The following is a 114,671-nucleotide window of genomic DNA, read 5'->3' on the forward strand; positions in this document are numbered from 1 at the left end:
GGCGGGACCAGGCCGGTCGAGGATCGGGCGGTGTTCACCGCGATCGTGTACGTGCTGACCAGCGGGTGTGCCTGGCGGCACCTGCCGGCCGAGTTCGGTGTCTCACCGGCCACGGCGCATCGCCGGTTCAGCGCCTGGACCCGGGCCGGGTTGTGGCCCCGGCTGCACCGGGCGGTGCTGGACGAGCTCGGAGCCAAGGGTCAGATCGACTGGGCTGCGGCGATCGTGGACGCCGCCGTCCGGGCGAAAAAAGGGGGATCGCCGACCGGACAAGGCCCGCGCGGACAAGGGATACGACTCGGCTGAACTGCGCGCCTGGCTGCGCCGCCGCGGTGTCACGCCGCGCATCGCGCGCCGCGGCATCGAATCCAGCGAGCGGCTCGGCCGGCACCGGTGGAAGATCGACCGCACGATCGCCTGGATCTTCGGCTAGCGCCGGCTCACCGTCCGCTACGAACGCTCGGCCAACCTGTTCGCCGCGTTCCTCACCCTCGCCGCCACGCTCACCTGCTGGAAGAAGCTCGTCACGTGACGCTCTTGCGTAGGAAGGCCTCAAGCTGTTCGGAGAAGCCCGGTGCTGCGGCGACGAAGTGACCAGCGCCCGGATGCACGCTGCGCTCGCCACCGAGCACGTCCGCCAGAGCGTCGCAGATCCGCTCGAGCGCGGCCGCGTGGTCTCCGGACGCGACGAGCACTGGGACGCCGGCGTCACGGATCGCGTCGAGCTGTGGGTGCGCCTCGCTGGTCGGCCGACCACCCTGCGCCCGCCGAACGCCGGCGACCACGTTCTCGGGGAGCGGGCCGTCACCGACGGGCGCGCCCGCGAGATGGAGGAACTCGCGCAACTCGGCCGGGTCCATGTCCATCCCGTGGGTGAGGACCGCATCGCCGATGCGCTCGAGCCGCGCCACCTCGGGATCGTCAGGGACAAGGTAGTGGAGCGGCGGCTCGATCAGGGTGAGCGAGCGGACGCTGCCCGGCGCGGCGGCGGTCGCGATCAACGCCCCGAGGGCGCCGTAGGAGTGGGCGACAACGTGCGGGCGGTCGACGAGCAGCGGCGCCAAGTCCAGGGCGTCCACCTCGAAGTCCTGACACTCCTGCGGTGGTGGACTCGGCGGATAGCCACGGCGATGGACATATGCCAGCGTCCACCGATCGGCCAGCGGAGCCAAAGCGCCCCACGTCGTCCGCGGGCCAGCACCGCCATGCACAAGCAGGACCTCGGGCCCAGAGCCATCACGCACCACCACGATCTCGCCCACGCGGCGAGCATAGCGACGCACCGTGAGACACAGCGCAAGGAGCAGCACCTTCACAGCACCACATGAGACACGCTCTAAGCGTCCTGATCGGCGGCGGCCTCCTCTCGCTCCAGCGCACGGACCAGGGCCTCGAACCCCGCGGCGATCCCCGCGGCATCCCCGCTGGTCCGCGCCTCCACCAGGAAACCCCGCAGGGCCCCCAGGATCATCTCGGCGACCTCGAACTTGCGCCGCTCCGACCAGTCCACCGGGCAGAGCGACACCAACGAGGGCAGATAAAGCCGAGACGCCTCCCGCCCGAGCCAGGCGAAGCGGCCCGGGTCGTACATCGCCAAGCCGATCGCCTCGTCGAGCACCCGCAGGCCCGGCTCGTCGCCGCTGAGCATGGGCCACATGGCGCGTACGCGATCGGCCAGCGTCCGACCGGCGGGTCCTCCGGTGGCGGCGGCCATCGCGCTGACGGTGCGTCTCTCGCGCAGCTTGAGCACTGCCTGCTTGAGCAGGTCGTCGACCCCGTCGAAGTGGTAGAGCAGCACCTTGTGCGTGGTGCCGGCCGCCCGCGCGGCCCGCCGGAGCGAGAAGTCGACCAGCCCGTTGACCGCGAGGTCCTCGGTGACCCGGTCGAGCAGTTCCCGGCGTCTGGCCTCGCCGCGCGGCGTCCCCGCCGATCGCCGGTAGCCTGCCCGCTCCGGTGAGCCGTCGTCTGCGGAAGTGTTCATGCCGAAAGCTTCCACGATCGCGGGCTCTCGCGCGGCGGCTGGGAGCCTCGGGCCGGAAACCTTTCAGCGGCCCAACACCACGGGAGGCCGTCGTCCGGTGACCTCAGTAGCGTCTCCCGGACCCTGTGACGTGCATCACCCGCAGTTCCTGTCAGGAAACGGCGGGCCATCCGGTTCAAGTGACGAACCCGAACCGGACAGCAGGGGAGCCGACAATGAGAGTGCTGGTGGCAGGAGCGACAGGAGCGATGGGCAAGGAACTGGTGCCCCGTCTGGTCGACGCGGGACACGAGGTCTTCGCGATGGTCCGCGGCGAGTCCGGCAAGGCCACGGCGTCACAGCTCGGCGCGGTGCCGGTCATCGCCGATGCTCTCGATCGCGCCCAGGTCGAGGCGGCCGTGCGCCAGGCGGCCCCGGAGGTGATCGTTCACCAGCTGACCGCCATCGGGCACATCGACACCCGCCATTTCGAACGCAGCTTCGCCGCCACCGACCGGCTGCGGATCGAGGGCACCGACAACCTGCTCGCGGCCGCACGCGCCACCGGAGTACGACGCTTCGTCGCCGCGAGCAACGGCGCGTTCACCTACACCCGGACCGGCGGCCCCATCAAGAGCGAACAGGACCCCCTGGACCGCTCGCCGATCAGCGACATGGCCTCCATGATCGCCGCGGTCGAGCACCTGGAGAAGGCCGTGCTGGGCGCGGCCTGGATCGAGGGGATCGTGCTGCGCTACGGCGCGTTCTACGGACCCGGCACCTCCATGGCGCCGGGCTCCGCGCAGCTCGAGATGATCCGCAAGCGCAAGTTCCCGATCGTCGGCGACGGCGCCGGGGTGTGGTCGTTCGTCCACATCGCCGACGCCGCCGAGGCCACGGTCGCAGCGGTGGAGAAGGGCGGCCGCGGTGTCTACAACATCGTCGATGACGACCCCGCCCCGGTCGCCGAATGGCTGCCGGCAGTGGCGGCGATGCTGGGCGCCAAGAAGCCGATGTGGGTACCGCGGTTCATCGGACGGCTGGCCGCCGGACCGGCCGGCGTCGTGCTCATGACCGAACTGCGCGGCGCGTCCAACGCCAAGGCCAAGCGCGAGCTGGGCTGGCACCCGGCGCACCCGAGCTGGCGTCAAGGGCTCCAGGCCGGGAGGTGACTTACTGAGCGCCGTACTTCCTGCCGCCCATGCCACGCAAACCCTTGCCGAGCCCCTGACCGGCCGCGAGGCAGTGGTCACCGGGCCGTGGGTCCCGGCGGAGACAGCTTGCTCGACACTCCTGGTCGTTCCTGTTCTCTCCCGGAGGCCACGGTCCGGGCCGGGGCGCAAGGGGCGGGAGCCCCCGGCCTCAAGGGCTCCTGCAGCATCAGTCTGTCCAGACTAAGCTCGCCCGGTGATGAGGACCTTCGCCTTCGACATCGGCGAAACAATCGTGCGCGACGACCGCTACTGGAACTCCTGGGCAGACTGGCTCAACATCCCTAGGCACACCCTGTCCGCGCTCGTCGGAGCGGTGGTCGCCCAAGGCCGCGACAACGCCGAGGCCGTACGCCTTCTGCGCCCCGACATTGACCTCGCCGCCGAGTACGCCGCCCGAGAGGCCGCCGGCCGCGGCGAGCACCTCGACGACTCCGACCTCTATCCCGACGTCCGGCCGGTCCTCACTGCGCTGCGCGAGGCCGACCACCAGGTGCTGATCGCCGGAAACCAGACCCGACGCGCCGCCGAACTTCTCCGCGCTCTCGACCTCCCCGTGGACGCGATCGCCACTTCGGGGGAGTGGGGCGCGGCCAAGCCCGATCCCGAGTTCTTCATCCGGCTCGTGGACCTCTCCGGCACGGACCCGAGCGACATCGTCTACGTCGGCGACCACCCCGCCAACGACGTCCTGCCGGCCAAGGCCGCCGGCCTGCGGACCGCACACCTCCGCCGCGGCCCCTGGGGACACCTGTGGGCGGACGACCCGGCGGCGGCTCCTGCGGACTGGCGCATCACCTCCCTCACCGAGCTCCTGACCCTCCCGATCGAGTAGCCGGTCGTTCTACCAAGACCAGGGCAGCACTGCGACGGTATGGCTACTCGGATCAGTCCTGACGCATGGCACGCGGTTCGGGAACAGGCACTGCAAGGCTCCGGTCCGGGCCGGGGTGCGCGAGGGGCGGGAGCCTCTCGCCTCAAGGGGCGAAGCCCCGCGGGAAGAGCGCCCGAGCGTCAGCGAGGACCATGCCCTTGAGGGGGTCGAAGGGGGCGGGAGCCCCCTGGGGGGCACGCCCGAGCGCCGCAACGCGCGAAGCGCGCCCCTTCCGTGAGGACCTTGCTTTTAGGCCCTTAAGCCCTTTGGGTCCTTCAGTCCATGATGACGACCTGGCGCAGCACCTCGCCGCCCTTCAAGGCCGCCACCGCGTCGTTCAGGTCCGCCAGCCGGATGCGGGCGCTGATCATGGAGTCGAGGTCGAGCTGCCCGGCCTTGTACAGGGTGGCGAAGTAGGGGAAGTCGTGCCGGACGTCCGCCTCGCCGTACACGCTGGACAGCAGGCGCTTGCCCTCGAACAGCAGACTGAACGCGGAGATCGACACCATGTCGTCCAGCGCGCCCGCGCCCACCACGACCACGTCGCCGCCCTGCCGGGCGAGCTGCCAGGCGGCCTGGATGGTGGCGGCCTTGCCGACCGCCTCGAAGGCGTAGTCGAAGCCCTGGCCGCCGGTCAGCTCGCCGAGGGCGCCCACGACCTCGTCGGGGGTGACGGTGTGGGTGGCGCCGACCTTCCTGGCCAGCTCGTGCTTGGACTCCAGCGGGTCCACCGCGAGGATGGTGCGGGCGCCGGAGAGGCGGGCGCCCTGGATGACCGAGAGGCCGACGCCGCCGCAGCCGATGACCGCGACCGTGGAGCCGGGGCGGACCCGGGCGGTGTTGACGGCGGCGCCGACGCCGGTGGTGATGCCGCAGCCGATGAGGGCCGCCGCCTCCCAGGGCACGTCCGCGTCGATCTTGATCGCGCCCTGCCATGGGATGACGACCTCTTCGGCCCAGGTGCCGCAGCCGGCCATGCCGAAGGCCATGGTGTCGCCGCCGAAGCGGAAGTTGCCCTTGCTGAAGGCCTCGACGGTGTACTTCATGCACAGGTGCGGCTGGCCCCCCACGCACAGCGCGCACTCCTGGCAGGCGGGGCGCCAGCTGATGATGACGTGGTCGCCCGGCTGGACGGTGGTGACGTGGTCGCCGACCTCCAGCACCTCGCCGGCGCCTTCGTGCCCGGGGACGAGCGGCACGGGTTGCGGCAGCACGCCGGACATGGCCGACAGGTCCGAGTGGCAGACGCCGGTGGCCCTGACCCGGACCCGTACCTCCGTGGGCCCGACGGGGGCCAGTGTGACGTCGTCACGGATGTCGAGCTTGTCGTCGCCTACGGCGTGCAGGAGCGCGGCGCGCATGGGGGGTTCCTCCTCGGGCTTTCCTGGCGGAGCGAACGGGCTGTCCAGGCGGAACGGCTATTCCTCCAGGGACAGCGCGGCTTTCGGGCAGGACCGGACGGCGTGGCGCACGCGGTCCTGCATCTCGGGTGGCGGTTCGGGCAGCAGGATGTGGAGCTGGTCGTCGTCGTCCACATCGAAAACCTCGGGCGCGAGCCCCATGCACACGGCATTGGCCTCGCAGACCATCTCGTCGACCTTGACTTTCACGTGAGCCTCCTGTGATCCCATGAGACCACCTTGGTGCGCTCCACGACGAATCCGACCCGCTTGCGACCGGTGTGCTCGACATAGGGCAGCAGGTGCTCGTCGGCCACGCCCGGGTTCATCCCGCGCACGACCCGCAGGCCGATGCCGAGGACGGCCGCGCGTTCGTCCACCCGCTCGGCCTTGCCGTACAGCATGACGCCGCGCAGTTGGTCGTAGTCGTCACCGGTCTCGATCAGGCACGTCACCCGCGGGTCGCGTTCGAGGTTGCGGGTCTTCTGCGCCTTGGCGTACGTCCAGAAGGAGATCCGTCCCCGCTCGTCCAGCGCGTAGAACATGGTGACCAGGTGCGGTGTGCCGTCGGGGTTGATGGTCGCGAGCTGCAGCTTGCGGGCCGATGCGAGGAAGGCGTCGACCTCGTCGCCGGACATCGCGATACGAGCGCGCTGATTCACGTGCCAAGTAGAACAGGTTGCAGAATGCCGGGCAAGGGGTCACCGGAACCTTGTTCGGTTTTGTGCGGGATGAGGGAGGGATGTCGGTTAGGGTGCGGTTCATGATGATGCCGCCGGACCTCCTGGACGCCGCCGAGAACGCCAAGGGCTTCATGCCGCCGGACGAGGGGCTGGCGCTGTTCGAGACGGCGCTGCGGTACGGCAAGCGCGGGCCTCTCTGCGAGATCGGTACGTACTGCGGCAAGTCGGCCATCTACCTCGGCGCAGCGGCGCGGCAGGCCGGGACCGTGGTCGTCACCGTGGACCACCACCGCGGCTCGGAGGAGATCCAGCCCGGCTGGGAGCACCACGATCCCACGCTGGTGGACCCGCGCTTCGGCCGGATGGACTCGCTGCCCGTCTTCCGGGCCACGATCGCCGCCGCGGGGCTGGAGGACGAGGTCATCGCCGTCGTGGGCGCCTCCGAGCAGGTGGCCCGCCTGTGGCGCACGCCGCTCGGCATGCTGTTCATCGACGGCGCCCACTCGGAGGATCCGGTGACCCGCGACTACGAGGGCTGGGCGCCGCACGTCGTCGAGGGCGGGGCGCTGGTCTTCCACGACATCTATCCCGATCCGGCCGACGGCGGCCAGGCGCCGTACCGGGTGTACCTGCGGGCGCTGGAGTCGGGGGCGTTCGAGGAGGTCGCGGTACGCGGGTCGCTGCGGGTGCTCGAACGGGTCCGCCCCGGCATCTGAACGCCCGTCAGACGCGGGGGTGGCGGTGCGCCCAGGCTCGCCGGGTCTCCCACTGCCAGGCGAGGTAGTCGTCGTGCGTACGGGCGTCGTGGCCGAGCGCCAGCAGCGCCCGGTCCGCCCAGGAGGCCGCCTCCTCGGGCTCGGCATCGGCCAGGATCGGCGCGGCCAGCACCGCCGGCCCGAGCAGGGCCCCTTCCCGCACCACGGCCATCGACGCGAACGCGCACCCCTGTGCCAGCCCGGACCGGTACCCGTCGGCGCCCGCCCGCTCGGCCAGCAGGGCCAGCTCCTCGCCGGTGGCGCCGCCCGTGCGCGTGGCGGCGTAGGCCACCCCGGCCCACAGGTCGCCCCGCCGTCCCGCCGGGAACCCGGCGACGCGGTCGGCGACCGACTCGGCCGAGGCCCGCTCGTGGTGCCACAGCAGCCGGCCGAGCCCCTGGTCGAACGTCGCGCAGCGGGCCCGTGTCAGCAGCCCCGGCATGGCCCGCTCGTGCAGCAGGCGGACGCCCGCCTCCAGGCCCCGCTGGTACCCGTACCCGTCCACGGCCAGCCAGCGCAGCAGCGGGTGGCCCCGGCACGCCCCGCGCATGGGCGGCAGGCGCAGCAGCGCGTACCCGCGCCCGGCCCCGAGGTGGACGGCGTGGTGGTGGTGCGCGGCCGGTCCGGACAGCAGCTCGCGCAGGCGCCGCCCGCGCGACAGCGTGAGCAGGTCGAGCACCGCGCTCGCGGCCCCCGCGCCCTCGCAGGCGAACGTCCACCGCTCCCGGGGCAGGCCGTCGAGCAGCGCCGGGAGGGCTCCGGGGTCGCGGGACAGGGCGGCGTTGAAGCCGGAGACGTACGCGCTCTCGGCCTCCTCGGCCCCGCGCCGGCCGGGCTCGGCGGCCCAGGGACCGGCGGCGACCTCGTCGGCGTCGCGGGCCAGGAGCCTGCGCCAGCCGGCGGCCGGAGGCGCGGGCGCCGCATCGATCCCGTCATGGTGCAAGAACGCAGTCATGCCCGTGTCGCCCACGCTTCCCCCGAAGACGCCTCGTACGGCCACTCCCGACGCTAGTGACCTGCTTGCGCCCGCCCGGTTCGGCGCTCCGGCCTCAGCGGCAAAGAAACCGCAAAAGCCCTTGCGAACGGGGGATCACGCGCGGGCGGGGGTGCAGCCGCACCGGTCCGGGTCGGACGGCGGCACGGGCGGCGCGCTCACGTCGCGGAACAGCCCCGCGCCCGCCGACAGCCCCTCCAGCGCGTCCGCCGCCAGCACCACGGCGGCCGCCGTGTAGCCGGACCGCTCGTGCGGGAAGTGCCTCCGGTTGGCGAACTGCCAGCCGGTCCAGTACGACCCGTCCTCGTGCCGCAGGTGCTGGATGTCGGTGAACAGCCGCCGCGCCCGTTCCCGCTCGCCCATGGCGTCGAGGGCCAGCACCAGCTCGCACGTCTCGGCGCCCGTGACCCACGGCTCGTCCGACACGCACCGGATCCCGAGGCCGGGCACCACGAACGTCGCCCACTCGCGTTCCATCAGCTCGGACGCCTGCGCGCCGCGCACCGCCCCGCCCAGCACCGGGTAGTACCAGTCCATGGAGAAGCGGCTCTTGTCGGCGAACGCCTCCGGATGGGCCGCGAGGACATGCGCCAGCCGGTCGGCGGCCAGCTCCCAGTGCGGCTGCGGGTCGCCGAGGCGCTCGGCCAGCAGCACGCCGCAGCGCAGCGCCTGGTGGATGGACGAGCAGCCGGTGAGCAGCGCGTACGTCGAGGCCCGCCCCTCCGCGTCCCGCTCCCAGACGATCTCACCGCGCGCGGTCTGCAGCCCGGCGACGTAGTCGAGGGCGGCCTTGACCATGGGCCAGCGCCGCTCGGTGGCCTCCTGCTCGCCGGTCACCAGGTGGTGGTGCCACAGGCCCACGGCTGCGTACGCGGCGTGGTTGCTCTCGCCGCCCCGCTCGACGGCGGCGCCGCCGACCAGTTTCATCGGCCAGGAGCCGTCGTCGCGCTGGTGCCGCTCCAGCCACTCCCAGCCGCGCCGGACGGGCTCCTCCAGCCCGGCGACCGCCATGGCCATGAGGCATTCGACGTGGTTCCAGGCGTCCACGTGCCCCTCGGGCCACGGCACGCCGCCGTCCTCCTGCTGGATCGCCGCGATGCTCAAGGCCGTACGGACGACCTCCTCGCGGCCGATCACGCCGCGGGCTTCCTGACATAGAGGACCACGCTCTTGCCGATGAGCGGGTTGAGCAGGGCCTCGGCGACGCGGGTCGCGGCGGGGCGCTTCATGATGTCCCACACGAGCAGCTCGTGGTACGCCTTGGCCAGCGGGTGGTCCTCGTTGTTGACGCCGACCGCGCACTTGATCCACCAGTACGGCGCGTGCAGGCCGTGGGCGTGGTGGTGGGGGCCGATGACGAAGCCGGTGGACTTCAGCTTGGCCGACAGCTCGGCCAGCGTGTAGATGCGCACGTGGCCGCCCGGGGCGGTGTGGTAGTCCTCGTCCAGCGCCCAGCAGATCCGCTCGGGCAGGAAGCTCGGCACCGTGACCGCGGCCGTGCCGCCCGGCTTGAGCACCCGGAAGATCTCCCGCATCGCGGCCATGTCGTCCGGGATGTGCTCCAGCACCTCGGCGGCGATGACCCGGTCGAAGCTGCCGTCCTCGAACGGCATGTCCAGCGCCGTCCCCTGGACGGTCTGGCCGGTGGCGCCCTCCGGCACCTCGCCGGCCTTGTCCATCGCCGCGAACATGCCGGCCACGCCGTCCAGCTCGGCCTGGTCCATGTCGAAGGCGACCACGTCCGCGCCGCGGCGCAGCACCTCGAAGGCGTGCCGGCCCCCGCCGCAGCCCAGGTCGAGCACGCGGGTGCCGGGCCCGACGGGCAGCCGGTCGAAGTCCACGGTCAGCACTTGATCCGTCTCCTTGTGGTCGGGGAAAAGGGTCTTCTCGGCTGGGAGGGGGTCAGCGGGCGCGGCGGTGGGCCGCGATGGCCTCGTGGTACGCCTCGACGGTCCGCTTGGCGACGACGTGCCAGGTGTAGCGCTCCATGACCCGGTCGTATCCGGCGCGGCCCACGCGTTCGCGCTCCTCGGGCGAGTCGTGCAGGCGCCGCAGCACGGCGGCCAGCTCCTCGGGGTCGCCGGGCGCGACCTGCACCGCCGCATCGCCGACGACCTCGGGCAGCGCGCCGGTACGGCTGGCGACCAGCGGCGTGGCGCAGGCCATGTGCTCGACCGCGGGCAGCGAGAACCCCTCGTACAGGGACGGCACGACCGAGATCTCGGAGGTGGCGATCAGCTCGCCCAGCTCGTCGTCGGAGATGCCGTGGACGAAGCTGACCCGCTCCTGCAGCGACAGCTCCTGGACGAGCTGCTCGGTGGGCCCGCCGGGGGTGGGCCTGCTGACCACGGTGAGGTTCACGTCGCGTTCGGTGGCGAGCTTGGCGACGGCGCGCAGCAGCGTGGCGACGCCCTTCATGGGGGAGTCGGCGCTGGCCACGGCCACGATCGAGCCCTTGCGCCGCGGCTTGTCCGGGCGCGGGTGGAAGTAGCGGGTGTCGACGCCGAGAGGGATCAGGCGCATGTTGGCCTGCGGGACGTTGAAGTCGCGGTGGATGTCGGCCAGCGACGACTCGCTGACGGTGAGGATGGGGCTGAGCCGGGGCGCGACGCGGGCCTGCATCTTGACGAACCCGTACCACCGGCGCAGCGACAGCCTCTTGGCGCCCTGCGCGGCCTCCAGCTCGATGCGCCGGTCCACGCTGATGGGGTGGTGGATGGTGCCGACCACGGGGAACAGCTTCTGGATGCCCAGCAGGCCGTACCCGAGGGTCTGGTTGTCCTGGACGACGTCGAAGTCGCCGAGGCGCTTCTTCAGCTCGCGGTAGGCGCGCAGGGTGAACGTCAGCGGCTCGGGGAAGCCGGCCGTCCACATGGTGCCGACTTCCAGCCAGTCGATCCAGTCGCGGTACTCGTGCAGCTTGGGGGTCCTGAACGGGTCCTCGTCGCGGTAGAGGTCCAGGCTCGGCACCTCGTTGAGGATCACGCCCTCGTCGAGCTCCGGGTACGGCTGGCCGGAGAACACCTCCACGTGGTGCCCGAGGGCGACCAGCTCGCGGCTCAGGTGGCGCAGGTAGACGCCCTGCCCCCCACAGGTCGGCTTGCTGCGGTAGGACAGCAGCGCGATCCGCAACGGACACCCCTTTCTCCGCCGGTGGGCACGCTGTGTCCGGCGTGTACCGTGAAAGATGACCTTAGTCCGAAAAGGCTACCATTCGGTAGGTCGTCTGGAATTGTTCCTCATCTCTTCCGCAGGGCGCGCGAACTGCGACGTTGGCATGCCCGAGCGCGGTTCGGTGGAACGTGTTCTAGGCGGACTGGTGCTGTGACAAGGCCTTAGCTGTACATTCCCGTCCCAAACAGACGCGGTAGTGATAGGGGAGGACCCGTTGGCCAGGCGCGCTTTGATCACCGGCATCACCGGCCAGGACGGCTCCTATCTCGCGGAGCACCTGCTCCGCGAGGGCTACGAGGTCTGGGGGCTGGCCCGCGGGCAGGCCAACCCGCGCGTGTCGCGGATGCGCAAGCTGCTCGCCGACGTGCAGGTGGTCCGCGGCGACCTCCTCGACCAGGGGTCGCTCATCTCGGCCGTGGAACGCGTCCAGCCCGACGAGGTCTACAACCTGGGAGCCATCTCCTTCGTGCCCATGTCGTGGGAGCAGGCCGAGCTGACCGCCGAGGTCACCGGGATGGGCGTGCTGCGGATGCTGGAGGCCATCCGGGTGTGCTCCGGCGTGTCGCGCGGCGGCCCGGCGGCCGGCGGCCAGATCCGCTTCTACCAGGCGTCGTCGTCGGAGATGTTCGGCCAGGTCAGCGAGACGCCGCAGAACGAGCGCACCGGCTTCCACCCGCGCTCGCCGTACGGGGTGGCCAAGGCGTACGGGCACTTCCTCACCCAGAACTACCGCGAGTCGTACGGCATGTTCGCGGTGTCCGGGATCCTGTTCAACCACGAGTCGCCGCGCCGCGGCGCCGAGTTCGTCACCCGCAAGGTGTCGCTGGGCGTGGCCCGCATCAAGCTCGGCCTGGCGGACGAGCTGCGCCTCGGCAACCTGGAGGCGCGGCGCGACTGGGGGTTCGCGGGCGACTACGTGCGCGCCATGCACCTCATGCTCCAGGCCGCCACGCCCGAGGACTACGTGATCGGCACCGGCCGCATGAAGTCGGTCAGGGAGCTGGCCGAGGCCGCCTTCGCCGCGGCCGGGCTCGACTGGGAGCGGTACGTCGTCACGGACCAGGCCCTGCACCGTCCCGCCGAGGTGGACCTGCTGTGCGCCGACCCGAAGAAGGCGCGGGTGCAGCTCGGCTGGGAACCCACCGTGTCGTTCGACGAGCTGGTCGCGCTGATGGTCGAGTCGGACCTGCGCCTGCTGTCGGACGGCGGCGACCCCGACCAGGACAGCTCCTGGCCCTGACCCCCGGTCCGCCTCTGGCGGGCCTTCGGCGTGGGCCATTGACAAAATTCTCTTTTACGTAAAAGAATATTTTTGCGATGAGAGACGTCCTGTACCTGGAAGAGATCGAGCAGGCCGAGGCCCTGCTCAAGCCGCAGCGCGTCGAGGTGCTGCGGCAGCTCGCCGAGCCGCGCACCTGCTCCGAGGTCGCCGAGCGGCTCGGCCAGACGCCCCAGCGCGTCTACTACCACGTCAAGCGGCTGGTCGAGGCCGGGCTCGTCGACCTGGTGTCGGAGCGCAAGGTGCGCGGTGTCAACGAGGGCATCTACCAGGCCGGCGCCCGGGCGTACTGGCTGTCGCCCCGCCTGGTCGGCCGGATCGGCCTGCGCCGGGCCCGCGACGAGCTGAGCCTCGGCTACCTCCTCGACCTCATGGAGGAGGTGCAGGCCGACATCGCCGGCCTCGACCGCGCGGCCCCCGAGCTGCCGTCCATCGGCGTGTCGGGGGAGATCCGCGTCCGGCCCGAGGACCGGCAGCGGTTCCTGAGCGACCTGCAGACCACGCTGCAGGAGCTGTTCACGCGGTACGGCGGGGCCGAGGGTGACGCCTTCAAGCTCGCCGTCGCCTGCTACCCCGTTCACCCGCAAGATCTGAGGGAGGAGCACCATGACTGAGCCCATGACCCTGCGTGCCCGCGTCCAGGCCCCCGTCAAGGAGGTGCGGCACGCGCTGACCGACCCCGCCGCCATGCGGATCTGGCTGGCCGAGCACGCCGAGGTCGAGCTGCCCGGCCGCTACGCCTTCTGGGGCCGGCACACCCCCGAGGGCGACGCGCCGCACCAGCGGCTCCTGCACGCCGACGACCGCACGGTCAGCTTCGCCTGGACGCTCGGCGGGGTGGAGGCCACCACCGAGTTCGCCGTCGAGGAGGACGGCGACGACGCCACGATCGTGTCGGTGTCGCAGAGCCACTACGACCACCAGGAGGCCCTCGCGAACACGAGCATCCGCGGGGTCCTGCAGACGTACTGGTGCCTGGCCCTGGCGAACCTGGCCGAGCACCTGGAGGGCCGCGAGCTCACCCCGAAGATCGACTTCACCACGCGGGAGCTGAGCGCCGACGTGGTCGTCGGCGCGGCGCCGGATGCCGTGTTCGACTCGCTGGTCGACTCGGAGAAGGCGACGCGCTGGTTCGGCTTCCCCATCGCGATCGAGCCGAGGGTGGGCGGGCGCTATGCGATGGGCGGCTTCGACAACCCGAACCCGGCCGTGATCGTCGAGCTGGAGCCGGACCGGCGGCTGTCCGTGGACTGGGGTCCCGTGGGCGTCGGCACCTGGGAGCTGGAGGGCTCCGAAGGGCGGACGCGGCTGACGCTGGTGCAGAGCGGCTTCGAGGGCGAGCTGCCGCCGTACGCGGCGTGGGGCGGGATCCTGGCGGGGCTGTCGGAGCTGCGCCGCTTCCACGAGATCCCGGACTGGCGGCCCATCTGGGTCGGCTAGCGGCTATCTGCGCAGATCCTCGTCCGGGGCCAGATGGGCGAGGACGGTCTCGGCGATCGTGCCGAGGGCGTCGATCTGCTCGGGGGAGAGCAGGTCGATGAGGTGCCGCCGCACCGACGCGACGTGCCCGGGGGCGGCTTCCCGGATCGTGCGCAGTCCCTGCTCGGTGAGCACGATCACCGAGCCGCGGGCGTCCGTCTCGCACCCTTCGCGGGCGACGAGGCCCCGCTGCTCCATCCGCCCGATGTGCCGGGACAGCCGGCTCTTGGACCAGAGCATCCGGTCGGCCAGCTCGGTCAGCCGCCGCCGGTGCCCCTCGGACGAGGTCAGCGCCGACAGCACGTCGTAGTCGGGCGCCGACAGGCCAGACTCGCGGGTGAGGTCCTGGTTGACCTGGGCGTCGAGCAGCAGGCGCATCCGCCGGTATCCGATCCAGGCGCGGAACTCGTCGTCGTCCAGCCATCGGGGCTCGGGCATGCCCTCACCCTAAACCATGTCGTTGACGTGTAAACAACTGTGACTTAAGTTTACATGTAAACGAGTTGGGAGGCGTCATGGGCATGTTCGGGCTCGGGATCTCCACCTCCGCGGCGGCGGGGGCGGATCCGGTGGGCGACGCGCGGGCGGCGGAGGAGCTGGGGTTCGACTTCGTCTCGGCCTCGGACCATCCGTGCGGCAGCGCGCCGACGTACGAGGTGTGGACGATACTGACCTGGGTCGCGGCGGCCACGTCGCGCATCCGGGTGGCCACGCGGGTGCTGGGCGTGCCGTACCGGTCGCCGGCGATGGTGGCCAAGATGGCCGAGACCCTGCACCGCTTCTCCGGAGGGCGGCTGATCCTGGGGCTCGGGGGCGGGTACTCGGACGAGGAGTTCCGGGCGTTCGGGCTGGGCGTGCCGTCGCCGCGCGAGAAGGTGGCCGGGATGGAGGAGGCCGTCCAGGTCATCCGGGGGCTGTGGTCGCGGCCGTCGTTCACGTTCGAGGGCGGTCGCTATCAGACGTTCGAGGCCGACCTGGAGCCCAAGCCGGAGCGGCCGATCCCCATCTGGCTGGGGACGTACGGCAGGCGGGCGCTGGAGGTCACCGGCCGGCTGGCCGACGGGTGGATCCCGTCGTACGGGTTCGCGCCGCCGGAGCAGGTGACCGGCCTGCGCGCGCAGGTCCTGGCCGCGGCGGGCGGGCGGGAGGTGGAGTGCGTGTACAACGTGCCGGTGCGGATCGGCGACGTCGGCGACGCCGGGGACGACGGCGGGGTCGTCGCGGGGAGCGCCGAGCAGGTGACGGAGCGGCTGGGGGAGCTGTGCGGGCTGGGATTCGGGTCGATGAACCTCATGCCGGTGGGGACGGACTTCCGGGACCAGGCGGAGCTGCTGGCCCAGAAGGTGGTGCCGCACCTGAGGTAGGTGGGGCGCGCCCTGGCAGAAATGTACTCGGCAGAAATGTCGGTGTATAGCTGCACAATGCCCCTCATGACTGTAGAGAGTGTCGTCCTCACCGGCGCCGCCGGGAACGTCGGCTCCGTGCTGCGCGCACCGCTGCGGGAGCGCCTGCGCCGGTTGGTGTCCGTGGACCGCGTGCCGCTGACCGCGGAGGGGCCGAACGAGGAGGTCCGGCAGGCCGAGCTGGGCGGCGTCGAGGACGTGACGGCGCTCGTCGAGGGCGCCGACGCGATCGTGCACCTGGCCGGTGTGCCGGACGAGGCGCCGCTCGCCGACCTCCTGCACGCCAACGTCCTGGGCGCCCACCACGTGCTGGAAGCGGCGCGGCGCACCGGGGTCAGGCGCGTGGTGCTGGCGAGCAGCAACCGGCTGACCGGCTGCCACCCCTCCACGGAGACGGTCTCGCCCGAGACGCCGCCGCGCCCCGACGGTCTGTACGGCGTCAGCAAGGTCGCCCTCGAAGCGCTGGGCCGGCTGTACGCCGACAAGTTCGGGCTGGAGGTGGTGTGCCTGCGGATCGGCAGCCTGGAGCCCGCGCCGAGCGAGCCGCGGCACCTGGCCACCTGGCTGAGCCCGTACGACTGCGCCGGGTTCGTCTGGGCGGCGTTGACCCGGCCGGGCGTCACCTTCACCGCCGCGTACGCGGTCTCGGCGAACACCCGCCGGTTCTGGGACCTGGACGACCGGCTCGGCTACCGGCCCCGCGACGACGCCGAGACGTACGCGGACCGGATCCCGGGGGCGGCGGAGTACTTCGCCGCCAAGCCGCTCCAGGGCGGCGCGTACGCGACGGCCGACTACACCCTCCGCCACGGGCTCGGCGAGCTTCCCTCACACCGGTAGGCGGGTTGTGGACGGGCCCTCACGCCGGTAGACGGTCTGTGGACGGGCTCTCCTCGTCCCCAGAACGCCATTCGGCGCCCGGACGTGGCCCCGGACGCCGCCATCCTGGGCCCGTGAACCACTCCAGCGATCCCGGCCACCCGATCCCCGTCGGCGACACCCCGGCCGCCGAAGGCGTCCTCGGCGCAGCCGCCCGGGTAACGCCAGGCGCCCCCGGCGGATCGCCGCCCGCCCGCCCCTCCACCCGTGTCCCCGCCACGCTGCTCGGGCGGGCGCGGACGGTGACCCGGGCGGTGCCGCAGGCCGTCGCCTGTCGTCAGACCGCCGCGCACGTGTGGGGCCTCAAGGCGCTCACCCCGGGCGCGGCCGACGCCGACTGGCCGGTCGAGCTGGTCGCCCCCGGCCACCTGACGCTGCCCGGCTGCGTGACCCACGTCGCCACGCTGCCGCCGGAGGACGTGACCGAGCACAGAGGCGTGCGCGTCACCACCCCCGGCCGCACGGCCCTCGACTGCGCCCGCTGGCTGCCGCGCCTGGAGGCGGTGGCCGCCCTCGACCAGTTCGCGAGGCGCGGGGTGGACCTCGAGGAGCTGTGGCGCCGGGCGCCCTCGTGGCACGTGCGCGACACGCTCGCCCTGGCCGACCGCGGCGCGGGCTCGCCGCCGGAGAGCTGGCTGCGGGTCATCCTCGTGGACGGCGGGCTGCCCCGCCCCGCCACCCAGATCCGCGTGCCCCTCACGGGCGACCGCCACGCGTACCTCGACCTGGGCTGGCGGGCGTACCGGCTGGCGGTCGAGTACGACGGCCAGGAGCACCACTCGTCCCCGGCCGACCAGCGCCGCGACGACACCCGCCGCGCGGAGCTGCGCCGACAGGGGTGGCGCGTCATCCCGGTGCGCAAGGACGCGATCCCCGGCCAGACGGCCACCCTGCTGGAGCACGTCGCCAACGCCCTCATCGCGTGCGGCTGGCGCCCCACGCCACGCCAGACGACCCGCATCCTGTCCCGCATCCGCGCCGCCCGCCGCCGCCACCGCTTATCCCGCGCCGCCGCCTCGCTCGCCCCGCGCCGCCGCCTCGCTCGCGCTGCCCGCAGCGGCGAACGGATGGCACGTCAAGCGCCATCCACGAGTCCTCTGCTCGACGCCGGGTGACGCCTGGTCCGGCGCGCTTATTTTTGACCTCAAGTTCCAGTAAGGCTACGGTGGTCGCATGGCACGCACCAAGGAGTTCGATCCGGACGCCGCCGTGGACAAGGCCATGGAGATGTTCTGGGCCAACGGCTACGCCGCCACCACGCCGCAGCAGCTCGTCGAGGCCCTCGGCATCGGCCGGGGCAGCCTCTACAACGCGTTCACCAGCAAGCGGGCGTTGTACGAGCGGGCGCTCAGGCGCTACTACGAGCGGGAGACGACCCGGCTGCTCCAGGTGCTCGACGGGCCCGGACCGGCGCGGGAGCGGCTGCGCGCCGCCCTCGAACTCCTGGTCGCTGCGGCCGTGGACGACCGGGAGCGGCGCGGGTGCATGGTCACCAACGCCGCCGTCGAGCTGGCCGACCGCGACGAGGTGATCGCCCACCTGGTACGCCGCACCTTCGAGCGGCAGGAGGCGGCGTTCCGCAGCACCATCGAGGAGGGGCAGCGTGACGGCGACATCAGCGCCGACCGGGACGCGGCGGCGCTGGCCGCGTTCTTCCTGACCACCATCAACGGCATCCAGGTGCTGGCCAAGGCCGACCCCGACCCGCGCCGCCTCTCGCGGTTGGCGGAGACGGCCCTGTCCGTTCTCTGAGCTCCGCCGAGTCACCGGCCCGGGCTTCTCCAACGTGCTCGGGTGGCGTCCGCGTGCCCGTTTTTTGTAACTAGAGTTCAAGAAAGGTGTCCTGACCATGGACCTGCAGTTGAAGGACAAGACCGTCGTCGTCACCGGGGCCAGCAAGGGCATCGGTCTCGCCGTCGTGCGGGCGTTCGCCGCCGAGGGCGCCCGGGTGTTCGCCGCCGCCCGCACCGCCGGCGCCGAGCCGGGCGGCGGGCTCGGAGCCCCCGACGTGGTCGCCGTGCAGGCGGATCTCACCACCCCCGAGGGGGTGCGCGCCCTCGCCGAGCGCGCCGGGGACGTGGACGTGCTCGTGAACAACCTGGGCGGGGTCCTCGACGCGAGCATGCGAGCGGGCGGCTTCCTGGGCATCGACGACGAGACCTGGCTCGGCACCTTCCAGCTCAACCTCTTCGCCACCGTGCGCGTCACCCGCGCGTTGCTGCCCGGGCTGCTCCGGCGGCGCGGAGTCGTGGTCAACGTGTCCTCCATCGGCGCCCGCGCCGCCTTCAAGCCGATCGACTACGGCACCGCCAAGGCCGCCCTGACGAACCTGACCAAGGGGCTCGCCGAGGAGTTCGGCGGGCAGGGGCTGCGGGCCCTGACCGTGACCCCCGGGCCGACGCGCACCCGTAACTGGATCGACTCCGACGGCTACGTCGGTGAGCTGGCCCGGGCGGCCGGTCTGGAGCTCGACGAGTTCCTGGCCCGCGTGCCCGAGCAGATGGGCATCACCACCGGACGGCTCACCGAGCCCGAGGAGACGGCCGCGCTGGTGGCCTTCCTGGCCTCCCCGGTGTCCGGCAACCTCACCGGCGCCGACTACCTCGCCGACGGGGGAGCGATCAAGACCGTCTGAGCGGCCCGACGGGGGCGCGTCAGTTCACCTTGACCGGCAGCTCCTTGATGCCGTTGATGAAGTTCGAGCGCAGCCGCCGCGCCTCGCCCGTGCGGCGCAGGCGCGGGTAGCGGCGGGCGAGCTGCTCGAACAGGACCCTGAGCTCCAGCTTGGCCAGGTGGTTGCCCAGGCAGAAGTGCGCGCCGCCGCCGCCGAAGCCGATGTGCGGGTTCGGGTCGCGGCCGATGTCGAAGACGTCCGGGTCGGGGAAGACCGAGGAGTCCCGGTTGGCCGAGGAGTAGAAGACGACGACCTTGTCGTTCTCCTTGATCTCCCTGCCCCCGAGCGTGAGGTCCTGGGTGGCCGTGCGGCGGAACAGGTTGACCGGGGACACCCAGCGGACGATCTCGTCGGCGGCCGTGCGGGCCATCGACGGGTCGGCGACCAGGCGCTCCCACTGCTCCGGGTGGTCCGACAGGGCCAGCATGCCGCCGGAGGCGGCGTTGCGGGTCGTCTCGTTGCCCGCCACGACGAGCAGCAGCACGAACAGGTCGAACTCGTTCTCGTCGAGCGTCTGGCCGTGCTCGTCGGGCTGGATGAGCCTGGTGACGATGTCGTCGCGGGGGTTCGCCCGGCGCTGGGCGGCCAGTTCGTTGGCGTAGGCGTAGAGCTCCATGGCGGCGGCCCCGCCCTCGCCTCCGGGCGTGTCCGCGTAGTCGGGGTCCTGGGCGCCGATCATCCGGTTCGACCAGGAGAACAGCTTGTCGCGGTCGGACACGGGCGCGCCGAGCAGTTCGCAGATGACGTACAGCGGGAGCGGGGCCGCGACCTCGGTGACGAAGTCCACCTCGCCCGAGCACTTGTCGAGCAGGTCGTCGCAGATGTCGCGGATGTGCTGCTCCAGCGCCCCGATCGTGCGCGGCGTGAAGCCCCGGTTGACCAGCGAGCGCCGGCGCGTGTGCTCCGGCGGGTCCTGGTTGAGCATCATCATCCGCTGGAAGACCCGCTGCTCCTCCGGCACCTCGTGGAACAGCGCGAGCCGGCGCTCCGAGGAGAAGAGGTCGGAGCGCCTGGACACGTGGACGACGTCCTCGTAGCGGGTGACCGCCCAGAACGGGGGGTCGTCGTCGTGGCGGTACACCGGGTCGTTCTCGCGCAGCCAGCGAAGCTGGTCGAGGGGTGGTCCGGATTGCGCGTACTGATCCTGGTCGACGAGGTCGATCCGCACGGTCGCTCACCTCAGGGGGGACGGTTCCCATGAATCTGGAACGTGTTCTATTCAGGTTCGCCCTCCAGTCAACCGCACGCGGTCCCGCAAGGCCACCCGCGCTTCGCCGCGCTCGGGTCGGGTATGAGACATCGGGTGTTTGAGGCTTCGGATCTGTCCGCCCGGCTTCCTGGTCCCGCCGCCCGGCCGGGGGAGCGCCGTGGCGGGCGGGGACGAGTCGCCCGGTCCGGCGCGCACGCGCCCCGTCGGGCAGCCGATGGGCGGAGCCGTCCGATGACCTTGCCGGCCCCCTCTCCTTCCCACTCGTAACGGAAGTCCGTCCTCCTCCGATGTCTCATCGCCCTACCCGGCCGGGCCTTCGAAGGCGTTCTGATCTTTTCCTGGGGTGGTTCAGGTGCGGTGTCGGCATATTTCCACCCACGGATCCGATGTATCGCTCCCCGAGGGCTTGACATCCCCGCTCGGCTCCCAGCAGCATCGGAGCTATAGACATCCGATGTATGACCGTGTGGACGAAGGATGCGGTGTGAAGCTGCTGCGAGTAGGACCTGTCGGGCAGGAGCGGCCGGTGGTGATGGACGACGCCGGCAACCTGCGTGACATCGGAGAGCCCGACATCGACGGGGCTTTCCTCGCTTCCGGGGGAGTGGCCCGCGTCCGTGAGGCGCTGCAGCGCGACGAGCTGCCCGTCGTCGTCGGCGAGGGGCTGCGGATCGGGCCGCCCGTCGCGCGGCCCGGCAAGATCGTGTGCATCGGCCTCAACTACAGCGACCACGCCGCCGAGTCGGGCGCCGACGTGCCGGCCGAGCCCGTCGTGTTCATGAAGGCCGCCAACACCGTGGTCGGCCCGTACGACGAGGTGCTCGTGCCGCGCGGCAGCGTGAAGACCGACTGGGAGGTCGAGCTGGCGATCGTCATCGGCCGGCGGGCCCGCTACCTCGACAGCCGCGAGGAGGCGCTGGACGTCATCGCGGGGTACGCCGTGTCCAACGACGTCTCCGAACGGGAGTTCCAGCTTGAGCGCGGCGGCCAGTGGGACAAGGGCAAGTCGTGCGAGACGTTCAACCCCCTGGGGCCGTGGCTGGTGACGGCCGACGAGATCACCGACCCGCAGAGCCTGGCGCTGAGGCTCTGGGTGAACGGCGAACTGCGCCAGAACGGCGACACCAAGAACATGATCTTCGATGTGGCCGAGATCGTGCGCTACCTGAGCCGGTTCATGGTGCTCGAACCCGGCGACGTCATCAACACCGGCACCCCGGCCGGCGTGGCCATGGGCATGCCCGGCCAGCCGTACCTGCGGGCCGGCGACGTGATGGAGCTGGAGATCGAGGGCCTGGGCCGGCAGCGGCAGACGGTGGGACAGGCATGACGGGGGACCTCGCGGCGCGGCCGTACCGGATCGTGGAGATGGAGACGCACGACATCCGCTTCCCCACCTCGCGCGAGCTGGACGGCTCCGACGCCATGAACCCCGACCCCGACTACTCCGCCGCCTACGTCGTGTTGAAGACCGATGACGGCTTCGCCGGCCACGGGTTCGCGTTCACGATCGGGCGCGGCAACGACGTGCAGACCGGCGCCATCACCGCCCTGCGGCCGTACGTGATCGGCAGGGACGCCGAGGACCTCGGCGCGCTCTACAAGGAGATGGTCAACGACTCGCAGCTGCGCTGGCTGGGCCCCGAGAAGGGCGTGATGCACATGGCGATCTCCGCCGTGGTCAACGCCCTGTGGGACCTCAAGGCCAAGCGCGCGGGCAAGCCGCTCTGGCTGCTGCTGTCGGAGATGACGCCCGAGGAGATCGTCGACCTGGTCGACTTCCGCTACCTCAGCGACGCCCTCACCCCCGAGCAGGCGCTGGAGATCCTCCGGCGGGCCGAGGACGGCAAGGCCGAGCGGGTCGAGACGCTCCGGCGCGAGGGCTTCCCCGCCTACACCACCTCGCCGGGCTGGCTCGGCTACGACGACGACAAGCTGCGGCGGCTCTGCAAGGAGGCCCTGGACCAGGGGTTCGGGCAGATCAAGCTCAAGGTGGGCGCCGACCTCGCCGACGACGTGCGCCGCTTCCGGGTGGCCCGCGAGGTGTGCGGGCCCGACTACCCGATCGCGATCGACGCCAACCAGCGCTGGGACGTCGACTCCGCCGTCGCCTGGGTCAGGGCGCTCGGCGAGTTCGGCCCGCACTGGGTGGAGGAGCCCACCAGCCCCGACGACGTGCTCGGCCACGCCGCAATCGCCGAGGGCATCCGCCCCGTCCCGGTGGCCACCGGCGAGCACGTGCAGAACCGCATCGTCTTCAAGCAGCTCCTCCAGGCCGGCGCCCTGTCGTACCTGCAGATCGACGCGGCGCGGGTCGGCGGCGTCAACGAGAACATCGCGATCCTGCTGCTCGCGGCCCGCTTCGGTGTCCCGGTCTGCCCGCACGCGGGCGGGGTCGGGCTGTGCGAGCTGGTGCAGCACCTGTCGATGTTCGACTACGTGGCGGTCAGCGGCTCCATGGAGAACCGGGTGATCGAGTACGTCGACCACCTGCACGAGCACTTCACCGACCCGGTCGTCATCGACAACGGACGGTACCGCGCTCCCTCCGCGCCGGGCTTCAGCGCGGAGATGCGCCCCGAGTCGATGGCCGCCCACAGGTTCCCCGACGGCGAGGTCTGGAAGGACGCATGAGTCTCAGAGCGATCGTGACAGGAGGCGGGTCCGGGATCGGCCTGGCCACCGCGACCCTGCTGGCCGAGCGCGGCATGAAGGTCGCCTGCCTCGACCTGCGTCCCCCCGGCGAGCCGTTCGTCGGCATCAAGGCGGACGTCACCGACGACGCGGGCGTGCGCGCGGCGGTCGCCGAGGCGGCCGAACGGCTCGGCGGCATCGACGTCGTCGTCAACAACGCCGGCATCGGCGCCCAGGGCACGGTCGAGGACAACCCCGACAGCGAGTGGCAGCGGGTCTTCGACGTCAACGTGCTCGGCATCGTCCGGGTGAGCCGGGCGGCGCTGCCGTACCTGCGCAGGTCGGAGCACGCGGTGATCGTCAACACCTGCTCCATCGCCGCGACGGCGGGCCTGCCGAACCGCGCCCTCTACAGCGCCACCAAGGGCGCGGTGCTGTCGCTGACCCTCGCGATGGCCGCCGACCACGTACGCGAGGGCATCCGCGTCAACTGCGTGAACCCGGGCACCGCCGACACGCCGTGGGTCGGCCGGCTGCTCGACGCGGCCGACGACCCCGAGGCGGAGCGCCGGGCGCTGAACGCCAGGCAGCCGATGGGCCGTCTGGTCACCGCCGAGGAGGTCGCCGCCGCGATCGCCTACCTCGCCAGCCCTGAGGCGAGCGCGACCACGGGCATGGCGCTCGCCGTCGACGGAGGCATGCAGGGGCTGCGCCTGCGCCCCGCCCCCTGAGGCGCATCCGCTCGCCCGTCAACTGAAAACAGCACCACAGGGCCGGCTCCAGCGGGGGCCGGCCCGGTCCGAGGAAGGTGTCTCCACGATGAAGCTCGGCCCGGTCGTCGCCGGTGCGGCCCTCATGGCGGTCGTCGCAGCCTGCGGCTCCAGCAGTACGTCCACAACCGGCAGCGGCGGGGCGGGCGGCGGGAAGGTCGGCATCGACTACCCGCGCGCCGACTCCGACTTCTGGAACTCCTACATCAAGTACGTCCCGCAGATGGCCGCCGAGCAGAAGGTGGACCTGATGCCGGCCACCAACTCGCAGAACGACGTGGCCAAGCTCGTCAGCAACGTCCAGGCGCTGGTCGGGCAGGGGGCCAAGGCGATCGTCATGGCGCCGCAGGACACCGGGGCCATCGCCACCACCCTCCAGCAACTGGAGAACAAGAAGATCCCCGTCGTGTCCGTGGACACCCGGCCCGACAAGGGCAAGGTGTCCATGGTCGTCCGCGCCGACAACCGGGCGTACGGGACGAAGGCCTGCGAGTTCCTCGGCGAGAAGCTGGGCGGCAAGGGCAAGGTCGTGCAGCTCATGGGCTCGCTCAGCTCGATCAACGGCCGTGACCGGGCCGAGGCGTTCCGCGAGTGCATGAAGACGAAGTTCCCCGGGATCACGGTGTTCGAGGAGCCGACGGAGTGGGAGGGCAGCAAGGCCGCGTCCATGCTGCAGACCCGCCTGGAGCAGAACCCCGACATCAAGGGGATCTACATGCACGCCGGCGGCGTCCACCTGGCCCCGACGCTCCAGGTGCTGAAGCAGAAGAACCTGCTGGTGCCGCCGGGCGACCCCAAGCACGTCTTCGTGATCTCCAACGACGGCATCCCGGAGGAGCTGGAGGCGATCCGCAAGGGCGAGATCGACGCCACGGTCTCGCAGCCGGCCGACCTGTACGCGAAGTACGCGATGTTCTACGCGAAGGCGTCGCTCGACGGCAAGACGTTCAAGCCGGGCCCGACCGACCACGACAGCACGATCATCCAGCTCCCCAACGGCCTGGAGGATCAGCTTCCGGCTCCGCTGGTGACCAAGGACAACGTGGATGACAAGAACCTCTGGGGCAATCAGGTCAAGTGATGAAATATCACGTTGAAGCTCGTAATGTCGTGAAGCGCTTCGGGCCGACCGTGGCGCTGAACGGCGCGAGCATCGCGATCGCCGAGGGCGAGACGCACGCCCTCGTCGGCCGGAACGGCGCCGGCAAGTCCACGCTGGTGTCGATCCTCACCGGCCTCCAGCCCGCCGACGAGGGCGAGGTGCTGTTCGCGGGAGAGCCCGCGCCGGCCCTCGCCGACCGCGACGCGTGGCGGCGGCGGGTCGCCTGCGTCTACCAGAAGTCCACGATCATCCCCGCCCTCACGGTCGCCGAGAACCTGTTCCTCAACCGGCAGACCGAGGGCGGCGTGATCAGGTGGCGGGCGCTGCGGGCCAGGGCGCGCGAGCTGCTCGACACGTACGAGGTGGACGTGGACGTCCAGGCGCTGGCCGGCGACCTGAGCGTCGAGCAGCGCCAGCTCGTCGAGATCGCCCGGGCGCTGTCGTTCGGCGCCCGCTTCATCATCCTCGACGAGCCGACCGCCCGCCTCGACGGCCCTGCCATCGAGCGGCTGTTCACCCGCATGCGGTCGCTGCGCGAGCAGGGCGTCACGATGATGTACATCTCCCACCACCTGGACGAGGTGTACGAGATCTGCCAGAGCGTCACGGTCTTCCGCGACGCCCGGCACATCGTCACCCGGCCCGTCGCCGGCTTCCCCCACGGCGAGCTGGTGGACGCCATGACCGGCGAGGCCACGGCCGCCTACCAGTCCCGTGCCCGCACGCCCGGCGAGCGCGTCGTGCTCGCGGGGGAGGGCCTGTCGCTGGCCGGCCGCTACCGGGAGGTGGACCTCACCGTCCGCTCCGGCGAGGTGGTGGGCCTGGCCGGCTCGGCCAGCAGCGGCAAGGTCGGGCTCGCCGAGACCCTCGTCGGCCTGCGCAGGCCCGACGCCGGAACGGTCACGGTCAACGGCGTCCGGGTACGCCCCGGCGACGTGCCGTCCGCCCTGCGCGCCGGCCTCGGCTTCGTCCCCGAGGACCGTCACCACGAGGGCTTCGTGCCGCTGCTGTCGGTCGCCGAGAACGCCACCATCCCCATCGCGGGCAAGCTCGGCCGCTTCGGCACCGTCTCCCCGTCGCGGCAGCGGGCCCGGGCGGTCCAGCTCATCGACGACCTCGACATCAAGACGGAGGGGCCCGGGCAGCCCGTCGGCGACCTGTCCGGCGGCAACGCGCAGAAGGTGGTGTTCGCGCGGGCGCTGGTCGACGACCCGTCCGCGCTGGTAGTGATCAACCCGACGGCGGGCGTGGACGTCAAGGCCAAGCAGGCCCTCCTCGGCGCCGTGGAGGACGCGGTCGAGCGGGGAGCCGGCGCCGTGCTCGTCTCCGACGACCTCGACGACCTGCGCGTCTGCGATCGGGTGCTGGTGATGTTCCACGGCCGGGTCGTGAAGGACGTGCCGCGTGGGTGGACCGACCACGAGCTCGTGGCCGTGATGGAAGGCATTGAACAGTGACGACACTGACCGCGTCGCCGTCCCCCCGGGTGCGGCTCGCCCGGTTCCGGGACCTGACCCTCGTCCCGGTGATCCTCATCCTGCTCGTCGTGGGGGCGGTCCTCGACCCGACGTTCCTGACGAGCGGCAACCTGACGAACGTGCTCCAGCAGCAGGCCGCGATCAGCCTGCTCGTGCTGGCCGAGGCCATGATCCTGATCGCCGGCAAGTTCGACCTGTCGCTGGAGTCGACGGTCGGCATGGCGCCGGCCATCGCGGTGATGCTGGTGATCCCGGCCTCGGCCGGCGGGTTCGGGCTCGGCCTGCCCGGCGGCCTGGTCATCCCGCTCTGCCTGCTGGTCGGGGCGGCCATCGGCGCGTTCAACGGCTTCCTGATCATCAAGTTCCAGCTCTCGGCGTTCATCGTGACGCTGGCCATGCTGATCATCGTGCACGGGCTCCAGCTCGGCCCGACCCAGGGCAAGACGCTCTTCGAGCTGCCCGACTCGATCCTCTACCTGGGCAGCGCCGTGTGGCTCGGGCTGCCGGCCTCCATCTGGATCGCCGGGGTGCTGTTCGCGGCGGGCATCGCCGGGCTCGCCTACTTCAGGATCGGCCGTTCGCTGTACGCCATCGGCGGCAACATCGACGCCGCCCGCGCCGCCGGCATCCGCGTGGACCGGGTGCTGTGGGGGGTGTTCATCCTCGGCGGCACGCTGGCGGCGCTCGCGGGCGTGCTGGAGACCGGCCGGCTCGGCGCCATCGGCTCCAACCAGGGCGTCGGCTGGATCTTCATGGTGTTCGCGGCGGCCGTCATCGGCGGCGTCAGCATGGACGGCGGCAAGGGCACGATCCTCGGCGCGCTGACCGGCGTCCTCGTCATCGGCCTGGTGCAGAACATCCTCACGCTCAAGGGCGTCTCGGGCTTCTGGCAGCCGGTCGTCTACGGTGCGATCATCCTCGTCGCGCTCATCATCAGCCGCATCGCCGGAGGAAAGGCGCAGGACTGATGGAACGGATCGCGCTGCGCACCCGGCTCAAGCCGGGCTGCGAGGAGATCTACGACCGGGAGCACGCGGAGATCCCGGCCGAGCTGGAGCGGGCCATGCGCGAGCACGGGCTGCGCTCCTGGCGCATCTACCGCGACGGTCTCGACCTGTTCCACTTCGTCGAGGTCGAGGACTACGCGGCGCTGCAGGAGGCGCTGCGCGACCACCCCGCCGACCGGGCGTGGCAGGCGAGGATGAACCGGCTGCTGGACGGCGACTTCGACAAGGGGTCCGGCGGGCTCGCGCTGGTCTGGGAGATGACGTGACGGGGAGAGCTGACGTGCCGGCCCTGCCGCGTCTCGGGTTCGGCGCCGCGCCGATCGCGGGGCTGTACGAGGCGGTGAGCGAGGAGCAGGCGCGCGCCACGGTCGAGGCCGCCTGGTCGAGCGGGGTTCGCCTGTTCGACACGGCCCCGCACTACGGGCTCGGCCTCTCCGAGCGCCGCCTGGGGGCCGCGCTGGCCGGCCGTACCGGATATGTGCTGTCCACCAAGGTCGGCCGCCTGATCGTGCCGTCGGGCCGGGGCGGGCGCGACGACCAGGGCTTCGACGTGCCCGCCGACCACGAGCGGGTCTGGGACTTCTCGCGCGACGGCGTGCGCCGCTCGCTGGAGGAGTCCCTGGAACGGCTCGGCCTGCCGGCTGTGGACATCGCGCTGATCCACGACCCCGACCACCACATGGAGGAGGCGCTCGCCCACGCCTACCCGGCCCTCGCGGAGCTGCGCGACCAGGGGGTGGTCAAGGCCGTCGGGGTCGGCATGAACCAGTGGCGGGCGCCGCTGCGCTTCGTCGAGGAGACCGGCATCGACGTGGTCATGCTGGCCGGCCGGTACACCCTGCTCGACCAGTCGGGGCTGCCGCTGCTGGAGGCGTGCGCCGAGCGCGGGGTGCGGGTGCTGGCGGCCGGGGTGTTCAACAGCGGCCTGCTGGCCACCGCCCGGCCGTCGGGCACGTTCGACTACGCCCCGGCGCCGCCCGCCGTCCTCGACCGGGCCCGCCGCGTCGCGGCGATCTGCGAGTCGTACGAGGTGCCGCTCCCGCAGGCGGCGATGGCCTTCCCGCTGCGGCACCCGGCGGTCGCCACGATCGTGCTGGGCGCCCGCGCACCGGAGGAGGTGCGCGCCAACGCGGCGCTGTGGGACCGGCCGGTGCCGGAGGACCTGTGGTCGGAACTGGAGGCGGAGGGCCTGCTCTGAAGCGCGGTGTCAGGCGGTCAGGCGTGGCCGAGAATCCGGGTCAGGCGGTCAGGCGTGGCCGGCGGTCCGGGTCAGGCGGTCAGGGCGTAGCTGGCGATCCACAGCCCGGGGATCACCTCGCGCTCGCCCCGCCCCTCGAACCCCAGCCGCTCGTACAGGCTGCGGGCGGGCACGTTGTCACGTCCGGTGGACACGATCACCCGGCGGCCGGCCGCCCGCGCCATGACCTGCTCGACCAGCGCCCGGCCGATGCCGCGCCGGTGGGCGGCGGGATGCACGATCAGCCGGTTGACGTCGATCTCGTCCGGCGACTCCTCCCACGCCACGGCCCCCACCAGCGCGCCGTCGTCGTCGAAGGCGCCGAGCCAGGTCAGCGGCTCCGCGCGCAGCGCGTCGAGGGTCTCGTGCAGGGGCGGGATCCGGTCGTCGCCGATGAGTTCCGCCTCCACGGCGTACGCGGCGTGCTGCAGATCGAGCAGTTCCTGGCCGAAGGGGTCACTGTGGGGGGAGATATCCGAGATGTGCACGCGATGAGTATGTCGCCGCCCAGGGGCGTGCCGCGCGTCATTTTCCGGACGTGCCGGACGAGGGAATGAGGAGCCACCCCTTCGACGGGCCCGGCTCGTACGGCGAGTCGAGGCGCTTGGCGACGACCCCCGGCAGACCCTGTTCGCGGGCCGCCCGGCGGACCGGCGCGGCCTGGCCGGGCCACGACGGGGCCGTCTGCCAGCGGGCCGCCGACAGGCCGAGCGCCTCCAGCGCCGCCCGGCGCGCCGTGTACGGCTCGGCCAGCAGCGAGCGGCCGTCGTCGTACAGCAGGTCGTAGCAGACCAGCACCTCCGCGCCGCCCAGCGTGACCACCTCGCCGTCGAGGACCGCGCTGCGGCTGCCGAACGAGGCGGCCAGGGGACGCAGCCACGGGTACGCGCGGGCCGCGTCCGTCCGGCCGCCGTCGATCGGCACCAGCGTCCGCCGGCCGCCCCACGCGAACTCGAACGCGTACTCCTCCTCGTCCCGCGGCGGCCGGGCGCGCTCGACCGGCAGCATGGGCTCCAGCGGCGGGAACGGGTCGCGCGCCGGCGGGTCCATGCGGTGGATCATCCAGTTCTTGCCGTCCGTCCGGAACAGCACGAACCGCCCGGACGCCCGGGAGCCGCGCAGCACCACCTTGACCTCGCGGTCCGACCACTTCTCGCTCTCGTACGTGCCGTGGTCCCAGATCGTCATGGCGCCGCCGCCGTACTCGCCGGCCGGGATCTCGCCGTGGAAGGTGAGGTACTCCATCGGGTGGTCCTCGGTGTGGACGGCGAGATGGTTGACGGCCGGGTCGGCCGGCAGGCCCTTGGGGATGGCCCAGGAGGCGAGGACCCCGTCGTGCTCCAGCCGCAGGTCCCAGTGCAGGGAGCGGGCGTGGTGCTCCTGGATCACGAACGCACCGCCGTGACCTGGGCCTTCGGGGGTTCCGGGGCGTTCGGCGGGCTCGGCGGGTACGGGCTCGGGGGTACGGCTGGGGTCGCGTTTGCTCCGGTATCGCGAGAGTTTGTCGGCCACAAGCGCCCCCTACCCTCGCCCGCCCGCCCCGCACTGCCTCGCGCCGTGGCGACGCCTGAGGGGCGGAACACGCCGAACACCAAAGTCGCGTCCCGCAGATACTTTCGGATGAGGGCCGGGACCTCGCGCACGGCTACGGTGGCTGCGGAGAACGACGCCGAGGGCCCTTTCCTCCTGCCGCGGCGGTCGTCCGCCGGCCGCTCACACGACGGAAGGAGCCCCGCCCATGCCATCCGGTGACCTGTCCTCGCCGGACGCGACCACCCTGCCGCCGCCGGGCGACCGGGTCGTCGTCTGGGTGGGGGCGCCGCTGCTGGGCGCCGGGGCCGGCTGGCTGCTGCGGTACGTCGCCGGGTGGGCGACGTCACTGCCATGGACGCCGTTCGAGGGCCCGTTACGGCTGATCGAGTCGATCCCGCCGACGGCGTTCACGATCGGGGCGGTCGTCGTGGGCGTCGTCGCCGGCCTCGTGCTCGCCGCGATCGCCGACGAGTACACCGTGAAGATCGTCATCGACGACCAGCGGGTGTCGATCGCGCACCGCAGCTCCCGGCAGGAGCTGCCGCGCTCCGCGGTGGCCATGGCGTTCCTCGACGCCAAGCAACTGGTGCTGCTCGGTCACGACACCGAGGAACTGGTCCGGCAGGGCGGCGACCTGCCCCGCCCGCGCCCGCTGGCCGAGGCGTTCCTGGCCCACGGCTATCCGTGGCGGGCCGAGGGCGACCCCCACCGGGAGGAGTTCCGGCGCTGGGCCGACGGCCACCCCGACCTGGCCGCCGCCGCCCACGCCTTCCTCAGGGCCCGCGCCCGCGCGCTGGAGAAGGGCGACGACACCGACGCCGAGCAGTTACGCCAGGAGCTGGCGAGGCTGGGCGTCGCCGTCCGCGAGGAGGGCAAACGCCAGTTCTGGCGCCCGGCCGGCCGCCGAGCGGAGGATCCCGAGACCTGACAGGCCGGTGGAGGACCCCCAGACCTGACCGGGGCGGTGGGGACGCCGAGCCTTGAGAGGGGAGGCGGGGATCCCGAGCCCTGACAGGGGCAGTGGGATCAGGCCAGGGCCTTGCGGAGCCAGGACTCGACCCCCGCCACGTGCACCGTCGCCCAGGAGCGGGCCACGTCGGCCTGGCGGGCGGCGATGGCCTCGTAGATCGCGGTGTGCTGCTCGCGCGTCTTCTCCATCGCGCCCTCCTGGGTCAGGCCGCGCCAGATGCGCGCCCGGGTCGTCGGCCCGGACAGGCTCTCGATGAACGAGCAGAGCACGGCGTTGCCCGACCCCTGGGCGATGCGCTGGTGGAACTCGAGGTCGTTGGCCACGAGCTCCTCGACGGTCGGGTCGGCGGGCAGCGACTCCAGGATCACCCGCAGCTCGTCGATCTCGTCGTCGGTCATCAGCTTGGTGGCCATCGCGGTGGCGGCGGGCTCCAGGATGCGGCGCACCTCGAAGAACTGCAGCACGGTGTCGTCGCGGTGCAGGTCGAGCACGAACGACATGGTGTCGAGCAGCAGCCGCGGCTCCAGGCTGGTGACGTACGTGCCGTCGCCCTGCCGTACGTCGAGGACGTTGATCAGGGCGAGGGCGCGGACGGCCTCGCGCAGCGAGTTGCGTGACAGGCCCAGCCGCTCGGCGAGGTCGGCCTCCTTGGGGAGCCGGTCTCCGGGAGTGAGCTCGCCGGAGAGGATCATCTGCTTGATCTTGTCGATGGCCGCGTCGGTGACCGCCACGCTCTTCTCCCTAGACATCGGATGTCTAGGATTCTATGGCCTGGAAGCGGACCGCATCGACTTCTCGTACCCGCCGCACGGCTCCTCGGACCTCCAACGTGCGCAGGTGGGCCGCCGCCTCACCGGCGGCCATGCCCCTCAGCATGGGCCCCAGGTCGTCCCAGGGCCGGTTCCAGGTCATCATCGCGGCGATCTCCCAGAGGGTCAGCGACTCCGCCCGCTCGGCCAGCAGTACGGCCAGCCGGTCGAGCTTGTCCTCGTGATGGTGACGGATCTCGGCGGCGCGCGCCGCCACATCCGGGAACATCCACTCGTGCGCGGGCAGGGCGTCCAGCGGCCCCAGCTCGCCCACCCGGTCCAGAGAGGTGAGGAAGTCGCCCAAGGGGTCCACGTCGTCGCGGTCGTAGGGATAGATGCCGATGTGCGGGGTGATGTCGGGCAGAACGTGGTCGCCGGTGAACAGCCGGTCGGCGTCCTCCAGGTGCAGGCAGATGTGGCCCGGGGTGTGGCCGGGCGTGTGGACGGCGCGCAGCTTGCGGCCCGGCAGGTCGACCAGGTCGCCGTCGGCCAGTTCGCGGTCGGGCCGCGCGGGCGGCAGCGGGCGCTGGGCGGCGACCACCCGGACGTCGCCCGGACCGGCGCCGGCCCGCCTGAGCATGTCGGTCTGGAACGCCTCGTGCTCGTCCTCGTCCAGCCCGTGGATCAGCCTGACCAGCGCCGCGTCCGCCTCGTGCATCGCGATCCAGCCGCCCGACTCCTCGCGCACCCGCCCGGCCAGCCCGGCGTGGTCGGGGTGGAAGTGCGTGACCACCACGCCCCGCACCGAGGCCACGTCCATGCCGAGCGTGGCGAGCCCGCCGCGCAGCGCCTCCCACGCGTCGGGATGGTTCCAGCCGGCGTCGACCAGCACCGGGCCCTGGGGCGACTCGATCGCGTAGACGAGGGTGTAGCCGAGCGGGTTGCCGGGGATCGGCACCGGCACGCTCCACACCCCGCCGCCGAGGTCCTGCGGGCGCTGCTCGGTGTACGGCCTGCGCCGGGTCTTTCTCATGGGCGGTCCCCCGTGGTGCGTGAGCGCGTGGAACGAGTGTGGCGGAAGGAGGGGAGCACCGAAAGGGATTTCCGGCACCTAACGTGACACGTCCCGAGATGACGGGCCACCGCTGGGTGTCACGGCGCCGGCCGCCGACCGGTGCGCCCGCCGCCGCGATCCAGCACTGGCCGGCGGCCCGGTCGACGTACTCCTCCGGCGGCAGCCGGGTCATCTCACTCCTGCGGGGGATCTGCTTCCCCCTCGCAAGTGATCCACGACGACCGCTGGTCGGAAAGAGTGGGGGCATGGCGATCAAGCTTCCTCGCGCGATTTCGACGTCTGGCGCCCGCCGGGCCGACGCTCGGCGGCCCGGGCTAGGAAGGCACGGGCTGGGCCGATGGCCGACGTACGAGCCGGCCGTCGCCTCACTCGAACAGGATGGCACGCAGCGTGCGCGCCAGATGTCCGATCAGCACGTCGGACGGCATCTCGGCCAGAGCGCCTGACTTCAGCAGGTAGCGGTTGAACGTCACTCCGATGAGCAGCGCGCCCATCAGGTCGATGCGCCCCTCGGCGTCCTGTCCGTCGACGACAGGACCGTAGGCACTGTGGATGGGCCGGCGCATGGTGGCGAACAGATCCTCGGCCGCCCGGTCGCCGGACGCCGCGCTGCGGATGAGCACGAGGAACGGGTCGTCGTTGGCCGGATGTTCCATCCGCGTGACGTAGGCCTTCGCCATGCGTTCCGGCAGCGTCTCCGGCGTCCCGGGCTCGATATCGTCCACCGGCTTCGGTCCGGGAACGGCGGCGACGAAGAGCGTCTCCTTGGATCCGAAGTGCCGCATCACCAGACCGTGCGTGACTCCGGCACGCCGCGCGATCTCGCGGATGGTGGCCTTGGCGTAGCCGAGTTCCGCGAAGGCGCCCCGCGCCGCCTGAAGGATGGCCGCGCGATGGGCCTCTGGGTCGCGTAGCCGTTTCTTCTGCACGCAAGGAAGTATACAGGTGGTCATTAGGGTGCTAATGTCCACCCGGTCATTAACTGGGAGGTCTCATGGAACGTCTGCTGACCCACCCTGCGATCGTCGCAGGGCTGAGTAAGGTCGAGTCCAGGATCGAGCGGCTGAGCGGATCATCGACGCTGCCGGGAATCAACGCCGGTGCGGAGCGGATCATCCAGGCCGGCGGCAAGCGTCTGCGTCCCGCGCTGACGCTGGGCACGGTGCTGGCGTTCGGCAAGGCAGCCGATCGGCGGGCTGTCACCGCCGCCGCGTGCATCGAGCTGATCCACGCCGCATCGCTGATCCACGACGACCTGATGGACGGCGCCTCCCAGCGGCGGGGCACCCCGACGCTCAACGCCACGCTCGGCCAAGGCAAGGCCCTGGTGATCGGCGACTTCATACTCGCCAGGGCCGGGCTGGCCGCCATCACGGCAGTGTCCAAGCCGGTGGCCGAAGTGCTGGCCGCCACGACGGTGGAGCTGGCCGAGGGCCAGTATCTGGAGGCTGTCGACCAGTTCAACCGCGACCGCACCGAGGAGTCGGCGCTCAGGTCGATCACCGGCAAGACGGCCGCGCTGTTCCGGGCGAGCTGCCTGGTGGGCGCACTCTGTGCCAAGGCTTCCCCGGAGGAGCGCGCCAAGATGGCCGTCTACGGCGAGAAATTCGGCCTTGTCTTCCAGATCCTGGACGATTTGCTGGACCTGACGCTCTCGAGCGAGACGCTGGGCAAGCCGGCGGGCAACGACGTGCGTCAGAGCGTCTACACCCTGCCGCTCCTGCGGGCCAGGGGTGCAGACCCCCATCTGCTCGACGGCGATGCCGAGACGATCCTGGCCAGGGTCCGAGACAGCGGCATCGTCGACGACACGCTGGCCTACTGCCGCGACCTGGCGGCGCAAGCGGTTGACGCTCTTCCTGCGGCGAAGGACGTCGGCCTCCTCGCCGATCTGCCCGGCTCCTACATCGCGAAAGCGGCGGACATGATCTCGACTCGCGCGAGGGCGGCATGATCATCCGCACGGAGAAGGTGGCGCCCGGAGCGGTCGCCTCCAGGGAAGTCACGGCGAAGCCTTCGGTGGTCGCAGCGGGCGTCTGGTCGCTGGCTCTCGGACTGGTGGGCGCCTACTGGGCGGTCGAAGGCCGTTCATTCCCCCTGGGGAGCAATGATCCTCGCGGCTCTGACATGGGCTCGTTCTTCGCCACCGCTGAGCCGGGCGCCACCGGTGTGATCTTCGCGGTGGCCGGAGTGCTCGGTGTGGCCGCCGCGGTGGTGCTGGCCCGCGCGCCTCGGACACAGTGGCCGAGGGTGGTTGGAGCGCTGCTCGCCGTCGCGTTGCTGGTGGCCGTTCCCGACGTCCGGGTGATCCAGAACTTCGGCTACCTGTTCATGGGATACACGAAGCTGTGGGACTGGCCACTGCTGTTCATGCTGTTCAGCATCGCGGGCGGAGGTCTGTGGGCACTGGTCGTCTGGAACACGCGCGGCGGCGACGTGAGCTCCGGGCGATGGGGGAGGTGGGCCACCTACGCGGCGGCCGTGCTGGCTCTGCCGTACGGGATCTCGCGTATCTCGTGGGGGCTGGGCATCCCCCTTGGTGTGCCGGCCGATTACCTGGGCGTGGACGCCGGGGCCTCGGAGTTCGTGCTGGGAGGATTGTGCGTGGCGGGGGCGGTGCTGACACTCGGGCTGGTTCAGGGCTGGGGCGAGGTCTTCCCGCGCTGGATTCCCTTCCTGCGCGGCAGGCGAGTGCCGATCTGGTTCGCCGTCGTCCCGGCGACGGCGGCCTCCGTCTTGCTGATCCAGGCCGGCGCCAGGTTGTGGCTGTGGTGGGCCGCCGGGCAGATCACGCTGTCCGCGAGCCACTGGGGGACGTTCCTTCCAGGACTGTTCTGGCTGCCGTGGAGCCTGGCCCTCGCGGCCGCCACGTACGCCTACTACCTGCGGAGGCGGACCGGCGGAAGTAGCCGAGGGTGAAGGGGCTCGTACGGTCACGTGACGCGTTCGAGGATGGTGGCGGTGGCCAGGGCGCCGCCCGCGCACATCGACACCAGAGCCGTGGAGGAGTCCGACCGCTCCAGCTCGTGCAGCGCCGTGGTGATCAGCCGGGCGCCCGACGCCCCCACCGGATGGCCGAGCGCGATGGCGCCGCCGTTGACGTTGACCCGGTCGAAGTCGGGCTGGTGGACGCTCGCCCACGACAGCACGACCGCGGCGAACGCCTCGTTCACCTCGAACCGGTCGATGTCGCCGATCGACATCCCGGCCATGGCCAGCGCCTTGGAGGTCGCCTCCACGGGGCCGTCGAGGTGGTAGTACGGCTCGGCGCCCACCAGGGCCTGGGCGAGGATGCGGGCCCTCGGCCGCAGGCCGTGCGCGCGGGCCGCGTCCTCGCTCATCACGAGCACCGCCGCGGCCCCGTCGGAGATCTGTGAGGAGTTGCCGGCCGTGTGCAGGGCGCCCTCGCCGAGCACCGGCTTGAGCTTGGCCAGCCCCTCGGCGGTGGTCTCGCGCAACCCCTGGTCGCGCCGCACGTCGCCGATGGGCACGATCTCCCGCTCGAACCGCCCGTCGGCCCACGCCTTGGCGGCGAGCTGCTGGGAGCGGGCGCCGAGCCAGTCGAGCCGTTCCCTGGTCAGCCCGCGCCGTGCAGCGATGCGCTCGGCGGCGGTGAACTGGTCGGGTAAGTCGATGCTCCAGTCGTCGGGCCGCGGCCTGGCGGGCAGGACGTTGCTGCCGAGCGGCGCGCGGCTCATGATCTCGACGCCGCACCCGATGCCGGCCTCGATCACGCCGGCGCGGATCATCGCCGCCGCGAGGTGCACGGCCTGCTGCGACGAGCCGCACTGCGCGTCGACCGTGGTGACGCCCGTCTGGTACGGCAGGCCCGCGTACAGCCAGGAATAGCGCCCCACGTGGCCGCCCTGCTCGCCCGCCTGGGTCACGCAGCCGGCGAAGACCTGGCCGACGGCGGCCGGATCGACGCCGGAGCGCTCGACCAGCCCGTTGAGGGCGGCGGCGAGCACCTGTTGCGGCTTGAGCCCGGACAGCCAGCCGTCACGCTTGCCGATGGGGGTGCGGACGGCTTCGACGATCACCGGTGTGCCCACGGTCGCCTCCAGAATGATGCTCGGGAGGCGACTGTAACTCGTTCTAGTTTGCTGTGGAAGCCCGCGCCTCGACGGGCAGCGTGGACGGCAGCCCGAACGGCTCGAAGAGCCCGACGTCGAAGAACATGGCCACATGCCGGATGCCTTCGGCGGCGAGTGTCAGCACCATCAACGAGAACGCGGTATAGGTGTCACCCTGGCGGAAGTACACCGCGAAGGCCGGCTGGCCGTTGGCGGCGACGGGCACCAGGCGCAGATCGCCCGCATGCTCGGCCGGGCAGTTGACCGTGATGAGCCGCCCGATCTCCTCGGCGCCCTGGTACCACCCGGTGAAGGGCGGCATCTCCCAGACTGCGTCCCTCGTGAACAGCTTCACCAGCGCCGCCACGTCGTAGCTCTCGAACGCGGCCACATAGGCGTCGAGCTGCTCGCGCTGGTCGTGAGGCAGCGGCGGCGTGGGATCGTCCAGGCTCGGCGACACCTCGTTGAGCTGGGCCCGCGCCCGCTGGAGCCCGCTGTTGACGGCGGCCGTCGTGGTCTCCAGCGCCTCGGCCACCTCGGCGGCGCGCCACCGCAGCACGTCACGCAGCACCAGGATGGCCCGCTGCCGGGGCGGCAGGTACTGCAGGGCCGCGATGAGCGCCAGCCGGATGCTCTCGCGCGAGGTCACGATCGCGGCCGGGTCGTCGGCCCCCGCGCCCACCATGCCGTCGGGCACCGGCTCCAGCCACGGCACCTCCGGCCGCTCCACCAGCGGCGCGCTCGCCTCGGTGCTCGGCGCGCCCAGACCCGTGGGCAGCGGCCGGCGGCCCCTGCTCTCCAGCGCGGTCAGGCAGACGGTCGTGGCGATGCGATACAGCCACGTTCGCAGGGACGAGCGCCCCTCGAACCCGTCGTAGGCGCGCCAGGCGCGCAGGTAGGTCTCCTGGACGAGGTCCTCGGCGTCGTGCACCGAACCCGTCATGCGGTAGCAGTGCGCGAGCAGCTCGCGCCGCATGGGGTCGGCCAGCCTGAGAAAGTCCTCGGTCGACGGCCTGTCGGTCATCCTCCCTGTATACGCCCTGCCACCGACAGATTCCGTGTGCAGGCGGTGATGCCGTGATGGACGGGGTGCGGGCCGCGCCGGGCGTCCCAGGGCCGGGGCCGGGGCCGGCCGAGGCGTGGGGGCGGGACCCCGCGCCCTGGGAGGGGGCGAGCCTGAGGAGAGGACCCGGCGCGTGTCAGGGAGTGACGGTGAGGACGATCTTCCCGGTGGTGCCGCCCGACTCGCCCAGTTCGTGGGCCTTGGCGGCGTCCTCCAGCGGCAGGACCGCCGCGATCTCCGGACGCAGCCGCCCCGCCTCGGCCAGCGCGGCCAGCGACCGCATCCCCGCGTGGTCGGCCTCCACCAGCATCGCCTCGGACCGGATGCCCCGCTCGGCCGCCGCCGCGTGCAGGCCCGGGTCCAGCAGCGACAACGTCAGGGAGACGATCACGCCGCCCTCGCGCAGGGTGCGCAGAGACCGTCGGCCGTACTCGCCGCCCACCGTCTCGATGACCACGTCCATGTCCCGCGCGACCTCGGCGAAGTCCTCGGTGCGGTAGTCGATCACCTCGTCGGCGCCGAGGCCGCGCAGGAAGTCGTGCTTGGCGGCGCTGGCCGTGCCGACCACGTACGCGCCGCGCGCCTTGGCGATCTGCACCGCGAAGTGCCCGACGCCGCCCGCCGCCGCGTGGATGAGCACCCGGTCGCCGGAGCGGGTCGCGGCGGTGTCGACGAGCGCCTGCCAGGCGGTCAGCGCGGCCAGCGGGATCGCGGCGGCCCGCGTGTGGTCCACGGCGGCGGGCTTGCGGGCGAAGGTCCGCGCGGGCGCGGTCACGTACTCGGCGTACGCACCGTTGCCGAACGGGAACGGCAGCATCCCGAACACCTCGTCGCCCGGCTTGTGGATCGTGGTCCCGGCGCCGGTCGCCTCGACCACGCCGGAGACGTCCCAGCCGAGCACGAACGGCGGCTGCCCGAGATGGCCGCCGGTGGCCCGGATCTTCCAGTCGGCCGGATTCACTCCAGCCGCGTGCACCCTTACCAGCACCTCCGCCGGTCCCGGCTCGGGCCGGTCCAGCTCCACCATCGTCAGCACCTCGGGGCCACCCAGAGCGTTCTGGCTCATCGCGCGCATCTTCATGACTCCAGCCTGCTCGCCGCCGCGGTCGGGCCGCGAGTGGCCCGGAGGCCAAGGTGTGCAAAGATCGGGCCATGCACCGTGTGGCCGTCCTCGCGCTCGACGGCGTCATCCCGTTCGAGCTGAGCATCCCGTCACGGATCTTCGCCACGGCCCGCGGGCCGGCCGGCGAGCCGCTCTACGACGTCGTGACCTGCACGCTCGACGGCGGCCCGGTGCGCACGGCGGCCGACTTCTCCATCGCCGCCGCGTACGACGCCGGGGTGCTCGCGACGGCCGACACGGTCGTGCTGCCCGCCACCGACGCGCACGCGGCCATCACCGGGCCCGAGAGCCTGTCGCCCGAACTGCTCGACGCCCTCTCCCGGCTGCGCCCGGGCACCCGCGCGGTGTCGATCTGCGTGGCGACGTTCGTGCTGGCCGCCGCCGGGCTGCTGGACGGCCGCCCGGCCACCACCCACTGGAAGCACGCCGAGCGCTTCGCCCGGTTCTTCCCCCGCGTGCGGATGGACCCGGGAGTCCTGTTCGTGGACGACGGCGACGTGCTGACCTCCGCGGGCGCCTCGTCCGGGGTGGACCTCTGCCTCCACCTCGTACGCCGTGACCACGGCAGCGAGGTCGCCAACCAGGTGGCGCGCAGCTGCGTCGTGCCGCCCTGGCGCGACGGCGGCCAGGCCCAGTACATCGAGCACCCGGTGCCGGAGCCGTCCGCCGCGGGCACGGCCCCCACCCGGGCGTGGGCGCTGAGCCGCCTGGCCGAGCCGCTCCAGCTCGCCGACCTGGCCCGGCACGCGGGGATGAGCCGGCGCACGTTCACCCGGCGCTTCCGCGAGGAGGTGGGGATGAGCCCGGGGCAGTGGCTCACCCGGCAGCGGGTCGAGCTGGCCCGCCGGCTGCTGGAGACCAGTGATCTGCCGATGGAGGGGGTGGCCGGGCGCGCGGGGTTCGGCACGGCGGCGTCGTTCCGGCGGCACCTGCACGCCGCCCTCGGCGTGTCGCCGCACGCCTACCGCCGCACGTTCCGGGCCACGAGAGAGGAGCCGGCGGAGGTCTGAGCCCTGAACGAGCCCGGCCGGGCCTATGGGAAGGGGGTCAGCGTCCGCGCGGTACTGAGGCAGGTGCCGGTAGACGAGTGTCGCGCTCAGGAGGCGTGGGGCTGGTGCTGGAGGGCGGGTGTCGTCACGAGGGGCGGGCCGTGTCAGGAGGAGGGCTCGCGCCCAGGCCGGCCGGGATCGCTGTCGGAAGGGGGTCGTCGGCCCGGGTGGAGCCGGCGGCAGTGCCGGTGCCGGAAGGCGGGTGGCGGGGCCGGACGGGGTGGCGCCGGGCGGCGGGCGGTGCGCGGCGTCCGACCGGGCCAGAGGTGGTGTCCGGCCGGGCCAGAGGTGGTGTCCGGCCGACGGGAGTTCGGTCAGGCGATGTCGGTGAGGAGGCGGGCGGCGGCGATCTCGATGCGGCGCTGGATCTGGTCGTAGGTGCGCCGGCCGCGCAGCATCTCCAGCAGCTCCTGCACCCAGATGCTCGACAGCGACCCCGCGAGCGCGACCTGCTCCTCGGTGGCCTGCTCGCGCGAGAGCCCGTCGGCCGAGACCCGCAGCAGCAGGCCGGTCATGCGGTCGCCGAACGGCGTCTCGACCTCGGCCAGGATGAGCGAGCGGATGAGCGCGTCGGCCAGCTCCGGCTCCCGCATCAGGCCCCGCGTGGCGCGCATGAGCACGTCGACGGCGCGGCCCGCCGGGGTGGAGGCGCCCGGCGGACGACGTTCGATGCTGCTCTCCAGCAGGTCGATCTCCTCGCCGACCACCGCGACGACCAGGTCCATCTTGGACGGGAAGTAGCGGTAGAGGGTGCCGAGCGCGACGCCGGCCCGCTCGGCGACGGTGCGCATCTGCATGGCCTCGACGCCGCCGCGCGAGGCGAGGGCGGCGGCGGCCTGGACGATCCGCTTGCGGCGCTGGTGCTGGCTGCGGGTGCGGACGCTGTGCCCGCCTGACGCGTGCCCGCCGGAACCGGGCGTGGTGTGGCTCTCCATGGTCCCCTCGATGTCGCTGGAGGGTGCGGTGCCGGCCGCGTGCGGGGTACGCATAAGAACACGTTATCTGATTTCCCCCGGGCGCGGCTTGTTACTGGCGAGTCACAAAGAAGCCTGTATAGGCCCATGTCCACGGCGTTACAGGCATATATCCAGACTTATCAGCGGGTGCCGGTACTGGACAGATACTAGAATCTGTTCTAGTTTGCGGATCGTTTGGCCGAGCGCTTGCTGGAGGAGCCATGACCGCGGACACCCTCGCCGCCCTGCTCCTGGCGCGGGCCGGCGACGACCGTCCCGGCCTGCTCTTCGAGGACCGGGTGTGGTCCTGGCGCGAGCACGTCGCCGACTGCCGGAACGCCGCCGCCCGGCTCGCCGCGATCACCGATCCCTCCTGGCGGGCCGCGCGCGCCGCCGGCCGGCCGCACGTCGGCGTGCTCTGCGACAACGTGCCCGGCCTGCCGGTGCTCGTCGGCGCCGCCGCCCTCGGCGGGTGCGTGGTCGTCGCGCTCAACCCCACCCGCTCACCCGCCGAGCTCGCCCGTGACGCCGCGGCCACCGACGTCGCCCTGCTCCTGTACGACGGCCCGTACGAGGAGACGGCGACCGCCCTGGCCCGCGACCTCCGCATGCCGCGAGCCCCGCTGGCCACCCTCACCGAGCTCGCCGACGGCACCCACGAGGCCGGGAGCGCCGAGAACGCCGAGTGCGGCGCCGGCGACCTCATGATGTTGATCTTCACCTCGGGCACCTCCGGACGGCCCCGTGCCGTGCGGATCACCCAGCGGAAGCTGGCCGTCCCCGGACGCAGCCTCGGCGCCCTCCTCACCCCGGACGACGTCGTCTACTGCCCGATGCCGCTGTTCCACTCCGGCGCTCTCATGGCCGCCTACGCTCCGGCGGTCGCGTCCGGGGCCGCGCTGGTGCTGCGGCGCCGGTTCTCGGCGTCCGGCCTGCTGCCCGACGTCCGGCGGTACGGGTGCACGTACCTGCACTACGTCGGCAAGGCCCTGTCGTACGTGCTCGCCACCCCGCCCCGCCCCGACGACGCGGACAACCCGCTGCGCCTCGCCTTCGGCAACGAGGGCAGCGCGACGGCGACCAGACGTTTCGGCGAGCGGTTCGGCTGCCGGGTGATCGACGCGTTCGGCTCGACGGAGACGGCGATCTCGCTCACGCCCGACCCGGCGGCGCCGCCGGGCGCGCTCGGCCGGCTCCCGGACGGCGTCGAGATCCGCGACCCCTTCACGGGGGAGCGCTGCGCCGCCGCCCGTTTCGAGGACGGCCGCCTGCTCAACCCCGGCGAGGCGATCGGCGAGCTGGTCAACGTGTCCGGCGGGGGCCTGTTCGACGGCTACTACAACGACCCCGAGGCGGACGCCGAGCGGCTGCGCGACGGCGCGTTCTGGTCCGGCGACCTCGCCTACGCCGACGCCCGCGGCCACGTGTTCTTCGCCGGTCGCGGCACCGAGCGGCTGCGCGTGGACGGCGAGAACCTCGCGGTGGCCCCGATCGAGGCCGCCCTGCGGGAGTTCCCCGGCGTGGTGGAGGCAGCGGTGTACCCGGTGCCGGACGCGGCGGCCGGTGACCAGGTGATGGCGGCGCTGGTCATGGCCGGGCCGTTCTCGCCGGAGGCGTTCGCCGCCTTCCTCGCCGCACGCGCCGACCTCGGCCGCAAGGCCGTGCCCCGCTACGTCCGGATCTCGGCCGAGCTGCCGCAGACCCCCTCGCACAAGGTCGTCAAGCGCCTGCTCGCCCGCGAGGCGTGGCGCACCACCGACCCCGTCTGGTGGCGGCCGTACGCCCCGCCATCCGGGGACGGCCTCCCATCCGGGGACGCCCCGCCCGCCGAGGATGGCCCGCCCCCGGCCGGCTCACCACCGAGCAGTCCGCGCCTGGACGGTCCGCCTCAGGATCGCCCGCCCCAAGGCGGGTGCTGGCGGCGGTTGGAGGAGGACGACGTCAAGGCCATCGAGCACGACTTCGCCAGGAACGGCCGCGCACACCTACTGGAGGCATGATGAACTTCGGCCTGGACGAGACCCAGCGCGACCTGCGCGAGCTGGCCGCCGACCTGCTCGCCGGGGACGAGCCGGAGCGGCGGTTACGCGAGGCCGGACTGCTGGCCCTGTGCCTGCCCGAGGAGGCGGGCGGGGCGGGGCTCGGCCCCGTGGAGATGGCCGTCGTGCTGCGCGAGGTGGGCGCCCGCGCCGCGTCGGTGCCCGCGTTGCCCGCCCTGGCCGCCTCGCTGTTCCTCGCCCGGCACGGCACTCGCGACCAGCAGGAACGCCCCGCGACCCTCGCGGTGCGCGAGCCCGGCCGCGCCCTCGCCGACCCGCCCGCGACCACCGCGGACCAGACGGACGACGGCTGGGTGCTGACCGGCCGCAAGACCGGCGTCCCGTACCTGGCGGCCGAGGTCCTGGCCGACGCCCGGGCCGACGCCCTGGCCGACGTCCTGGTCGCGGCCGACGCCGGCGTGTTCCTGGTGTCGCGGCCCGAGTCGAGCCCCGAGTTCACCTCGACCGGCGAGCCCGCCGCCACCGTGGTCCTCGACCGGACGCCGGCCGAGCGGGTGGCCGGCCCCGAGTCCGTGGCCGCGCTGCGGCAGATCATGACCGTCGCCGTGGCCGCCCAGGCGAGCGGCGTCCTCGCCGGGGCGCTGGAGCTGACCACGAGTTACGTCAAGACGCGCCGGCAGTTCGGCCGGGCGCTGGCGGAGTTCCAGGCGGTGACCATGCAGGTCGCGGACGTCTACATCGCCGGGCGGGCGCTGGACGTGGCCATGTGGTCGGCCGCCTGGCGGCTCGGCGAGGGCCTGCCGGCCGAGGAGGACCTGGCGCTGGCCGCCTTCCACACCGGCGAGGCGTTCCGGGCGCTCTACACCTGCCAGCACCTGCACGGCGGGCTCGGCCTCGACGTGACCTACCCGCTGCACCGGTACTTCGCCCACGCCAAGCACCTGTCGCACCTGCTCGGCGGCCAGGACGCCCAGCTCGACCTGATCGGAGCGCTCGCCTGATGCTCATCGACCTGACACCGGACCAGCGCGCGCTCCGCGACGAGCTGCGCGCGTACTTCCGGAGCTGCCTCTCCGACGACGAACGCCGCAAGATCGCCGACGACCCGTTCGGCGAGACCTACATGGAGCACTGCCGGCGCCTCGGCCGCGACGGCAAGCTCGGCCTCGGCTGGCCGAAGGAGTACGGGGGAGGCGGCTACGGCCCCGTCGAGCAGCAGATCTTCGCCAACGAGATCGCCCGCGCCGCGGTGCCGTACCCGATCATCACGCTGCAGACGGTCGGTCCGACGCTGATGCAGTACGGCACGCCGGAGCAGAAGGAGTTCTTCCTGCCCCGCATCCTGGCCGGCGAGTGCCACTTCGCCATCGGCTACAGCGAGCCCGAGGCGGGCACGGACCTGGCGTCCCTGCGCACCACCGCGGTCCTGGACGGCGACCACTACGTCGTCAACGGCCAGAAGATCTTCACCAGCGGCGCCCACTACGCCCAGTACATCTGGCTGGCCGCCCGCACGAACCCCGAAGCGAAGAAGCACAAGGGCATCACCATGATGATCGCCTCCACGGACGACCCGGGCTTCTCCTGGACGCCGATCGTCACCATGGACGGCCGCCACCACACCAACGCCACGTACTACTCCGACGTGCGCGTGCCGGTGAGCATGGTCGTCGGCGAGGTGGACAAGGGCTGGGACCTCATCGTCAACCAGCTCAACCACGAACGCGTCACGCTCGGCCCGGCCGGCAACCTCGGCCAGACCTACGACCGGTTCCTCGCCTGGGCGCGCCGCACGGGGCTGGCCGACGTGCCGGACGTGCGGCGGGCGCTCGGCCGGGTGCGCGCGTACTTCCGGACGAACGAGCTGCTCAACTGGCAGGTGGCCGCCAACATGGACCTCGGCTGGCTGGGCGCGCCCGACGCGTCGGCCACCAAGATCTACGGTTCGGAGCGGATGCAGGAGATCGGCCGGCTGGTCGGTGAGGTGCTCGCCCGCTTCGGCGACCCGTCCGACCCGGAGACCGCCGAGCTGCTCGAACGCGTGGACCACGGGGTCAAGGGCGCCGTGGTGCTGACCTTCGGCGGCGGCGTGAACGAGGTGCAGCGCGAGCTGATCGCCATGCTCGGCCTGAGCCTGCCGAGGCCGCCGCGATGACGGACCTGGACATGAGCCCGGGGGACGAGCTGCTGGAGCTGGCGGAGAAGCAGGCGGCGCTGGGCGAGGTGCGGGGCGGCCCGGCCGCCGACCCGGTCAACATCCCGATGATCCGGCACTGGCTCGACGCGATGGGCGACGCCAACCGGTCGTACCTCGACAAGGGCGTCTCGCCGCCGGCGATGGCGCAGGTCTGGACCATGCCGGGGGTGCGGCGCGGCGTCAAGGACCGCTCGCCGGTGGACGACGTGCTGGCCGCGCTCGACGCCGCCGGCTACACGGGCGTGGTGGCGACCAACTGCGAGCAGACCTACCACCGCCCCGCGCGCGTGGGGGAGCGGCTCTCGGCGGCCACCCGCTTCTCCGGCCTGATCGGGCCCAAGCGCACCGCCCTGGGCGAGGGGTACTTCGCCACCTGGAACGTCACCTGGTACGGCGAGGGCGACGCGCCGGTGGCCGAGATGATGTTCCGGGTGCTCAAGTTCCGCCCGCGCCGGAAGAGCGGGACGCCGGCCGCGAGCACGGCGCCGTACCCGCTGCGACCGGCCCAGAACCGGGACACCGCGTTCTTCTGGGAGGGCGTGCGCCAGGGCGAGCTGCGCATCCAGAGCTGCGCCGACTGCGGACGCCTGCGGCACCCGCCCGGCCCCGTCTGCCCGTCGTGCCGCTCGACCAGCCGCTCCTACGTCGTCGCCCGCGGCGAGGGCACCGTCTTCAGCTACGTGGTGCACCACCACCCGCCCGTTCCGGGGCGGGAGACGCCGTTCGTGGTCGCTGTGGTGGAACTGCCGGAAGGGGTGCGGATTGTGGGCAATGTCGTGGACTGCCCGCCCGACGCGGTGGGTATCGGTATGGAGTTGCGTGCGACCTATCGGGCAATGGACGACGAAGTGATCCTTCCAATGTGGGCGCCACGGGAGTCGTGATGCGGACGCTGACCGAAGACCAGATCGAGATCGGCGCGGTGCTGCCCGAGCTGTCGATCGACCTCACGCCCACGGTGGTCGTCTCCACCGCCCTGGCCACGATGGACTTCACGCCGGTCCACCACGACGTCGAGGGCGCGCGGGCGCAGGGCTCCAAGGACATCTTCCTCAACATCCTGACCACGATGGGCCTGGTCGAGCGGTACGTCACCGACTGGACGGGGCCGGAGGCCATCATCAGGCGCATCAACGTCAAGCTCGGCGTGCCGGCGTACGCGGGGGACCGGCTGGACTTCAACGGCACGGTCGTCACCCAGGACGGGCCGGACTACACGGTCGAGGTGCGCGGCAAGGTCAGCCTCGGCGACCACGCCACCGCCACCGTCACCTTCACCCTTCCCTCCGACGAAACGGCCTGATCACCGCCCCCTCTGTGGGTCTTCCGGGGATCCGCCGTGCCCGCGCGCGACGACGTCAAAGGAGCCAGTACGTGTCAGGAACCCGAGCCGCCATCGCGGGCATCGGCGCCACCGAGTTCAGCAAGGACTCCGGCCGGTCGGAGCTGCGGCTGGCCGCCGAGGCCGTGTTCGCGGCGCTGGACGACGCCGGTCTCGACCCGTCCGACGTGGACGGGATGGTGACCTTCACCCAGGACACCAACCAGGAGATCGCCGTCGCCAGGGAGATCGGGGCGGGCGAGCTGACGTTCTTCTCCCGGGTCGAGTACGGCGGCGGCGCCGCCTGCGGGACCGTCGCGCACGCCGCGATGGCCGTCGCCACCGGCATGGCCCGCACGGTCGTGTGCTACCGCGCCTTCAACGAACGCTCGGGCCGGCGCTTCGGGCAGCCCGACGCCCGGCTGGGCGGCCAGCCCACCTCGCAGGGCCTGGAGATGAGCTGGCACGTCCCGTTCGGGCTGATGACGCCGGCGGCGTGGGTGGCGATGTTCGCTCGGCGCTACATGCACGTCCACGGCGCCACGTCCGAGGACTTCGGCCGGGTCGCCGTGGCCATGCGCCGCCACGCCGCCACCAACCCGGCGGCCTGGTTCTACCAGCGGCCCATCACGCTGGAGGAGCACCAGGCGTCGCGCTGGATCGTGGAGCCGTTGCGCCTGTTCGACTGCTGCCAGGAGAGCGACGGGGCGGTCGCCCTCGTCGTCACCTCCGTCGAGCGGGCGCGGGACCTGCGGCGCTCGCCCGCCGTCGTCACGGCCGCCGCCCAGGGCTCGGCCGAGGGGCAGATGATGATGACCAGCTACTACCGGGACGACATGAGCGGCCTTCCGGAGATGTCCGTCGTCGGCCGCCGGTTGTGGGAGATGTCCGGGCTCAAGCCGCGGGACGTGCGGACCGCCATCCTGTACGACCACTTCACCCCGTTCGTCCTCGCGCAACTGGAGGAGCTGGGCTTCTGCGGCCGGGGCGAGGCCCCGGGGTTCGTGCGCGACGGCGGCATCGAGCTGGGCGGTCGCCTGCCGGTCAACCCGCACGGCGGGCAGCTCGGCGAGGCGTACATCCACGGCATGAACGGCATCGCCGAGGCCGTGCGGCAGATCCGCGGCACGTCGGCCAACCAGGTGCCCGGGGTGGAGCACGTCCTGGTGACGGCCGGGACGGGGGTGCCGACCAGCGGGCTGATCCTGTCCGCCGGCTGACACCCCCCACGACGGGAGCCCGTCAGGGGCTCAGGATGGCGGGCACCGAGAAGAACACGATCATCGCGATCGCCACGCACATGAGGAAGCCGATCAGCTCCCACGCCCAGTCGTGGTGCCGGTTCCCGCGGCGCGGCCGGGCGCCCTTGCGGGGCGCCTTCTTGCCCGAGCGGGGCGGCTTGGCGGGCGTGCCGGAGCGCGGCCGGTCGGCCGGGCCGTTCTTGCCGGAGCGGGGCTTGGCCCCGACCTTGCCGACCTTGCCGTCGTTGCCGTCCTGGGCGTCCTTGCCGGGTCGCGACGTGAGCGCCGCCTCCTCGCGGGCCTTCGCCGATCGGCCGGCCCGTCCGCGCTCGGCGTCGCGTTCGGCCGGCCAGGACCTGTCGTCCCGAACCGTTCCTCCCGACATCGCCTCCCGGACGGCCGGTCCGGTGGGAGAAGGGGCGGCGGGGGACAAGCCGGTGGTTGACGGCCCGGTGGTTGACGGTCCGGTGGGGGACAGCGCGGGCCCGGCCGCGGCGTCCGCCGGGAGCGGCATGCGGTAGATCGGCTCGGGAGCCCTATCGCGCCGCGCGAAAAGACTGCCGGGCGCGCCTTCGCCCGCCGTCCGGGACGGCGGGCCGGACGGCCCGTGGGCGGCCGGGTCGCCGGGACGGACCGCGTCGCGGATCGCGGGCATCTCCTGCGTGGCCTGCTCGTCGTCCAGCACGTCACCCGGGACCGGCGCCGAGGACGCGCGGCCCCGCGGGCCGCCCGCCGGCGGGAAGACGTCGCCGGTGGCGAACGCGTCGCCGCCTCCCGGCAGGAAGAACGGCCGCTCTCCCGGCCGCGCCCCCTCCCCGGACTCTCCCGGCCGGGCCCGATCCCGGGAAGCTCCCGGGCCCCCGGGCTCTCCTGGGCGGGCCCGATCCCGGGAAGCACCCGGGCCCCCGGGCTCTCCTGGGCGGGCCCGATCCCGGGAAGCTCCCAGGCCCCCGGGCTCTCCCGGGCGTGCCCGCTCCGCGGGCTTCGGGATGAGCCCCTGGTCGCGGGCGGAGGTGAACGCCTGCCACGGCCGTACCAGACCCGTGCTCGGCCGGGCCCGGTCGGTCGCGGCGAGCGGGTCGCCCACCTTGGGCATCGGCTCGGTCGTCGCCTCATGCGGCGGCACGCGGGACGGCGACGGCGGCTTGAGCAGCTCGGCCGGGAACAGCCCCGTGCTCGTCAGCGGGTCGCGCTCGCCGAGCGGCAGCGGCCAGACCGGCGGCACCGGCCAGCGCGGCCTGACGAACATCGGCGCGGCGTCGGCCGAACGGGACCCGGCGAAGTGGATGCGCAGCGCGCCGGGCGGCTCCGGCCACGGCAGGCGGCCGAGCACGTCGCGCAGCGGCGCGACGCCCAGGGCGCCGTACACGTCGGCGGCCGGCTTGGGCATGCGGCGGGCGGCGGCGCGGTCGAGCGCGGCGCCGAGCAGCCGGCGGTAGCGGTGCGCGGCGGCGCTCACCAGCTCGCCGGCCGTGTCGGGCGCCACGTCGAGCACCCAGGCCAGCTCGGCGCGGTCCAGGCCGCACACCTCGGACAGAAGGAGCACCTCGCGGTGGTGCGGGCGCAGCTCGTGCAGCGTGCGCTCCACCAGGGCGGAGGCGGGATCGATGAGCGGGTCGACGACAGGGGGCGCGTAGACGACGTCACGGCGCCGGATCTCGCGGCGGGCGAGCGCGTACAGCGCGGCGCGGGGCGGGGCCGTCGCGGGGACGCTGGTGAGAACGGTCACCAGCACGTCGGCGGCGGAGCCGTGGTCGCCGAGCTGGTCGGCGCAGTACGCGAACAGCCCGGCGGCGTGACTGTCGTAGAGCTCGGCGACCAGCTCGGCGCGGGCACGCTGGTCGGTGAGCGGCTGTGTCACGGGCCGTTCCTCTTGCTGAAGTGCTGCGGTGGGGGGCGAAGCAGGGGCGGGCGGGCCTGGGGGGACTGCCCGACGGTGAGGCAATCATGCCAAGTCGCCACCATCGGCGCATCAAGAGATCCGGTTTTGTTGTGAATTCCGGCTGGTGAAGTGAAGCGTTTAACCGTGGGGGTGACGCGACACACCGCCGTCCGTCGCCCTAGTGTGGGCCTCCAAGAGATCATGCGGCGGTCGTGGCAGGGGGGCCACGGCCCTGCCCGGGCAAGCGAGAGGTCGCGCGTGATCACATTCGACGCCGTCACGAAACGGTACGCGGACGGCACGGTGGCCGTGGACAACCTGTCACTCGAAGCGCCCACGGGCGAGATCACGGTGTTCGTCGGGCCGTCGGGCTGCGGCAAGACCACGTCCCTGCGGATGATCAACCGGATGATCGACGCGACGGAGGGGCGCATCCTCCTCGACGGCGACCCGGTGCAGGACATCGACCCGCCCAAGCTGCGGCGCGGCATCGGCTACGTCATCCAGCAGGCCGGCCTCTTCCCCCACAAGAAGATCGTCGACAACGTCGCCACGGTGCCGCTGCTGCTCGGCTGGGACCGCGGCAAGGCCCGCAGCCGGGCCATGGAGCTGCTCGAACGCGTGGGCCTCGACCCCGCGATGGGCGAGCGCTACCCGTTCCAGCTCTCCGGCGGCCAGCAGCAGCGCGTCGGCGTGGCCAGGGCGCTGGCCGCCGACCCGCCCGTGCTGCTCATGGACGAGCCGTTCAGCGCCGTCGACCCGATCGTGCGCACCAGCCTGCAGGACGAGCTGCTGCGGCTCCAGGCCGAGCTGAACAAGACGATCGTCTTCGTCACCCACGACATCGACGAGGCCATCAAGCTGGGCGACCGGGTGGCCGTGCTGCGCGTCGGCGGGCGGCTGGCGCAGCTCGCCGACCCCAAGACGCTCTTGTCGGAGCCGGCCGACGACTTCGTCCGCGAGTTCCTCGGCCACGACCGGGGCATCCGCCGCCTGCAGTTCGTCGGCACCGACGGGCTGCGGCTACGCACCGACCTGACCGTGCCCGCCGGCTTCTCCGGCGGCTCGCCCGAGCCCTGGGTGCTCGCCGTCTCCGACGACGGCCGGCCGGTCGGCTGGCTGCGGGGCGACGGCGGCGGCGAGCCGGAGCCGTACGGCACCTTCCGGCCCGGCCGCGACTCCATGCGCTCCGCCCTCGACGCGGCGCTGCTGTCGCCGTCCGGGTGCGCGGTGGCGGTCGGCGAGGACGGCAAGGTGGTCGGCGTGGCCACCCGTGAGGTCCTCGACGCGGCGCTCGCGGAGGCCGCCGATGGGTGAGCCGCTGCTGGCACGCCTGATCGCGGACGGGCCCCCGTCGCTGTGGGAGTGGTTCGCCCGCAACTGGGACACCGGCCGGGCCGGGAGCGTCAAGGACCTCCTCGGCGACCACCTCGTCATGTCCCTCGTGCCGATCGTCGCCGGCCTCGTGCTGGCCCTGCCGCTCGGCCTGGCCAGCGCCCGCTGGCGGTGGCTCTACCAGCCGACGGCCGGCGTGTTCAACGTCGTGTACGCGCTGCCGTCGCTGCCGGTCTTCATGCTGCTCATCTCGGTCACCGGCCTGTCCAAGACCACGGTGATCATCCCGCTCACGTTCTACGCGATCGCCGTGCTGCTGCCCGCCGTGGTGGACGGCCTCGGCTCGGTGCCCGACCACGTGCGCCAGTCGGCCGTGGCGATGGGCTTCACGCCGCTGCGCCGCCTCGTCCAGGTCGAGCTGCCGATCGCCGTGCCGGTCGTGCTGGCCGGGCTGCGGGTCGTCGCGGTCTCCAGCATCAGCCTGGTCAGCGTCGGCGCGCTGATCGGCCAGGGCGGCCTCGGGATGCTGTTCACCCGGGCCTACCAGAACCCGTTCCTGCCGCCGGTCATCGTCGGCATCGTGCTCATCGTGGCGCTCGCGCTGGTCGCCGACGGGCTGCTCGTCCTCGCGCAGCGGCTGCTGACCCCGTGGGTGCGGGCGAGGAGGGCATCGTGAGCTGGCTCAGCGACTTCTTCGGCGACCCGGCCAACTGGTCGGGCCCCGACGGCATCCCCGCCCGGCTGCTGGAGCACCTGGAGTTCTCCGCGCTGGCCCTGGCCCTGGCCATGCTGGTCGCGATCCCGCTCGGGCTGCTCATCGGGCACACCGGCCGCGGCGGCGTCGTCGTGGTCATCTCCGCCAACCTCGCCCGGGCCCTGCCCACGCTGGGCCTGCTGGTGCTGTTCGTGCTGCTGCTCGGCACCGCCTCGATCCTGCCGGTCATCATCCCGCTGGTGCTGCTGGCGATCCCGCCGATCCTGGTCAACACCTTCGAGGGGATCCGCGGCGTCGATCCGGAGCTGCGCGACGCCGCGTACGGGATGGGCCTGACCGGCGGGCAGGTGCTCGGCCGGGTGCTGGTGCCGGTGGCGCTGCCGCTCATCCTGCTCGGGCTCCGGCTGTCGGCCATCCAGGTCGTCGCGACCACGACGGTCGCCGCGTACACCGGGCTGGGCGGGCTCGGCAGGTTCGTGATCGACGGGTTCGCGACCAAGGATTACGCGAGCGTCGTCGGGGGTTCTGTACTGATTGTGCTGTTCGCACTCGCGGTGCAGCTCGTCTTCACGCTTCTCCAGCGGACGACGGTCTCGCCCGGCGTGAGCCGGCGGGTCAAGGTCCGCCAGGTGGCCTCAGGAAGGGAAACAACGTGATGAGACGTAGGTTCGGCACCGCGGCGGTGCTTCTGACGGCGGCGCTGGCCCTCACGGCGTGCGGCGGCGGTGGTGGCGGCGGCAACCCGCTCGACACCTCCAGCGCGGCGCCCAGCGGCTCCGCGACGGCCGGCGGTGGCAGGGGCGGCAAGGCCGTCATCGGCTCGTTCGACTTCGACGAGAGCGTGCTGCTGGGCTCCATCTACGCCCAGGCGCTGGAGTCCAAGGGTGTGCAGGTCGAGGAGAAGCAGCGCATCGGCAGCCGCGAGGTCGTCTACGACCAGGTCAAGAGCGGCGGGCTGACCGTCGTGCCGGAGTACAACGGCAACCTGCTCGCCTTCATCGACCTGCAGAACAAGGCGAGCACCACCGACGACGTCAACGCGGCGCTGAAGGAGAAGCTCCCGGCCGAGCTGGAGGTCCTCGCCTCCTCGCCCGCCGAGGACAAGGACACCCTCTCGGTCACCAAGGACACGCAGGCCAAGCAGTCCCTCAACAGCATGGAGGACCTGGCCAAGGTGTCGAAGACCATGACCGTCGGCGGCCCGCCCGAGTTCAAGAAGCGCTGGGAGGCGCGCTTCAAGGAGGTGTACGGGCTGCAGTTCAAGGAGTGGAAGCCCACCGGCCCCACCACGGCCGACGCCATCAAGGACGGCTCCATCCAGGTCGGCAACGTCTTCACCACCGACCCCAAGATGACCGCCAACAACCTCGTGCCGCTGCAGGACCCGAAGAACATCTTCCCCGCGCAGAACGTCACGCCCCTGCTCAACAAGGCCGCGGCGACCGACACGATCAGGACCACCCTGGACGCCGTCTCCGCCAAGCTCACGACGCAGTCGCTGCAGGACATGATGCAGAAGATCAGCGTCAACAAGGACGAGCCGGCCACGGTCGCCAAGGAGTGGCTGACCAGCAACGGGCTGGCCTGACCCCGGTGACGGGCCCCGCCGTCACGCGGGGCCCGTCACCACTCACCGCCACGCGTCTTCGGAGGGGACGTTGGAATTCACGGAGGCGATGGCCCAGCTCGCCGCCGGCGTGTCGGTGGTGACCGTGCGGGACGGGCGTGACGACCTCGGCACCACGGTGTCGGCGGTCATGTCGGTCTCGCTCGACCCGCCGCTCGTCCTGGTCAGCCTGGCCGCTGACGGCTACCTCTGCGAGGTGCTGCTGCGGCAGGACCGGTGGGCGGCCTCGCTCCTGTCAGCAGGCCAGGCCGCGATCGCCAGCCGCTTCGCCGCCGCCGGCCGCCCCAGCGCCCGCCACCTCGTGGCGGGCGTCCCGCACCACCGCGGCCCCCACTCCGACGCGATCGTCGTCGAGAACGGGGTCACCGCCCTGGAGGCCGAGACGACGCAGGTGATACCGGCGGGCGACCACACGCTGTTCCTGGCCCGCGTGCTGGACGTCGCCTACATCACCCCGGCCCTGGCCCCGCTCGTCCGCCTGCGCGGCCGCTACCGCCCCATGGGCGGCTGACACTCAACGGATGGCGTACCACCCGGGCAGGGCCAGCGGACCCGCGGCCGGCAGCCCCAGCTCGGCCGACAGCCGGGCCAGCGGCCCCCACGCGTCGATCCGGACCCGGGCCAGCGCCGCCGCCTTGTCCTCGCTCGACTCCGCCCCGCGCAGCCGCTCCAGCGGGTGGATGCGCGGGTAGATCCGCACCGGGGCGTCCTCGGCCAGGCCCGCCCGCCTGCGCGCCACGGCCAGCGCGTCCTCCAGGCCGCCCAGCTCGTCCACCAGCCCGCGCTCCCGGGCGTCGGCGCCGGTCCAGACCCGGCCCCGGGCCAGCTCGTGGGCGCGTTCGCGGGTCAGGTCGCGCGACTGCGCCACCTTGCCCACGAAGTCGTCGTAGATGCGGTCCAGCCAGGCGTTCACCCGCTCCCACTGCTCGGGCGAGAAGCCGCGCGTGGTGGAGAACATCCCGGCGTTCGCGCCGCCGGCCACCAGCTCGGAGTTGACGCCGATCCGCTCCAGCAGCTCGGACAGGACGGGCTTGCCGCCGAAGACGCCGATCGAGCCGGTCAGGGTCCCCGGCTGGGCGACGATCACGTCGGCGGCCATGGAGACGAAGTAGCCGCCCGAGGCGGCCAGGTCGCCCATCGACACGATGACCGGCTTGACCTTGCGGGTCAGCACCACCTCGCGCCACACGGTGTCGGAGGCCACGTACGAGCCGCCGGGACTGTCCACCCGGAACACGACCGCCTTGACGTGGTCGTCGCGCCGGGCGGCGCGCAGCGCGGCGCTGACCGTGTCGGACCCCATCGCGCCGCCGCCGCCGAGCGGGCTGCGACCGCTGCGGCCCATCCTGATCTGCCCGTGACCCTGGACGAGCGCGACCCCGTCGGCCGTGGGGTTGGGCAGCTTCCGCACGACGGCGGCCCGGGCGTAGCGGGAGACGTACTGCAGGTGCGCCTCGCCGCCGGCGGCCTTCTTGACCTCGTCGTACACCTCGTCGCGGTACGCGAGCCCGTCCACCAGCCCGGCCTCGACCGCCTCGGAGCCGATGAACGGGCCCCGGTCGATCAGCTCGCGCACCTTGGCCGGGTCCAGCCGCCGTCCCTCGGCGATGCCCGCCACGACCTGGTCGACGACGGACTCGACGATCCGCTCCATCGACTCGCGGTGCGGCTCGGTCATGTGGTCCTGGGTGAAGGTGTTGGCGGCGGTCTTGTACTCGTGCCGCTGGCCCATCTCGTACCCGACGCCCAGCTTGCCCAGCGCCCCCTTGACGAAGCGCTGCTCCAGCGCCACGCCGGTCAGCCCGACGTCGCCGCTGGGCTGGAGGTAGACGCGCTCGAAGGCGCTGGCCAGGTAGTAGGGGACGGTGCCGTTGCCGAACTCGCCGTAGGTCTCGGAGAAGGCGACGGTCAGCTTGCCGGAGGCGCGGAAGCGGGTCACGGCCTGCCGCAGCTCCTGGACCACGGCCAGCCCGAGCGGGTTCCCGCCGATCTTCACGACCAGCGCCTTGACCCGGGAGTCGCCGCGCCCGCGCTTGAGTCCGGCGAGCACGTCGGACAGGCGCGGCTTGCGCATGGACAGCACGGCCGACAACGGATCGGTGGGCGGCCCCTCGGTGAGGCCCTCGGTGAGGTCCAGCTCCAGGACAAGCGGGGCGGTGCGCCGCTGACGAAGCTTGTCCACGGTCTCGAAGATCGCCTTGCCTGCGTCCATGAAGCCACCCTAAGCGACACATCTCGGACGTACGCGGCCATCTTCTGGCGAATGGTGGCAACGGGCGGCGCTATTTGGTGAGGGTCCTGGCCGCCTTCCTCAGGGCGGCGGCCTTGGCCCTGGCGCTCAGCCGCACCTTCTCCGCGCCCGCCAGCCTGGCCGTGCCGTTCGTCCCGTGGGCCCAGCTCAGCCAGCCGGCCAGCAGCGCGGCGTCCAGCCGCTGCCGCGCAGTTTTCGACGCCTTCAGCACCCGGTACGCCGTGCCCAGCGACGACGCCTTGGTGATCTCGGGGAACACCTTGCTGCCCTTCTGCACCAGCTTCAGATAGCAGGTGAGGGTCGCGTCGGGGATCGTGCCGCTGGAGCGGTGGACCTCCACGGCCCACTGCTTGGCCGTCAGCCGCCTGGCGGCCTTGCCCCGCGTGCAGACCTGGGCGGGGGTGGAGGCGGTGGTCGGGGTGGGTGTGATCGTCACCGTGACCGTGACCGTGGGCAGCGGGACCGGGCTGGACGACGGCGTGGACGTGGGATCGGGGGTGCCGGCCGTCGGGCCGGGCTCGGGCGCCGGGCCGCCGTCGTCCGTGGGGTCCGGATCGGGGCCGGGCTCGGGCGCGGGGCCGCCGCCCGTCGGGGCGGGGGCCGGCGTCTGGCTGACCGTGGGCTGCGGGCTCGCGCCGCCCAGCGCCGCCAGCACGTCGAGACGCGGCGTGACCACGTCCTTGCCGTTCGCGCGGTACGCGTACGGTCTGCCGGTCGAGGTGAGCTTGGCGATCAGCTGGGTCATCGGCGTGTCCGGCGACCTGGCCTTGAGCAGCGCCAGCGCGCCCGTGACGTGCGGCGTGGCCATGGACGTGCCGCTGTGTACGGCCTTCTGGTCGTCCGGCACCGACGACTCGATGTCCACCCCCGGCGCGAACAGGTCGACCAGCTCGCCCCGGTTGGAGAAGTCGGCGATGGCGTCGTTCCCGTCGTTGGCGCCGACGGCCACGGCCGAGGAGACGCACGCCGGGAAGGAGACGCCGTCGTAGTACTCGTTGCCGGCCGCCACCACGGTCGCGATGTTCCTGGCCAGCAGCGCGTCCACCAGCGGCTTGAAGACCTGGCCCTCCTCGCTGGTGTCGCAGGAGGTGTCGAAGAGCATGCCGCCGAGGCTGAGGTTCACGGCGGCGACGGGCGTGGACAGCTCGGCCACGTGCTCCATGGCCTGCCGCAGCGACGACTCGTAGGCCAGCAGGCAGGACGGCTCGCCGCACACGCTCTCGTCGTCCACCCGGCTGAACACCTGGATGGCCACGATCTTCGCCTCCGGCGCCACCCCGTCGGCGCCCGCGGCGATGCCGGCCACGTGGGTGCCGTGCTCGCACAGGTTCACGCCGGCGGCCAGGCACCTGTCGGTGACGGCGTTCGCCGCGCCCGGCCCGACCATGCTGGTCTCGCCGTTCGGGCAGAGCGACGTGACGCCCTCCTCCACGGCGGAGAAGCACGCCTCCTCCACGACCCGGCCGCCGAACGACGGGTGGTCCAGGTCGATGCCGGTGTCCAGGACGGCCACCGCCTGCCCGTTCCCCTTGAAGCCCTGCGCGTGCGCCCGGTCGGCGCCGATGAGCTGGAGGTTGGACACCTCGGCCGGGGGATAGGCGCGGTCGCGGTGGACGGAGGACACGCGCGGGTCCTCCGCCAGCGCGGCCAGCTCCTCGGCCGTGCCCTCCACGACCATGAACGGCTGCGTCCGCGAGCGCAGCACCACCTCCACGCTCTCCTCGGCCGCCTTGGCGGCGATCGGCTCGCGCTGGGACGCGTCGGTCAGCTCGACGATCGCCCGCGCCCGGCCCTCGCCGAGCGCGAGACCGTCCTCCAGCTTGTCCTCGGGCAGCTTGTCCTCGGGCAGCTTCTCGTCGGGCAGCTTCTCGTCAGGCGGGGTCGTCGGTCGCGCGGAGGTCTCGGAGGAGGGGGCCGGGTCGTCGGCGTACGCCGGGATGACGGGGGTCGCCGTGAGCAGGGCGAGCGTGGTCACCCAGGTGACCAGGGGGCGAAGTCGCACGCGTCCTCCGAGAGGGGGATGATCTCGGAGTTTAAGGTCATTTATCCGGCAAGCCCAGAGACGCACGGGGTTTCTCAGCGAACTCTGGGCGACCTCTCAGCGACGTCCGGCCCTCCGCGGCACCTCAGGACGCGGGCGGCTCCTCGGCGAGCAGCGGCTCCGGCTCCCCGGCCACCGCCGGGACCGCGCCGTCCCCGGCGATCGTGGCCGTCTCGGCGGTCAGTGACGGCTCCTCGGCCTCCGGGGCCTCCCTGCGCAGCCACAACGCGCCCAGCGGCGGCACCCGCAGCCGGGCGGAGTACGGCAGCCCGTGCCACGACTCCTCGGCCGCCTCCACCGTGCCCAGGTTGCCGACCCCGCTGCCCCAGTAGTCGTAGGCGTCCGTGTTGAGCACCTCGGACCACTGCCCGCCGTACGGCAGGCCCAGCCGGTAGTCCTCGTGCGCCGCGCCGCTGAAGTTGGCCACGCACGCCACCGCGGACCCGTCCTCCGCGAAGCGGACGAACGAGAACGTGTTGCCCGGCGCGTCGTCGGCGTCGATCCACCGGAACCCCGACGGGTCGGTGTCCAGCTCCCACAGCGCGGGAGTGTCGCGGTAGAGCGCGTTCAGGTCGCGGACCAGCCGCTGCACGCCCTTGTGCCCGTCGAACTCCAGCACCCACCAGTCGAGCCCGCGCTCCTCCGACCACTCCGAGCCCTGGCCGAACTCGCCGCCCATGAACAGCAACTGCTTGCCCGGATGCGCCCACATGAACGCCAGCAGGGCCCGGAGCTGGGCGAAGCGCTGCCACTCGTCGCCCGGCATCTTGCCGAGGAGCGAGCCCTTGCCGTGGACGACCTCGTCGTGCGACAGCGGCAGCACGTAGTTCTCGGAGTAGGCGTAGATCAGCGAGAACGTCATCTGATGGTGGTGGTACTGCCGGAAGACCGGCTCGTGCCGCAGGTAGGCCAGCGTGTCGTGCATCCAGCCCATGTTCCACTTGAACCCGAACCCCAGGCCGCCCAGGTGCACCGGCCGCGAGACGCCCGGCCAGGCCGTCGACTCCTCGGCCACGGTGGAGATGCCCGGCTCGTCCCGGTAGGCGACGGCGTTCATCTCCTTGAGGAACTCGACGGCGTCGAGGTTCTCGCGCCCGCCGTAGATGTTCGGCGTCCACTCGCCCTCGCGGCGCGAGTAGTCGAGGTACAGCATCGAGGCCACGGCGTCCACCCGCAGCCCGTCGATGTGGAACTCCTTCAGCCAGTACAGCGCGTTGGCCACCAGGAAGTTGCGCACCTCCCTGCGGCCGAAGTCGAAGACGTAGGTGCCCCAGTCGGGGTGGTGGCCGCGCCTGGGGTCGGCGTGCTCGTACAGCGGGGTGCCGTCGAAGCGGGCCAGGGCCCAGTCGTCCATCGGGAAGTGCGCGGGCACCCAGTCCAGCAGCACGCCGATGCCGGCCTGGTGCAGCCGGTCCACCAGGTGACGGAACTCGTCGGGCTTGCCGAACCGCGCCGTCGGCGCGTAGTAGGAGGTCACCTGGTAGCCCCACGACCCGCCGAACGGGTGCTCGGCCACCGGCATCATCTCCACGTGCGTGAAGCCCATGTCCCGCACGTACTCGACGAGCTGGTCGGCCAGCTCCACGTACGACAGACCGGGCCGCCACGAGCCGAGATGCACCTCGTAGACGCTCATCGGGCCGCGCTGCGGCTGCTGCTCACGCCGCCGCGCCATCCACTCGGCGTCGCCCCAGGAGTAGGCGGAATGGTCGACCACCGAGGCGGTCTGCGGCGGCACCTCGGTGCGGCGGGCCATCGGGTCGGCCTTGTCGCGCCACACGCCGTCGGCGCCGAGGATCTGGTACTTGTACCGCTCGCCGGCCCCCACCCCGGGCACGAACAGCTCCCACACCCCGGAGCGGCCCAGCGAGCGCATCGGGTGGGCGGTGCCGTCCCAGTGGTTGAAGTCGCCGACGACCCGGATGCCGCGGGCGTTCGGCGCCCAGACGGCGAACGCCGTGCCGTCCACGTCCTGGTGCCGCATGACGCGCGCCCCGAGGGCCTCCCACAGCCGCTCGTGCCGTCCCTCGCCGATGAGGTGCAGGTCGATCTCGCCGAGCGTGGGCCAGTGCCGGTACGGGTCACGCGCCTCCTGCGGCTCCCCGCCGGGGTACTGGACGCTCAGCGTGTACGCGGGCACCTTGTCCAGGCCCGGCACCGTCACCTCGAACACCCCGTGCGCCTGGTGTTTCAGCTCATGAGCCGTCCCGTCCTCCAGCACCACCCGCACCCGCTCGGCCAGCGGGCGCAGGGTGCGGAACGTCACGCCGCCCGCGACGGGGTGCGCCCCCAGGATCGAATGGGGATCGTGGTGCGCACCGCCCGCGAGGCGGTCGAGCTCTGTCCTCATCGGCATGCTCCCAACCCTGCCCTACGACGACCGTCCATCCCAGCCACTGCCCGCTTTCACGGAGACAATCACCGAAAGTTGGGAATACCTGGTCTATGTCAGGGCACGGGTGGGGCCTCACGGACTGGGGTTCTTCGCCGTGACGTCGCGTGGCAGGACGCGGAAGCCCTGCCAGTGCACCGGCATCGGGTCGGCGTCCTCGTCGCGGGCCACGTGGTGGAAGTCCACGTTGACCCAGACCACCGGATCGGTCAGCCGCTCGCCGCTGACGTAGCGGTCGACGGAGTTACGGCAGCGGGGCAGCGGGTTCTGGGTGGCCAGGCGCTCGCACGCGTGGTACTGCGTGACGTACAGGTCGGCCCGGGTGAACGCCTCGTCGGCCGGGCCGCGGTACTCGGCGCTGTCGGAGTTGTCGATCTCCCAGGAGATCGGGTGCCGGTCGGCGTTGAGCGCCCTGGGGTCGAGCACCCGCCACCAGCGCATGCGCCGGTTGACCGCCCTGGTCTCGGTGGCGAAGCGGGTGCGCACCATGAACCGGCGCTTCGTGCCGGTGCCCGCGAAGTCGTACTGCTCCACGGCGTCGCGGGTGGCGGCGTCGACGTCGAAGTCGAGCCGCCAGAAGACGTTGTGGCTGTGCGACTCCTCGAAGTGCCGCCGCCCGACGCCGATCGGCCAGCCGTGGCCGGGCGTGGTGACCGTGCCGGCCAGCGAGCCCGTGGCGCCGAGGCGCGGCGTGATGGAGCCGTCGTCGCCGAACACCCACTCCGCGACGTAGGCGTACCAGCCCACCTGGTAGCCCGACAGCACCACCAGCTCCTCGCCCTGCCGCGACCTGCGGGCCTCCTCGTCGCCGAAGCCGTCCTTGAGGTGGGCGTGGCCGCGCGCCCTGGTGGTGACGCACACGTACGTGCCGCGCCGCTCCCCGCCGGGGCAGTCGGCCGCGGTCAGCGCGATGGCCGACTCGCCGAGCGAGCCGAGGTCGTGGTAGCGCGGCTCGCCGCTGTCGTACGGCACGTGGATCTGCGCGAGCGCCGCGCTGCGCAGCACGTTCTGCGGGGCGCCGCCCCTCGGGGTGTAGACGACGTGGTTCAGCGTCAGGCCCTCGATGGTGCGCATCTCCCAGCACATCCGCCAGCGCGCGCCGTTCGGCAGCGCCTGGTCGACGAGGTACGGCGAGCCGCACGCAGCCGCGCCGCCCGTCGGCGCGGTGCGGACGCTTCCGGCCGGTGCGGCGTTTCCGGCCGGTGCGGCGGGGCGGGCGCCGGACGCCGCGGCGAGGGTGGCGCGGGGGGCCGGGGTGGCGTGGGCGGCGGCGATGACGAAGGCCGCGAGGGCGATACGGAGGAACACCTCACCACTCCAGGATGTGAACCTTCTTGGCGGACAGGTCGGCGACGACACGGCTCGTGTCCAGGAACGTGCCGTCGGGCAGCCGGACGAACAGCCGGACGCACCGGTGCTCGGCGCAGTCGCCGCGCGGGGCCGTGTAGATCAGTCCCCGCAGCCACAGGTCGGCCGTGGAGCGCAGCGGCTTGCCGGCGGCGCGCTGGTAGGCGGCCCGCATGCCCTCGCCGAGCCGCGGGTGCGCGAGGATCAGCTCGGCGGCGCGGGTCTCCTCGCGCTTGGACGGAGGAGGCTGGGTGCCCGTGCCGGAGACCTCGCGCACCACCTTGCCGCGGGCGAGATCCACGGTGCGGACGGTCAGCGTGTCGGTGCCGTAGTCGTAGACGTACGCCTCGGCCCGCCGGGCGCCCTCGTCGCTCTTGCCGTCGTCGCGCTCGACGTACAGCAGCTCGGCCCGGCCCGCGGCGAAGTGCGCCCGCGGGCCCGCGTCGGTGGCGATGTCGCCCGCCCGCCGGATCTCGTCCGGGGTGAGCGGGTCGCCGGGCGCGGGGGAGACCGCGGCGGGCAGCTCGGCCCGCGCGGAGGGCGGCCCGCCGTCGCCGGGCAGCAGCAGGACGGCGGCGGTGATCGTCGCGACCGCCCCCGCCGAGACCGCGAGCATCATCACGCCCCGCATGTCGGGCTCCTTTACTCTTCGTTTACGAGCACCTGCGAAGAGTAGTCGCCCCGGGCGTGGCGCGCGGGGGAACGGCGATATTCGCCCCCGGCGTCATGCGCGTCCCGAACGCGCCGCGCCGCTCACAGGCATCCGGCGAGGACGACGCCCGCGCCGCGGCTCACACGGGTGCGGGGACGAGGCCGTCGAGAGGGGAGGCGGCTCACGCGGGTTGGGGGACGAGGCCGTCGAGAGGGGAGGCGGCGCCCAGTGCGAGGGCCGCCGCGAAGGCGGTGCCGCCGAGGGCGGCGCGGGCTGCGGCCGTGACGCGGTCCACGTCTCCCCGCTCGGCGGGCGGCAGCGGCGCCCCCGCCGAGTCGCGCAGCGCGGCGGCCTTGCCGAGCAGCCGTGCCGCCTCCGCGTGCTCCCCGGCGAGGGCGCGGGCGCCCGCCAGCCCCTCCAGCGCGAGCGCGACGGCGCGCGGGTCGCCGACGTGCCGCGCCCTCGCGAGCGCGCCGAGCTGGAGCTCCCGAGCGGCGGCCGCGTCTCCGCGCAGCTCGGCGACGAAGCCCAGCTCGGCCAGGATCAGCGCCTCGCCGGGCGCCCCGGACACCTCGCGCACCCAGCCGATCCACTTGCGCAGCAGCCGGTCCGCCTCGTCCAGCCGGCCCTGCCTGCGCGCCCCGAGCGCCAGCCCGACCTCGGCGAACTGCTCCGCGGGCCGGTTGGACTGCGACACGGCCAGCGCCCTGGCCCGCTCGTGGTGCTCCTCCGCCGCCGCGTGGTCGCCGGTCAGCATGGCGATCCGGCCCAGCCGCGACAGCGCGTCGCACGCCGCGCCCCACAGGCCCAGCTCCTCGGCCATCCGCAGCCCGTCGCGCCGCAGCGCCGCGGCGCGCCCGTAGTCGCCGGTGATCTCGGCGAGGGTGCCGAGGCTCTCGGCGGCCCGCATCTCGCCCCACCTGTCGCCGCTCTCCTGGAAGAGCGCCAGCGCCCGCTCGCCGTCGCGCCGCAGCGCCGCGAGGTCGCCGCGCATGCCCGCCCATCTGGCCCGTACGCTCAGCGCGGCGGCCGTGCCCCACCGGTCGTCCAGGGCCTCACAGGCGGTCAGCGCCGACTCGACCAGCTCCATGCCGGCCGCCAGGTCGTCGTAGCCGAACAGCGCGAGACCCGCGAACCAGCGCGCCCTGGCCCTGGCCACCGGGTCCTCGACCGCCTCGAACAGGGTGGTGTCCAGCGGGACGGGCCGCCCGGCCAGGCCCTCCAGCCCGTGCAGCCACAGCCGCGCCCGGGCCGCCCCGGGGGTGTCCGGCGCCGCCACGGACAGCGCGGCCTCCAGGGCGCGGCGGCCCTCGCCCAGCCTGCCGCGCAGCACCCAGTACCAGGCCAGCGCGTTCACCAGCCGTACCGCCTCGCCGGCCGCGCCGAGCCGTACGGCGTGGTCGATCGCCGCGCGGACGTTGGCGCGCTCGGCGTCGAGCAGGGTGAGGACGCGGCGCTGCTCGTGCCCGTACAGGGACGGCTCGGCGCGTTCGGCGAGGCCGGCGTGGTGGCGCACGTGCCGCATCCGGACGGCGTCCAGCTCGCCCGCCTCGGCCAGCCGTTCCAGGCAGTACGCCGCCACCGACTCCAGCAGCCGGTACCGGCCGTCCGCCGACCGCACCACGAGCGAGCGGTCCACCAGCAGGGACAGCGGGCCGAGCACGTCCAGGCCGGGCTCCCCGCAGACCGCCTCGGCGGCCTCCAGCGTGCAGCCGCCGGCGTGGACCGCGAGCCGCCGCAGCACCAGCCGCTCCTCCTCGCCGAGCAGCTCCCAGCTCCAGTCGATCACGGCGCGGAGGGTCCGCTGGCGGGCCGGGGCGCCGCGCAGCCCGGGGGCCAGCACGCGGAACCGGTCGTCGAGTCGGTCGGCGAGCCCCCGGGGCGTGAGGGCGCGCAGCCGGGTGGCGGCCAGCTCCAGGGCCAGCGGGATGCCGTCGAGCCGCACGCAGATCTCCACGAGCGCGCTCCGCTCGTCATCGGCGTAGTCGGCGTCGGCGGCGTCGTTCGGGTCGTTCGGATCGTTCGGGGCGTCCGCGTCGTCCGGGTCGTCGGCGGAGTGCGCGGCGGTGGTGGCGGTGGCGGTGGTGGCGTCCATGGCGGTGGCGGGCATGCCCGCGCGGGAGGTCAGCAGTTCGACCGCGGCCGCCACGCTCAGGGGCGGGACGCTCCACAGCGCCTCGCCCGGCACGCGCAGGGACTCCCGGCTGGTGGCGAGGATCCGCAGCCCGGGGACGGCCCGCAACAGCCGCCCGGCGAGCGCGGCGACCTCCTCCACCACGTGCTCGCAGTTGTCCAGCACGAGCAGCGTCTCCCCGGCGCCGGCCCCTGAGCGCAGGGCCGCGGCCAGCCGGTCCGCCAGCGATCCGGGGACGTCGTCCCGCAGCCCCAGCGCGCCCGCCACGGCCTCGGCCACCTCGGCGGGCGCGGACGCGGCCAGCTCGACCATCCACACACCGCCAGGGAACGGCCGTCCCGGGGCCGCCGCCACCTCCAGCGCCAGCCGCGTCTTGCCGACGCCGCCCGGCCCGGTGAGCGTGACCAGCCGGTTCGCGCGCAGCAGGCCGCGCACCTCCGCCACCGCCTCGGCCCTGCCCACCAGCGAGGACAACGGTGCGGGCAGCCCGCCCACGGGGGAGAGCGGCGAAGCGCCCTCGGAGACGCCGGGGGAGCGGGGGACTCCGAGGTCGGACCGGGCGCCCTGGTGTTCGCGGATCTCCTGGGTCATGGCGCCCGCTGAGGACCGCGGGGTCTCCGAAATCGCGCTTCCAGAGGGCGGCATGGTCTCCGGAGTCGTGGCGCTTCGTGAGGGCGGTGTGGTCCTTGGGGTCGGCGCGATGTCGGCGGGTGGCCGCGTCTCCCGGGTGGGCGCGATGTCGGCGGGTGGCCGCGTCTCCCGGGTGGGCGCGATGTCGGCGGGTGGCCGCGTCTCCCGGGTGGGTGCGATGTCAAGGGACGGGTCGTGGCGCAGGATCGCCTGGTGCAAGGCCACCAGCTCCGGCCCCGGGTCGGCGCCCAGCTCCTCCGCCAGCCGGGTGCGCAGGTCGGCGTAGCTCGCCAGCGCCTCGCCCTGCCGTCCCGCCCCGTACAGGGCGCGCAGGTGGAGGGCCCGCAGCCGCTCGCGCAGCGGGTGCTCGGTGACGACGCCCGCGAGGTCGGCCGCCACGGGACCGTGCTCGCCGAGCGCGAGCCGCGCCGCCGCCAGCTCCTCCAGGGCCACCAGCCGCAGCTCGTCCAGCCGGACGGTCTCGGCGCGGGTGAACTCCTCGTCGCGGTACCCGGCGTAGGCGGGGCCCCGCCACAGGCCCAGCGCCTCGTCCAGCTTCGCCCGCCGGCCGCGCGGGTCGTCGTCCTGGCGGGCGCGGCCCAGCAGGTCCTCGAACCGGTCGGCGTCCACCTCGCGCGCCGGGCCGGTCTTCAGGACGTAGCCGCGCGCCTGGTGGACGATCAGCTCCCGGTCGCCGAGAACCCGGCGTAGCTGCGACACCTTGACCCGCAGCGCCGCGGGCGCCCCGGCGGGCGGCTGTCCGCCCCACAGGTCGAGGACGAGCCGGTCGGTGGAGACGGGCGTGCCGCGGTGGGCCAGCAGGTCGGCCAGGAGCGCGCGGACCTTCGCCTCCGGCACCCGGACGGGCTCGCCGCCGGGCGTCCACACCGCCAGGGGCCCCAGCACCCCGAACCGCATCAGCCCCCCATAACGCTTCCCGAACGCGACCATAACCCTGGCCCGGCACCGTGGATTCCCGTCCCCCCACCTGTCCCGTCCCACAACCTTAGGAACACTCGACATGTCGGAGAACATCGCGGTGCTCGGGCTCGGCCTCATGGGCACGGCCCTGGCCGAGACCCTGCTGGCGGCCGGTCACCGCGTCACGGTCTGGAACCGCTCGTCCGCCAAGGCCGACGCCCTGGTCGCCAAGGGCGCCACCCGTGCCGCCACCGCCGCCGAGGCCGTCGCCGCCGCCCCGCTGACCATCGTCTGCGTGCTCGACTACGAGGCCGCCCGCGCGGTCCTGGACGGCGCCGACCTGGCCGGCCGTACGGTGCTGAACCTCACCAACGGCCGCCCGGCCGAGGCCCGCGCGACCGGCGAATGGGTGAACGGGCGCGGCGGCGACTACCTGGACGGCGGCATCATGGCCGTCCCGTACATGATCGGGCGGCCCGGCGCGCTGATCCTCTACAGCGGCCCGCGCGACGTCTTCGACCGCCACGAGGCGACGCTCAAGCCGCTGGCCGAGCCGCGCCACCTGGGCGAGGACCCGGGCCTGGCCCCGCTGTACGACCTGGCCCTGCTGACCGGCATGTACGGCCAGATCGCCGGGTTCCTGGAGGCGGCGGCGCTGATCGCCGCCGAGGGGCGGCCGGTGCGCGAGTTCACCGAGACGCTGCTCGTGCCGTGGCTGCACGCGATGGCCTCGGCCCAGCCGCGCTGGGCCGAGGACATGGAGCGGGGCGACTACGCCACCGAGGTCTCCAACCTGGAGGTCAACCGGGTGGGCCTGGGCAACCTGGTGATCGCGTTCGAGGAGCAGGGGGTCAAGCCCGACCTGCTCCTGCCGATGAAGGAGATCGTGGAGCGCCGGGTGGCCCGCGGGCACGGCGCCGAGGGTCTGCCCGGCCTGATCGAGGAGCTGCGCTGACGCCGGGGGAGCGGGTCAGAGGCCGGTGCGGCGGAAGGCGGCCAGCGGGATGCCGACCCACGCGGGCCGGTTGCGCGCCTCGTAGACCACCTCGTACACCGCCTTGGCCATCTCGAACGCCTTGAGCAGGGCCGCGTCGGCCGGCGAGACGGCCCCGCCGCCGTCGGCGTAGCCGTCGAGGAACGCGGCCCGGTTGCGCGCCGCCCAGTCCTCGGCCCGCGGCTCCAGCGACGCGGCGTCGGGCCGGTCGGCCAGCAGGTGCCGGGCGGCGTAGTCGAACGAGCGCAGCATGCCCGCCACGTCGCGCAGCGGCGACGACAGTGCCCGGCGCTCGGCCAGCGGCTGCCCCGGCTCGCCCTCGAAGTCGAGCACCACCCAGTCGGTGTTGGTGCGCATCACCTGGCCGAGGTGGTAGTCGCCGTGGACCCGCTGCACGGGCACCTCGGCGGTCAGCTCCTCGACCCGGTGGTAGACGGCCTCGATCGCGCCGACGTGCTCGCGCAGCTCGGGCACCTCGGCGACGGCCCGGGCGAGCCGCCGCCTGAAGCCCTCGGCCATCCGCTTGACCTCGGGGACCTCGATCACGTCGGTGGGGAACGCCTCGGCCAGCTCGTGGTGGACGCGCGCGGTGGCGCAGCCGAGCCGGAACGCCTCGCCGGCGAAGTCGCCGCCCGCGTCCGCGGCGCCGACGGCCGCGGGCTCGCCGTAGCCGTCCTCGAAGGGCATGGCGTAGAGGTCGCGGACGCTGGCGAGCGCGAGGTCCCAGCCGTCGTTGGAGTTGGACAGGAACTCCTGCGTGATCGCCAGCGTGGTCGGCGTGCCGTCGAGGTCGGTCTCGACCCATCCGTACGGCTGGGCGATGTGCGGGGCGCGCCGCTCGGCCAGCGCGGTGATGATCTCCAGTTCGGGGTTGACGCCGGGGACGAGCCGCCGGAACAGCTTGCAGATGTACGCGTCGCCGTACACGAGCGAGGTGTTGGACTGCTCGGCGCCGAGCACGAGGCTGCGCAGGGAGGTGTCGATCTCGACGTCCGGGAGGTGGCGGAAGCGCACCGTCCCCCAGTCGCAGTCGCGGCCCATGCATTCGAGCAGCCACGGGGTCAGCTCGACGTCGTGGACGGCGTCGTAGGCGTACCACTCGTCGCGGGCGGGCCCGTCCGCGAAGGAGTACGGGCCGTGCAGGCCGATCAGCGCGTGCTTGAGCCGGTCGGGCAGGTCGGAGCGCAGGCCGAGGAGCACCTGGTAGCGGTCACGTGTGCCGTCCTGCCAGACCGACACCACGAGGTGGCGCAGGCCGGGGTCGCCGGCCTCGATCGTGGCGTCGGAGTCGATCGACACTCTGTCGATCGGGCGCCCCTTGCCGCCGAACCATCGTTGACGTCCGATCCATGCGGCAAGGAGCTCCTCAAGCACGTCTCATTCCTCCTGGGTGGCTGCCGGCGGGAGGGTGAACCAGTAGAACCCATGCCCCGGAAGCGTCAAAAGATACGGAAGCTCGCCAATTGGTGGGAACGGGACTCCGCCCATCGTCTCCACCGGGGACACCCCGACGAACCTCCGCAGGTCCAGCTCCACCGGCTGGGGGAAGCGGGAGAGGTTGTTGACGCACAGCATCCGGTCGTCGCCCAGCTCGCGGACGAACGCGAGGACGCTCGGGTTGGAGGAGTTGAGCTCGATGAACTCGCCGAGCCCGAACACCGGGTGGCGCTTGCGGATCTCGATCATGCGGCGGGTCCAGTGCAGCAGCGAGCCGGCGTTCTTCTGCTGCGCCTCGACGTTGAGGCCCTGGTAGCCGTAGATCGGGTCCATGATCACCGGCAGGTAGAGCCGGCCGGGGTCGCAGTCGGAGAACCCGGCGTTGCGGTCGGGGTCCCACTGCATGGGGGTGCGCACGCCGTCGCGGTCGCCCAGCCAGATGTTGTCGCCCATGCCGATCTCGTCGCCGTAGTAGAGCACCGGCGAGCCGGGCAGCGACAGGAGCAGCGCGGTGAACAGCTCGATCTGGTTGCGGTCGTTCTCCAGCAGCGGCGCCAGGCGCCGGCGGATGCCGACGTTGGCGCGCATGCGCGGGTCCTTGGCGTACTCGGCGTACATGTAGTCGCGTTCCTCGTCCGTCACCATCTCGAGCGTCAGCTCGTCGTGGTTGCGGAGGAAGATGCCCCACTGGCAGTTCTCGGGGATCTTGGGGGTCTGGGCCAGGATCTCGGAGATGGGGTAGCGCGACTCCCTGCGCACGGCCATGAAGATGCGCGGCATCAGCGGGAAGTGGAACGCCATGTGGCACTCGTCGCCGCCGCCGACCGGGTCGCCGAAGTAGTCCACCACGTCCGAGGGCCACTGGTTGGCCTCGGCCAGCAGGACGCTGTCGGGGTAGAGCCGGTCCACCTCGGCGCGCACCCGCTTGAGGTACTGGTGGGTCTTCGGCAGGTTCTCGCAGTTGGTGCCCTCCTCCTCGAACAGGTAGGGCACCGCGTCCAGCCGGAACCCGTCGATGCCGAGGTCGAGCCAGAAGCGCAGGACCTCCAGCATGGCGTCCTGCACGGCCGGGTTCTCGTAGTTGAGGTCGGGCTGGTGGTGGAAGAACCGGTGCCAGTAGTACTGGCCGCGCACCGGGTCGTAGGTCCAGTTGGACGTCTCGGTGTCGATGAAGATGATCCGGGCGTCGGCGTAGGCCGTGTCGGTGTCGGACCAGACGTAGAAGTCGCCGAACGGGCCCTCGGGGTCGTGCCGGGACGCCTGGAACCAGGGGTGGGCGTCGCTGGTGTGGTTCATGACGAGGTCGGCGATGACGCGCATGCCCCGCTTGTGGGCCTCGTCGACCAGCTTCACGAAGTCCCCCAGGTCTCCGAACTCGGGGAGGATCTTCATGAAGTCGGCGATGTCGTAGCCGCCGTCACGCAGCGGCGACTCGTAGAGCGGCAGCAGCCACAGGCAGTCGACGCCGAGCCACTGGAGGTAGTCCAGCTTGCCGATCAGGCCCTTGATGTCGCCGGTGCCGTCTCCGTTGGAATCGGAGAAACCCCTGATCAGGACCTCGTAGAAGACCGCGCGCTTGTACCAGTACGGATCGCGAGGCTTCTCCTCGTCGAAGGGGTTGGGTATGGGTGTGGAGCTCATGAGCCCTCCTTCGATGGGCCCATGAGGGAGGCGCTAACACACACGTTGAAGACTCCCCGCTGAATTCTGGTCTACCGTGGCGCGGCTCGAACGGTGAAGATGTGGGCAGGTTGGATATGGGGATCGAGGCGGACATAATTCCCCTGCCGCCAACGATACGACTCGCCGGACAGTTCGTCGTCGACGACGAACTCCGCGTTCCAGTCCAGGCCGAGCGCCGGCATGTCGAGATCGACCGTCGCCTCGTGGGTGTGGTGCGGATCGAGGTTGACGACGGCGAGGACGACGTCGCCCAGCCCGTGCCGTCGTGTGGCCGGGTCGTAGGCGCCGGGGAGTCGCTTGGAGAAGCAGACCATATCCGGTTGGTCGACGCGGTGGAACCGTAGATTACGCAATTCCTGGAGCGCCGGATGGGCTCTTCGGAACAAATTAAGGTGCGTGATGAACGGGGCGAGGGTGCGGCCTTCTCGCTCCGCCGCGTCCCAATCGCGAGGTCTGTACTGATATTTCTCGCTATCGAGATATTCTTCGCTTCCGGGACGGACAGGAATGTTTTCCCCAAGTTCGTACCCGGAATACACGCCCCACGTCGGCGAGACCAGCGCGGCCAGCACGGCACGGATCTTGAACGCGGGGATCCCTCCGTGCTGGAGGTACTCGTGCAGGATGTCCGGGGTGTTGACGAACAGGTTGGGCCGCAGGAAGAACGACGTGTCCTGGGCCAGCTCCGCCAGGTAGGACTCCACGTCGGGCTTGGAGTTCTTCCACGTGAAGTACGTGTACGACTGGTGGAAGCCGACCTTGGCCAGCGTCTGGAGCATCGCCGGCCGGGTGAACGCCTCGGCCAGGAACAGCACGTCCGGGTCGGTCTGCCGGATGTCGGCCAGCAGCCGCTCCCAGAAGCCCACCGGCTTGGTGTGCGGGTTGTCCACCCGGAAGATCCGCACGCCGTGGTCCATCCAGTGCCGCACCACCCGGCGGACCTCGGCGAAGATGCCCTCGGGGTCCTTGTCGAAGTTGATCGGGTAGATGTCCTGGTACTTCTTGGGCGGGTTCTCGGCGTACGCGATCGTGCCGTCGGCCCGGATCGTGAACCACTCGGGATGCTCCTTGACCCACGGATGGTCGGGGGAGCACTGGAGCGCCAGGTCGAGCGCGATCTCCATGCCCAGCTCGCGGGCCCGGGCCACGAACGCGTCGAAGTCCTCGATCGTGCCGAGGTCGGGATGGACGGCGTCGTGCCCGCCCTCCTCCGAGCCGATCGCCCACGGCGAGCCCGGCTCGTCGGGCTCGGGGCTGAGCGTGTTGTTGCGTCCCTTGCGGAACGTGTGACCGATCGGGTGGATCGGCGGCAGGTAGACGACGTCGAAGCCCATCTTCGCCACGGCGGGCAGCCGCTTGGCCGCTGTCTGGAAGTTTCCGGACTTGGTGATGCCGTGCTCGTCGACCAGAGCGCCTTCCGACCGCGGGAAGAACTCGTACCACGAGCCGTACAGCGCCCTGCGCCGATCGACCATGATCTTCCTCGGCCGCGACCTGGTGACCAGATCGCGCAGCGGATGCGCGTCCAGCAACGCCGCCGTCTCGGGAAGCTGGACGATCGACAGCCGCGCCCGCGGGTCCAGCTCCTCGTCACGCAGCGTGGACGCGATCGCCAGCAGCGCCGCGCGGTGCCCGCACGCGCTCTCGCCGCTCGCCTCCTTCTGCGCACCCTGCTGCTCTGTGCCCTGTTTCTCCGGGCCCTTTTTATCCGGGCCCTGTTTCGCCGCCGCGCGCGCGGCGGCCCTCGCCGGATCGGCCGGGATGTGCCCGTTCCTGGCCTGCGGCGTCGTGCGCCCGCCGGGGGCGGGGCAGTCGGCCTGGCGCACGCCGCGGGCCGCCCGCTCGAACAGCCGGGCGCCCTCCTCGCACATCAGGTCGACGTCCATGCCACGCGGGATCTTGATCTCGGCGTCGTGCAGCCACGTCGCGATGGGGTCGCTCCACGCCTCCACGCGGAACAACCACTCACCCTCGGTGGGCAGGCAGACCTCGACGCCCCACCGGTCGGTGCCCGGTGAGAGCTCGCGCATCGGTCTCAGCCGATCACGCTGCCCGTCGGGCGCGGTGAGGACCACGCCCGCGGCCACGGCGTCGTGGCCTTCTCGGAACACGGTCGCCGAGACCTGGAAGGTCTCACCGGCGACCGCCTTGGCGGGCCACTGCCCGCAGTCGACGACGGGGTGGATGTCCGTGATGGGAATTCTTCCGATCATCGCGCATTTCGAGGTTGCGACGGCACACTCGGTACCGCCGGAGGCTTCCCTGGCAAGAACGATCCTTGCATGTAATTTGTGGGCAGCAGCGGATAGACCTCCCGTGTCCCCGGGAGAACTGACAATGGTGGAAGTTGCCCCAATCGTCGCGCTTCATGCTTCTTCCCGGAAGGGGTTTGAACGTCCTTGCTGAGGGTGAGGGACTGAGAGGTCCCTCCTAGCCCATAGGGTGCACAAACGTGAGAGCTATCCGCCGGTTTACCGTACGCACAGTCCTGCCCCGGGAGCTGGCCGCACTCGGCGAGCTGGTCCACAACCTGCGCTGGTCGTGGCACCCCGAGACCACAGACCTGTTCGCCGAGGTCGACCCGCGCCTGTGGGAACAGGTGGGCCACGACCCGGTGGCCCTCCTCGGCGCCGTCGACCCGGCCAGGCTGTCCGAGCTCGCCGCCGACCGCCGCTTCCTGCGCCGTCTCGCCGACGCCGCCGACGACCTGCGCGAGTACATGACCGCCCCGCGGTGGTACCAGACGCTGCCCGACGCCGCGCGTGCCATCGCCTACTTCTCCCCCGAGTACGGCATCGCCGCCGCCCTCCCGCAGTACTCGGGCGGGCTCGGGATCCTGGCCGGAGACCACCTCAAGGCCGCCAGCGACCTCGGCGTCCCCATCCTCGCCGTGGGCCTGCTCTACCGCCACGGCTACTTCACCCAGTCGCTGTCGCCCGAGGGCTGGCAGTTGGAGCACTACCCGTCGCTCGACGCGGGCGGTCTGCCGCTGACCCTCCTGAAGGAGGAGGACGGCACCCCCGTCAAGATCCGCGTCGGCCTGCCCGAGGGGCGCGCCCTGCACGCCCAGCTCTGGGTGGCCCAGGTCGGCCGCGTGCCGCTGCTGCTGCTCGACTCCGACGTGGCCGACAACGACAGCGCGGCCCGCGACGTCACCGACCGCCTCTACGGCGGCGGCACCGACCACCGGCTCATGCAGGAACTGCTGCTCGGCGTGGGCGGCGTGCGCGCCATCCGCGCCTACTGCCGCATCACCGGCCACCCGGAGCCCGAGGTCTTCCACACCAACGAGGGCCACGCCGGGTTCCTCGGCCTGGAGCGCATCCGCGAGCTGACCGAGGCGCGGCTGTCGTTCGACGAGGCCCTGGAGGCCGTGCGGGCCGGCACGGTCTTCACCACGCACACGCCGGTGCCCGCGGGCATCGACCGCTTCCCCATCGAGATGATCGAGCGGCACTTCGGCGGCGACAACGCCTGGCCGACCGTGCCCGTGGAGCGCATCCTCGCCCTGGGCGCCGAGGCCGACCCCGGCCGCTTCAACATGGCGGTCATGGGCATGCGGCTGGCCCAGCGCGTCAACGGCGTCTCGGAGCTGCACGGCGAGGTCAGCCGGGAGATGTTCAAGAACCTCTGGCCCGGCTTCGACGTGGAGGAGGTGCCGATCGGCTCGATCACCAACGGCGTCCACGCCCCCACCTGGGTGGGCCGCGAGATGATGGAGCTGGCCGGGCGCGAGCTGCCCCTGCTCATCGAGCGGGCGCGCGGCTGGGACGGCATCCAGAAGATCTCCGACGCCGAGATCTGGGAGATCCGGCGCACCCTGCGCCGCCGCCTGGTCGAGGGGGCCCGGGACCGGCTGCGCCGCTCCTGGCGCGACCGCGGCGCCTCCGACGCCGAGCTCGGCTGGATCGACGACGCCCTCGACCCCGACGTGCTGACGATCGGCTTCGCCCGCCGCGTGCCGTCGTACAAGCGGCTCACGCTCATGCTGCGCGACCCCGAGCGGCTCAGGAGCCTGCTGCTCGACCCGGACAAGCCGGTGCAGATCGTGATCGCCGGCAAGGCCCACCCGGCCGACGAGGGCGGCAAGAAGCTGATCCAGCAGATCGTCAAGTTCGCCGACCACCCCGACGTGCGCCACCGCATCGTGTTCCTGCCCGACTACGACATGGCGCTCGGCCAGCTCATGACGCAGGGCAGCGACGTGTGGCTGAACAACCCGCTGCGCCCCCTGGAGGCGTCCGGCACGTCCGGCATGAAGTCGGCCCTGAACGGCGGGCTCAACCTGTCCATCCGCGACGGATGGTGGGACGAGTGGTACGACGGCACCAACGGCTGGGCGATCCCCACGGCCGACGGCGTCGCCGACCCCGACCGGCGCGACGAGCTGGAGGCCGCCGCCCTGTACGACCTGATCGAGCACGAGGTGTCCGACCGGTTCTACGACCGGGCGGCCGACGGGCTGCCGCGCCGCTGGATGGAGATGGTCAAGCACACGCTGACCTCGCTCGGCCCCAAGGTGCTGGCCGGCCGGATGCTGCGCGACTACGTCCTCAGCCTGTACACGCCGGCGGCCAAGGCGGGCCGCGCGCTCGCGGCCGACTCCTACGCCGGGGCCCGCTCGTTCGCCGCCTGGCGGCTGCGCGTGTCCAAGGCGTGGCCCGCGGTGCGGGTCGAGCACGTGGAGGCGTCCGGCGTCGGCGACACCCCCGAGGTGGGCAACGTGATGGACCTGCGGGCCACGATCGCGCTCGGCGACCTCGCCCCGGACGACGTGCTGGTCCAGGCCGCCTACGGCCGGGTCGGGCCGCACGACGAGCTGGTCCACCCCGGCTACCTGGCGCTGACGCCCGTCGACAGCGACGACGACGGCCGCGCCCACTACGCGGGCGTGGTGCCGCTGGACCGCACGGGCGCGTTCGGCTACACCGTCCGGGTCGTGCCCCAGCACCCGCTGGCGGCCTCCCCGGCCGAGCTCGGGCTGCTCACCGTGCCCGAGGAGCCGGTCGGGATGACCAACGGCACCCTGCGGTGAGCGCGGGCCCGCCGTACGGACGGGGCGCGGGGCCTTGACGGCGCTGGATAATCGGGGTGTGGACAACAGCGGGAACGGCGTGCGCGCCGACACTCTGGTGGCCACGGTCCGCGGCGTGCTGCCCTCGCTGACGCCCGCCGCGCAGACCGTCGCCCGCCTCATCCTGGAGGATCCCGCGACGGTGGCCCGGAGCACCATCACCGAGCTGTCCGCCGCCTCGGGCACCAGTGAGGCCACGATCGTGCGCACGGCCAGGCTGCTGGGCTTCGCGGGCTACCCGCAGCTCCGGCTGGCCCTGGCCGCGGCCGCCGCCCAGCCCGACCGGCTGGTGCCCGGCGACCTCGCCCCCGACGACCCGCTGTCGGAGGTCATCGTCAAGGTGGCCAGGGCCGAGTCCGAGGCGATCAACGACACGGTCGCCCAGCTCACCTCCGAGCGGCTCGGCCTGGTCATCGACGCCATCGTGGGGGCGCGGCGGATCGACGCGTACGGTGTGGGCGCCTCGGGCCTGGTCGCGGCGGACGTCGCGCAGAAGCTCCTGCGCATCGGCGTGTCCTGCCACGCCTTCCAGGACGCCCACCTCGCGCTGACCAGCTCCGTCCTGCTCAGGCCCGGCGACGTCGCCATCGGCATCAGCACGTCCGGCGAGACGCCGGACGTGCTGGAGCCGCTGGGCCGGGCCAAGGAGGCCGGCGCCACCACCGTGGCGATCACCAACAACCCGCGCTCGACGATCGCGGAGCTGGCCGAGCACGTGCTCATCTCGGCCGGGCGCGAGACGGAGTTCCGTCCCGGCGCGCTGGCCAGCCGCATCAGCCAGCTCCTGGTCATCGACTGCGTGTTCGTCGGCGTCGCCCAGCGCACGTTCGACTCCTCCCAGGAGGCGTGGAACAGCACCAGGCGCGCCGTTCAGGAGTTCACCCGGAGAACGTCACACGCACGTCGTCAGCCTTGACGAACATGACGCGGTGCCCGAACTGGATCTCCAGGTACTTCGTCTTGCCCTTGACCACGGTGTGCGGCTCCGGCTCGAAGGTGACCGCCCGGTAGTACTCGGTCGCCGCCGGGCCGGCCAGCGTGTACTTCTCGCCGGCCGAGAACGTGTACTGGAGCGGGGTGACCGCCTGGTACGGGATGTCGGCCGGGTAGGCCTCCTTCTCCGGGTAGGCCCTGCCGTACACCGGGACCGTGGCCAGGCCCGGCTTGGGCGTCACCACGAGGCCCATCGAGGGCACGGCGGTCGGCGCGGAGGCCGGGTTGTGGAACCACGCCTTCTGGCCGAGGTACCAGATCGCGGTCCAGTCGCCCTGCCGGTCGGCCACGGCGAAGCGCTGGCCGGTGGTGGCGCGGGCGCTGTGGTCGTACACGCTGTAGAGCGAGTCGCCCGTGGGGTGCTTGCCGATGTCCTTGATCAGGGGGGCGTCGGCGCGCGGCTCGGTGCGCAGCCAGACCGTGGAGGCGGGCAGCGGCGGGCAGGCGTTCTCGGGGTTCTTGCGGTCACAGCCGTAGAAGTACGGCTTGTTGGTCGCGAAGTCCGGCTTGATCATGACGGAGCCGGACCTGGGGCCGCCGAACTGGTGCAGCGGGGCGCCGATCAGCTCGAAGTAGTGCGCCCAGTCCCAGAACGGTCCGGGGTCCTCGTGCATGCCCTTGACCGTGGTCGGCAGGGTGCCGGGCACGTTGTCGTGGCCGAGGATGTGCGCGCGGTCGAGCGGCACGCCGTGGCGCAGCGCCAGGTAGCGCACCAGCTTGGCCGACGACCGGTACATCGCCTCGGTGTACCAGGTGCTGCCCTCGGCCAGGAAGCCCTCGTGCTCGATGCCGATGGACTTGGCGTTGATGTACCAGTTGCCGGCCTGCCAGCCGACGTCCTTGGTCTTGATCTGCTGGGCGATGTGGCCGTCGCTGGAGCGGACGGAGTAGTGCCAGCTCCCGGGCCACTTCGGGTCCTGGTTGAGCTTGACCGAGGGCGCCCAGTAGCCCTCCATGTCGTGGATGACGATGTAGTCGACCTTCTGGTTGAAGGGCCGGTTCGCCAGGTCGTAGTGGCCGTAGTCGTTGTTCGGGAGCTGCTGGTAGGCGGCCGGGATCCACTCGCAGGAGATCGTGGGCGGGCACTCGACGCCGTCGCGGCGCGGCGGGCGCAGGCCGAGCTTCTCCAGCCACTTCTCCACGGCCTCCAGGCCGGGCACCGGCTTGAGGGTGACGCGGCCGCCGTCGTCGGTGACCCGGTCGGCGCCCTCCTTGATCGTCGAGTACACCTCGTCGGCGAAGACCTTGGCGGCCTGCGACTCCTCGGCGCCGGAGTACTTCGCGACCGCGCCGTACCACTCGCCCGGGTCGTCGCTCAGCGGCGCGCCGAGCGACTTCTGGTAGTCGGCGAGCAGCGCCGCGCCGCCCCGGATGTTGGCGGCGTCGTCGGCGCGCAGCTTCTCGCGGCTCTCGCCGGTGAGCTCGGCGGCCTTCTCGATGGTGCGCAGCGAGGCGGGGATCTCTTCGGGGGTGGGAGTGGCGGCGGGGGCGGCGAGCGGGCGGCTCTCGTCGCCGCGCGCGTCCTCCTCACTGCCGTCGTGGTGGTTGGAGGCGGTGAAGGAGGCGGCGTCGGTCAGGTGCATGGGGCCGAACCCGGCGTTGTTGCTGGGCTGGCCGGCGTGGGCGTCCCAGCGCGACTCCAGGTAGGAGACGCCCAGGAGGACGCTTTCGGGGACCTTGAACTCCGCGGCTGCGGCGCTGAACGCCTGCTGCCGGTCGTCCGGCTCGGCGGCGGCCTGTGCCGCCGTGGGGATGCTCGCTAAGGGGAGGAAGGCGACCGCGGCGATCGCCAGCGCTCTGCGCATGGGCGCTCCTAGACTGCTGGGGGTGCTGCAACGCACAGCGTCTCAATATTTTCTTTCTGCGGCGAGAGCTTTGCGAAGGATTTTTTCACGCATGGACGCCGGCGGATCTTCGCGGGGGCGCTCTTGTAGGGTCGGGGCATGGCTGAGTTCGTACGCGTAGAGGTCGCCGGGCAGACCGCCACCATCAGGCTCGACCGCCCCAAGATGAACGCCCTCAACCGCCAGGCCCAGCACGAGATCGCCGAGGCGGCCCGCGCCGTCGACGCCGACCCGGGCGTCCACGCGGTCGTGCTCTACGGCGGCGAGCGCGTCTTCGCCGCCGGCGTCGACGTCAAGGAGATGGTCACCATGTCGTACGCCGACATGGCCCTCCACTCCCGCACGCTGCAGGACTGCTTCACGGCGGTCGCGCGCATCGGCAAGCCGGTCATCGCCGCCGTCACCGGCTACGCGCTCGGCGGCGGGTGCGAGCTCGCGCTGTGCGCCGACTTCCGCGTCGCGGGCGAGTCGGCCAAGCTCGGCCAGCCGGAGATCCAGCTCGGCATCATCCCGGGCGCGGGCGGCACGCAGCGGCTGCCGCGCCTGGTCGGGCCGGCCCGGGCCAAGGACCTCATCTACAGCGGCCGGCACGTCCCGGCCGCCGAGGCCCTCGCGATGGGGCTGGTCGACCGGGTGGTGCCGGACGCGGAGGTGTACACGGCGGCGCTGGAGTGGGCGGCCACGTTCGCCGGCGGGCCGACGGTGGCGTACCGTGCCGCCAAGCAGGCGATCGATCAGGGGCTGGAGTCCGACCTCGACACGGGGCTGGAGATCGAGCGGCTGCAGTTCTCGGGCCTGTTCGCCACTGAGGACGCGCGCACAGGTATGACGGCGTTCGCGGAGAAGTCAAAGCCTTCTTTCTCGGGGCGATGATCGGCTGAGGGCCTCCAGGGAAGCGGCCGCTGAGCGGCACAGGGCCGGGCGCCGTCACGTGCGTCAGGTCACCAGGGCCGTGGTCAACCCCTGACCACGACCGTGGTGAGCGATCTCGGCGCGAGCGTCACCGCGTGGCCGGTCACCTCCGACTCCGCCAGGTCGTGGGCCTCGTCCGTGACGTAGGCCGTCGCCCGGCCGCGAACGCCCTGCCACGTGACCGGGGCCGTTCCCGTGTTGAGGATCTCCACCACCCCCGAGCCGTCCTTGTTCCTGAACGCCGAAACTTTCAGCGACGGGTCGGCGGCCGAGGCGTCCAGCCGGACCGCTCCCGGGCGGATGAACCGGCTGTAGGCGGCCAGCGCCCACAGGCGCTTGGACACGTGGTACGTCCGGGTCGTCTCGTCGATCTGGAGCAGCGCGCGGGTGGCGCCGCGTGAGGCGCCGAGCCAGTAGACGTAGCCGCTCACGTCGCCCAGCGTGAGGGCGTCGTGCACGGCCGAGGCGATCGCCATGCCGTCGTAGCCGCCGCCGTCGTCCCAGCGCTCGTCCCACGTGCCGCCGTTGGGGTTCCACTCCGACATCCACGTCCTGCGGGTCGTGGGCAGCGGCCCGTCCACCGGGCTGGCGTAGGTGTGACCGGTGTGGGTCCTCACCCAGCGGCGCGCCTCCGGGTCGGCCTCGACGGCCGCCGAGTACGCCTTGGCCTCCTTCCAGCCGAACGAGTCGCAGCACACCAGGTTCACCCCCTTGGCGACGGGCCCGAGGACCTTGGCGAACTCGGCGGCCTCGGCCGGGGTGAAGCGCATCGAGGCGTAGGTGGCGGTGAAGTCGGGCTCGTTCGTGAAGCCGAGGTCGGTGATCCTGATGCCCTCCTGGGCGTAGAAGCGGGTGTACTGGGCCAGGTAGCGGGCGTAGGCGGTGCGCCACTCGGGCTTGAGGGCGCCGCCGTTCTTGTCGTCGCCGTTGTCCTTCATGTAGCCGGGGGCGCTCCAGGCGTCGGCGAAGAAGCGCCGCACGCCGTACTCCTTGGCCGCCTTGGCCACCCAGACCTGGCTGTTGTCGTCGCCGTCCCAGACGTAGCGGGGCGGGGCGCCGGGGCCGCCCGGGTCCTCCGGCTGGATCGAGACCATGTGGTCGTACGGGCTGCCGGCGGGGGAGGAGCCGATGCCGAGCCGCAGGATGCTGAACCCGGCGCCCTTGTCGCGGTCGAACCACAGGTCGAGGATCTCGCGCTGCTGAGCCTCGGGCAGCGCGCGCAGCAGCTCGTTGCGCCGGAACGCCTGGGAGATGCCGAAGCCGTCGATCTCCTGGTGGCGGACGTGCTCGCGCACCGTGATCACGCCCGGAGCCGCGGAGGCCTGGGCGGATGGGACGGGGACGGCCGGCAGGCCGAGCAGGGTGATCGCGGCAACGCCTCGCCACATGACGCCCTCCGAAAATTTCGGAACATCAATGATATGTTTCTGGGTGCGTGCCGGAAACGTAAGCGCCGGGCGAGGATCCGTCAACACCTCTGTCAGATCGGGTGTTGCCATTCGGGCACGGCGCCGTGGTGGGTGGCGATTTCCCACTATGGTGACGTTTCATGATGCGCGTCCTGGTCCCCGCGCGGCTGCGTCAGGCCGTGCGCACGTGGTTCGATGCCCGCTACATCTCCATCGCCGACCACCGCCAGGACATCAGGGACGCCCTGTGGGAGGTCCAGACGCTGCGCCGGGAGATGGCGACGCTCCAGGCGGAGGTGGAGCGCCTGCGCAAGGCGGCGCCCGCCGCGCCCGGGCCGGACCGGGCCAAGCTCGACGAGACCCGCCGCATCGCCCAGGACACCCAGCGCCTGGCCCAGGAGACGGCCAAGGCCATGGACGGCGTCCTGCAGAACGAGGTCCTGGTCTGGCAGGCCATCGACGAGCTCAGGGACCGCGCGGCCGGCGTCGCGGAGCGGTCGTGAGGGTCACCTGGTCGGGCGGCGTCCTGACCTTCCGCCTCGACCCCGAGGACGAGATCACCGGCCACGCCTCCGACGGCCACCCCGTCAAGCTGGCGATCAACTCGTGCTCCCTCTCCGACGTGCCGGACGACGCCCACCCCGACCTGTTCGCCGTGGCCGCGTGGACCGTCGTCGCCCCGTGGACGCGCCGGCGGATCACCTTCGACCGGGCGGTGTCGGCCGAGGTCGCCGCCGCGCTGCACGAAGGGTGGGGGATCGAGGCCGGGCCCGTGGGCGCCGAGCCGCGCCCCGCCGGGAGCACGCTCGCGATCTCCTACAGCGGCGGCGCGGACTCCGTGGCCGCGGCCACCGTCTACCCCGAGGCGCCGTTCGTCCACTTCCAGCGGGTGCCGCACGCCCGCGTCCCCAACCGGTGGCCGCACTACCGCTCGGACGTGCTCGCCAAGCTGGCCCGGGGGACTGGGCGCGACCTCACGATCATCCGGTCCGACCTGGAGTACACGCTCGCCGAGCCGCGCCCCGGCTACCCCGAGCACCAGGCGGTCGCGGCCGGCGCGCTGCTGTCGGCCGACCGGCTCGGCCTCGGCGGCCTCGGGTTCGGGTACGAGATGGGCTCCCGGTGGCTCGGCGGCGGCCGCTACCTGCTGCGCTACACCCCGGACAACGACCTGTGGGCGCCCCACGGCAAGTGGGGGCGGCTGTTCGCGGCGGTGGGCGTCCACATCGTGCTGCCCGTCGGCGGGGTCAGCGAGGCCGTCACCATGCGGCTCGCCCTCGGCTCCGACCTCAAGGACTCCGTCCGCTGGTGCCTGCGCGGCACCGACGGCCCCTGCCGTACCTGCGGCAAGTGCCTGTACAAGGAGCTCATCCAGGCCGCGATCGAGCGGCGCCCGCTCGACACGCCCATCACCGCCGACCGGCCCGTGGCGCGCAAGTGGATGCGCCCGCCGCCCTACGGCGGCCAGGAGATGGTCCAGTACGGCCTGGCCCGCGTGCCCGGGATCGAGAACACGGTGTTCGCCACGGCCCTGACGTACTTCGACGTCACCGAGGAGTCGACGAGCTGGCTCGACCACTGCTACCCGAAGGCGATCGACGAGATCCCGGAACCGTGGCGGGAGCGGGCGGCGGCGTTCATGGCGGCCGAGGTCGGCTTCATGACCGACGACGAGGTGCGCCGGGTGGAGAGCTGGGGATCGTGAACGAAGGAGAGACGCGCGGATGAAGGTGTACCTGTCGGTCGACATGGAGGGCGTCACCGGCCTCACCGACCCCGAGGAGATGCACGCCGGCAAGCGCGGCTACGAGCGCGGGTGCGAGCTGATGACGGCCGACGCCAACGCCGCCGTCGAGGGCGCCTACGCGGCCGGGGCCACGTCGGTGCTGGTCAACGACGCCCACGGGTCCACCAAGAACCTCCGCATCGACCTGCTCGACCCGCGCGCCACCCTCATCCGCGGCCCCGGCAAGGCGCAGCGGATGGCGCAGGGCCTGGACGGCTCGTTCCAGGCGGCGGGCTTCGTCGGCTACCACGCCCGCGCCGGGGTGCAGCACGGCGTGCTCAACCACACGTGGATGGGCAAGGAGATCCAGAACGTCTACCTCAACGGCGAGGTGTGCGGCGAGACCCGGCTGGTGGCCGCGTGCGCCGGGTTCCACGGCGTGCCGGTCGTGCTGGTGGCCGGGGACGAGGCCGTGGGCGAGGAGGCCCGCGAGCTGCTCGGCGACGTCGAGACGGTCGCGGTGAAGAAGGGGATCGACAAGTTCTCGGCCGAGCTGCTGCCGCCGAGCGTGGCCCAGGCCCGCATCCGTGACGCCATGGCCCGGGCCCTCAACCGGTTGACCGACTTCACGCCGTACACCTTGGCTCCGCCGTACACGCTGGGAGTGGAGTGGAACTCCACCGCCATCGCCGCCGCGGTCGGGCTGATCCCGGGCGTGAAGGCGGCGGGCACGCGCCACACCGAGTTCACGACCGACGACTTCACGCAGATCATGGCGCTGTTCGGCATCTTCGCCACGATCGGCGGCCAGATCGCCTGCGGCAGCGGCCCCTACGGCTGAGCCCCCTCGGGCCGCGGGGTGTCCGGCATGCGGGCGCCGGGGCGCGGGTGTACGGTGCGGAGCGGCCGTCGCCCCGTCGCGGGCGGCGGGCCGGGAACATGCCTGGAGAGAGGTGCGCGTGGAGGGTGCGGCGCTGACGCGGCGGGGGCTGCTCGTCGGCATCGGGGCGGTCGGCGGCGCGGGCGCCATGTACGCCGCCATGGGCGCCCTCGGCCTGGCGCCCTCCGGGCAGGACAAGGCGTTCGCCGCCCCGCGCTCCGGCGACTTCTCGCTCACCGGCCGGGCCGCGGGCACGGTGGTGATCCTCGGTGCGGGCGTGGCCGGGCTCACCGTGGCGTACGAGCTGGGCAAGGCGGGCTACGACTGCACGCTGCTGGAGGCTCGCGACCGGACCGGCGGGCGCAACCTCACGCTGCGCGGCGGTGACCGGTTGACCGAGGCGGGCGGCGTCACGCAGGAGGCGCGCTTCGGCGAGGGCGTCTACTTCAACGCCGGGCCCGGCCGCATCGCGCAGTGGATGGTCACGCTCGACTACTGCCGCGAGCTGGGCGTGCCGATCGAGACGTTCATCAACAGCAACGCGCAGGCGTACGTCCATACGCGAGGCGGCACGGTGCGGGCTCGCACCGCGAAAGCCGACATGTATGGATATGTAGCGGAGTTACTGGCGAAGGCCACCAATGCCGGCGCGCTCGACCGGGAGCTGACCCGCGACGACCGGGAGCGCCTGCTCGACTTCCTGCGCCGCTTCGGCGACCTCGGCCCCAAGTTCGACTACGCGGGCTCCCCACGGCGCGGCTACCTGAAGTACCCGGCGCTCGACGACGGCACCCCCGTCCCCGGCCCCGGCGCCCTCCACGACGTCCTCGCCGCCGGCACCGGCCGCTCCATACTCAACGACTTCGGCTACGACCAGGCCACCCCCATGTTCCAGCCGATCGGCGGCATGGACGCCATCGTCAGGCGGCTGACCGAGGCCGTGGGCGCCGACCGCGTCAAGACGGGCGCCAAGGTCACGAAGATCACCGACCAGGCCGACGGCGTCGAGGTCGTCTGGGACGGCGGCCGGATCAAGGCCGACTACTGCGTCGCCACCCTGCCGCCCCACGTGCTCGCCCGCATCCCGCACAACCTCGGCGCCCAGGTCACCGCCGCGCTCAGGACACCCGTCCCCGTCGCCGCCGGGAAGATCGGCATGGAGTACGACCGGCGCTGGTGGGAGATGGAGGACCGCATCTACGGTGGCATCACCGAGACCGACCTCGACATCACCCACATCTGGTACCCGTCGCACGGCTACCACTCCGAGCGCGGCCTGATCGTCGGCTACTACAACACCGGCCCCGAGGCCGAGCTGTACGGCGCGCTCACCCCCGAGGACCGCCGCCGCCGCGCCGTCACCCAGGGCCGCAAGATCCACGGCGACAAGTACGGCAAGGGCCTGCTGTCCAGCGTCTCCATCGCCTGGGAACGCCAGGAGCACATCCAGGGCGGCTGGGTGCGCTGGCCGGCCTTTGATTCGTCGTTCACTCTTCTGCAACGCCCCAGCGGAAGGGTCTACTTCGCGGGCGACTGGCTCACCCACCTGATCGCCTGGCAGGCGGGGGCCATGGAGTCGGCCCGCGCCGCCGTCACGCAGCTCCACCAGAGGGTGCTGCGCTCGCAGTGACGGCACGCTGCCGCCGGGACCACGTAGGGTCCTGGAGGAGCGAATGAGGAGATGGGATGACATTGCACTGGGTGCCCGCGACCGAACGGACCGACCTGCTGGCCGACCCGGTGGCCCGCGCCGTGCGCGAGCTGCCCGGCCTCGCCGAGGTGGCCGAGATCGATCCCGAGCTGGCCGACACGGCGGCGTTCTGCGAGCGCTACGGCGTGGGCATGGACGAGTCGGCCAACTGCGTCGTCGTCGCGGCCAGGCGCGGCGGCGAGACCCGCTACGCGGCCTGCATGGTGCTGGCCACCATGCGGGTCGACGTCAACGGCGTGGTGCGCAAGCACCTGGAGGCCCGCAAGGCGAGCTTCGCGCCGATGGCGGAGGCGGTGGAGCTGACCGGCATGGAGTACGGCGGCATCACGCCGCTGGGCCTGCCGGCCGACTGGCCCATCCTGGTGGACGCGCGCGTGGCCGAGCACCCCAGGGTGGTCGTCGGCAGCGGGCTGCGCAGGAGCAAGCTGGCCGTGGCCGGGTCCACCCTGGCCGGGCTGAAGGGCGCGGAGGTTCTCGCCCTGGCCAACGACGCATAGCGGAAAGTCGCCGCGACCCCGCGAATGTCGTGGCCGATTCGATACCGAGGGATCGGAAACCGATGGCCCCGATCCGGACGTTGTACGAGTGGGAATGTGGCCTCATGGTTCATCTCGTGGGCGGGGATTAAGCCGGTATGGTGCTTCATGCCATGAACGATGACCGACTTGGCCCTTACCGGCTGCTCAGGCGGCTCGGTGAAGGCGGAATGGGCGTTGTCCACCTCGCTGCCGACCCCCAGGGGCGGCACGTGGCGGTCAAGGTCCTGCGCGGCGAGGTCGCCGGTGACGAGGTCGCCAGGCGACGGCTGTCGCGCGAGGTCGAGACCATGCGCCGGGTGCGCAGCCGGTACATCGCCGAGGTCGTCGACGCCGACGTCACCGGTCATCGTCCGTACATCGTCACGCGCTACGTCCCCGGGCGCTCGCTGGACGAGATCGTCAAGGACGACGGCCCGCTGGACCTTCCCGCGCTGGTGCGCATCGCGCACGGCGTGGCGACGGCACTGGCCGCGGTCCACTCCGTCGGCGTGATCCACCGTGACCTCAAGCCCGGCAACGTGCTGATCCTCGACGGCGAGCCGGTGCTCATCGACTTCGGCATCGCCCAGGCCGTCGACGCCACGCGGCTGACCCAGACCGGCATGTTCATCGGCACGCCCGGCTACCTCGCCCCCGAGATCATCGAGGGTCAGGAGGCGGGGCCGGAGGTCGACGTCCACGCCTGGGCCGGCACGCTGCTGTACGCCTGCACCGGCCAGCCGCCCTTCGGCAAGGGCACGCTGGAGATGATCTTCTACAACATCACCGCGGGCAAGGCCGAGATCGGGGCCGCGCCGGCCGAGCTGCAGCCGCTGCTCAAGGCCGCCTTCCAGCGCAACCCCGGCAAGCGGCCGAAGGCCGCCGAACTGGCCGAGCAGACCGCGCGCATGCTGCCCCGCTCGCCGGGCGCGGCGCCGGACGAGATCTCGACGGTGCCGGGTCCCGACCGGTTCGACCTGCCGGCGCCGCGGCCCGTCGCCGAGCGGCCGGCCTGGGAGATCTCCACGCCGCCGGTCACCCCGCGCCGGCTCCTCGACGGTCAGGAGGTCCGCTTCGGGCCGCCGGGCGGGCCCGCTCCCGGTCAGACGCCGCCGGGCCAGGACCAGCCGTACGTGTCGCTGCTCGGGCAGGGCGGCCCACCGCCCGCGACGGGCGCTCCCGGCACGGGTCCGGGCGGTCTGGGGACCGGACCGGGCGGTCCAGGGACGGGTCCGGGCGCTCCGGGCGCGGGGCAGGCCGGCGCGACGCCGGGCGGCGAGCAGGCCGACCCGTGGACGAGCGACGAGGGCGACCCGTGGCCGACCCGCCGCGTCACGCCCGAGGAACTGCGCCGCATGCAGCAGGAGAGCGGCGCCCAGCCCTGGCAGAACGCCCCGCGGCCGGGCGACAACGCCGCGTCCCCGTGGCCGGGTGACGGCTCGGCGTCCCCGTGGCCGGGGGAGCACGTCCCGCTGCCGTCGCAGGAGGGCGACCTGCCGACGCGGCGCGTACGCCCCGACAGCCCCGACTACGGCCGCCCGAACGTCGACTACGGGCGCCCCGGCTCCGCGCCGGGCACAGGACCCCACGCGGGTCCCGCGCCGTACCCCGGATCGGGCCCGCACGCCGCGGCCCCCCACCCGGGTTCGGGCCCGCAGGCCGGGCCGGCGGCGTTCTCCGGGCCGGCCGCCTACTCCGGCCCGCACGCCACACCCGGGTCGGGCCCGCAGGCCGGTCACCCGGCCGGCCACCAGGCGGGTCATCAGTCCGGTCATCAGTCCGGGCACGCGTTCGGCATGGGCGGGTCGTCCGGGCCGGCGCCGCAGGGGCGTCCCACCCAGCAGCCGCCACCCCCCTACATCCCGGCCCAGCCCCAGTACCCGCCGGACCCGCGGACCAAGCGGGAGCCGTTCGTCCCGGGCGCCGTGCCCGGCCAGGTGCTCCAGCGTTCCCGGGCCTACGGGGTGGCGGGCGCGATGCTGCTCGTCATCATGATCGTGGCGGCGGTCATGGCGCCCGTGCTGGTGGCCGTGGTGGTCGTGCCCCTCGCGGTGCTGCTGCGCGCCGCCGACCTCGCCCAGCCGGAGCTGATCGCGCGCCGCTCGACCGGCGCGGCGGCGCTGGACGTGGTCAGGGTGTTCGCGCACCCGCGGGCACTGGCCAAGTCCGTGGGCATCACGCTCGCGCTGGTTCTTTACGCTCTCATACTGGGGCTACCCGTTACGCTGCTCCTCACCGTGGTACTCCGAACGGACCCGTACAACGCGCTGGCCTGGGGAGCGGCGGTCGCCCTCTGGACCCTGTGCGCGGGCCCGGGCGTGGAGGGCCCGGGGCGCCAGATGCGCAGGACGCTCGCTTCCCTCGTACCCTCGAGAACAGCGGCGATGGTGCTGGCGGGCGTCCTCGGGGCGGCCGCGGCGTTGTCGCTGGTCCTCGCCTACGGCACGTTCAAGGACGACGCTAGGAGGGCCGTATGGGCTCCGGTGGACGTGGGACCTGTGGTGGAGCAGCTCGACGGACTGAAGGGGGACTCGGGGGGATGACGGGGGTAAGACGGCGATGAGCACGGGCAACACCCAGGCGCCAGAGCGGCTCGGCCCCTACCGGGTGGTACGGAAGATCGGCGAGGGCGGCATGGGGGTTGTCCACCTCGGCGTCGACTCCGAGGGCCGCGAGGTGGCGATCAAGGTCCTGCACCCGCACGTGGCCGCCGACCTCAAGGCCCGCGACCGGCTCACCCGCGAGGTCGAGACCATGCGCCGCGTGCGCAGCCCGTACGTGGCCGAGGTGCTCGACGCCGAGCTCGTCGGCGGCCAGCCGTACGTGGTGACCCGGTTCGCGCCCGGCCGCACGCTGGAGGAGACCGTACTCAACGACGGCCCCCTCCCCGCGGGCGAGGTGATCAACCTCGCGCGGGGGCTCTCCCAGGCGCTGGTGTCCATCCACGCCGCCGACGTGATCCACCGCGACTTCAAGCCGTCCAACGTCATGCTGGTCGACGGCCGGCCGCTGGTCATCGACTTCGGCATCGCCCACCTGGTCAACGCCACGCGGCTGACCCAGACGGGCATGTTCGTCGGCACGCCGGGCTACCTCGCGCCCGAGATCATCCGCGACTCCGAGATCACCCAGGCGGCCGACGTCCACGCGCTGGCCTCCACGGTGTTCTTCGCCGCGACGGGCGCGCCGCCGTTCGGCACGGGCACGTTCGAGGCGGTCTGCTTCAACATCATGGAGGGGCGCGCCCAGCTCGACAAGGCGCCCGCGTGGCTGCGCGGCTGGCTCGCGCGCGCCCTCGACGTGGACCCGTCCGCCCGGCCCAGCGCCCACGAGCTCGTCCGCATGGCCAAGGCGCTCGACCCGTCGGTGACGACGTTCCACGAGGCCGCGCCGCAGGCCCAGCCGACCGGCACGAAGAAGCTGTCCACCCGCACCCGCGTCCTCGACTCCCAGGCCGAGTCCTACGCCGACCTGCTGCCGCCCGTCGAGTACGGCCCGCCGCAGCCCCGCTACGAGCCGAAGCCCCGGCAGGAGCGCCCCCGTCAGGAGGAGCGCCCGCCGCCCTACGTGCCGGCCCCCATGCCGGCCCGCGCGCCCCGGCCCGACCAGCGGGTGGCCGGCCCCGTCCCCGGCTACCCGGCCACGCAGGACAGCCGCCGCCCGGCCACCCAGCCGCCCCGGTACACCCCGCCCGCGACCCAGGGCGGCCGCCCGGCCGTCGCGCCGCCCCCGTACACGCCGCCCGCCGAGCGCAAGCGCTACCTCGTGGGCAGCCAGCTCGTCGGCGGGCTGCTGCTCGTCATGCTGGCCGCGCTGACGGTCATGATGCCCGTGGCCGTGGGCGCGGTGGCCGTCGCGCTCGCGGTGGTGCTGCGGGTGGGCGACTACCTGTTCGGCGACATGGTCAAGCGCCGCCAGATCCGCGGCTCCAGCGCCGCCGACCCGCTGCTCGTGCTCGTCGGCACGCCGTGGGCGCTGGTCAAGGCGGCGCTCGTGTCGCTGGTCCACGTGCCGCTGTCGATCCTGTTCGGTCTCTGCGTGTACGGCGTGCTGCGCTGGGGCGGCGGCATGGGCGTCAACGAGGCCGCCGCGTGGGCGGCGGGCGCGTTCTCCGCCGGCCTGTTCGTGCTGCCCGGCGGCGGCCCGCCGCGCCGCACGGTCACCCGGGCGATCACCGGCATGCTGCGCAGCCCCGGCGCGGCCACGGTGGCGCTGCTGGCGGTGGGCACCGTGACGATGGTCGTCGTGATGTTCGCGCTCGGCCAGGAGACCGTGTGGAGCCCGTGGCGGGCCCCCGAGACCGTGATCAGGGAGCTGACGCGCAGCGCCCGGGACAGCGCCACCGGCCTCATCACCGGCCTCATCGACGACCTCCTGCGCCAGGTCGGGCTGGGCTTCCTGTCACCCTGGTCCTGAGCGTCCCGCGTGTCCTGACCCGTCCCTGAGGGGAAGGAAGGGGTATGAGCGAGCATCTCGGTCCGTACCACCTGCTCTCGAGGCTCGGTTCCGGCGGTTTCGGCGTGGTGCATCTCGCGCTCGACCCCGAGGGGCGCACGGTCGCGGTCAAGGTGCTGCACCCGCACGTCGCGGCCGACACCGTCGCGCTGGCGCGGCTGGCCCGCGAGGTCGAGACGATGCGCCGGGTCGGCGGGCCGTACGTGGCCGAGGTGCTCGACGCCTCGCTGGACGGCGGCTCACGTGGCGGCGCGCGGCCGTACCTGGTCACCCGTTACGTGCAGGGCAGGCCGCTCAGCGCGGTGCCCGTCCCGGTGGCCGGCCTGCCCCGTCTGGCGGGCGGGCTGGCGGCGGCGCTGCTGGCCATGCACGAGGCGGGCGTCATCCACCGCGACCTCAAGCCGGCCAACGTGATGATGGCCGAGGGGCGGCCCGTGGTCATCGACTTCGGCATCGCGAGCGCGCTCGACTCGCTGTCGGTGACGGCCTCGGGCGCGGTGGTGGGCACGCCCGGCTACCTGGCTCCTGAGGTGCTCGAAGGGCGCGAGGCGGGCATGGCGGCCGACGTGTTCTCCTTCGGCGCCACGCTCGCGTACGCGGCCACGGGACGCCAGCCGTACGGGCAGGGCCCCGCGTCGGCGGTGGCGTATCGGGTGGTCCACCACGAGCCTGACCTGGAGGGCGCGCCGGAGTGGGTGGAGCCGCTGCTGCGACGGTGCCTGTCCACGGACCCGACGGCGCGGCCCACGGCCGCGGAGCTGTACGCGGAACTGGGGGCGCTCGCCGGACCTCTCCCGCCTGCGCCGGCCGGCTCGCAGGGTCTGCCAGGACATTCGGGTACGCCGGATTCGCCGAGCGCGCCGGGAGCGGCTGTGACCGGGACGCCGGATGCGTGGCCACCTCACGCACCGGCCTCTTACGGCGGGGCAGCTCTTGCCGCCGCGACGGGGACCGCCGAGGGTGCGCCCGAAAGCGCGGTCCGTGGGACGGCCGGGAGGACGTTCGGTGGCGCTGCCGGTGGGACGGCCGGAAGTGCGTTCGGCGACGCACCCGGTGGGGCGGCTGGAGGTGTGGCGGGCGACACAGATGGCGGTGCGGCCGGTGGGGCGGCGGTTCGGTGGCCGGGTGTGCCCGCCGCCCAAGCGTCCTCGACAGCGCACCCCCAGGTGTCCGCGACAGGGCAGCACGGTACGGAAACCTCCCGTCTGGACATGCCGGATATATCAGGCGTACGCGAACCGGACCTGCGCCGCGACCGGCGGCGCTCCAGGGCCGAGCGGCGGCGCGAGGGGCTGCACGACCTGGAGACCCGCGAGTGGCGCCCCGGCGACGACCGGCTCCGGCGCTCGCCCGAGGAGGCCAGGGAGCGGCACCGGGAGAAGGTGCGCAGGCGCTGGGTGATCGGGTCGGCCCTGTTCGTGGCGCTGCTGGCCGCCGCGGCCCGCGAGCCGCTGCCTGAGGTGGCCCTGTTCCTGCTGGCCGGGTACTCGCTGGCGGTGGTGGCCGACGCCGGTGTGGCGCTGCTGGCGCGCAGGCCGTACCGGACGAGCCGGATCGTGGTGGACTTCGCGAGCATCGTGGGCGCCGTGGGGGTGAGCCTGGGGCTGAGCATGGCGTTCAGCACGTTCACGCTGGCGCTGTTCGCGGGGACGGCGCTGGTGACGGGGATCGTGTTCCTGCTCTCCGCCTGACCGGAGACCCCTCGAAGCGTACCGAACAAAGTTCGGTAGTGTGGGGGACGGTGACGCCGCGGCGCGGGTCCGGGAGGCCGTGTTTGCGCCGAAGCTACCCATGGGTAACATGGCGGCGGGGCGCACGGGAGCGACCCGTGCCACCCGCTGTCACGGAGCCCACGGGACACCTGGCAGTCTGGACAGCATGCATCCAGCGCCCGCCGCACCGGCGCGGTGGCGCACGCGAACACGGGAGGTCGTCCACCGGCCATGAACATCGTCGTCTGCGTGAAGCAGGTCCCCGACACGGCGACCGAGCGCAAGCTGCGGTCCGATGACAAGACGCTCGACCGTGACGCCGTAGACGGCGTGGTCAACGAGCTGGACGAATACGCGGTCGAGGAGGCCCTGAAGCTCAAGGAGGCCCACGGCGGTGAGGTCACCGTCCTGTCGATGGGCCCCGGCAAGGCCACCGAGACCATCCGCAAGGCCCTGGCCATGGGCGCCGACAAGGCGGTCCACCTCAGCGACGACGCCCTGCACGGCTCCGACGCGCTGTCGACCTCCTACGCGATGGCGCAGGCGCTGAAGAAGATCGGGTTCGACCTGGTCATCCTCGGCTCCGAGTCCACCGACGCCCGCACCGGCGTGCTCGCCGCGATGCTGGCCGAGCGCCTCGGCACCCCGCAGCTCACCCTCGCCAACAAGGTCGACGTCGACGGGTCGTCCATCGCGATCCAGCGGCTGACCGACTACGGGTTCGACCGGGTCGAGGCCACGCTGCCCGCCGTCGTGTCCGTGGTGGAGAAGATCAACGAGCCGCGCTACCCGTCCTTCAAGGGCATCATGGCGGCCAAGAAGAAGCCGGTCGAGACGCTCGGCATCGCCGACGCCGACATCGCGGCCGACCAGGTGGGCCTCGACGCCGCCTGGTCCGAGGTCGTCGACTTCGCCGCGGCCCCGCCGCGCGCGGCCGGCACGATCGTCAAGGACGAGGGCGACGGTGGCGCGAAGGCCGCCGAGTTCCTCGCTTCCAAGAAGTTCATCTGAGAACGGGGGTTTTGCTGATATGTCGGAGATTCTCGTTCTCGTCGAGCAGCTCGACGGCGAGGTCAAGAAGGTCACGCTGGAGCTGCTGACGCTGGCGCGCGGCCTCGGCACGCCGGCCGCCGTCTGGGCCGGCCCCGGCCTCACCGACGGCGCCAAGGCCAAGCTGGCCGAGTACGGCGCCGAGAAGATCTACGTCGCCTCCTCCGCCGACGTGGTCGACCACGTGGTGGCCCCCAAGGCCGAGCTGCTGGCCCAGCTCGTGGCCGACAAGTCGCCCGCCGCCGTGCTGGTGGCGGCCACGGCCGAGGGCAAGGAGGTCGCCGGCCGGCTCGCGGTCAAGACCGACTCGGGCGTCATCACCGACGCCGTGGGCCTCGGCGAGGGCTTCGTGGCCGACCAGTCGATCTTCGGTGGCGGCGTCAACGTCCGCTCCCGGGTGCGCAAGGGCACGCCCATCGTCGCCGTACGCCCCAACTCCACCGCTCCCGAGCCCGCCGCGGGCGCCGGCGCGGAGGAGGAGGTGTCGCTCACCCTGAGCGAGGCCGCCAAGGCGGCCCGCGTCGTCGAGCGGGTCAAGCAGGAGAAGGGTGCCCGTCCCGAGCTCACCGAGGCCGCGATCGTGGTCTCCGGCGGGCGCGGCGTCGGCTCGGCCGAGAACTTCTCGGTCATCGAGGGCCTGGCCGACGCGCTCGGCGCGGCCGTGGGCGCCTCGCGCGCCGCCACGGACGCCGGCTGGTACCCGCACCAGTTCCAGGTCGGCCAGACCGGCAAGACCGTGTCGCCGCAGCTCTACATCGCGGCCGGCATCTCCGGTGCCATCCAGCACCGGGCCGGCATGCAGACCGCGAAGACGATCGTGGCGATCAACAAGGACCCGGAGGCGCCGATCTTCGAGCTCGCCGACTACGGCGTCGTGGGCGACCTGCACCAGGTCGTCCCGCAGCTCACCGAAGAGGTCACCAAGCGCAAGTAGCCGCAGGGGGAGCACGGCCTTCACCGAACGGCGCTACGCGCCGGAGGCTCGGGCTGTGACATTGGGGGGCGCGGCCCCCCAAACCCCCGTTCCAGAGCCGCTTCGCCGCTTCGGCGGCCGATCCCTTCAGGCGGCGTCACATGGCGCCGCCTTCGAAGGGCGAGCGGCGACTTCGTCGGCCATTCTTGTAACTTTACGTGCTCGACATGTGACAATGGGTGCCATGCCGTCCCCCCGTCATGACGCCCTCGTCCGGCTGTTCAGCAGCCGCCCCGAGCTGGTGGTCGAGGTTCTGCGTGATCTTCTGGGAGTGGAACTGCCCGCCACCCCGCTGATCCGCCTGGAGAAGTCCACCTTCAACACCCGGCCTTCCGACGACATCGAGGCCGACCTGGTCATCGTCCTGGGACCACCGCAGGCGCCGGCGCACGCCATCATTGTCGAGATCCAACAGGACAAGTCCAAGAACCCGCGGCAACTGGCACGCTATGCCGCCGCGTTGTGGCTGTTACTGGGCTGCGACGTCACAGTCCTGGTCGTCTGTCCGGATCGCGGCGTCGCCGCCCACTACGCGGCGCCGGTCGAGTCAGGGCTGACCGGTTATCGCTTGCAGGCTCAGGTGCTGGGGCCGGACGGCATACCGGCCATCATCGATCCTCAGGAGGCCGCGGCCAACCTGTGGCTGTCGGCGATAGCGGTCATGGTTCACGGCGGCGACCGCAAGGTGGTGGAGGCTTTCGCCACGGCGCTGACTGAGCTGCGGGATCCTTACGCTCCGAAGTACTATGAATACGCTTACAGCATGTCGTCGCCCGACGTGCGGCGCCTTCTGGAGGAGATCATGACGTCCACCGACTGGCCGGTCTACAGCCCCTTCGCGCGCGAGCACTATGGTCGCGGCCTCGACGAAGGCAGAGCAGAAGGCAGAGCAGAAGGCGAAGCAAAGGGTAAAGCCGAAGAGGCGGCCAGGATGCTCCTGCTTGTGCTGGCTGCCCGTGGTTTCGAGCTTCCCGACGACATGCGTGTCCAGATCTCCACCTGCGATGATCTGGCTCAGTTGGAGAGCTGGACCACCCGTGCGGTGACCGCCCAGGCTCTGCAGGAGCTCTTCGACCAGAGTGCCTGACGGCGCCTTCTGGAGGAGATCATGACGTCCACCGACTGGCCGGTCTACAGCCCCTTCGCGCGCGAGCACTATGGTCGCGGCCTCGATGAAGGCAGAGCAGAAGGCAGAGCAAAGGGTAAGGCCGAAGAGGCGGCCAGGATGCTCCTGCTTGTGCTGGGCGCTCGTGGTTTCGGTGTTCCGGACGACATGCGTGCTCGGATCTCCACCTGCGCTGATCTGGCTCAGTTGGAGAGCTGGGCCACCCGTGCGGTGACCGCCCAGACTCTTCAGGAGCTGTTCGACCAGAGTGGCTGATGACGCCATCACCGCCTTCGGTGCGCTGAGCCGCTGGCCCGCGAACGGGCAGTCGTTCCAGTAGCGCCAGGTGCGTCCTGGACGACGTGGAACGGCGCCGCACGGATCATCCGTGCGGCGCCGTTAGCGTGACCGCCGAAGGATCGTTCGTGTGACCACCGAAGCGTGGTGGCTCAGGCGGCGACCTCGACGCGCTCGCGCTCGCGCGCCGGCAGCACCCGGACCGCCGCGGGCTCCTCGCGCGGCAGCAGGCGCGCGGCCAGCGTGATCAGCAGGCCGAGCACCACCGCGAGCCCGAGCGCGGTACGCAGCGAGGTGGCGTCCGACAGGAACCCGATCACGACCGGGCCGAGCAGCAGGCCCGCGTACCCCATGGCGCCGGCCTGGGCGATCGCCGGTCCGGGGTTGTCCGTGGCGGTGCCGGCGAGCGACAGGGTCATCGGCGAGATCGTCGCCACGCCGAGCCCCACGAAGAACATCGCGAACACCGCCATCAGCGGCGCGGGCGCCGCCAGCACGGCCGTGAAGAACCCGGCCGTGGCCAGGCCCGACACGGTCAGCATGCCGCGCACCCCGAACCGCGAGCGCAGCCGGTCGCCGGTCAGCCGGGCGAGCAGCATGCCCACCTCGAACACGGGATACCCGAGCGCCGCCACCGCCTCCGGCGCGCCCAGCGTGTCGCGCATGAACAGGCCGTTCCAGTCGGCGACCGTGCCCTCGACCATGAACGCGAAGAACATCAGCGCGCCCAGCAGGTAGACGATCGGCGGCATGCGGCGCCGCGCGTCCGTCCCGGTCTCGCGGACGGGCGCCTCGGCCAGGTAGGCGCGGCCGGCCAGGATCATCACCGGCAGGGAGACCAGGCCGACGAGCGCCAGGTTCGTGGTGAAGGACAGGCCCAGCGCGATGGCCAGGCTGCCCAGCCCGCCCGCGGAGATGGCGCCGACGCACCAGCCCGCGTGCATGCCGTTCATCAGGGGACGTCCGTAGGCGCGCTCGACGATGGAGCCCTGCGCGTTCATCGCGATGTCCACCATGCCGAACGCGAGGCCGAAGAACGCGGCGGCCGCCAGGAGGACCGGCAGGTTCGGCGCGAACGCCACGGCCACCAGGCCGAGCGCCGTGAGCGGCCCGCCGACGCGCAGGACGCTCCTGCTGCCGAAGCGGGCCATGACGCGGCGCATGGACTGCATGGTGACCAGGGCGCCGAGGCCCCAGACGAGCAGGATGGCGCCCACGACTGACTCCGACAGGCCCAGCTTGTCGGTCAAGGCCGGGATGCGCACGGTCATCGTGCCCACCATCAGTCCGGCCATCACGAACGTCAGGACGGCCCCGTACCGGGCTGTCCGCAGGTCCTTCGCCATCATCACAGCGCACCTCTCTAAGCGTCACGAACGTCATGGGAAAAGTCGGGGGAGGGGCGCCGGCGGGGGTGCCGGTGCCCTCTCGGGGGCCGGGCGCCGGTGGGTGCCGGCGCCCGCGGGGGTCGGGCGCGGCGGGGGCCGGCGCCCTTGGGGGCTCGGTGGGGCGCGGCGGGGATGCCGTGGCCCTCGGGGAGGGGGTCGGGCGCCGGTGGGGGCCGGCGTCCTGAATGCATGCGGACGCCCGCCGGGTCGTGGCCGGCGTCCTGGGCGGGGGCGCGGCGTGGTGCCGCTGTGGCCCGATTACGGAGATCGCCTGGTGGGCGCGGCGGGCCCCGTCTCCGTGAAGGGGCCATGGGCCGGAACGCGGGGGAAACGGGCCCACGCGAGGTGGGCGCCGTGCGTCCCCGCACCGGCCGCCGCGGCCTGGGCTGATCCCCGGGCCAGAGCCTGCAACACCGCCGTGGGCCGCCTTATTTCCGCCCGGCGCCGCCTTTACGGCTCGTCCGATTCCTCGGGCCGCGGCCATGGGTCGGCTCGGGTTCCTCGGGCCGCGGCCCAGGTTCCCTTGGGTGCCGCAGGGGCCCTCGGGTCGGTCTACGGCACCGGGGGAGGTTTCAGCAGCGCGCGGAGCCGGGCCTCCAGGGCCTGGAGGTCGCTCTCCGTGTTGAGCTCCGGGTCGTGGCTGGCCACGTCCCAGAGCCCCTCACATGCCAGGCGCACCACCTGGGACCCCAGCGGGTCGGGCTCGTCACGCAGCTCGTCGCGGTGCCAGCGGGTCATGGCCTCGCGCAGCGGCGCCAGCAGGAACAGGTTGCCCGAGGCCCCGGTGACCACGGCCCATCGTCGCAGCCGTCCCGAACGGACGGCCGCCAGTGTGGCCATGAGGTAGCGCTCGGTGTAGGTGTCGCCCGGCTGGGCGGCCAGGAGCTGGTCGAACTCGTCGATGAGACGCTCGACCATGCCCTTGATCAGGGCTTCCTTGCTGCCGAAGTGGTAGAGGAGGCCCCCCTTGCTCACCCCCGCGCGGTCGGCGACGGCCGAGAGTGTGAGCGCGGCCGAGCCCTGATCGCAGAGCAGGTCCTCCGCGGCGTCCAGCAACTCGTCCCGTCTCATGCCTCTACTGTACCGTCCGGACGGTACAGTAGCAAACGAGATACCCTTGGCGGGTGAGCAGACCGTCGGCCTACCTTGATCACGCGGCGACCACGCCGATGCTTCCCGAGGCGATCGAGGCCATGACCGAGCAGCTCGGCCAGGTCGGCAACGCCTCGTCGCTGCACGCGGCGGGCCGGCGGGCGCGCCGGGTCGTCGAGGAGTCGCGCGAGAGCATCGCCGACGCGCTGGGCGCCCGGCCGAGCGAGGTGGTGTTCACCTCCGGCGGCACCGAGGCCGACAACCTCGCGCTCAAGGGCCTCTACTGGGCGCGCGCCCCGCGCCGCCGCGTCCTGGTCAGCTCGGTCGAGCATCACGGCGTCCTCGACCCCGCCCACTGGCTGGCCGACACGCAGGGCGCCCAGGTGGAGCTCCTGCCCGTCGACGAGCTCGGCCGCGTCCGGCCCGACGCGCTGCGCGCCGCCATCGACCGCGACCCGGGCGACGTCGCCCTGGTCAGCGTGATGTGGGCCAACAACGAGGTCGGCACCGTCCAGCCGGTCCACGTGCTGGCCGCGGTGGCGCGCGACCACGGCATCCCGTTCCACACCGACGCGGTGCAGGCCGTCGGCCAGCTCCCCGTCTCGTTCGCGGCGTCGGGGGCCGACGCGGTCACCGTCAGCGGCCACAAGATCGGCGGCCCCGTCGGGGTGGGCGCGCTGCTGCTGGCCCGCGGCCTGACGCCGGTGCCCGTACAGCACGGCGGCGGGCAGGAGCGCGACGTGCGCTCCGGCACGCTCGACGCGCCCGCCATCGCCGGCTTCGCCGCCGCGGTGCGGATCGCGGTCAAGGAGCAGGAGAGCCAGCGGCTACGGCTGGCGGAGCTGCGCGACGACCTGATCCGGCGCGTCCGCGAGGCGGTGCCCGACGTGGTGCTCAACGGCGACCCGGACGAGCGGCTGCCGGGCAACGCCCACTTCTCGTTCCCCGGCTGCGAGGGCGACGCGCTGCTCATGCTGCTCGACGCCAAGGGCGTGGAGTGCTCGACCGGCTCCGCCTGCTCGGCCGGTGTGGCTCAGCCGTCCCACGTGCTGCTGGCCATGGGCGCCGACGCGGTGTCGGCGCGCGGCTCCCTCAGGTTCTCGCTGGGGCACACCTCGACGCGCGACGACGTGGACCGGCTCGTCGAGGTGCTGCCGGCGGCCGTCGAACGCGCCCGCCGCGCCGGCCTGGGCTGACCGCCGATCCCGCGGCGCCTTTCCAGCGATCAGCTGAGGCCAAGAATCAGGTGAGGAAGGGGGCGACCGCGGTCCAGGCCGGGTCGTCCGCGACCGTCACCCGCGCCTTGCCCTCGTCCCACCCCTTGGCCAGTTCCTTCGCCCAGGCCGCGGCGTCGCCCTCCGAGTCGGCGTACACGTGGAAGACCCGCAGCCCCTCGGCGCTCACATGGACGGCCAGCAGGGCCGTCTCCCGCCGGTCGAGCAGCCCCGCCGACAGCCGCTCCTCGAAGGCGCGCAGCGCGGCGACCGAGTCGCCCGCGGGCAGGCCGCCCTCGTCGCGGTGCCGGTACGGCACCGCGATCTGCACGTGCTGGTCGAACAGCGGATGATCCACCGGCCGCAGCGGATGCCGGGCGGTCGCGGTCAGCGGCGCGCCGCCGCCCGTCTGCCCCTCCAGCAGCGCCCACTGCTCCTCGCCGGCGGCGGGCGCGAGGTCCGCGGCCAGGTCGGCCACCACGGCCGGCAGGTGCGCGGCGGCCACCGCGTCGATCGGCTCGAACGTCACCGGCATGATCTCGCCCACCCAGCGGGCCACCTCGTCCTCGCCCAGCAGCCAGTCGAGGGCGATCAGCGTCGCGTCCATCCGGTCGTCCGCGTCGAGGTCGGCGAAGGCCGGGTGGTAGGCCGACACGTCGACGCGCGAGCCGTCACGCGGCACGCGCAGCCCGAGCGTCAGCTTGTCCAGCTTGAGGAGGTCGCCGTCCACGTTGACCGTGCGCTCCGTCGCCCGCGGGTCGGCCTGCCGCGACGGGTGGAACTCCCACAGCAGGTCGCCCTCCGGCGCCGCCGCGGCCCAGCGGTGGGCCAGGGGGCGCAGCTCGGCATCACCCGCGGCGGTCACCACCAGGGCGTGCGCCGCCTCCTTGCCGGGGGCGAGCTCCCACTTCAGATCGGGGTGGAGCGTCAACACGGCGCGGTCGACCAACTCCCCCATGCCGATGATGTCGTCGGCGGCCACCAGGGAGTCGATGCGGGGCCGCGTCTCCTCCCACCACGCCCAGAACGCGGGCACGCCGTCATCCGGCCGGACCTTCCCGTGCCTGGGGATACCGTCCTCGCCGTCCTTGCGCTCGAACAGTCGCATAGCCGTGCATCCTTCCAGACCGCGCGGGTGCTCGCGGCCTCACCCCGGGGTGGGGACTCCAGGACATGGCCCGGACCGCCACCGGGCGCGAGGCCCACTGTCCATCGGACAGTACGCTTGGAACGTCATGGGATTGCGTGTGCTTGCCGCCATGTCGGGCGGCGTCGACTCAGCCGTGGCCGCCGCGCGGATCGCCGAGGCCGGTCACGATGTCACCGGTGTCCATCTCGCCCTGTCGGCCAACCCCCAATCCCACCGCACGGGCGCCCGGGGCTGCTGCACGATCGAGGACTCGCGTGACGCGCGCCGCGCCGCCGACGTGATCGGCATCCCGTTCTACATCTGGGACATGGCCGAGCGCTTCCAGCGCGACGTGGTCGAGGACTTCGTCGCCGAGTACGCGGCGGGCCGCACGCCCAATCCGTGCCTGCGGTGCAACGAGAAGATCAAGTTCGCGGCGGTGCTGGACCGGGCGCTGGCGCTCGGGTTCGACGCCGTGGCGACCGGCCACCACGCCAGGCTCGTCGACGGCGTGCTCTCGCGCAGCGTCGACCAGGCCAAGGACCAGTCGTACGTGCTGGGCGTGCTCACCCGCGAGCAGCTCAGCCACGCGATCTTCCCGCTGGGCGACTCCACCAAGGCCGAGGTGCGCGAGGAGGCGGCCCGGCGCGGCCTGACCGTCGCCGACAAGCCCGACAGCCACGACATCTGCTTCATCGCCGACGGCGACACCCGGGGTTTCCTCTCCGCGCGGCTGGGCGCCGCCGAGGGGCCGATCGTCGACCAGTCGGGCGAGGTGGTGGGCAGCCACCAGGGGGCCCACGGGTTCACGGTGGGCCAGCGCAAGGGCCTGCGCATCGACCGGCCGGCCGCCGACGGCAGGCCGCGCTACGTGCTGTCGATCGAGCCGGTGTCCAACACGGTCACGGTGGGGCCGCGCTCGGCGCTGGAGGTCACGACGATCACGTGCGGCCGTCCGGTCTGGAACGGCCCGTCGAGCCACGACGACCTGACCGTCCAGCTCCGCGCGCACGGCGAGGTGTACGGGTGCCGCTTCGAGGAGACCGGCGACGGGCTGCGCGTCGAGCTCGACCGGCCGGCCACGGGTGTCGCCGCGGGTCAGGCCGCGGTGCTCTACTCGGGCGCGACCGTCATCGGCAGCGCCACGATCACCCACGCGGCCTGACCGCTCGTCCGCGCCTTCCGGGCAGGCGACCCGCGAGCCCGGAGGGGTCAGGAGCGGGGCGTCAGGGCAGGTCGACCGACCCGCCGACGGGGACGCGCCGGATGTCGGCGCCCTGCTTGTCGGCCTCCAGCTTGAGCCAGGTGTCCAGCAATCCCAGCCCCACCTCGCTGTACAGCGCGTCATGCGTCGAGTACGCCCGCGCCGGCCGGATCGTGCGCAGATACTCGACCATGGCCGGCAGCCGCAGCCACGGCGCCGTGGTGGGCACCAGCAGGGTCGGCACCTCCACCTCGGGCACCGTCAGCGCGTCACCCGGGTAGAACAGCTCCTCGTCGATCATGAATCCGACGTTCTCCACGACCGGCATGTCGGGATGGTTGTCCGCGTGCCACTCGCCGAACGTCCGCACCCCGAACCCCGCCACCTCGAACGCGTCGCCATGGCGCACCGTCCGCACCTTGACCGGCACCTCCGCCAGCTCCTGGGCGACCGCCTCGCACGTCCAGACCTCCAGGTCGGCGGGCGCCGACCGCAACCGGTCGGGGTCAAGGTGGTCGGCGTGCTGGTGCGTGATGAGCACCGCGTCGGCGCCGTCCAAGGCCTCGACCTCGCTGAAGATCCCCGGGTCGATGACGAGGACCTTGCCGTCCTTCTCCAGCCGCCAGCACGCGTGGCCGTACTTGATGAGCCTCATTCTGGAGAGCCTACGCTTGTCCCATGTTGACGTGGGAAGCCACCGGGGTCGGGTCGCATCCCGGCCAGGATCACCTTGAGGCGGCGCGGGTCGTGTTCGGCGAAGTGCCGGGGCTGCCGTACCTGCCGGAACTGCCGGGGCGGGGCGTGGGCGCCGACATGATCGGCCGTACGGCGGGGTTGCTGATCGACCTGCCGGTGGAGGTGCAGCCGTCCGGATGGCGGCTGACCGGGCGGCCGGGGCGCGACCATCAGCGGGCGGTCGACCACCTCAGGCGCGACCTCGACGGCCTGGAGGAGGTCGGGCACGCCTACGAGGGGCCGCTGAAGGTGCAGGTGTGCGGCCCGTGGACGCTGGCCGGCGCGCTGGAGCTGCGCCACGGCGACAAGGTGCTGTCCGACCACGGCGCGGTGCGCGACCTGGCCGAGTCCCTCGCGCAGGGCGTGGCCGACCACGTCGCGGAGGTGCGGCGGCGCCTGCCCGGCGTCACCGAGGTGGTGCTCCAGCTCGACGAGCCGGGCCTGCCGGGGGTGCTGGCCGGCAGCGTGCCGACCGCCTCGGGCTTCGGGCGGCTGCCCGCCGTGGAGGAGTGGCGGGTGGAGGAGGCGCTGCGCGCGTTCCCGTCGCCGATCGTCCACTGCTGCGCGCCGTCCGTGCCGTACGACGTGCTGCGCAGGGCGGGCGTGCGCGGCGTCTCCGTGGACGCCGCCCTCGTCCGGCGGCGCGACGAGGACGCGGTCGGCGAGGTCGTGGAGGCGGGGCTGCTGCTGTTCCTCGGCGTGGTGCCGGGCACCGACACGCGGCTGCCCGACGTGGGCGTCGTCGCCAAGCCCGCACTGGAGCTGTGGCGCCGCCTCGGGTTCGCGGCCGAGCGGCTGGCGGAGCAGGTCGTGCTGACGCCGTCGTGCGGGCTGGCCGGCGCGTCCCCCGCGTACGCGAGGGCGGCCCTGGCGGCGTGCCGCAAGGCGGCCCGCGTGCTCAGCGAGGATCCGGAGGCGGGGACCGCCGGATGACCTCTCACCTGGCCAATCTTGTCGGTGCCCGGCGATAGCGTTCTCCCAGGGGTCGTGAAGGAAGGAGTGCCGGCGTGAGCGAGCTGAACACCGAGGCCGGGGGCGTGCCGGTGGAGGCGCTGAAGCGTCATGCGGAGCTGTCGGAGCTGGTGGAGGAGGCCCGCTGGCGCTATTACGTGCTCGACCAGCCCACGGTCAGCGACGCCCAGTTCGACACCTGGTTCAACGAGCTGCTGGCGCTGGAGGAGACGCATCCCTCGCTCCAGACGCCCGACTCGCCGACCCAGAAGGTGGGCGCGCCGGTCTCGGGCGACTTCGCCAAGGTGCGGCACCTCGCCCGCATGGAGAGCCTCGACAACGCCTTCGACGCCGCCGACATGGCGGCCTGGCAGGCGCGCGCCGAGCGGCTCGCCGAGCGTGACCCGGCCCCCTACCTCGTGGAGCTCAAGATCGACGGGCTCGCCGTGGCCCTGATCTACCGCGACGGCAGGCTGGAGCGCGGAGCGACGCGCGGCGACGGCCGCACCGGCGACGACGTGACGGCCAACGTCCGCACCATCAAGGGCGTGCCCCACCGGCTCACGGGCGACGACGTGCCCAGCCTGGTCGAGGTGCGCGGCGAGGTCTACATCCCGGTCGCCGACTTCAAGACGCTCAACGAGCAGCTCGTCGAGCAGGGCAAGCCCCCGTTCGCCAACCCGCGCAACTCGGCGGCCGGCACGCTGCGCCAGAAGGACCCGCGCATCACGGCGCAGCGCCCGCTGCGCATGATCGTCCACGGGGTCGGCGTCTGGGAGGGCGCCACCCCGCCGCGCACCCAGTCCGAGATGTACGAGCGGCTGCGCGAGATGGGGCTGCCGGTGAGCGACCTGTACCGGGTCGTGGGCAGCCCGGCCGAGGTCGACGAGTTCATCGAGCACTACCGCGTGCACCGGCACGACCCCGCGTACGAGATCGACGGCGTGGTGGTCAAGGTCGACGACTTCCGGCTCCAGCGGGAGCTGGGCTCCACCTCGCGGGCGCCGCGCTGGGCGATCGCCTACAAGTACCCGCCGGAGGAGGTCAACACCAAGCTCCTCGACATCCAGGTCGGCGTCGGCCGCACGGGCCGGGTCACGCCGTTCGGGGTGATGGAGCCGGTGTCCGTGGCCGGGTCCACGGTGGAGCGGGCCACCCTGCACAACGCCGCGATCGTGGTCAAGAAGGGCGTGCTCATCGGCGACACCGTGGTGCTGCGCAAGGCGGGCGACGTCATCCCCGAGATCGTCGGGCCGGTGACGGCGCTGCGCGACGGCTCCGAGCGGGAGTTCGTCATGCCCACGCACTGCCCCGAGTGCGGCACCGAGCTGGCCTACGAGCGCGAGGGCGACGCCGACCTGCGCTGCCCCAACGCACGCGGCTGCCCCGCGCAGATCCGCGAGCGCCTCTACTTCGCGGCCGGGCGCAACGCCCTCGACATCGACGGCCTCGGCTACGTCGCGGCCACCGCGCTCAGTCAGCCGCTGCCGCCGCAGGAGCCGGTGGTGCGCACCGAGGCCGACCTGTTCGACCTGACGCTCGACCAGCTCATCCCGATCCGCTCCGTCGTGCGCGACATGGACAGCGGCCTGCCCAAGATCGACCCGAAGACGGGCGAGGAGAAGGTCGTCTCGTTCTTCTCCAACCTCAGCGGCGAGGCCAGCCAGAACGCCGTCAAGCTGATGGAGTCGCTGGAGCAGGCCAAGCAGGTGCCGCTGTGGCGGGTGCTGGTGGCGCTGTCGATCCGTCACATCGGCCCGCCCACCGCCCAGCTCCTCGCCCACGAGCTGCGCTCGATGGACGCCATCATGAACGCCTCGGAGGAGGAGCTGGCGGCGGTCAAGGACATCGGGCCCCGCACGGCGGCGGTGATCCGGGAGTGGTTCCAGGTCGACTGGCACCGCGAGATCGTCGAGCGCTGGCGCGCGGCGGGGGTGCGCATGGAGGACGAGCCGGCGCCGGAGAAGGGGCCGCAGATCCTCGACGGGCTCACGTTCGTGGTGACGGGCACGCTGGAGGGCTACACCCGCGACACGGCGGCCGAGGCGATCACCAGCCGGGGCGGCAAGGTGGCGGGGTCGGTCTCGAAGAAGACCGCGTTCGTGGTCGTGGGGGAGAACGCCGGGTCGAAGTACGACAAGGCGGTCAGCCTGGGGGTGCCGATCCTGGACGAGGCCGGTTTCGAGACCCTCCTCAAGGACGGCCCGGAGGCGGCGGCCGAGGTGGCGGTGAAGCCCGAGGAGTAGCCGCCACGCCCAACCCGAGGCCCTTCCCGGCCGAGGTCCCTTCCCGGCCCGGGGTCCATCCCGGGCCCAAGGCTTTGCTTGCGCCCAGACGCGAAACTGCCCCCCCCGGGGGGCCAGGACTGACGCCCAGGCGTCCGGCTCGTTCGCCTCCGCTTCTGGGTCGCACGCTGACGGGCGTTCGCGTTCGAGGGGGCCACGCCCTTCCTCCTGGCCCGCGTTCGAGCAGGCGGCCCGCCCGTCCCCTCGCTCGCGGGTCACAGAGCGGGGCGCGGCGCGGTCGGCCTCGTCGCGCCGTAGCCTTGATCTCTGGGCGGGTCGCGGGCGGCGCCCTCACGTCCGTCCCGAGGGCCGCGTTCTCCGGGTCAATGCGGCCGCGACACGCCCGGCGGAAGAACAGATCACATCCAGGGGTAGCAAAAGGGCGGAAAGTCGCCGCGCAGGTACAGAGCGTCGATATGCTGTCTACACAGTGTGCTTTCCGGGCATATGTCCGATAGGAGAAGTGACGGAACGTACGCGCTTGGTTTCGCGAAGTGGGGTAAAGGTCGTACCCTCCCATAGTGACCTGATGGGGGTTCTGTTTACCGATGACTGACCCAACCGACACCCGCGACACAGGACCACGCGTCGGCACGCCCCTGTGGGCGTACCTCGCGGGCGTCACCGCGATCGGCTTCACAGCCCTGGCCGTGTCCCTGCTCCGGCTGGACCTCGGGTCGATGGTGGAGCTCGCCCGCACGTCCCTGTTCTGGGTGCTGGCCGTGCTGGTCATCCTGGGGGAGCTGCGGCCCGTCATGGTGTCCTCGGCGGCCCTGGTCGGCGGCACGTATCCCTCGACGATGTTCACCTTCGCCGTGCTGCTGCACTTCGGCCTGCCCGTGGCGGTGATCACGCAGTGCGTGGGCGTCGCGATCAACGGCGTGGTGACGCGACGGGCCTGGCATCGGGTGATGTTCAACACCGCGCAGTCGACGCTCGCGCTGACCGCCGCCGCCGTGGTGCTGGGCGTGTTCGGGATCGTGCCGAGCCCCGCCCGGCCGTGGGTGCCCGAGGGGGCCGACCTGCCCGCCATCGGCATCGCGGGCGTCGCCTACTTCGCCGTGCGGGCCGCGCTGGTCAGCGGCGCCGTCGCCCTGCACGAGCGCCGTTCGATCGTGCGGGTGATCAGGGCCTCGGTCGGCCCGCAGAGCCTGGTGTACGCGGGGCTGCTCGGTCTCGCGCCGCTGGTCGTCGTCGTCATGAGCCAGGCGCCCGAGATGGTGCCGCTGTTCGTGGCGCCGCTGGCCGCCGTCTACTTCACCGCGACGCTGTCGATGCGCCGCGACCACCAGGCCCTGCACGACGAGCTGACCGGCCTGCCCAACCGCAAGATGCTCATCGTCAGCACCGAGGAGGCGCTGGCCGAGGCCCGCCAGGAGGAGCGGGTCGGCCTGTTCCTGCTGGACCTCGACCGGTTCAAGGAGGTCAACGACACCATGGGGCACCCGGTGGGGGACCGGCTGCTCCAGATGGTGGCCCACCGGCTGACCCACTCCGTACGGCCCGGCGACGTGGTGGCCAGGCTGGGCGGCGACGAGTTCGCCGTGCTCCTGCCGTCGATCCGCGACGCCCACGCGGCGCGTGAGGTGGCGTCCCGGCTGCGGGCGGCCTTGACCGAGCCCGTCCGCCTGGAGGGCATGACGTTCGACCTCGACGCTTCGGTCGGCATCGCCCTCTACCCCGACCACGCCCCCGACTTCGAGCTGCTGCTGCAACGCGCCGACGTGGCCATGTACCTCGCCAAGGAGGGCCGCACGGGCGTGGAGCTCTACCAGCCCAACAAGGACCGCAACTCGCCCGAGCGCCTCAACCTGCTCGGCGACCTGCGCCGCGCCGTCGACAACGGCGAGCTGCGGCTGCACTACCAGCCCAAGGTCGGCCTGGCCGACGGCGCCGTCCACGGGGTCGAGGCGCTGCTGCGCTGGCGGCATCCGGTGCACGGGCCGATCGCGCCGTCGGAGTTCATCCCGCTGGCCGAGCAGTCGTACCTGATGCGCCAGCTCACCGCGTACGTCATCGACAGCGCGCTGGAGCAGGCCGCCCGCTGGTGGCACACGGGCCTGCCGGTGCGGGTCTCGGTCAACATCTCGGCCCGCGACCTGCTCGACTCGGCGCTGCCGGAGCAACTGGAGCTGGGGCTGGCCAAGTACCAGCTCCCGCCGGCGGCGATCCAGCTCGAGGTCACCGAGCGCATCCTCATGGGTGACCAGGTCTACCAGCACGAGGCGATCAAGGCGCTGGCCGCGCTGGGGGTGCCGCTGGCGCTCGACGACTTCGGCACCGGCTACTCCTCGCTCATCCGGCTCCAGCGGCTGGCCATCTCCGAGGTCAAGATCGACGCGTCGTTCGTGCGGCGCATCGCCGAGTCCGAGGACGACGCACGGATCGTCCGCTCCATCGTCGACCTGGTCCGCTCGCTCGGCCTGCGCTCGGTCGCGGAGGGTGTCGAGACGGACGCGGCGGCGCTGCGGCTGGCCGAGATGGGCTGTGACCTGGGGCAGGGCTGGCTGTTCGGCAAGCCGATGTCGCCGGCCGACGCCACGACGTGGCTGCGCGACCGCTTCGAGCCCTCGTCGGCCATCGAATGCGGCTACCGGCCCGAGGTCACCCAGACGGCGTGAGGGAGCGGGTGCGCCAGATCTCGAGCGCCCGCCGGCCAGGCCAGACGGCCAGCCCCGCCCACGCGAGTGTGGTGAGCACCATCATGACGGGGAGTCCGTAGTCGAATCGGCCGGGGTGATACACCTCGGCCCCGTCGCCGACGTCGATCGCCGGCACCCGGTCTCCCGGGACGACCGAGAAGCTGAGGCCGTGCATGACGGTGTCGTCCCTGGTCTCCTGGCCGTCGGCCGACGCGAAGGCTCCGTGCCAGGAGCAGGAGGCGCGCTGGCAATGCTCCTCCTTCGCGGTGAACGTCCCTAGGACGCCCTCGTTCCTGGCGGCGCGGGTCTCGAAGGAGAAGGTGGAGACGGTCAGGAAGACCGTCAGGACGCCGGCCGCCAGCAGCGCCACCATGCCGAGCAGGGTGACGACGAACCGCTTCCAAGTCCTGCGATCCATCGGAGCTCCCGAATATGTAGACAGCCTACTTGGATCATGCATCAGACCCGGGAGTGTTGCCAGGGTGTTAATGGTTCGGAGGCGTTCCGTCACGGCCCCTAGGATGTGAGTGTCCAAACTCCATCCACGAAACGGGTTCAACGACTCATGTCCGCCATAACCCGCGACGAGGTCGCGCACCTGGCCCGGTTGTCCAGGCTGGCGCTCACCGACGACGAGCTCGACCACTACGCCACGCAGCTCGATGCCATCATCGAGTCGGTCGCGAAGGTCGCCGAGGTCGCCGCCGAGGACGTGCCGCCGTCGTCGCACGCGCTCCCGCTGACCAATGTCTTCCGTGCCGACGAGGTGCGACAGTCCCTGACGCCCGAGCAGGCGCTCTCCGGCGCCCCCGCCGTCGAGGACGACCGCTTCCGGGTGCCGCGCATCCTCGGGGAGGAGGCATGAGCGAGCGTAGCGAGCGAACAATTGGACGCAGCCCTGTCAGGCTCATGCGCCCGACGAAGGAGGGCTCATGAGCCTGATTCAGAAGACCGCCGCCGAGCTCGGCGCGATGGTCGCGGCCGGAGAGGTGTCGGCCGTCGAGGTGGCCGAGGCGCACCTCGACCGCATCGCCGAGGTCGAGCCCAAGGTCAACGCGTTCCTGCACGTCGACCGGGAGGTGACGCTCGGCCAGGCGCGCGCCGTCGACGAGCGGCTGCGCTCCGGTGAGCGGCTCGGCCCGCTGGCCGGCGTGCCGATCGCGCACAAGGACATCTTCACCACCCACGACATGCCGACCACGGCCGCGTCCAGGATCCTGGAGGGCTGGCGCCCGCCGTACGACGCGACCGTCACGCGCCGCCTGCGCGAGGCCGGGCTGGTCATCCTGGGCAAGACCAACCTGGACGAGTTCGCGATGGGCTCCTCCACGGAGAACTCCGCCTACGGCCCGACCCGCAACCCGTGGGACCTGAACAAGATCCCCGGCGGCTCGTCGGGTGGTTCGAGCGCGGCCGTCGCCGCGTACCAGGCGCCGCTGTCCACCGGCACCGACACGGGCGGCTCGATCCGGCAGCCCGCCGCGGTCACCGGCATCGTCGGCATGAAGCCGACCTACGGCGGCTCGTCCCGCTACGGCCTGATCGCGTTCGCCAGCTCGCTCGACACGCCAGGCCCGTTCGCCCGCAACGTGCTCGACGCGGCGCTGCTGCACGAGGCGTTCTCCGGGCACGACCCGCTCGACTCGACCTCCGTCGACGCGCCGGTGCCCTCCGTGGTGGAGGCGGCCCGGCAGGGCGACGTGGCGGGCCTGCGGATCGGCGTGGTCAAGGAGTTCGGCGGCGACGGCTACCAGCCGGGCGTGCTGGCCCGCTTCAACGAGGCGGTGGCGCTGCTGGAGTCGCTCGGCGCCAAGGTCGTCGAGGTGTCCTGCCCGTCGTTCGTGACGGCGCTGCCCGCCTACTACCTGATCGCGCCGTCGGAGTGCTCGTCCAACCTGGCGCGCTTCGACGCCATGCGGTACGGCCTGCGCGTCGGCGACGACGGCACCCGCAGCGCCGAGGAGGTCATGGCGCTGACCCGGGCCGCTGGTTTCGGCCCCGAGGTCAAGCGGCGCATCATGCTCGGCACGTACGCCCTGTCGAGCGGCTACTACGACGCCTACTACGGCCAGGCGCAGAAGGTGCGCACGGTCATCGCGCGGGAGTTCGAGGCCGCCTACCACCAGGTGGACGTGCTGGTCTCGCCGACGACGCCGACGACGGCGTTCCCGATCGGCGAGCGGGCCGACGACCCGATGGCGATGTACCTCGCCGACCTGTGCACGATCCCGTCCAACCTGGCGGGCAACGCGGCCATCTCCGTGCCGTGCGGCCTGGCCGACGAGGACGGCCTGCCGGTCGGTCTGCAGATCATGGCGCCGGTGCTGGGCGACGACCGTTGCTACCGCGTCGCCGCCGCGGTCGAGAAGGCCCTGGAGAGCCGCTGGGGCGGCCCGCTGCTGAAGGAGGCTCCGGCACTGTGACGACCACGAAGATGTCCTACGACGAGGCGCTCGACCGGTTCGAGCCGGTGCTGGGCCTGGAGACGCACGTCGAGCTGGGCACCGCGTCGAAGATGTTCTGCGGCTGCCGCACGATGTTCGGCGCGCCGCCCAACACGCAGGTCTGCCCGACCTGCCTGGCGCTGCCCGGCTCGCTGCCGGTGGCCAACGCCAAGGCGATCGAGTCGACGATCCGCATCGGCCTGGCGCTGAACTGCTCCATCGCCGAATGGTGCCGCTTCGCCCGGAAGAACTACTTCTATCCGGACATGCCGAAGAACTACCAGATCTCGCAGTACGACGAGCCGCTCTGCTTCGACGGCTACCTCGACGTCGAGGTCGGCGGCGAGACCGTGCGCATCGAGATCGAGCGGGTCCACCTGGAGGAGGACACCGGCAAGTCCACCCACATGGGTGGCGCGACCGGCCGCATCCACGGCGCCGACTACTCGATCGTCGACTACAACCGCGCCGGCATCCCGCTGGTCGAGATCGTGACCAAGCCCATCCCGGGCACCGACCGGATGGCGCCGGAGGTGGCCCGCGCGTACGTCACCGAGCTGCGGGAGATCATGCGTTCGCTCGGCGTCTCCGACGTGCGCATGGAGGAGGGGTCGCTGCGCTGCGACGTCAACGTCTCGCTCATGCCGCGCGGCTCGTCCGAGTGGGGCACCCGCACCGAGACGAAGAACGTCAACTCCCTGCGCAGCGTCGAGCGCGCCGTGCGCAGCGAGATCGAGCGGCAGGGCGCGATTCTCGCCGACGGCGGCCGGATCGTGCAGGAGACCCGGCACTTCCACGAGGACACCGGCACGACCACGTCCGGCCGCTCCAAGGAGGAGGCGCAGGACTACCGCTACTTCCCCGAGCCCGACCTGGTGCCGATCGCGCCCGACCCGGCGTGGGTGGCCGAGCTGAAGGCGGCGCTGCCCGAGCTGCCGTCGGTCAAGCGCAAGCGCCTGCAGGCCGAGTGGGGGCTGTCCGACCTCGACATGCAGGCCATGCACAACGCCGACGCCATCGACCTGGTCGAGGCGACGGTCGCGGCGGGCGCCCCGGCGGCCGACGCGCGCAAGTGGTGGATGGGCGAGCTGGCGCGCCGCGCCAACGAGACCGGCACCGCGCTCGCCGAGCTGCCGATCACGCCGGCCCACATCGCCCGCGTCACCGAGCTGGTGGCCTCCGGCGCGCTCAACGACAAGCTCGCCCGCGAGGTGCTGGAGGGCGTGCTGAACGGCGAGGGCACGCCGGACGAGGTGGTCGACAAGCGCGGCCTCAAGATCGTCAATGACGAGGGCGAGCTCTCCGCGATCATCGACGAGGTCCTCGCGGCCAACGCCGACGCGGCCGACAAGGTCCGCTCCGGCAAGATCGCCGCCGTGGGCGCGCTGGTCGGCGGTGTGATGAAGGCCAGCCGCGGCAAGGCCGACGCGGCCCGCGCGCGGGTGCTGATCCTGGAGAAGCTGGGCGTCTCCGAGTAAGCCACCCGTTCCAGAACGTGCGAAAGGCCCCGCCGGCGGATGATCGGCGGGGCCTTTCGGCACATCCCCTGGACGCTCCCTTGAAGCACTGATCGCAGTGCCCCTGAGACGGCGCGTCAATCCTCGACCGCGTGATCTTCTTCGGCCGGAGTCGATCCTCGGCCGCGTGACCTTCTTCGGCCGGAGTCGATCCCCGGCCGCGTGAACGTCCGCGGCCGGCGTCAGTCCTCCTCGTGGATCACGGTCGGCGCGAGTTCCCTGCGCACGGCCAGCTTGCGCACCAGCGGCGTGAGCAGCGCCCCCAAGGCGAGCAGCAGCAGCACCACCGCGACCGGGCTCTTGACCAGCACGCTCACGTCGCCGGCGCCGATGGCCAGGGCCCGGCGGAGCTGGATCTCCGCCATCGGGCCGAGGATCATGCCGATGACGGCCGGGGCGACCGGCAGCCCGAAGCGGCGCATCGCGAACCCGAGCAGCCCGAGCACGTACAGCACGACCAGGTCCACCACGGTCCCGTTCAGCGCGTAGACGCCGAGGGCGGCGAACACCACGATCCCGGCGTACAGGTAGGGCCGGGGGATGCGCAGCACCCGCGCCCACAGCGGGGCGAGCGGCAGGTTGAGCACCAGCAGCATCGTGTTGCCGATGAACAGCGACGCGATCATGCCCCACACCAGCGCCGGGTTGTGGTCGAACAACTGCGGTCCGGGCTGCAGGCCGTACTGCTGGAAGGCCGCCAGCAGGATGGCGGCCGTCGCCGACGTGGGCAGGCCCAGCGTCAGCAGCGGCACGAGCGTGCCCGCGGCGGAGGCGTTGTTGGCCGCCTCCGGCCCCGCCACACCCTCGATGGCGCCCTTGCCGTACTCCTCACGGGCCGTGCCGCGGGCCAGCTTCTTCTCGGCCGCGTACGACAGGAAGGTGGGGATCTCGGCGCCGCCGCCCGGCAGCGCGCCGAACGGGAAGCCGAGCGCGGTGCCGCGCAGCCACGGCTTCCACGAGCGGGCCCAGTCGGCGCGGCCCATCCAGGCCCGGCCCACGGGCACCACCTCGGGCGTGGAGTGGCGCAGCCGGGAGGCCACGTACAGCGCCTCGCCGAGCGCGAACAGCCCGACCGCGACGATCACCACGTCGATGCCGTCGAGGAGCTGCGGGACGCCCATGGTCAGGCGCGCCTGCCCGGTCTGCTGGTCGATGCCGATGAGCCCGATGACCAGGCCGAGCCCGAGCGAGGCCAGGCCGCGCACGAGCGAGCGCGACAGCACGGCCGACACGGCGGTGAAGGCGAGGATCGCCAGCGCGAAGTAGTCCTCCGGCCCGAACGAGATCGCGAAGGCCACCACCGCCGGGGCGGCGACGACGAGCAGCGCGGTCGCGATCGTGCCCGCCACGAACGAGCCGATGGCGGCCGTGGCCAGGGCCTGCGCGGCCCGCCCGCGCCGGGCCATCTTGTTGCCCTCCAGCGCGGTGATCATCGATGACGACTCGCCGGGCGTGTTGAGCAGGATGGACGTGGTCGAGCCGCCGTACATGCCGCCGTAGTAGATGCCGGCGAACATGATGAACGCGCTCGCGGGCGGCACCGTGAACGTGATCGGCAGCAGCAGGGCCACGGTCATGGCCGGGCCGATGCCGGGCAGGACGCCGACGAGCGTGCCGAGCGTGACGCCGACCAGCGCGTACAGGAGGTTGACGGGGGTCAGCGCGGCGCCGAACCCGTCGATCAGGAGCTGGAGCGAGTCCACCTACAGCACCCCCCTCAGCCAGCCGGCCGGCAGCGTCACGCCCAGCCCCTTGACGAACAGCAGGTACGTCACGAGCCCCAGGACCACCCCGACGACCGCCGCGCGCACCTTGTGCCCGGCGCCGAGGACCACGGACAGCCCGAAGAACAGCAGGGCCGAGCCGATGATCCAGCCGACGACGTTGAGCACGGTGACGAACGCCAGGAAGATCCCGCTCACCAGGGCGACGCTGCGCCAGTCGGCGGGGGCGCCGGCGTCGACGTCCTCGCTCTCCTCCGGGTCGCCCTGGCCGCCGCGCAGCACGTCGATGACGTAGAACACGCCGATGACGATCATCGCGCCGCCGACCAGGGTGGGGAAGAACCGCGGGCCGATGCCGAGCTGGGAGGCCGCCGCCGAGACGTTGAGCGTGCCGACGATGACGAGCACGCCCAGCGCCAGCACCACGAGGGCGAGCACCAGCTCGGGCCGCCACCGGCGGGGCGGCTCCTCCCCGGCCGTGGGCTCCCCCGAGGGGGCGCGTACGGGTGTGTCTGGGGAGGACATCAGGACACGAGCCCCATCTCGGCGATGATGCCCTTGACCCGGGCCTGCTCGGCGTTGAGGTAGTCGGCGAACTGCTGGCCGGTCTGGAAGGAGTCGATCCAGCCGTTCTTGGCGACGGCGTCCTTCCACGGCTGCGCGTCGTGCATCTTGGTGACCAGGTCGGTCAGGGCCTTCTTGTCGCCCTCGCTGATCCCGCCGGGGGCCACCATGCCGCGCCAGTTGGCCAGCTCGACGTCCAGGCCGCCCTCCTTGAGGGTGGGCGCGTCGAGGCCGGAGATCGGCTGGGCGGAGGTGATGCCCAGGGCGCGCAGCTTGCCCGACCTGACGTGCTCGGCGAACTCGCCGACACCCGAGATGCCGATCGTGACCTTGCCGCCGAGCAGCGCGTTCAGCGCCTCGCCGCCGCCGGAGTGGGCGATGTAGTTGACCTTCTTGGGGTCGACGCCCGCGGCCTTGGCCATGAGGCCGGCCACGATGTGGTCGGTGCCGCCCGCCGAGCCGCCGGCGACCGACACCTTGGCCGGGTCCGCCTTCCAGGCGGCGACCAGGTCGGAGAGCTGCTTGAGCGGGGAGTCGGCCGGGACCACGACGATCTCGTACTCCTCGGTCAGCTTGGCGATGGGCGTGGTCTCGGCGAGGGTGACCTTGGACTTGTTCTGCTCGATCGCGCCGAGCATGACCAGGCCCATGGTCATCAGCAGGTTGCCGTTGCCCTTCTCGCCGGCGAGCTGGGACAGGCCGATGGTGCCGCCCGCGCCGGGGACGTTGTAGACCTCGACCCTGCGCTTGGGGTCGGCGGCCTTGAGCGCCTGCTCGGCCACGCGGGAGGTCTGGTCCCAGCCGCCGCCGGGCGAGGCGGGCGCCATGATCCGCAGGGTGCCGGTGCCGCCCGAGGCGCCGCCGCCACCGGCGTTCTCGCCGCAGCCGGTCAGCGCGGCGAGGGAGATCGCCGCGAGGGCGGCGAGTATACGCATCCGCATGAGAACTCCAAGGGGGGATTTCACGGTATGAAACCTGGATGGTGAGGTCCGTCCCGCGAGGAGTCGAGCTTTATCTGGTAGTAGTCATTTAGGTCTTTTTGGTCGCTACCCCGCTGTGACCTGCGGGTGTTTCCATGAGTCGGGTGAGACGAGTACGCGACGCGTCCCTCGGGACGCAGCTCTTCGTGCTCCAGATGGTGATCGTGCTGCTCGCCGTCGGGGGCACCGCCGGCGTGTGGGCCGAGCACACCCGCGACCAGCTCGACGCGCTGCACGAGCAGCGCGCCCTGGCCATCGCCCAGTCCGTCGCCGCGCTGCCGCAGGTGCGCGACGCGTTCGACCTGAGGAACCCCGAGACGGTGCTCCAGCCGCTCGCGGTCAGCGTCCAGCACTCCACCGGCGCCGACTACGTGGTGATCGCCAACCGCGAGCAGACCCGCTACGCCCACCCCAACACCGCGCTGATCGGCCGCAAGCTGTCCACCGACGGCACCACCGTGCTGAACACCGGCCGGAGCTGGGTCGGCACCGAGACCGGCACCATCGGCACCACCGTGCGCGGCAAGGCGCCCGTCTTCGACGAGTACG

At 72.4% G+C, this 114,671-nt stretch carries 100 protein-coding genes and 1 pseudogene (2 of these 101 running past the window's edge); 60 read left to right on the plus strand and 41 right to left on the minus strand.

The features are described from left to right. A protein-coding gene (locus tag HD595_RS24050; RefSeq protein WP_308211371.1) for a transposase crosses the window boundary here: on the plus strand, positions 1–306 show its 3' portion. Its footprint begins 45 nt before the window's first position; the window shows 306 of its 351 coding nt (coding positions 46–351); the start codon falls outside the window, past its left edge; it ends in the stop codon at positions 304–306. A 218-nt stretch (positions 307–524) separates the two neighbouring features. Here HD595_RS24050 and HD595_RS24055 read toward each other — a convergent pair whose 3' ends face one another. Both HD595_RS24055 and HD595_RS24060 read right to left on the minus strand, forming a co-directional pair. Next, a complete protein-coding gene (locus tag HD595_RS24055; protein WP_253772665.1) occupies positions 525–1,316 on the minus strand; it encodes an alpha/beta fold hydrolase in 792 nt (263 codons plus the stop codon). 20 nt (positions 1,317–1,336) lie between these two features. Beyond that, complete coding sequence (locus HD595_RS24060; protein ID WP_253772667.1) at positions 1,337–1,981, minus strand: TetR/AcrR family transcriptional regulator; 645 nt, start codon at positions 1,979–1,981, stop codon at positions 1,337–1,339. A 215-nt stretch (positions 1,982–2,196) separates the two neighbouring features. Here HD595_RS24060 and HD595_RS24065 point away from each other — a divergent pair, with 215 nt between their 5' ends. Together HD595_RS24065 and HD595_RS24070 are read left to right on the plus strand one after the other, a co-directional pair. Then, positions 2,197–3,132: an NAD-dependent epimerase/dehydratase family protein gene (locus HD595_RS24065; RefSeq protein WP_253772669.1), complete on the plus strand. Its 936-nt coding sequence runs from the start codon at positions 2,197–2,199 to the stop codon at positions 3,130–3,132. A gap of 238 nt (positions 3,133–3,370) precedes the next feature. Next, complete coding sequence (locus tag HD595_RS24070) at positions 3,371–4,006, plus strand: HAD family hydrolase (protein WP_253781284.1); 636 nt, start codon at positions 3,371–3,373, stop codon at positions 4,004–4,006. 314 nt (positions 4,007–4,320) lie between these two features. Here the strand turns inward: HD595_RS24070 and HD595_RS24075 are convergent, their stop codons facing one another. From HD595_RS24075 to HD595_RS24085, 3 genes are read right to left on the minus strand one after another with little or no spacing between them, the layout of a single operon-like run. Further along, complete coding sequence (locus HD595_RS24075; RefSeq protein ID WP_253772671.1) at positions 4,321–5,406, minus strand: Zn-dependent alcohol dehydrogenase; 1,086 nt, start codon at positions 5,404–5,406, stop codon at positions 4,321–4,323. Positions 5,407–5,463: 57 nt separating this feature from the next. Then, entirely contained in the window at positions 5,464–5,655 is a 192-nt protein-coding gene (locus HD595_RS24080) for a ferredoxin (protein WP_253772673.1), read from the minus strand. Further along, entirely contained in the window at positions 5,652–6,107 is a 456-nt protein-coding gene (locus HD595_RS24085; RefSeq protein WP_253772675.1) for a pyridoxamine 5'-phosphate oxidase family protein, read from the minus strand. Before HD595_RS24085 ends, HD595_RS24080 begins: the two co-directional genes overlap by 4 nt. Before the next feature lie 101 nt (positions 6,108–6,208). On the opposite strand from HD595_RS24085, the gene HD595_RS24090 reads away from it, so the two are divergent. Further along, positions 6,209–6,844: a class I SAM-dependent methyltransferase gene (locus HD595_RS24090; RefSeq protein WP_420540719.1), complete on the plus strand. Its 636-nt coding sequence runs from the start codon at positions 6,209–6,211 to the stop codon at positions 6,842–6,844. A 7-nt stretch (positions 6,845–6,851) separates the two neighbouring features. Here the strand turns inward: HD595_RS24090 and HD595_RS24095 are convergent, their stop codons facing one another. The 4 genes from HD595_RS24095 to HD595_RS24110 all read right to left on the minus strand — a co-directional run bounded on the left by HD595_RS24095 (position 6,852) and on the right by HD595_RS24110 (position 11,009). Continuing rightward, entirely contained in the window at positions 6,852–7,838 is a 987-nt protein-coding gene (locus HD595_RS24095) for a DUF1702 family protein (protein ID WP_253772677.1), read from the minus strand. Between the two features lie 135 nt (positions 7,839–7,973). Beyond that, positions 7,974–9,014: a prenyltransferase gene (locus HD595_RS24100; RefSeq protein ID WP_253772679.1), complete on the minus strand. Its 1,041-nt coding sequence runs from the start codon at positions 9,012–9,014 to the stop codon at positions 7,974–7,976. Beyond that, a complete protein-coding gene (locus tag HD595_RS24105) occupies positions 9,011–9,727 on the minus strand; it encodes a class I SAM-dependent methyltransferase (RefSeq protein ID WP_253772681.1) in 717 nt (238 codons plus the stop codon). The genes HD595_RS24100 and HD595_RS24105 overlap by 4 nt, the downstream gene beginning before the upstream one ends. A gap of 52 nt (positions 9,728–9,779) precedes the next feature. Continuing rightward, on the minus strand, positions 9,780–11,009 hold the full coding sequence (locus HD595_RS24110; RefSeq protein WP_253772683.1) for a glycosyltransferase family 4 protein: 1,230 nt from the start codon (positions 11,007–11,009) through the stop codon (positions 9,780–9,782). Positions 11,010–11,265: 256 nt separating this feature from the next. Between HD595_RS24110 and HD595_RS24115 the strand changes: the two genes are divergently transcribed. The 3 genes from HD595_RS24115 to HD595_RS24125 all read left to right on the plus strand — a co-directional run bounded on the left by HD595_RS24115 (position 11,266) and on the right by HD595_RS24125 (position 13,770). Next, positions 11,266–12,291, plus strand: a complete 1,026-nt coding sequence (locus HD595_RS24115; protein ID WP_253772685.1) for a GDP-mannose 4,6-dehydratase — start codon at positions 11,266–11,268, stop codon at positions 12,289–12,291. Between the two features lie 77 nt (positions 12,292–12,368). Beyond that, a complete protein-coding gene (locus tag HD595_RS24120; RefSeq protein WP_253772687.1) occupies positions 12,369–12,944 on the plus strand; it encodes an ArsR/SmtB family transcription factor in 576 nt (191 codons plus the stop codon). After that, positions 12,937–13,770, plus strand: coding sequence for an SRPBCC family protein (locus HD595_RS24125; protein ID WP_253772689.1), 834 nt, complete (start codon positions 12,937–12,939; stop codon positions 13,768–13,770). Before HD595_RS24120 ends, HD595_RS24125 begins: the two co-directional genes overlap by 8 nt. A 3-nt stretch (positions 13,771–13,773) precedes the next feature. Here HD595_RS24125 and HD595_RS24130 read toward each other — a convergent pair whose 3' ends face one another. After that, positions 13,774–14,247: a MarR family winged helix-turn-helix transcriptional regulator gene (locus HD595_RS24130; protein ID WP_253772691.1), complete on the minus strand. Its 474-nt coding sequence runs from the start codon at positions 14,245–14,247 to the stop codon at positions 13,774–13,776. A 77-nt stretch (positions 14,248–14,324) separates the two neighbouring features. On the opposite strand from HD595_RS24130, the gene HD595_RS24135 reads away from it, so the two are divergent. The 5 genes from HD595_RS24135 (at position 14,325) to HD595_RS24155 (ending at position 18,726) form a co-directional block, all read left to right on the plus strand. Further along, entirely contained in the window at positions 14,325–15,173 is an 849-nt protein-coding gene (locus HD595_RS24135) for an LLM class flavin-dependent oxidoreductase (protein ID WP_253772693.1), read from the plus strand. Positions 15,174–15,239: 66 nt separating this feature from the next. Next, complete coding sequence (locus HD595_RS24140) at positions 15,240–16,052, plus strand: NAD-dependent epimerase/dehydratase family protein (protein WP_253772695.1); 813 nt, start codon at positions 15,240–15,242, stop codon at positions 16,050–16,052. Between the two features lie 113 nt (positions 16,053–16,165). Next, positions 16,166–17,206, plus strand: coding sequence for a DUF559 domain-containing protein (locus HD595_RS24145; protein ID WP_253772697.1), 1,041 nt, complete (start codon positions 16,166–16,168; stop codon positions 17,204–17,206). 58 nt (positions 17,207–17,264) lie between these two features. After that, positions 17,265–17,843 (plus strand): TetR/AcrR family transcriptional regulator, encoded by a 579-nt coding sequence (locus HD595_RS24150; protein WP_253772699.1) that lies wholly within the window; start codon positions 17,265–17,267, stop codon positions 17,841–17,843. A 97-nt stretch (positions 17,844–17,940) separates the two neighbouring features. After that, positions 17,941–18,726 (plus strand): SDR family oxidoreductase, encoded by a 786-nt coding sequence (locus tag HD595_RS24155; protein ID WP_253772701.1) that lies wholly within the window; start codon positions 17,941–17,943, stop codon positions 18,724–18,726. A 19-nt stretch (positions 18,727–18,745) separates the two neighbouring features. Here the strand turns inward: HD595_RS24155 and HD595_RS46850 are convergent, their stop codons facing one another. Continuing rightward, on the minus strand, positions 18,746–19,933 hold the full coding sequence (locus tag HD595_RS46850) for a cytochrome P450 (protein ID WP_253772709.1): 1,188 nt from the start codon (positions 19,931–19,933) through the stop codon (positions 18,746–18,748). Positions 19,934–20,459: 526 nt separating this feature from the next. Here HD595_RS46850 and HD595_RS24165 point away from each other — a divergent pair. The 8 genes from HD595_RS24165 to HD595_RS24200 all read left to right on the plus strand — a co-directional run bounded on the left by HD595_RS24165 (position 20,460) and on the right by HD595_RS24200 (position 28,164). Beyond that, the gene (locus HD595_RS24165) at positions 20,460–21,305 is read left to right on the plus strand and encodes a fumarylacetoacetate hydrolase family protein (protein WP_253772711.1); all 846 of its coding nucleotides are present in this window, start codon (positions 20,460–20,462) and stop codon (positions 21,303–21,305) included. Next, complete coding sequence (locus tag HD595_RS24170; RefSeq protein ID WP_253772713.1) at positions 21,302–22,609, plus strand: L-fuconate dehydratase; 1,308 nt, start codon at positions 21,302–21,304, stop codon at positions 22,607–22,609. The genes HD595_RS24165 and HD595_RS24170 overlap by 4 nt, the downstream gene beginning before the upstream one ends. Continuing rightward, a complete protein-coding gene (locus HD595_RS24175) occupies positions 22,606–23,340 on the plus strand; it encodes an SDR family NAD(P)-dependent oxidoreductase (RefSeq protein ID WP_253772715.1) in 735 nt (244 codons plus the stop codon). The genes HD595_RS24170 and HD595_RS24175 overlap by 4 nt, the downstream gene beginning before the upstream one ends. An 88-nt stretch (positions 23,341–23,428) precedes the next feature. Then, positions 23,429–24,460 carry a sugar ABC transporter substrate-binding protein gene (locus HD595_RS24180; RefSeq protein WP_253772716.1) on the plus strand — a complete coding sequence of 344 codons (1,032 nt, stop codon included), beginning with the start codon at positions 23,429–23,431 and terminating at the stop codon, positions 24,458–24,460. Positions 24,461–24,489: 29 nt separating this feature from the next. Beyond that, positions 24,490–25,938, plus strand: a complete 1,449-nt coding sequence (locus HD595_RS24185) for a sugar ABC transporter ATP-binding protein (RefSeq protein WP_253772718.1) — start codon at positions 24,490–24,492, stop codon at positions 25,936–25,938. After that, on the plus strand, positions 25,935–26,927 hold the full coding sequence (locus HD595_RS24190) for an ABC transporter permease (protein ID WP_253772720.1): 993 nt from the start codon (positions 25,935–25,937) through the stop codon (positions 26,925–26,927). Before HD595_RS24185 ends, HD595_RS24190 begins: the two co-directional genes overlap by 4 nt. Further along, complete coding sequence (locus HD595_RS24195) at positions 26,927–27,232, plus strand: L-rhamnose mutarotase (RefSeq protein ID WP_253772722.1); 306 nt, start codon at positions 26,927–26,929, stop codon at positions 27,230–27,232. Before HD595_RS24190 ends, HD595_RS24195 begins: the two co-directional genes overlap by 1 nt. Next, positions 27,229–28,164 (plus strand): aldo/keto reductase, encoded by a 936-nt coding sequence (locus HD595_RS24200; protein ID WP_253772724.1) that lies wholly within the window; start codon positions 27,229–27,231, stop codon positions 28,162–28,164. Before HD595_RS24195 ends, HD595_RS24200 begins: the two co-directional genes overlap by 4 nt. 71 nt (positions 28,165–28,235) lie before the next feature. On the opposite strand, the gene HD595_RS24205 is transcribed toward HD595_RS24200, so the two are convergent. Together HD595_RS24205 and HD595_RS46855 are read right to left on the minus strand one after the other, a co-directional pair. Then, positions 28,236–28,691: a GNAT family N-acetyltransferase gene (locus HD595_RS24205; protein ID WP_253772726.1), complete on the minus strand. Its 456-nt coding sequence runs from the start codon at positions 28,689–28,691 to the stop codon at positions 28,236–28,238. Positions 28,692–28,728: 37 nt separating this feature from the next. Beyond that, the gene (locus HD595_RS46855) at positions 28,729–29,715 is read right to left on the minus strand and encodes a DNA polymerase ligase N-terminal domain-containing protein (RefSeq protein WP_253772728.1); all 987 of its coding nucleotides are present in this window, start codon (positions 29,713–29,715) and stop codon (positions 28,729–28,731) included. A gap of 226 nt (positions 29,716–29,941) precedes the next feature. Here HD595_RS46855 and HD595_RS24215 point away from each other — a divergent pair, with 226 nt between their 5' ends. Then, positions 29,942–30,664, plus strand: coding sequence for a YqeB family protein (locus HD595_RS24215; RefSeq protein WP_253772730.1), 723 nt, complete (start codon positions 29,942–29,944; stop codon positions 30,662–30,664). 98 nt (positions 30,665–30,762) lie between these two features. Here HD595_RS24215 and HD595_RS24220 read toward each other — a convergent pair whose 3' ends face one another. The 3 genes from HD595_RS24220 to HD595_RS24230 form a co-directional block, all read right to left on the minus strand. After that, on the minus strand, positions 30,763–31,437 hold the full coding sequence (locus HD595_RS24220; RefSeq protein WP_253772732.1) for a FadR/GntR family transcriptional regulator: 675 nt from the start codon (positions 31,435–31,437) through the stop codon (positions 30,763–30,765). Between the two features lie 25 nt (positions 31,438–31,462). Continuing rightward, positions 31,463–32,488 (minus strand): MBL fold metallo-hydrolase, encoded by a 1,026-nt coding sequence (locus tag HD595_RS24225; protein WP_253772734.1) that lies wholly within the window; start codon positions 32,486–32,488, stop codon positions 31,463–31,465. A gap of 407 nt (positions 32,489–32,895) precedes the next feature. Next, on the minus strand, positions 32,896–33,459 hold the full coding sequence (locus HD595_RS24230) for a TetR/AcrR family transcriptional regulator (protein WP_253772736.1): 564 nt from the start codon (positions 33,457–33,459) through the stop codon (positions 32,896–32,898). A gap of 65 nt (positions 33,460–33,524) precedes the next feature. Here HD595_RS24230 and HD595_RS24235 point away from each other — a divergent pair, with 65 nt between their 5' ends. Both HD595_RS24235 and HD595_RS24240 read left to right on the plus strand, forming a co-directional pair. Further along, on the plus strand, positions 33,525–34,484 hold the full coding sequence (locus HD595_RS24235) for a polyprenyl synthetase family protein (protein WP_253772738.1): 960 nt from the start codon (positions 33,525–33,527) through the stop codon (positions 34,482–34,484). After that, entirely contained in the window at positions 34,481–35,449 is a 969-nt protein-coding gene (locus tag HD595_RS24240; RefSeq protein WP_253772740.1) for a hypothetical protein, read from the plus strand. The genes HD595_RS24235 and HD595_RS24240 overlap by 4 nt, the downstream gene beginning before the upstream one ends. Positions 35,450–35,463: 14 nt before the next feature. Here the strand turns inward: HD595_RS24240 and HD595_RS24245 are convergent, their stop codons facing one another. From HD595_RS24245 to HD595_RS24255, 3 genes are all read right to left on the minus strand, one after another. Next, positions 35,464–36,582, minus strand: a complete 1,119-nt coding sequence (locus tag HD595_RS24245; protein WP_253772742.1) for a steroid 3-ketoacyl-CoA thiolase — start codon at positions 36,580–36,582, stop codon at positions 35,464–35,466. 43 nt (positions 36,583–36,625) lie between these two features. Further along, the gene (locus HD595_RS24250) at positions 36,626–37,627 is read right to left on the minus strand and encodes a sigma-70 family RNA polymerase sigma factor (RefSeq protein WP_253772744.1); all 1,002 of its coding nucleotides are present in this window, start codon (positions 37,625–37,627) and stop codon (positions 36,626–36,628) included. A gap of 175 nt (positions 37,628–37,802) precedes the next feature. After that, positions 37,803–38,741: an NADP-dependent oxidoreductase gene (locus HD595_RS24255; RefSeq protein ID WP_253781286.1), complete on the minus strand. Its 939-nt coding sequence runs from the start codon at positions 38,739–38,741 to the stop codon at positions 37,803–37,805. Between the two features lie 77 nt (positions 38,742–38,818). On the opposite strand from HD595_RS24255, the gene HD595_RS24260 reads away from it, so the two are divergent. Continuing rightward, the gene (locus HD595_RS24260) at positions 38,819–39,799 is read left to right on the plus strand and encodes a GlxA family transcriptional regulator (RefSeq protein ID WP_253772746.1); all 981 of its coding nucleotides are present in this window, start codon (positions 38,819–38,821) and stop codon (positions 39,797–39,799) included. Positions 39,800–40,152: 353 nt separating this feature from the next. Here the strand turns inward: HD595_RS24260 and HD595_RS24265 are convergent, their stop codons facing one another. Continuing rightward, positions 40,153–40,773 carry a TetR family transcriptional regulator gene (locus tag HD595_RS24265; RefSeq protein ID WP_175592605.1) on the minus strand — a complete coding sequence of 207 codons (621 nt, stop codon included), beginning with the start codon at positions 40,771–40,773 and terminating at the stop codon, positions 40,153–40,155. Positions 40,774–41,015: 242 nt separating this feature from the next. On the opposite strand from HD595_RS24265, the gene HD595_RS24270 reads away from it, so the two are divergent. The 6 genes from HD595_RS24270 (at position 41,016) to HD595_RS24295 (ending at position 47,532) form a co-directional block, all read left to right on the plus strand. After that, a complete protein-coding gene (locus tag HD595_RS24270) occupies positions 41,016–42,794 on the plus strand; it encodes an AMP-binding protein (protein WP_253772748.1) in 1,779 nt (592 codons plus the stop codon). Further along, positions 42,791–43,795 (plus strand): acyl-CoA dehydrogenase family protein, encoded by a 1,005-nt coding sequence (locus tag HD595_RS24275; protein ID WP_308211219.1) that lies wholly within the window; start codon positions 42,791–42,793, stop codon positions 43,793–43,795. The genes HD595_RS24270 and HD595_RS24275 overlap by 4 nt, the downstream gene beginning before the upstream one ends. Then, positions 43,795–44,949 (plus strand): acyl-CoA dehydrogenase family protein, encoded by a 1,155-nt coding sequence (locus tag HD595_RS24280; RefSeq protein WP_253772750.1) that lies wholly within the window; start codon positions 43,795–43,797, stop codon positions 44,947–44,949. Before HD595_RS24275 ends, HD595_RS24280 begins: the two co-directional genes overlap by 1 nt. Continuing rightward, positions 44,946–45,875, plus strand: coding sequence for a Zn-ribbon domain-containing OB-fold protein (locus tag HD595_RS24285; protein WP_253772752.1), 930 nt, complete (start codon positions 44,946–44,948; stop codon positions 45,873–45,875). The genes HD595_RS24280 and HD595_RS24285 overlap by 4 nt, the downstream gene beginning before the upstream one ends. Continuing rightward, a complete protein-coding gene (locus tag HD595_RS24290; protein ID WP_253772754.1) occupies positions 45,875–46,294 on the plus strand; it encodes a MaoC/PaaZ C-terminal domain-containing protein in 420 nt (139 codons plus the stop codon). Before HD595_RS24285 ends, HD595_RS24290 begins: the two co-directional genes overlap by 1 nt. Before the next feature lie 71 nt (positions 46,295–46,365). Next, positions 46,366–47,532, plus strand: coding sequence for a lipid-transfer protein (locus tag HD595_RS24295; protein WP_253772756.1), 1,167 nt, complete (start codon positions 46,366–46,368; stop codon positions 47,530–47,532). A 22-nt stretch (positions 47,533–47,554) separates the two neighbouring features. Here HD595_RS24295 and HD595_RS24300 read toward each other — a convergent pair whose 3' ends face one another. Next, on the minus strand, positions 47,555–49,414 hold the full coding sequence (locus HD595_RS24300) for a hypothetical protein (protein WP_253772758.1): 1,860 nt from the start codon (positions 49,412–49,414) through the stop codon (positions 47,555–47,557). A gap of 279 nt (positions 49,415–49,693) precedes the next feature. On the opposite strand from HD595_RS24300, the gene HD595_RS24305 reads away from it, so the two are divergent. From HD595_RS24305 to HD595_RS24325, 5 genes are all read left to right on the plus strand, one after another. After that, on the plus strand, positions 49,694–50,752 hold the full coding sequence (locus HD595_RS24305) for an ABC transporter ATP-binding protein (protein WP_253772760.1): 1,059 nt from the start codon (positions 49,694–49,696) through the stop codon (positions 50,750–50,752). Continuing rightward, positions 50,745–51,446 carry an ABC transporter permease gene (locus tag HD595_RS24310; RefSeq protein WP_253772762.1) on the plus strand — a complete coding sequence of 234 codons (702 nt, stop codon included), beginning with the start codon at positions 50,745–50,747 and terminating at the stop codon, positions 51,444–51,446. Before HD595_RS24305 ends, HD595_RS24310 begins: the two co-directional genes overlap by 8 nt. Further along, a complete protein-coding gene (locus HD595_RS24315; protein ID WP_253772764.1) occupies positions 51,443–52,141 on the plus strand; it encodes an ABC transporter permease in 699 nt (232 codons plus the stop codon). The genes HD595_RS24310 and HD595_RS24315 overlap by 4 nt, the downstream gene beginning before the upstream one ends. After that, entirely contained in the window at positions 52,141–53,073 is a 933-nt protein-coding gene (locus HD595_RS24320; RefSeq protein WP_253772766.1) for an ABC transporter substrate-binding protein, read from the plus strand. Before HD595_RS24315 ends, HD595_RS24320 begins: the two co-directional genes overlap by 1 nt. An 88-nt stretch (positions 53,074–53,161) precedes the next feature. Then, on the plus strand, positions 53,162–53,623 hold the full coding sequence (locus HD595_RS24325) for a flavin reductase family protein (RefSeq protein ID WP_253781289.1): 462 nt from the start codon (positions 53,162–53,164) through the stop codon (positions 53,621–53,623). Positions 53,624–53,626: 3 nt separating this feature from the next. On the opposite strand, the gene sppA is transcribed toward HD595_RS24325, so the two are convergent. From sppA to HD595_RS47265, 7 genes and pseudogenes are all read right to left on the minus strand, one after another. Further along, positions 53,627–55,324, minus strand: a complete 1,698-nt coding sequence (gene sppA, locus HD595_RS24330; protein WP_253772767.1) for a signal peptide peptidase SppA — start codon at positions 55,322–55,324, stop codon at positions 53,627–53,629. 70 nt (positions 55,325–55,394) lie between these two features. Next, positions 55,395–57,365 (minus strand): S8 family peptidase, encoded by a 1,971-nt coding sequence (locus HD595_RS24335; protein ID WP_253772769.1) that lies wholly within the window; start codon positions 57,363–57,365, stop codon positions 55,395–55,397. A gap of 124 nt (positions 57,366–57,489) precedes the next feature. Further along, on the minus strand, positions 57,490–59,754 hold the full coding sequence (gene glgB, locus HD595_RS24340) for a 1,4-alpha-glucan branching protein GlgB (protein ID WP_253781291.1): 2,265 nt from the start codon (positions 59,752–59,754) through the stop codon (positions 57,490–57,492). 117 nt (positions 59,755–59,871) lie between these two features. Continuing rightward, complete coding sequence (locus HD595_RS24345; RefSeq protein WP_253772771.1) at positions 59,872–61,104, minus strand: copper amine oxidase; 1,233 nt, start codon at positions 61,102–61,104, stop codon at positions 59,872–59,874. 1 nt (position 61,105) lies between these two features. Further along, on the minus strand, positions 61,106–61,774 hold the full coding sequence (locus HD595_RS24350) for a hypothetical protein (RefSeq protein ID WP_253772773.1): 669 nt from the start codon (positions 61,772–61,774) through the stop codon (positions 61,106–61,108). A 202-nt stretch (positions 61,775–61,976) separates the two neighbouring features. Next, on the minus strand, positions 61,977–63,905 hold the full coding sequence (locus HD595_RS47370; protein WP_475717758.1) for a winged helix-turn-helix domain-containing protein: 1,929 nt from the start codon (positions 63,903–63,905) through the stop codon (positions 61,977–61,979). Between the two features lie 915 nt (positions 63,906–64,820). After that, positions 64,821–65,618, minus strand: a pseudogene (locus HD595_RS47265) (AfsR/SARP family transcriptional regulator); the annotation flags it as partial. Between HD595_RS47265 and HD595_RS24360 the strand changes: the two are divergent. Then, positions 65,581–66,435, plus strand: coding sequence for an NAD(P)-dependent oxidoreductase (locus HD595_RS24360; RefSeq protein WP_253772777.1), 855 nt, complete (start codon positions 65,581–65,583; stop codon positions 66,433–66,435). The pseudogene HD595_RS47265 and the gene HD595_RS24360 sit on opposite strands and share 38 nt — an antisense overlap. Before the next feature lie 15 nt (positions 66,436–66,450). On the opposite strand, the gene HD595_RS24365 is transcribed toward HD595_RS24360, so the two are convergent. The 3 genes from HD595_RS24365 to HD595_RS24375 all read right to left on the minus strand — a co-directional run bounded on the left by HD595_RS24365 (position 66,451) and on the right by HD595_RS24375 (position 71,807). Beyond that, complete coding sequence (locus HD595_RS24365) at positions 66,451–67,848, minus strand: maltokinase N-terminal cap-like domain-containing protein (protein ID WP_253772779.1); 1,398 nt, start codon at positions 67,846–67,848, stop codon at positions 66,451–66,453. Between the two features lie 3 nt (positions 67,849–67,851). Continuing rightward, entirely contained in the window at positions 67,852–69,552 is a 1,701-nt protein-coding gene (gene treS, locus HD595_RS24370; protein ID WP_175604699.1) for a maltose alpha-D-glucosyltransferase, read from the minus strand. Between the two features lie 71 nt (positions 69,553–69,623). Beyond that, positions 69,624–71,807, minus strand: a complete 2,184-nt coding sequence (locus HD595_RS24375; protein ID WP_253772781.1) for an alpha-1,4-glucan--maltose-1-phosphate maltosyltransferase — start codon at positions 71,805–71,807, stop codon at positions 69,624–69,626. A gap of 239 nt (positions 71,808–72,046) precedes the next feature. Between HD595_RS24375 and glgP the strand changes: the two genes are divergently transcribed. After that, complete coding sequence (gene glgP, locus HD595_RS24380) at positions 72,047–74,629, plus strand: alpha-glucan family phosphorylase (protein ID WP_253772783.1); 2,583 nt, start codon at positions 72,047–72,049, stop codon at positions 74,627–74,629. Positions 74,630–74,687: 58 nt separating this feature from the next. Continuing rightward, positions 74,688–75,584 (plus strand): MurR/RpiR family transcriptional regulator, encoded by an 897-nt coding sequence (locus HD595_RS24385; protein WP_175592416.1) that lies wholly within the window; start codon positions 74,688–74,690, stop codon positions 75,582–75,584. Here the strand turns inward: HD595_RS24385 and HD595_RS24390 are convergent. Then, on the minus strand, positions 75,547–77,466 hold the full coding sequence (locus HD595_RS24390) for an N-acetylmuramoyl-L-alanine amidase (RefSeq protein ID WP_253772785.1): 1,920 nt from the start codon (positions 77,464–77,466) through the stop codon (positions 75,547–75,549). The genes HD595_RS24385 and HD595_RS24390 overlap by 38 nt on opposite strands. Before the next feature lie 138 nt (positions 77,467–77,604). Between HD595_RS24390 and HD595_RS24395 the strand changes: the two genes are divergently transcribed. After that, positions 77,605–78,378: an enoyl-CoA hydratase/isomerase family protein gene (locus tag HD595_RS24395; protein ID WP_253772787.1), complete on the plus strand. Its 774-nt coding sequence runs from the start codon at positions 77,605–77,607 to the stop codon at positions 78,376–78,378. An 83-nt stretch (positions 78,379–78,461) separates the two neighbouring features. On the opposite strand, the gene HD595_RS24400 is transcribed toward HD595_RS24395, so the two are convergent. Then, on the minus strand, positions 78,462–79,805 hold the full coding sequence (locus HD595_RS24400) for a glycoside hydrolase family 30 protein (protein ID WP_253772789.1): 1,344 nt from the start codon (positions 79,803–79,805) through the stop codon (positions 78,462–78,464). 161 nt (positions 79,806–79,966) lie between these two features. On the opposite strand from HD595_RS24400, the gene HD595_RS24405 reads away from it, so the two are divergent. The 12 genes from HD595_RS24405 (at position 79,967) to HD595_RS24460 (ending at position 94,232) form a co-directional block, all read left to right on the plus strand. Continuing rightward, positions 79,967–80,329: a hypothetical protein gene (locus tag HD595_RS24405; RefSeq protein WP_175604706.1), complete on the plus strand. Its 363-nt coding sequence runs from the start codon at positions 79,967–79,969 to the stop codon at positions 80,327–80,329. Next, positions 80,326–81,531: a DUF6395 domain-containing protein gene (locus tag HD595_RS24410; protein ID WP_253772791.1), complete on the plus strand. Its 1,206-nt coding sequence runs from the start codon at positions 80,326–80,328 to the stop codon at positions 81,529–81,531. The genes HD595_RS24405 and HD595_RS24410 overlap by 4 nt, the downstream gene beginning before the upstream one ends. 19 nt (positions 81,532–81,550) lie before the next feature. Further along, positions 81,551–82,393 (plus strand): M55 family metallopeptidase, encoded by an 843-nt coding sequence (locus HD595_RS24415; protein ID WP_253772793.1) that lies wholly within the window; start codon positions 81,551–81,553, stop codon positions 82,391–82,393. A gap of 112 nt (positions 82,394–82,505) precedes the next feature. Further along, a complete protein-coding gene (locus HD595_RS24420) occupies positions 82,506–84,062 on the plus strand; it encodes a flavin monoamine oxidase family protein (RefSeq protein WP_253772795.1) in 1,557 nt (518 codons plus the stop codon). Between the two features lie 56 nt (positions 84,063–84,118). Next, positions 84,119–84,640 carry a YbaK/EbsC family protein gene (locus tag HD595_RS24425; RefSeq protein WP_253772797.1) on the plus strand — a complete coding sequence of 174 codons (522 nt, stop codon included), beginning with the start codon at positions 84,119–84,121 and terminating at the stop codon, positions 84,638–84,640. Between the two features lie 152 nt (positions 84,641–84,792). Then, positions 84,793–87,204, plus strand: coding sequence for a serine/threonine-protein kinase (locus HD595_RS24430; protein ID WP_301309587.1), 2,412 nt, complete (start codon positions 84,793–84,795; stop codon positions 87,202–87,204). A 16-nt stretch (positions 87,205–87,220) separates the two neighbouring features. Further along, positions 87,221–89,077 carry a serine/threonine-protein kinase gene (locus HD595_RS24435; RefSeq protein ID WP_253772801.1) on the plus strand — a complete coding sequence of 619 codons (1,857 nt, stop codon included), beginning with the start codon at positions 87,221–87,223 and terminating at the stop codon, positions 89,075–89,077. Positions 89,078–89,121: 44 nt separating this feature from the next. Continuing rightward, complete coding sequence (locus HD595_RS24440; protein ID WP_253772803.1) at positions 89,122–90,807, plus strand: serine/threonine-protein kinase; 1,686 nt, start codon at positions 89,122–89,124, stop codon at positions 90,805–90,807. A 252-nt stretch (positions 90,808–91,059) separates the two neighbouring features. Next, positions 91,060–91,839 (plus strand): electron transfer flavoprotein subunit beta/FixA family protein, encoded by a 780-nt coding sequence (locus HD595_RS24445; RefSeq protein WP_253772805.1) that lies wholly within the window; start codon positions 91,060–91,062, stop codon positions 91,837–91,839. A gap of 19 nt (positions 91,840–91,858) precedes the next feature. Beyond that, on the plus strand, positions 91,859–92,812 hold the full coding sequence (locus HD595_RS24450) for an electron transfer flavoprotein subunit alpha/FixB family protein (protein WP_253772807.1): 954 nt from the start codon (positions 91,859–91,861) through the stop codon (positions 92,810–92,812). A 223-nt stretch (positions 92,813–93,035) separates the two neighbouring features. Beyond that, the gene (locus HD595_RS24455; protein WP_253772809.1) at positions 93,036–93,938 is read left to right on the plus strand and encodes an RpnC/YadD family protein; all 903 of its coding nucleotides are present in this window, start codon (positions 93,036–93,038) and stop codon (positions 93,936–93,938) included. Positions 93,939–93,959: 21 nt separating this feature from the next. Continuing rightward, entirely contained in the window at positions 93,960–94,232 is a 273-nt protein-coding gene (locus HD595_RS24460) for an RpnC/YadD family protein (RefSeq protein ID WP_253772811.1), read from the plus strand. A gap of 173 nt (positions 94,233–94,405) precedes the next feature. Here the strand turns inward: HD595_RS24460 and HD595_RS24465 are convergent, their stop codons facing one another. Both HD595_RS24465 and HD595_RS24470 read right to left on the minus strand, forming a co-directional pair. Next, positions 94,406–95,602: an MFS transporter gene (locus HD595_RS24465; protein ID WP_253772813.1), complete on the minus strand. Its 1,197-nt coding sequence runs from the start codon at positions 95,600–95,602 to the stop codon at positions 94,406–94,408. A gap of 591 nt (positions 95,603–96,193) precedes the next feature. Further along, positions 96,194–96,712 (minus strand): TetR/AcrR family transcriptional regulator, encoded by a 519-nt coding sequence (locus HD595_RS24470; RefSeq protein WP_253772815.1) that lies wholly within the window; start codon positions 96,710–96,712, stop codon positions 96,194–96,196. A gap of 53 nt (positions 96,713–96,765) precedes the next feature. On the opposite strand from HD595_RS24470, the gene HD595_RS24475 reads away from it, so the two are divergent. Then, entirely contained in the window at positions 96,766–97,929 is a 1,164-nt protein-coding gene (locus HD595_RS24475) for a cysteine desulfurase family protein (protein ID WP_308211222.1), read from the plus strand. Positions 97,930–97,975: 46 nt separating this feature from the next. Here HD595_RS24475 and HD595_RS24480 read toward each other — a convergent pair whose 3' ends face one another. Next, positions 97,976–99,055, minus strand: coding sequence for a DUF695 domain-containing protein (locus tag HD595_RS24480; protein WP_253772817.1), 1,080 nt, complete (start codon positions 99,053–99,055; stop codon positions 97,976–97,978). 127 nt (positions 99,056–99,182) lie between these two features. Here HD595_RS24480 and mnmA point away from each other — a divergent pair, with 127 nt between their 5' ends. Next, entirely contained in the window at positions 99,183–100,241 is a 1,059-nt protein-coding gene (mnmA, locus tag HD595_RS24485) for a tRNA 2-thiouridine(34) synthase MnmA (protein WP_253772819.1), read from the plus strand. 61 nt (positions 100,242–100,302) lie between these two features. On the opposite strand, the gene HD595_RS24490 is transcribed toward mnmA, so the two are convergent. Continuing rightward, on the minus strand, positions 100,303–100,935 hold the full coding sequence (locus HD595_RS24490; protein ID WP_253772821.1) for an MBL fold metallo-hydrolase: 633 nt from the start codon (positions 100,933–100,935) through the stop codon (positions 100,303–100,305). 23 nt (positions 100,936–100,958) lie between these two features. Here HD595_RS24490 and HD595_RS24495 point away from each other — a divergent pair, with 23 nt between their 5' ends. From HD595_RS24495 to HD595_RS24505, 3 genes are all read left to right on the plus strand, one after another. Then, on the plus strand, positions 100,959–101,948 hold the full coding sequence (locus HD595_RS24495; RefSeq protein ID WP_253772823.1) for a methionine synthase: 990 nt from the start codon (positions 100,959–100,961) through the stop codon (positions 101,946–101,948). 74 nt (positions 101,949–102,022) lie between these two features. After that, positions 102,023–104,212 carry an NAD-dependent DNA ligase LigA gene (gene ligA / locus HD595_RS24500; protein ID WP_253772825.1) on the plus strand — a complete coding sequence of 730 codons (2,190 nt, stop codon included), beginning with the start codon at positions 102,023–102,025 and terminating at the stop codon, positions 104,210–104,212. Between the two features lie 587 nt (positions 104,213–104,799). Further along, positions 104,800–106,872, plus strand: coding sequence for a putative bifunctional diguanylate cyclase/phosphodiesterase (locus HD595_RS24505; RefSeq protein ID WP_253772827.1), 2,073 nt, complete (start codon positions 104,800–104,802; stop codon positions 106,870–106,872). Here the strand turns inward: HD595_RS24505 and HD595_RS24510 are convergent. Continuing rightward, positions 106,856–107,311 (minus strand): hypothetical protein, encoded by a 456-nt coding sequence (locus tag HD595_RS24510; protein WP_253772829.1) that lies wholly within the window; start codon positions 107,309–107,311, stop codon positions 106,856–106,858. The genes HD595_RS24505 and HD595_RS24510 overlap by 17 nt on opposite strands. A gap of 147 nt (positions 107,312–107,458) precedes the next feature. Between HD595_RS24510 and gatC the strand changes: the two genes are divergently transcribed. From gatC to gatB, 3 genes are all read left to right on the plus strand, one after another. After that, entirely contained in the window at positions 107,459–107,758 is a 300-nt protein-coding gene (gatC, locus tag HD595_RS24515; protein ID WP_101787882.1) for an Asp-tRNA(Asn)/Glu-tRNA(Gln) amidotransferase subunit GatC, read from the plus strand. A gap of 67 nt (positions 107,759–107,825) precedes the next feature. Continuing rightward, entirely contained in the window at positions 107,826–109,316 is a 1,491-nt protein-coding gene (gene gatA / locus HD595_RS24520; RefSeq protein ID WP_253772830.1) for an Asp-tRNA(Asn)/Glu-tRNA(Gln) amidotransferase subunit GatA, read from the plus strand. An 11-nt stretch (positions 109,317–109,327) separates the two neighbouring features. Then, positions 109,328–110,815, plus strand: a complete 1,488-nt coding sequence (gene gatB, locus HD595_RS24525) for an Asp-tRNA(Asn)/Glu-tRNA(Gln) amidotransferase subunit GatB (protein ID WP_253781295.1) — start codon at positions 109,328–109,330, stop codon at positions 110,813–110,815. 221 nt (positions 110,816–111,036) lie between these two features. Here gatB and HD595_RS24530 read toward each other — a convergent pair whose 3' ends face one another. The 3 genes from HD595_RS24530 to HD595_RS24540 are packed head-to-tail and all read right to left on the minus strand — an operon-like array spanning position 111,037 to position 114,083. Next, positions 111,037–112,557: a tripartite tricarboxylate transporter permease gene (locus tag HD595_RS24530; RefSeq protein ID WP_253772831.1), complete on the minus strand. Its 1,521-nt coding sequence runs from the start codon at positions 112,555–112,557 to the stop codon at positions 111,037–111,039. After that, positions 112,558–113,103, minus strand: a complete 546-nt coding sequence (locus HD595_RS24535) for a tripartite tricarboxylate transporter TctB family protein (protein WP_253772832.1) — start codon at positions 113,101–113,103, stop codon at positions 112,558–112,560. It abuts the gene before it with no gap. Further along, on the minus strand, positions 113,103–114,083 hold the full coding sequence (locus HD595_RS24540) for a Bug family tripartite tricarboxylate transporter substrate binding protein (RefSeq protein ID WP_253772834.1): 981 nt from the start codon (positions 114,081–114,083) through the stop codon (positions 113,103–113,105). The genes HD595_RS24535 and HD595_RS24540 overlap by 1 nt, the downstream gene beginning before the upstream one ends. Positions 114,084–114,217: 134 nt before the next feature. Between HD595_RS24540 and HD595_RS24545 the strand changes: the two genes are divergently transcribed. Continuing rightward, positions 114,218–114,671 carry the beginning of an ATP-binding protein gene (locus HD595_RS24545; protein ID WP_253772835.1) on the plus strand. Its footprint extends 1,148 nt past the window's final position, so 454 of the gene's 1,602 nt are visible here — the first part of the coding sequence; it begins with the start codon at positions 114,218–114,220; the stop codon falls past the right edge of the window.

It is taken from the genome of Nonomuraea roseoviolacea subsp. carminata (assembly GCF_024172185.1).
GTDB classification, from domain to species: domain Bacteria; phylum Actinomycetota; class Actinomycetes; order Streptosporangiales; family Streptosporangiaceae; genus Nonomuraea; species Nonomuraea roseoviolacea.

Bases quoted from the DNA above. Each gene is read 5' to 3' on its own strand.
- HD595_RS24060 (WP_253772667.1), bottom strand. From the start codon at position 1,981: ATGAACACTTCCGCAGACGACGGCTCACCGGAGCGGGCAGGCTACCGG.
- HD595_RS24065 (WP_253772669.1), top strand. From the start codon at position 2,197: ATGAGAGTGCTGGTGGCAGGAGCGACAGGAGCGATGGGCAAGGAACTG.
- HD595_RS24070 (WP_253781284.1), top strand. From the start codon at position 3,371: ATGAGGACCTTCGCCTTCGACATCGGCGAAACAATCGTGCGCGACGAC.
- HD595_RS24075 (WP_253772671.1), bottom strand. From the start codon at position 5,406: ATGCGCGCCGCGCTCCTGCACGCCGTAGGCGACGACAAGCTCGACATC.
- HD595_RS24090 (WP_420540719.1), top strand. From the start codon at position 6,209: ATGATGATGCCGCCGGACCTCCTGGACGCCGCCGAGAACGCCAAGGGC.
- HD595_RS24095 (WP_253772677.1), bottom strand. From the start codon at position 7,838: ATGACTGCGTTCTTGCACCATGACGGGATCGATGCGGCGCCCGCGCCT.
- HD595_RS24120 (WP_253772687.1), top strand. From the start codon at position 12,369: ATGAGAGACGTCCTGTACCTGGAAGAGATCGAGCAGGCCGAGGCCCTG.
- HD595_RS24125 (WP_253772689.1), top strand. From the start codon at position 12,937: ATGACTGAGCCCATGACCCTGCGTGCCCGCGTCCAGGCCCCCGTCAAG.
- HD595_RS24130 (WP_253772691.1), bottom strand. From the start codon at position 14,247: ATGCCCGAGCCCCGATGGCTGGACGACGACGAGTTCCGCGCCTGGATC.
- HD595_RS24135 (WP_253772693.1), top strand. From the start codon at position 14,325: ATGGGCATGTTCGGGCTCGGGATCTCCACCTCCGCGGCGGCGGGGGCG.
- HD595_RS24140 (WP_253772695.1), top strand. From the start codon at position 15,240: ATGACTGTAGAGAGTGTCGTCCTCACCGGCGCCGCCGGGAACGTCGGC.
- HD595_RS24150 (WP_253772699.1), top strand. From the start codon at position 17,265: ATGGCACGCACCAAGGAGTTCGATCCGGACGCCGCCGTGGACAAGGCC.
- HD595_RS24155 (WP_253772701.1), top strand. From the start codon at position 17,941: ATGGACCTGCAGTTGAAGGACAAGACCGTCGTCGTCACCGGGGCCAGC.
- HD595_RS24170 (WP_253772713.1), top strand. From the start codon at position 21,302: ATGACGGGGGACCTCGCGGCGCGGCCGTACCGGATCGTGGAGATGGAG.
- HD595_RS24175 (WP_253772715.1), top strand. From the start codon at position 22,606: ATGAGTCTCAGAGCGATCGTGACAGGAGGCGGGTCCGGGATCGGCCTG.
- HD595_RS24180 (WP_253772716.1), top strand. From the start codon at position 23,429: ATGAAGCTCGGCCCGGTCGTCGCCGGTGCGGCCCTCATGGCGGTCGTC.
- HD595_RS24195 (WP_253772722.1), top strand. From the start codon at position 26,927: ATGGAACGGATCGCGCTGCGCACCCGGCTCAAGCCGGGCTGCGAGGAG.
- HD595_RS24215 (WP_253772730.1), top strand. From the start codon at position 29,942: ATGCCATCCGGTGACCTGTCCTCGCCGGACGCGACCACCCTGCCGCCG.
- HD595_RS24225 (WP_253772734.1), bottom strand. From the start codon at position 32,488: ATGAGAAAGACCCGGCGCAGGCCGTACACCGAGCAGCGCCCGCAGGAC.
- HD595_RS24235 (WP_253772738.1), top strand. From the start codon at position 33,525: ATGGAACGTCTGCTGACCCACCCTGCGATCGTCGCAGGGCTGAGTAAG.
- HD595_RS24240 (WP_253772740.1), top strand. From the start codon at position 34,481: ATGATCATCCGCACGGAGAAGGTGGCGCCCGGAGCGGTCGCCTCCAGG.
- HD595_RS24250 (WP_253772744.1), bottom strand. From the start codon at position 37,627: ATGACCGACAGGCCGTCGACCGAGGACTTTCTCAGGCTGGCCGACCCC.
- HD595_RS24255 (WP_253781286.1), bottom strand. From the start codon at position 38,741: ATGCGCGCGATGAGCCAGAACGCTCTGGGTGGCCCCGAGGTGCTGACG.
- HD595_RS24260 (WP_253772746.1), top strand. From the start codon at position 38,819: ATGCACCGTGTGGCCGTCCTCGCGCTCGACGGCGTCATCCCGTTCGAG.
- HD595_RS24265 (WP_175592605.1), bottom strand. From the start codon at position 40,773: ATGGAGAGCCACACCACGCCCGGTTCCGGCGGGCACGCGTCAGGCGGG.
- HD595_RS24270 (WP_253772748.1), top strand. From the start codon at position 41,016: ATGACCGCGGACACCCTCGCCGCCCTGCTCCTGGCGCGGGCCGGCGAC.
- HD595_RS24275 (WP_308211219.1), top strand. From the start codon at position 42,791: ATGATGAACTTCGGCCTGGACGAGACCCAGCGCGACCTGCGCGAGCTG.
- HD595_RS24280 (WP_253772750.1), top strand. From the start codon at position 43,795: ATGCTCATCGACCTGACACCGGACCAGCGCGCGCTCCGCGACGAGCTG.
- HD595_RS24285 (WP_253772752.1), top strand. From the start codon at position 44,946: ATGACGGACCTGGACATGAGCCCGGGGGACGAGCTGCTGGAGCTGGCG.
- HD595_RS24290 (WP_253772754.1), top strand. From the start codon at position 45,875: ATGCGGACGCTGACCGAAGACCAGATCGAGATCGGCGCGGTGCTGCCC.
- HD595_RS24310 (WP_253772762.1), top strand. From the start codon at position 50,745: ATGGGTGAGCCGCTGCTGGCACGCCTGATCGCGGACGGGCCCCCGTCG.
- HD595_RS24320 (WP_253772766.1), top strand. From the start codon at position 52,141: ATGAGACGTAGGTTCGGCACCGCGGCGGTGCTTCTGACGGCGGCGCTG.
- HD595_RS24325 (WP_253781289.1), top strand. From the start codon at position 53,162: ATGGCCCAGCTCGCCGCCGGCGTGTCGGTGGTGACCGTGCGGGACGGG.
- sppA (WP_253772767.1), bottom strand. From the start codon at position 55,324: ATGGACGCAGGCAAGGCGATCTTCGAGACCGTGGACAAGCTTCGTCAG.
- glgB (WP_253781291.1), bottom strand. From the start codon at position 59,754: ATGAGGACAGAGCTCGACCGCCTCGCGGGCGGTGCGCACCACGATCCC.
- HD595_RS24350 (WP_253772773.1), bottom strand. From the start codon at position 61,774: ATGCGGGGCGTGATGATGCTCGCGGTCTCGGCGGGGGCGGTCGCGACG.
- HD595_RS47370 (WP_475717758.1), bottom strand. From the start codon at position 63,905: ATGCCCGCCACCGCCATGGACGCCACCACCGCCACCGCCACCACCGCC.
- HD595_RS24360 (WP_253772777.1), top strand. From the start codon at position 65,581: ATGTCGGAGAACATCGCGGTGCTCGGGCTCGGCCTCATGGGCACGGCC.
- treS (WP_175604699.1), bottom strand. From the start codon at position 69,552: ATGAGCTCCACACCCATACCCAACCCCTTCGACGAGGAGAAGCCTCGC.
- HD595_RS24375 (WP_253772781.1), bottom strand. From the start codon at position 71,807: ATGATCGGAAGAATTCCCATCACGGACATCCACCCCGTCGTCGACTGC.
- HD595_RS24390 (WP_253772785.1), bottom strand. From the start codon at position 77,466: ATGCGCAGAGCGCTGGCGATCGCCGCGGTCGCCTTCCTCCCCTTAGCG.
- HD595_RS24395 (WP_253772787.1), top strand. From the start codon at position 77,605: ATGGCTGAGTTCGTACGCGTAGAGGTCGCCGGGCAGACCGCCACCATC.
- HD595_RS24400 (WP_253772789.1), bottom strand. From the start codon at position 79,805: ATGTGGCGAGGCGTTGCCGCGATCACCCTGCTCGGCCTGCCGGCCGTC.
- HD595_RS24405 (WP_175604706.1), top strand. From the start codon at position 79,967: ATGATGCGCGTCCTGGTCCCCGCGCGGCTGCGTCAGGCCGTGCGCACG.
- HD595_RS24415 (WP_253772793.1), top strand. From the start codon at position 81,551: ATGAAGGTGTACCTGTCGGTCGACATGGAGGGCGTCACCGGCCTCACC.
- HD595_RS24425 (WP_253772797.1), top strand. From the start codon at position 84,119: ATGACATTGCACTGGGTGCCCGCGACCGAACGGACCGACCTGCTGGCC.
- HD595_RS24430 (WP_301309587.1), top strand. From the start codon at position 84,793: ATGAACGATGACCGACTTGGCCCTTACCGGCTGCTCAGGCGGCTCGGT.
- HD595_RS24435 (WP_253772801.1), top strand. From the start codon at position 87,221: ATGAGCACGGGCAACACCCAGGCGCCAGAGCGGCTCGGCCCCTACCGG.
- HD595_RS24440 (WP_253772803.1), top strand. From the start codon at position 89,122: ATGAGCGAGCATCTCGGTCCGTACCACCTGCTCTCGAGGCTCGGTTCC.
- HD595_RS24445 (WP_253772805.1), top strand. From the start codon at position 91,060: ATGAACATCGTCGTCTGCGTGAAGCAGGTCCCCGACACGGCGACCGAG.
- HD595_RS24450 (WP_253772807.1), top strand. From the start codon at position 91,859: ATGTCGGAGATTCTCGTTCTCGTCGAGCAGCTCGACGGCGAGGTCAAG.
- HD595_RS24455 (WP_253772809.1), top strand. From the start codon at position 93,036: ATGCCGTCCCCCCGTCATGACGCCCTCGTCCGGCTGTTCAGCAGCCGC.
- HD595_RS24460 (WP_253772811.1), top strand. From the start codon at position 93,960: ATGACGTCCACCGACTGGCCGGTCTACAGCCCCTTCGCGCGCGAGCAC.
- HD595_RS24465 (WP_253772813.1), bottom strand. From the start codon at position 95,602: ATGATGGCGAAGGACCTGCGGACAGCCCGGTACGGGGCCGTCCTGACG.
- HD595_RS24470 (WP_253772815.1), bottom strand. From the start codon at position 96,712: ATGAGACGGGACGAGTTGCTGGACGCCGCGGAGGACCTGCTCTGCGAT.
- HD595_RS24480 (WP_253772817.1), bottom strand. From the start codon at position 99,055: ATGCGACTGTTCGAGCGCAAGGACGGCGAGGACGGTATCCCCAGGCAC.
- mnmA (WP_253772819.1), top strand. From the start codon at position 99,183: ATGGGATTGCGTGTGCTTGCCGCCATGTCGGGCGGCGTCGACTCAGCC.
- HD595_RS24490 (WP_253772821.1), bottom strand. From the start codon at position 100,935: ATGAGGCTCATCAAGTACGGCCACGCGTGCTGGCGGCTGGAGAAGGAC.
- HD595_RS24495 (WP_253772823.1), top strand. From the start codon at position 100,959: ATGTTGACGTGGGAAGCCACCGGGGTCGGGTCGCATCCCGGCCAGGAT.
- HD595_RS24505 (WP_253772827.1), top strand. From the start codon at position 104,800: ATGACTGACCCAACCGACACCCGCGACACAGGACCACGCGTCGGCACG.
- HD595_RS24510 (WP_253772829.1), bottom strand. From the start codon at position 107,311: ATGGATCGCAGGACTTGGAAGCGGTTCGTCGTCACCCTGCTCGGCATG.
- gatC (WP_101787882.1), top strand. From the start codon at position 107,459: ATGTCCGCCATAACCCGCGACGAGGTCGCGCACCTGGCCCGGTTGTCC.
- gatA (WP_253772830.1), top strand. From the start codon at position 107,826: ATGAGCCTGATTCAGAAGACCGCCGCCGAGCTCGGCGCGATGGTCGCG.
- gatB (WP_253781295.1), top strand. From the start codon at position 109,328: ATGTCCTACGACGAGGCGCTCGACCGGTTCGAGCCGGTGCTGGGCCTG.
- HD595_RS24535 (WP_253772832.1), bottom strand. From the start codon at position 113,103: ATGTCCTCCCCAGACACACCCGTACGCGCCCCCTCGGGGGAGCCCACG.
- HD595_RS24540 (WP_253772834.1), bottom strand. From the start codon at position 114,083: ATGCGGATGCGTATACTCGCCGCCCTCGCGGCGATCTCCCTCGCCGCG.